At 64.9% G+C, this 85643-nt stretch carries 78 protein-coding genes and 4 pseudogenes (1 of these 82 only partly in view); 46 read left to right on the forward strand and 36 right to left on the reverse strand.

Annotated elements, in window-relative coordinates:
• The 6 genes from ACWF82_RS20665 to ACWF82_RS20690 all read right to left on the reverse strand — a co-directional run.
• Positions 1 to 348 carry the start of a hypothetical protein gene (locus ACWF82_RS20665; protein ID WP_452503372.1) on the reverse strand. The gene continues 432 nt to the left of window position 1, outside the view, so 348 of the gene's 780 nt are visible here — the first part of the coding sequence; its start codon is at positions 346 to 348; its stop codon lies beyond the left edge, outside the window.
• Positions 348 to 635 (reverse strand): hypothetical protein, encoded by a 288-nt coding sequence (locus ACWF82_RS20670; RefSeq protein ID WP_452503374.1) that lies wholly within the window; start codon positions 633 to 635, stop codon positions 348 to 350. Before ACWF82_RS20670 ends, ACWF82_RS20665 begins: the two co-directional genes overlap by 1 nt.
• Positions 636 to 764: 129 nt before the next feature.
• The gene (gene npdG, locus ACWF82_RS20675) at positions 765 to 1538 is read right to left on the reverse strand and encodes an NADPH-dependent F420 reductase (protein WP_452503376.1); all 774 of its coding nucleotides are present in this window, start codon (positions 1536 to 1538) and stop codon (positions 765 to 767) included.
• Positions 1535 to 2152 (reverse strand): 2-phospho-L-lactate guanylyltransferase, encoded by a 618-nt coding sequence (gene cofC / locus ACWF82_RS20680; RefSeq protein ID WP_452503378.1) that lies wholly within the window; start codon positions 2150 to 2152, stop codon positions 1535 to 1537. Before cofC ends, npdG begins: the two co-directional genes overlap by 4 nt.
• Positions 2149 to 4692: a bifunctional FO biosynthesis protein CofGH gene (locus tag ACWF82_RS20685; RefSeq protein ID WP_452503380.1), complete on the reverse strand. Its 2544-nt coding sequence runs from the start codon at positions 4690 to 4692 to the stop codon at positions 2149 to 2151. The genes cofC and ACWF82_RS20685 overlap by 4 nt, the downstream gene beginning before the upstream one ends.
• 2 nt (positions 4693 to 4694) lie before the next feature.
• Positions 4695 to 4988 (reverse strand): Dabb family protein, encoded by a 294-nt coding sequence (locus ACWF82_RS20690; RefSeq protein WP_452503382.1) that lies wholly within the window; start codon positions 4986 to 4988, stop codon positions 4695 to 4697.
• Positions 4989 to 5256: 268 nt separating this feature from the next.
• On the opposite strand from ACWF82_RS20690, the gene ACWF82_RS20695 reads away from it, so the two are divergent.
• The 7 genes from ACWF82_RS20695 to ACWF82_RS20725 all read left to right on the forward strand — a co-directional run bounded on the left by ACWF82_RS20695 (position 5257) and on the right by ACWF82_RS20725 (position 13115).
• The gene (locus tag ACWF82_RS20695; RefSeq protein WP_452503512.1) at positions 5257 to 6231 is read left to right on the forward strand and encodes an LLM class flavin-dependent oxidoreductase; all 975 of its coding nucleotides are present in this window, start codon (positions 5257 to 5259) and stop codon (positions 6229 to 6231) included.
• Between the two features lie 57 nt (positions 6232 to 6288).
• Complete coding sequence (locus tag ACWF82_RS20700) at positions 6289 to 7062, forward strand: enoyl-CoA hydratase-related protein (RefSeq protein WP_452503384.1); 774 nt, start codon at positions 6289 to 6291, stop codon at positions 7060 to 7062.
• Positions 7062 to 8219 carry an acyl-CoA dehydrogenase family protein gene (locus tag ACWF82_RS20705; RefSeq protein ID WP_452503386.1) on the forward strand — a complete coding sequence of 386 codons (1158 nt, stop codon included), beginning with the start codon at positions 7062 to 7064 and terminating at the stop codon, positions 8217 to 8219. The genes ACWF82_RS20700 and ACWF82_RS20705 overlap by 1 nt, the downstream gene beginning before the upstream one ends.
• Entirely contained in the window at positions 8212 to 9312 is a 1101-nt protein-coding gene (locus tag ACWF82_RS20710; RefSeq protein WP_452503388.1) for an acyl-CoA dehydrogenase family protein, read from the forward strand. The genes ACWF82_RS20705 and ACWF82_RS20710 overlap by 8 nt, the downstream gene beginning before the upstream one ends.
• A gap of 10 nt (positions 9313 to 9322) precedes the next feature.
• The gene (locus tag ACWF82_RS20715) at positions 9323 to 10939 is read left to right on the forward strand and encodes an AMP-binding protein (RefSeq protein WP_452503390.1); all 1617 of its coding nucleotides are present in this window, start codon (positions 9323 to 9325) and stop codon (positions 10937 to 10939) included.
• A 66-nt stretch (positions 10940 to 11005) separates the two neighbouring features.
• On the forward strand, positions 11006 to 11881 hold the full coding sequence (locus tag ACWF82_RS20720) for an SMP-30/gluconolactonase/LRE family protein (RefSeq protein WP_452503392.1): 876 nt from the start codon (positions 11006 to 11008) through the stop codon (positions 11879 to 11881).
• A 34-nt stretch (positions 11882 to 11915) separates the two neighbouring features.
• Positions 11916 to 13115, forward strand: coding sequence for a TetR/AcrR family transcriptional regulator (locus tag ACWF82_RS20725; protein ID WP_452503394.1), 1200 nt, complete (start codon positions 11916 to 11918; stop codon positions 13113 to 13115).
• 227 nt (positions 13116 to 13342) lie between these two features.
• On the opposite strand, the gene ACWF82_RS20730 is transcribed toward ACWF82_RS20725, so the two are convergent.
• From ACWF82_RS20730 to ACWF82_RS20745, 4 genes and pseudogenes are all read right to left on the reverse strand, one after another.
• The gene (locus ACWF82_RS20730; protein WP_452503396.1) at positions 13343 to 13735 is read right to left on the reverse strand and encodes a hypothetical protein; all 393 of its coding nucleotides are present in this window, start codon (positions 13733 to 13735) and stop codon (positions 13343 to 13345) included.
• 53 nt (positions 13736 to 13788) lie between these two features.
• A pseudogene (locus ACWF82_RS20735) lies at positions 13789 to 13962 on the reverse strand (IS481 family transposase); the annotation flags it as partial.
• A gap of 39 nt (positions 13963 to 14001) precedes the next feature.
• The gene (locus tag ACWF82_RS20740; protein ID WP_452503513.1) at positions 14002 to 14349 is read right to left on the reverse strand and encodes a histone-like nucleoid-structuring protein Lsr2; all 348 of its coding nucleotides are present in this window, start codon (positions 14347 to 14349) and stop codon (positions 14002 to 14004) included.
• A 651-nt stretch (positions 14350 to 15000) separates the two neighbouring features.
• A complete protein-coding gene (locus tag ACWF82_RS20745; RefSeq protein WP_452503398.1) occupies positions 15001 to 16416 on the reverse strand; it encodes an MFS transporter in 1416 nt (471 codons plus the stop codon).
• Positions 16417 to 16544: 128 nt separating this feature from the next.
• Between ACWF82_RS20745 and ACWF82_RS20750 the strand changes: the two are divergent.
• Positions 16545 to 16709: pseudogene (locus ACWF82_RS20750) on the forward strand (IS3-like element ISAar45 family transposase); the annotation flags it as partial.
• Between the two features lie 45 nt (positions 16710 to 16754).
• Here ACWF82_RS20750 and ACWF82_RS20755 read toward each other — a convergent pair.
• Positions 16755 to 17876 (reverse strand): VOC family protein, encoded by a 1122-nt coding sequence (locus ACWF82_RS20755; protein ID WP_452503400.1) that lies wholly within the window; start codon positions 17874 to 17876, stop codon positions 16755 to 16757.
• Between the two features lie 157 nt (positions 17877 to 18033).
• Here ACWF82_RS20755 and ACWF82_RS20760 point away from each other — a divergent pair, with 157 nt between their 5' ends.
• The 16 genes from ACWF82_RS20760 (at position 18034) to ACWF82_RS20835 (ending at position 34468) form a co-directional block, all read left to right on the forward strand.
• Positions 18034 to 18684, forward strand: a complete 651-nt coding sequence (locus tag ACWF82_RS20760; RefSeq protein WP_452503402.1) for a TetR/AcrR family transcriptional regulator — start codon at positions 18034 to 18036, stop codon at positions 18682 to 18684.
• Positions 18685 to 18748: 64 nt separating this feature from the next.
• The gene (locus ACWF82_RS20765; protein ID WP_452503404.1) at positions 18749 to 20410 is read left to right on the forward strand and encodes an FAD-dependent monooxygenase; all 1662 of its coding nucleotides are present in this window, start codon (positions 18749 to 18751) and stop codon (positions 20408 to 20410) included.
• Positions 20407 to 22212, forward strand: coding sequence for an AMP-dependent synthetase/ligase (locus ACWF82_RS20770; RefSeq protein ID WP_452503406.1), 1806 nt, complete (start codon positions 20407 to 20409; stop codon positions 22210 to 22212). Before ACWF82_RS20765 ends, ACWF82_RS20770 begins: the two co-directional genes overlap by 4 nt.
• A 50-nt stretch (positions 22213 to 22262) precedes the next feature.
• Entirely contained in the window at positions 22263 to 22616 is a 354-nt protein-coding gene (locus ACWF82_RS20775; RefSeq protein WP_452503408.1) for a DoxX family protein, read from the forward strand.
• A 59-nt stretch (positions 22617 to 22675) separates the two neighbouring features.
• Positions 22676 to 24181 carry a hypothetical protein gene (locus tag ACWF82_RS20780; protein WP_452503410.1) on the forward strand — a complete coding sequence of 502 codons (1506 nt, stop codon included), beginning with the start codon at positions 22676 to 22678 and terminating at the stop codon, positions 24179 to 24181.
• A 76-nt stretch (positions 24182 to 24257) separates the two neighbouring features.
• A complete protein-coding gene (locus ACWF82_RS20785; RefSeq protein ID WP_452503412.1) occupies positions 24258 to 24767 on the forward strand; it encodes a DUF2505 domain-containing protein in 510 nt (169 codons plus the stop codon).
• Positions 24768 to 24786: 19 nt separating this feature from the next.
• The gene (locus ACWF82_RS20790; RefSeq protein WP_452503414.1) at positions 24787 to 25749 is read left to right on the forward strand and encodes a fumarylacetoacetate hydrolase family protein; all 963 of its coding nucleotides are present in this window, start codon (positions 24787 to 24789) and stop codon (positions 25747 to 25749) included.
• Positions 25750 to 25865: 116 nt separating this feature from the next.
• The gene (locus ACWF82_RS20795; protein WP_452503415.1) at positions 25866 to 26717 is read left to right on the forward strand and encodes an MlaE family ABC transporter permease; all 852 of its coding nucleotides are present in this window, start codon (positions 25866 to 25868) and stop codon (positions 26715 to 26717) included.
• Positions 26717 to 27583, forward strand: a complete 867-nt coding sequence (locus ACWF82_RS20800; protein ID WP_452503417.1) for an MlaE family ABC transporter permease — start codon at positions 26717 to 26719, stop codon at positions 27581 to 27583. Before ACWF82_RS20795 ends, ACWF82_RS20800 begins: the two co-directional genes overlap by 1 nt.
• Before the next feature lie 147 nt (positions 27584 to 27730).
• Entirely contained in the window at positions 27731 to 28633 is a 903-nt protein-coding gene (locus ACWF82_RS20805) for an MlaD family protein (protein ID WP_452503418.1), read from the forward strand.
• Positions 28630 to 29640, forward strand: a complete 1011-nt coding sequence (locus tag ACWF82_RS20810; protein WP_452503420.1) for an MlaD family protein — start codon at positions 28630 to 28632, stop codon at positions 29638 to 29640. Before ACWF82_RS20805 ends, ACWF82_RS20810 begins: the two co-directional genes overlap by 4 nt.
• A 92-nt stretch (positions 29641 to 29732) precedes the next feature.
• Positions 29733 to 30662 carry an MlaD family protein gene (locus ACWF82_RS20815; RefSeq protein ID WP_452503422.1) on the forward strand — a complete coding sequence of 310 codons (930 nt, stop codon included), beginning with the start codon at positions 29733 to 29735 and terminating at the stop codon, positions 30660 to 30662.
• Positions 30662 to 31768, forward strand: a complete 1107-nt coding sequence (locus ACWF82_RS20820) for an MlaD family protein (RefSeq protein WP_452503424.1) — start codon at positions 30662 to 30664, stop codon at positions 31766 to 31768. The genes ACWF82_RS20815 and ACWF82_RS20820 overlap by 1 nt, the downstream gene beginning before the upstream one ends.
• Complete coding sequence (locus ACWF82_RS20825) at positions 31765 to 32862, forward strand: MlaD family protein (RefSeq protein ID WP_452503427.1); 1098 nt, start codon at positions 31765 to 31767, stop codon at positions 32860 to 32862. Before ACWF82_RS20820 ends, ACWF82_RS20825 begins: the two co-directional genes overlap by 4 nt.
• Positions 32859 to 33818 carry an MlaD family protein gene (locus ACWF82_RS20830; RefSeq protein ID WP_452503428.1) on the forward strand — a complete coding sequence of 320 codons (960 nt, stop codon included), beginning with the start codon at positions 32859 to 32861 and terminating at the stop codon, positions 33816 to 33818. Before ACWF82_RS20825 ends, ACWF82_RS20830 begins: the two co-directional genes overlap by 4 nt.
• A gap of 29 nt (positions 33819 to 33847) precedes the next feature.
• On the forward strand, positions 33848 to 34468 hold the full coding sequence (locus tag ACWF82_RS20835) for a hypothetical protein (RefSeq protein WP_452503430.1): 621 nt from the start codon (positions 33848 to 33850) through the stop codon (positions 34466 to 34468).
• Between the two features lie 482 nt (positions 34469 to 34950).
• Here the strand turns inward: ACWF82_RS20835 and ACWF82_RS20840 are convergent, their stop codons facing one another.
• Together ACWF82_RS20840 and ACWF82_RS20845 are read right to left on the reverse strand one after the other, a co-directional pair.
• On the reverse strand, positions 34951 to 35553 hold the full coding sequence (locus ACWF82_RS20840) for a hypothetical protein (RefSeq protein ID WP_452503431.1): 603 nt from the start codon (positions 35551 to 35553) through the stop codon (positions 34951 to 34953).
• A gap of 219 nt (positions 35554 to 35772) precedes the next feature.
• Entirely contained in the window at positions 35773 to 36000 is a 228-nt protein-coding gene (locus ACWF82_RS20845) for a hypothetical protein (RefSeq protein WP_452503433.1), read from the reverse strand.
• A gap of 201 nt (positions 36001 to 36201) precedes the next feature.
• On the opposite strand from ACWF82_RS20845, the gene ACWF82_RS20850 reads away from it, so the two are divergent.
• The 5 genes from ACWF82_RS20850 (at position 36202) to ACWF82_RS20870 (ending at position 44362) form a co-directional block, all read left to right on the forward strand.
• Positions 36202 to 37053 carry a lysophospholipid acyltransferase family protein gene (locus tag ACWF82_RS20850; RefSeq protein WP_452503435.1) on the forward strand — a complete coding sequence of 284 codons (852 nt, stop codon included), beginning with the start codon at positions 36202 to 36204 and terminating at the stop codon, positions 37051 to 37053.
• A 246-nt stretch (positions 37054 to 37299) separates the two neighbouring features.
• Positions 37300 to 40749: a protein kinase domain-containing protein gene (locus tag ACWF82_RS20855; RefSeq protein ID WP_452503436.1), complete on the forward strand. Its 3450-nt coding sequence runs from the start codon at positions 37300 to 37302 to the stop codon at positions 40747 to 40749.
• A gap of 175 nt (positions 40750 to 40924) precedes the next feature.
• Positions 40925 to 41842 (forward strand): hypothetical protein, encoded by a 918-nt coding sequence (locus ACWF82_RS20860; RefSeq protein ID WP_452503438.1) that lies wholly within the window; start codon positions 40925 to 40927, stop codon positions 41840 to 41842.
• A gap of 45 nt (positions 41843 to 41887) precedes the next feature.
• Positions 41888 to 42877, forward strand: a complete 990-nt coding sequence (locus tag ACWF82_RS20865; RefSeq protein ID WP_452503440.1) for an SMP-30/gluconolactonase/LRE family protein — start codon at positions 41888 to 41890, stop codon at positions 42875 to 42877.
• A gap of 717 nt (positions 42878 to 43594) precedes the next feature.
• The gene (locus ACWF82_RS20870) at positions 43595 to 44362 is read left to right on the forward strand and encodes a GntR family transcriptional regulator (protein ID WP_452503441.1); all 768 of its coding nucleotides are present in this window, start codon (positions 43595 to 43597) and stop codon (positions 44360 to 44362) included.
• Between the two features lie 348 nt (positions 44363 to 44710).
• Here the strand turns inward: ACWF82_RS20870 and ACWF82_RS20875 are convergent, their stop codons facing one another.
• From ACWF82_RS20875 to ACWF82_RS20885, 3 genes are read right to left on the reverse strand one after another with little or no spacing between them, the layout of a single operon-like run.
• Positions 44711 to 45460 carry an acetoacetate decarboxylase gene (locus ACWF82_RS20875; RefSeq protein ID WP_452503443.1) on the reverse strand — a complete coding sequence of 250 codons (750 nt, stop codon included), beginning with the start codon at positions 45458 to 45460 and terminating at the stop codon, positions 44711 to 44713.
• Positions 45457 to 46656: a homogentisate 1,2-dioxygenase gene (locus ACWF82_RS20880; protein WP_452503444.1), complete on the reverse strand. Its 1200-nt coding sequence runs from the start codon at positions 46654 to 46656 to the stop codon at positions 45457 to 45459. The genes ACWF82_RS20875 and ACWF82_RS20880 overlap by 4 nt, the downstream gene beginning before the upstream one ends.
• A gap of 22 nt (positions 46657 to 46678) precedes the next feature.
• Positions 46679 to 47995, reverse strand: a complete 1317-nt coding sequence (locus ACWF82_RS20885; protein ID WP_452503445.1) for an alpha/beta hydrolase — start codon at positions 47993 to 47995, stop codon at positions 46679 to 46681.
• A gap of 185 nt (positions 47996 to 48180) precedes the next feature.
• On the opposite strand from ACWF82_RS20885, the gene ACWF82_RS20890 reads away from it, so the two are divergent.
• The 3 genes from ACWF82_RS20890 (at position 48181) to ACWF82_RS20900 (ending at position 52124) form a co-directional block, all read left to right on the forward strand.
• Positions 48181 to 48990, forward strand: coding sequence for a maleate cis-trans isomerase family protein (locus tag ACWF82_RS20890; protein WP_452503446.1), 810 nt, complete (start codon positions 48181 to 48183; stop codon positions 48988 to 48990).
• 1437 nt (positions 48991 to 50427) lie between these two features.
• Positions 50428 to 51510, forward strand: coding sequence for a saccharopine dehydrogenase (locus ACWF82_RS20895; RefSeq protein ID WP_452503447.1), 1083 nt, complete (start codon positions 50428 to 50430; stop codon positions 51508 to 51510).
• Complete coding sequence (locus tag ACWF82_RS20900; protein WP_452503448.1) at positions 51507 to 52124, forward strand: TetR/AcrR family transcriptional regulator; 618 nt, start codon at positions 51507 to 51509, stop codon at positions 52122 to 52124. Before ACWF82_RS20895 ends, ACWF82_RS20900 begins: the two co-directional genes overlap by 4 nt.
• Positions 52125 to 52709: 585 nt before the next feature.
• Here ACWF82_RS20900 and ACWF82_RS20905 read toward each other — a convergent pair.
• From ACWF82_RS20905 to ACWF82_RS20915, 3 genes are all read right to left on the reverse strand, one after another.
• Positions 52710 to 53594, reverse strand: a complete 885-nt coding sequence (locus ACWF82_RS20905) for a DUF4192 domain-containing protein (protein ID WP_452503450.1) — start codon at positions 53592 to 53594, stop codon at positions 52710 to 52712.
• A gap of 20 nt (positions 53595 to 53614) precedes the next feature.
• On the reverse strand, positions 53615 to 54973 hold the full coding sequence (locus ACWF82_RS20910; RefSeq protein ID WP_452503452.1) for a ParB/Srx family N-terminal domain-containing protein: 1359 nt from the start codon (positions 54971 to 54973) through the stop codon (positions 53615 to 53617).
• 204 nt (positions 54974 to 55177) lie between these two features.
• On the reverse strand, positions 55178 to 55432 hold the full coding sequence (locus tag ACWF82_RS20915) for a hypothetical protein (protein WP_452503454.1): 255 nt from the start codon (positions 55430 to 55432) through the stop codon (positions 55178 to 55180).
• A 280-nt stretch (positions 55433 to 55712) separates the two neighbouring features.
• Here ACWF82_RS20915 and ACWF82_RS20920 point away from each other — a divergent pair, with 280 nt between their 5' ends.
• Together ACWF82_RS20920 and ACWF82_RS20925 are read left to right on the forward strand one after the other, a co-directional pair.
• Positions 55713 to 56396 (forward strand): hypothetical protein, encoded by a 684-nt coding sequence (locus ACWF82_RS20920; RefSeq protein WP_452503456.1) that lies wholly within the window; start codon positions 55713 to 55715, stop codon positions 56394 to 56396.
• A gap of 104 nt (positions 56397 to 56500) precedes the next feature.
• On the forward strand, positions 56501 to 57073 hold the full coding sequence (locus tag ACWF82_RS20925) for a hypothetical protein (protein WP_452503457.1): 573 nt from the start codon (positions 56501 to 56503) through the stop codon (positions 57071 to 57073).
• Positions 57074 to 57271: 198 nt separating this feature from the next.
• Here the strand turns inward: ACWF82_RS20925 and ACWF82_RS20930 are convergent, their stop codons facing one another.
• Positions 57272 to 57454 carry a hypothetical protein gene (locus tag ACWF82_RS20930; RefSeq protein WP_452503458.1) on the reverse strand — a complete coding sequence of 61 codons (183 nt, stop codon included), beginning with the start codon at positions 57452 to 57454 and terminating at the stop codon, positions 57272 to 57274.
• Between the two features lie 130 nt (positions 57455 to 57584).
• Positions 57585 to 58077 (reverse strand): annotated as a pseudogene (locus ACWF82_RS20935) (histidine phosphatase family protein).
• A 196-nt stretch (positions 58078 to 58273) separates the two neighbouring features.
• On the opposite strand from ACWF82_RS20935, the gene ACWF82_RS20940 reads away from it, so the two are divergent.
• Positions 58274 to 58732 carry an HAD family hydrolase gene (locus ACWF82_RS20940; protein WP_452503460.1) on the forward strand — a complete coding sequence of 153 codons (459 nt, stop codon included), beginning with the start codon at positions 58274 to 58276 and terminating at the stop codon, positions 58730 to 58732.
• Between the two features lie 277 nt (positions 58733 to 59009).
• Here the strand turns inward: ACWF82_RS20940 and ACWF82_RS20945 are convergent.
• The 4 genes and pseudogenes from ACWF82_RS20945 to ACWF82_RS20960 all read right to left on the reverse strand — a co-directional run.
• A pseudogene (locus ACWF82_RS20945) lies at positions 59010 to 59528 on the reverse strand (ATP-binding protein); the annotation flags it as partial.
• A gap of 212 nt (positions 59529 to 59740) precedes the next feature.
• Positions 59741 to 60070, reverse strand: a complete 330-nt coding sequence (locus ACWF82_RS20950) for a hypothetical protein (protein WP_452503461.1) — start codon at positions 60068 to 60070, stop codon at positions 59741 to 59743.
• Between the two features lie 22 nt (positions 60071 to 60092).
• Entirely contained in the window at positions 60093 to 60320 is a 228-nt protein-coding gene (locus ACWF82_RS20955) for a transposase (RefSeq protein ID WP_452503463.1), read from the reverse strand.
• Between the two features lie 228 nt (positions 60321 to 60548).
• The gene (locus ACWF82_RS20960) at positions 60549 to 61352 is read right to left on the reverse strand and encodes an ArsR/SmtB family transcription factor (RefSeq protein ID WP_452503465.1); all 804 of its coding nucleotides are present in this window, start codon (positions 61350 to 61352) and stop codon (positions 60549 to 60551) included.
• Between the two features lie 118 nt (positions 61353 to 61470).
• Between ACWF82_RS20960 and ACWF82_RS20965 the strand changes: the two genes are divergently transcribed.
• The 3 genes from ACWF82_RS20965 to ACWF82_RS20975 all read left to right on the forward strand — a co-directional run bounded on the left by ACWF82_RS20965 (position 61471) and on the right by ACWF82_RS20975 (position 64102).
• A complete protein-coding gene (locus ACWF82_RS20965) occupies positions 61471 to 62625 on the forward strand; it encodes an acyl-CoA dehydrogenase family protein (RefSeq protein WP_452503467.1) in 1155 nt (384 codons plus the stop codon).
• An 18-nt stretch (positions 62626 to 62643) separates the two neighbouring features.
• Positions 62644 to 63084, forward strand: coding sequence for a thioesterase family protein (locus ACWF82_RS20970; protein WP_452503469.1), 441 nt, complete (start codon positions 62644 to 62646; stop codon positions 63082 to 63084).
• A gap of 97 nt (positions 63085 to 63181) precedes the next feature.
• Positions 63182 to 64102: a DMT family transporter gene (locus ACWF82_RS20975; protein WP_452503471.1), complete on the forward strand. Its 921-nt coding sequence runs from the start codon at positions 63182 to 63184 to the stop codon at positions 64100 to 64102.
• Positions 64103 to 64325: 223 nt separating this feature from the next.
• Here the strand turns inward: ACWF82_RS20975 and ACWF82_RS20980 are convergent, their stop codons facing one another.
• From ACWF82_RS20980 to ACWF82_RS20995, 4 genes are all read right to left on the reverse strand, one after another.
• The gene (locus ACWF82_RS20980; protein WP_452503472.1) at positions 64326 to 64784 is read right to left on the reverse strand and encodes a TetR family transcriptional regulator; all 459 of its coding nucleotides are present in this window, start codon (positions 64782 to 64784) and stop codon (positions 64326 to 64328) included.
• A 31-nt stretch (positions 64785 to 64815) separates the two neighbouring features.
• Positions 64816 to 65469, reverse strand: a complete 654-nt coding sequence (locus ACWF82_RS20985; RefSeq protein WP_452503473.1) for a helix-turn-helix domain-containing protein — start codon at positions 65467 to 65469, stop codon at positions 64816 to 64818.
• Between the two features lie 294 nt (positions 65470 to 65763).
• The gene (locus ACWF82_RS20990; protein WP_452503475.1) at positions 65764 to 67098 is read right to left on the reverse strand and encodes a lipase family protein; all 1335 of its coding nucleotides are present in this window, start codon (positions 67096 to 67098) and stop codon (positions 65764 to 65766) included.
• Between the two features lie 555 nt (positions 67099 to 67653).
• On the reverse strand, positions 67654 to 67785 hold the full coding sequence (locus ACWF82_RS20995) for a hypothetical protein (RefSeq protein ID WP_452503477.1): 132 nt from the start codon (positions 67783 to 67785) through the stop codon (positions 67654 to 67656).
• Between the two features lie 221 nt (positions 67786 to 68006).
• Here ACWF82_RS20995 and ACWF82_RS21000 point away from each other — a divergent pair, with 221 nt between their 5' ends.
• From ACWF82_RS21000 to lanKC, 3 genes are all read left to right on the forward strand, one after another.
• Entirely contained in the window at positions 68007 to 68348 is a 342-nt protein-coding gene (locus ACWF82_RS21000) for a hypothetical protein (protein WP_452503479.1), read from the forward strand.
• Positions 68341 to 69393 carry an MsnO8 family LLM class oxidoreductase gene (locus ACWF82_RS21005; RefSeq protein WP_452503480.1) on the forward strand — a complete coding sequence of 351 codons (1053 nt, stop codon included), beginning with the start codon at positions 68341 to 68343 and terminating at the stop codon, positions 69391 to 69393. The genes ACWF82_RS21000 and ACWF82_RS21005 overlap by 8 nt, the downstream gene beginning before the upstream one ends.
• A 724-nt stretch (positions 69394 to 70117) precedes the next feature.
• Positions 70118 to 72775: a class III lanthionine synthetase LanKC gene (lanKC, locus tag ACWF82_RS21010; protein ID WP_452503482.1), complete on the forward strand. Its 2658-nt coding sequence runs from the start codon at positions 70118 to 70120 to the stop codon at positions 72773 to 72775.
• A 117-nt stretch (positions 72776 to 72892) separates the two neighbouring features.
• Here lanKC and ACWF82_RS21015 read toward each other — a convergent pair whose 3' ends face one another.
• Positions 72893 to 73975, reverse strand: a complete 1083-nt coding sequence (locus tag ACWF82_RS21015; protein ID WP_452503483.1) for an MCE family protein — start codon at positions 73973 to 73975, stop codon at positions 72893 to 72895.
• A 315-nt stretch (positions 73976 to 74290) separates the two neighbouring features.
• Here ACWF82_RS21015 and ACWF82_RS21020 point away from each other — a divergent pair, with 315 nt between their 5' ends.
• The 4 genes from ACWF82_RS21020 to ACWF82_RS21035 all read left to right on the forward strand — a co-directional run bounded on the left by ACWF82_RS21020 (position 74291) and on the right by ACWF82_RS21035 (position 78745).
• Positions 74291 to 75838 (forward strand): MFS transporter, encoded by a 1548-nt coding sequence (locus ACWF82_RS21020; protein WP_452503485.1) that lies wholly within the window; start codon positions 74291 to 74293, stop codon positions 75836 to 75838.
• Positions 75839 to 75859: 21 nt separating this feature from the next.
• A complete protein-coding gene (locus ACWF82_RS21025) occupies positions 75860 to 76819 on the forward strand; it encodes a hypothetical protein (RefSeq protein ID WP_452503487.1) in 960 nt (319 codons plus the stop codon).
• A 15-nt stretch (positions 76820 to 76834) separates the two neighbouring features.
• On the forward strand, positions 76835 to 77575 hold the full coding sequence (locus ACWF82_RS21030; protein WP_452503489.1) for a hypothetical protein: 741 nt from the start codon (positions 76835 to 76837) through the stop codon (positions 77573 to 77575).
• 132 nt (positions 77576 to 77707) lie between these two features.
• The gene (locus ACWF82_RS21035; protein WP_452503490.1) at positions 77708 to 78745 is read left to right on the forward strand and encodes an amidohydrolase family protein; all 1038 of its coding nucleotides are present in this window, start codon (positions 77708 to 77710) and stop codon (positions 78743 to 78745) included.
• 10 nt (positions 78746 to 78755) lie between these two features.
• On the opposite strand, the gene ACWF82_RS21040 is transcribed toward ACWF82_RS21035, so the two are convergent.
• Together ACWF82_RS21040 and ACWF82_RS21045 are read right to left on the reverse strand one after the other, a co-directional pair.
• Positions 78756 to 79421, reverse strand: a complete 666-nt coding sequence (locus ACWF82_RS21040; protein WP_379310638.1) for a TetR/AcrR family transcriptional regulator — start codon at positions 79419 to 79421, stop codon at positions 78756 to 78758.
• A 149-nt stretch (positions 79422 to 79570) separates the two neighbouring features.
• Positions 79571 to 80509 (reverse strand): fumarylacetoacetate hydrolase family protein, encoded by a 939-nt coding sequence (locus ACWF82_RS21045; RefSeq protein ID WP_452503492.1) that lies wholly within the window; start codon positions 80507 to 80509, stop codon positions 79571 to 79573.
• 269 nt (positions 80510 to 80778) lie between these two features.
• Here ACWF82_RS21045 and ACWF82_RS21050 point away from each other — a divergent pair, with 269 nt between their 5' ends.
• Positions 80779 to 81405: a TetR/AcrR family transcriptional regulator gene (locus ACWF82_RS21050; protein WP_452503494.1), complete on the forward strand. Its 627-nt coding sequence runs from the start codon at positions 80779 to 80781 to the stop codon at positions 81403 to 81405.
• Between the two features lie 56 nt (positions 81406 to 81461).
• On the opposite strand, the gene ACWF82_RS21055 is transcribed toward ACWF82_RS21050, so the two are convergent.
• The 4 genes from ACWF82_RS21055 to ACWF82_RS21070 all read right to left on the reverse strand — a co-directional run bounded on the left by ACWF82_RS21055 (position 81462) and on the right by ACWF82_RS21070 (position 85405).
• Positions 81462 to 82484: an alpha/beta hydrolase gene (locus ACWF82_RS21055; protein WP_452503496.1), complete on the reverse strand. Its 1023-nt coding sequence runs from the start codon at positions 82482 to 82484 to the stop codon at positions 81462 to 81464.
• Positions 82485 to 82594: 110 nt separating this feature from the next.
• Positions 82595 to 83275, reverse strand: a complete 681-nt coding sequence (locus ACWF82_RS21060; protein ID WP_452503514.1) for a response regulator transcription factor — start codon at positions 83273 to 83275, stop codon at positions 82595 to 82597.
• 35 nt (positions 83276 to 83310) lie between these two features.
• A complete protein-coding gene (locus ACWF82_RS21065; protein ID WP_452503498.1) occupies positions 83311 to 84144 on the reverse strand; it encodes an SDR family NAD(P)-dependent oxidoreductase in 834 nt (277 codons plus the stop codon).
• Positions 84145 to 84244: 100 nt separating this feature from the next.
• Positions 84245 to 85405, reverse strand: coding sequence for an amidohydrolase family protein (locus tag ACWF82_RS21070; RefSeq protein ID WP_452503499.1), 1161 nt, complete (start codon positions 85403 to 85405; stop codon positions 84245 to 84247).
• Positions 85406 to 85643 lie beyond the last annotated feature (238 nt).

Here is an 85643-nt window from a genome sequence, read left to right on the forward strand (position 1 = left end):
CAGCCGCACCAGCGTTCGGGCGTGGTCTCTGTCGACGAGTCCGGGATCGATGCGGCAGAACGCGCGAGCGGCTGCGGCTTCCCACACGGTATGGGTGGTCGTGTGGTCGTGCATTCTCTGCGTTAGCGCTTCTTCCAGCTCCGACTCGCACATGCGTGGCGACCTGCCGCCCGATCTCGTTTGCGCGAGTGCTTGTTCGGCGCGGGCCCGTATCAGGCAGTGCTCGGCGCTGCATCCATCGGCGAGCATCAACAGTGCCATCGCGGCGAAGAAGGAGTGGATTGGTCCAGGGTCGTCGGTGCAGTCGTGTGCCGATGGTTGGGGGTTGAGGGGGTCTGGCGTGGTCATCAGGGAATTACCCAGTTTCGTTCACAGGGGAGTCGGGGCAGCGACAGTGCGACGGTGCTGGCGCGCAGGATGGCGTTGGCGTTGGTATGGGTGGCGTTGAACGCGGCGGTGAATCGGCGCGCCGCGCTGGTGCATGCCTCGTAGAACAGGTCCCAGCACTCGCCTTGGATGTCGGTCCAGTGGATCTGGATCACGATGTCGGGTTCAGAGTCGTGCGGTGGGGAGTGCTCGAACATGGTGTGCCCAAAGGTCGGATGGATGGTTGGATGGTCGCGGTGAACCGTCACGGATTTGGGACCGCTTTGGGTTGTTCTGGGGTTCTGTCCGCTGAGTTGTGAGATTCCAATCCGTTCGATGGAAGGATCTCCGCTCGTGCCAAATCGTCTGGTCCTCCCATTTGCAACGCCTCGACTGCGTCAGCGATCCGCGAATTCCAAGGGGAGCTCGATTCGCCTGCGATGTTGATGACTCACTTGGGCAAGCCCTGCAAGGTGGCCGGGTCGGTGCTCGCCGAGTCCGGTGATCCGGATGCCCGAGTGGGCCTTGTGCTTGCGGTTGATGGAGATCAGAACGGCGGTCAACGGTTCGAGCGCCCGCGCCAGACGAAGTTTGCCGCCGTCGATACCGGGTCGCCCGGCGACGGAAGCGGCGAGGTCGATGGCGATCTGCTTCCCCTCGGCGGAGTCGCCGACGACGATCACATCCTCGTCGAGGAACTCGTCCTTGCCCCACAGAGCGGGGGCGGAGACATTGTGGAACGCACCCACGACGGTGGCCGCGGGCGCCAACTCGGCGGCCGACTCTGCCGCCGAGCCCTCACCGCCGTTGATAACTCGGCCGTGCGCGCCGCGCTTGTCGAATGCGAGCGGGTTGACGCAGGAGATGATGGTCTTGCCGTCGAGCGCGCCTTCAGCTGCCAGGGACGCGACAAGCTCGTCGTGGCCGTCGTAGGGAACTGCGAGGAGCACGACATCCGCCCCTGCAACAGCGTCCGCGTTCGCCGCACCCCGGGCGGATCCGGCGCCCGCGACCTCGGCGAGGCGCTCGGTCACTTGGGCGGCGACAGCCTCGGCTTTGTGGGCGACGCGGGAGCCGAGCACTATGTCGTGGCCGTGGCGGGCGAAGCGGTAGGCCAGGCCTTTGCCCTGCGCGCCGGTGCCACCGATCACTGCGACGGTGTACTTGGTCATGGCTGTTCTCCTCGGGTGCGATAGTCGAGCTGGAAGGGGTCGGTCGGGGTGTCGAGGTCGGTGCTGAGCCCCCGTGGGGCACCGCTCATCGCGACTGCGCCCAGCCCGGTGAAGCGCCGCGCTGAGCCAGCACCGAAGACCATCGGGAGCTGGGAGCCCGGCGGGATCGAAACGAAGGTTGTGCCAGTGCCGTGGTGGTCCGCGACATGGCAAGGCACGCCGGACCGGACCGCGTCGGCGAGCGCTGGCCAGAGCTCGGCTGGGCGAAGCCGGGGCAGGTCGGCGACAAGGACGACAACGGTGGCTTCGGGGTCGCTGTCCTGCAGCTCACCGAGGGCGGCGTGGAGGGCCGAGTTCAGGTCGGTCGCCGCGTCCAGCAGAACCGTCACCCCAAATGCCTGGGCGCGTCGTACGACGGCCTCGTCCGCGGTCAGCACACAAACCTGTGACGGCTCAAGGCATGTCGTCGCCACCTGCAACGTGTGTGTGAGCAACAGTTCCGCGGCGGCTCGGCGGCTCGGCGCATGACTCGAAAGGCGAGTCTTGGCTGTCGTGAGCCGCTTGACAGGTATCACAAGGCGCACCTGTCGTAGCTGGTCAGCGGCGGTTCTCATCGCATCACTCCGTGGTAGATGGTGGTGCGCTCGCGTACTGGCCGGTCGATACCTGCGCCGATCTCGATGAGCTCGTCGACGGTTTTGGCGGAGCCGTGTTCAGAGCCCGCCATACGGGAGATGGTTTCCTCCATCAGGGTGCCGCCGAGGTCGTTGGCGCCGGCTTTGAGCATGGCGCGGGTACCGTCGACGCCGAGCTTGACCCAGCTGGTCTGGATGTTGTCGATCCGGCCGTGTAGCAGGATGCGAGCCATAGCGTGGACCGCCAGGTTGTCGCGCAGCGTGGGCCCCGGGCGAGCGATGCCCGCGAGGTAGATCGGCGCGCTGGTGTGCACGAACGGCAGCGGCACGAACTCGGTGAACCCGGCCTTGCCGTGCTCGCGCGCGGAGTCCTGGACGTCCTTGAGGACATTGAGGTGGCCGACCCAGTGGCGCGGGCTGTCGACGTGCCCGTACATCATCGTGCTGGTCGTCGGGATGCCGAGCCGGTGCGCGATGCTGACTACATCTATCCACGTGCGCGCAGGGAGCTTGCCCTTGGTGAGCACCCAGCGGACCTCATCGTCGAGGATCTCCGCGGCGGTGCCGGGCAGCGAGCCCAGGCCGGACTCGCGGGCCTTGGTCAGGAAATCCTCAATCGATAGGCCGGTGCGGGCGGTGCCGTTGACGACCTCCATCGGAGAGAAGGCGTGCACGTGCATGTCGGGCACGCGCTGCTTCACAGCGGCGGTGATGTCGAAGTACGCCGACGCGGGGAGCTCGGGGTCGATACCGCCTTGCATGCAGACCTCGGTCGCGCCGAGGTCCCACGCTTCCTGGGCACGGTCGGCGACCTCGGCGTAGGACAGCGAGTAGGCGTCGGCGTCGGTGCGGCGCTGCGCGAACGCGCAGAACCGGCAGCCGACATAGCAGACGTTGGTGAAGTTGATGTTCCGGTTCACGACGTAGGTCACGGCATCACCGACGGTCTCCTTGCGTAGGTCGTCGGCCAGGCGCACTACGGCGCGGAGCAGGTCCCCCTCAGCCGTCATCAGGGCCAGCGCGTGTTCCTCGGAGAGGTTGCCCGGGTCAACCTCAGCGGCGCGGAGCGCCTCGCCGCCTTCGGCGTGCAGCACTGCGGGCGCGCTCGTGCGCCGGGCCGCGTCCTGGACGGCGGCCCAGTCGCCGTAGATAGATGTGAAGTCGCCGCGCCGGTCGGCGACACGGCCCCCGGTTGGGCCGTCGTCGTCGATGGCCTCGTGGAGGTCTGTCCGGCCTGCCGACTTGAAGCCGCCGTCGGGCTCCTGCCAGGGCATACTCTGCGGTTTGACGCCTGGAATAGCCAGTCCGTCGGGGCCGGCGAGAGCAGCGACGTGGCCGGTGATGCGGGGGTCCAGCCAGGCCTCGCCGCGCTCGAGCGAGCCGAGTACGTACTCGGGGTGGACAGTCAGTCGGGCCTTCAGGTCAAACCCGCACTTGGCGGTGATCGAGCTCAGCCGTGCCAGCGAGGGCCAGGGTCGCTCCGGGTTGACGTGGTCGGGAGTCAGCGGCGAGATTCCGCCCCAGTCGTCGACCCCCGCACCGAGCAGCGCGCGGCACTCCTCGAGGTCCACGAGGTTCGGCGGCGCCTGCACCCGCGCCTTCGGACCGAGCACGAGCCTGGCGACGGCGATCGCGGCGCGATACTCGTCGAGGCCGAGATCGTCGGTGTGCCGCATCGCAGTGTCGGGCTTTGCCCGGAAGTTCTGGACGATGACCTCCTGTACTGCGCCGTAAGCCCGCGAGGTCGCCCGCAGCGCGAAGATCGTCTCGGCCCGCTCGACCAGTGTCTCTCCGATCCCGACCAGCAGGCCGGTGGTGAACGGGATCCCCTGCCGCCCGGCGTCCTCGAGAACCCGCAGCCGAACTTCGGGATCCTTGTCAGGGGAGCCGAAATGCGCCAACCCCTTGGTCTCGAACAGCCGTCGCGACGTTGTCTCCAGCATCATTCCCATCGAGGGACAGACCGGCTTGAGACGGTTGAGCTCCTCCCACGACATCACCCCGGGATTCAGATGGGGCAGCAGCCCGGTCTCCTCCAGCACTCGGACCGCCATCGCCCGGACGTAGGCCAGCGTCGAGTCGTACCCCTGCTCGTCCAGCCAGGCCCGAGCCTCGGGCCTGCGGTCCTCGGGCCGGTCGCCCAACGTGAACAACGCCTCGAGGCAACCGAGCTCCGCACCCTGGCGGGCGATGCCGAGGATCTCGTCCGGGGCCAGGTACGGCGCCCGACCATCACGGGCAGCCTGCGCGGGAGTCTCAACGAAGGTGCAGTAGTGGCACCGGTCCCGGCAAAGCCGGGTGACAGGGATGAAGACCTTAGGCGAGTACGTCACGGTCGCGGGCCGGCCCGCCGCGAGTAGGCCGGCATCGCGCACCTTCGCGGCCGCGTCGGTGAGCCGGTCCAGCTCCTCACCGTTCGTGGCGAGCAGGACCGCGGCCTCGGCGACATTGATCGCCTTGCCTGCAATGGCCCGCTTGACGGCGCGAGCGACCTCCCAGCGGTTTGGAGGTTCAGTCACCGTCAGCTCTCTTCCTCAACCAAGAACTGAACGCTGCTCATGGACGCTACGAGTTCGACGGGCAAGGCCTGATGCGCCGGGTGCTGGAGGTAGCAGTAGAAGTCCGCAGCACTGTGGAACTCGCTGACAACCGCGTAATCGGCGTTGTTCGCGCGTTCCCCCAAGTCAGGACCTTGGCGGGTCCGCATAGGGACATCGACCTGGTCCGGCAGTGCGGCCAGCGCATTACCGAACGCCGTGACGTCGTCTGCGGTCGCGGAGCTCTTGAAGGTGATGGTCAGGCAGTGGATAAGCACGATGCCTCCTCGCTCGGCGTGCCATGTAGCACCCATCACACACTCGGCGACTGGCCTTCAAATGTCAAGGTCTTCAAGTTACTGACGATGGACATATTGGGTCTGAGTTGCGGCTCTACCTGGTAAAACACACCCATATCGTACTCAAAAACTAGATATTAAAAGTTATTGAGCATTGACTTTAGCGCGATCATCTTCTTATGATGTGACTGTCGCCACTGAGGTTCCTCCTCGGTGATGGCTTTCATTCGTACTGAGAGGCGTGACCATGAAACTGGGATGCTCGTTCGCAACGTCGCTGGAGACCCCGGAGCACATCCGCATCGCCGAGCAGCTCGGCTACGAGCGGGCCCTGTGCTACGACTCCCCGGCGCTCTACCCCGATGTCTGGATGGAGTTGATCCAGGCGGCGGAGATCACTGAGCGGATCGTGCTCGGCACGGGGGTCCTGATCCCAACCCTTCGTCACCCGATGGTCACCGCATCCGCCATCACGACCTTGGTTAAGGCGGTTGGTGTCGAGCGCGTCCTGGTGGGTGTCGGCAGCGGATTCACGGGACGTAGGGCCATGGGACAGCCGCCGGTCCCTTGGGCGAAGGTCAAGCAGTACGTCCTCGCCGTTCAGGCGCTGCTCCGGGGTGAGCAGGTCGAGTGGGACGGCGGCATCATGCAGCTGATCCACCCGGATGAGCGGTTCGGGCCCGCACTGCCGATCGAAGTGCCGTGGGGCATCGCCGGAGAAGGGCCGAAGGGTTCTCAGATTGCGAAGGACCTCGGTGCGGAGCTGTTCCGGATTACGGTTCCGGAGCCGGGCTACCACCAGCAGATGATGATGCTTATCGGCACCGTCCTCGACGACGGGGAGCCCCTCGATTCCGAGCGCGTCATCGACGCTGCCGGCCACGCTGCCGGACTGCACCTTCACTGGGCGGTCGAGAACAACATGATCGACGAGCTCCTCGGCGAGGGCGGTCACGTGTGGGCCTCGGCTTACGACCACATCCCAGAGAACGTGCGCCACATTGCAATGCACGACCGCCATGTAGTCGGCGTGAACGAAGTCGACCGGCCGTTCATCACCGCTGAGGTGTTGGCCGCGGCGGGCGTGGCGCTGGACGCGAAGGGATGGCGGGACAAGTTCGACGAACTCCAAGCGGGTGGGTGCAGCTATGTGCACTTCCAGCCCGCTGGCAGTGACATCCCTCGCGAGCTCGAAGCGTTCGCCAGGGCGTTCCACGGCTGAGTGCAATCCGAGCACTCGACATAGACCACGCAAGATATGAAAGGGCGACCCGAACACATGAGCGAATTGCGCCATCTCGAGTGGCGGGAGGACGGCCCGATCGCGACCGTCTGGATGAACCGCCCACCGGTCAATGCGACTGACCAACCGTTCTACGCCGAGTTGCGGCACTTCTTCAGCCACAGCCGGGACTACTTGCCGCAGGCACGGGCCGTGGTGCTGGCCGGACGAGGGCGCCACTTTTGCGGGGGCAATGACCTTGCCGACTTCCAGACAATGACCCCGGATAATGCGCCCGAGCGCCTGCAGTTGGCCCGCGAGGCGTTCTGGGCGATCTACGACTCCCCATTCCCCGTCATCGCCGCGGTCCACGGGGTCGCGGTCGGCTCTGGTCTGGCGATCGCCGCCTCCTGCGATCTTGTCGTCGCGGCTGAGGGCGCCAAATTCGCTACCCCCGAGGTGAACGTCGGGGTGCTCGGTGGGGCAAAGCACCTCTCGCGGCTAGTGCCTCAGGGCATGGTCCGATTGATGCACTACACAGGTGACCTCTACCCGGTCGAGAGGCTACTTCCGTATGGCGGGATCGTCGAGATTGTCTCGGAGGACCGGCTGCTCGGCACCGCCCAAGAGTTGGCGCTGTCGATCGCACGGCACAGTCCGGTCACTCTCGAGCTCGCCAAGCGCAGTCTGAACGAGATCGAGCACATGGACCTCAAGCCAGGCTACGAGTTCGAGCAGAGCTTGACTCGAGAGTTGTCCGGCTACGAAGACGCCAAGGAAGCGGTCAACGCCTTCCTCGAGAAGCGCACGCCGATCTACACGGGTCACTGATGGAATCTCTCGACGCATTCCGCACACGCGCCCGCTCCTGGCTGGCCGAGATCGAGCCGCCCGAGGTACCCCTGGACCTTGATCAGCGGTTCGCGGCTCTGAGGGTATGGCAGAAGACTCTGTTCGACGCTGGCTGGATGGGCCTGGCTTGGTCCAAGGAGGCCGGTGGTCAGGGTCTGACCTACTTACACCAGCTGGTGTTCATCGAGGAACTCGTCCGTGCTCGCGCGCCACAGCCGATCGGGTTGATCGGTCTGGATGTCGTCGGGCCGTCGATCGACCGCTACGGCGCCGACTGGCAGCGCCAGGAGTTGCTGCCACGGTTGCTTTCGGGCGAAGACATCTGGTGCCAGGGGTTCTCCGAGCCTGACGCCGGCTCCGACCTCGCGGCGCTGCGCACCCGAGCGGTGCTGGACGGCGACGACTTCGTCGTCTCAGGCCAGAAGGTCTGGACCAGCTGGGCTCACTTCTCCCAGTGGTGCGCACTCTTGGTGCGCACGGACGCGTCGGCGCGCAAGCAGGCAGGGATCAGCTACCTGTTGGTGGATATGAGTACGCCCGGGATTACCGCCCGGCCTATCGAGCAGATGACGGGCGACCGGGAGTTCTGCGAGGTGTTCCTCGACGAGGTTCGCGTCCCGCGCCGAAACCTGCTTGGCGAGATCAACGGCGGATGGGCCATCGCCACCCACACCCTGGGCACCGAGCGCGCAGCTGCAACTCTGCGCCGTCGGGTCGAGCTCGAGGTCGCCCTAGAAGATGCAGCCGATGAACTCCGGGAGCACACCGGCTTCGACGTCAATAGCGCCGCACGACGCCGTGCAGAGGCCGTGTTGGGCCGCGCCCAGGTCGCCCTGCGGGTTCTGGACGGGCAGACGCGACGCACGACGCAGCGTCTGGTGGCCAACGTCGGCCCGACCCCGGTCGACTCTGTTGACAAGCTCCTCCTCAACCAAGTCGAACAAACCGTCTTCGCCGAGATCGCAAGCCTGCTCGGTCCGCTCCGCGTCGTACGCGGATCTCGTCCGCTCGGGCTGCGCTCGGAGCGGTGGGCGCACGAACATCTGTTCTCCCGCGCAGCCTCCATCTACGGCGGCAGTACACAGATCCAGCGCACCATCGTATCCGAGCGACTGCAGGGGCTGCCCCGTGATTGACACAACCCAGGACGACACCGACCAGTTCGCCGACGCGGTCGACGAATACCTGGCCACGTCATACGACGGCGACCGGCGCCGCCAAATCCTCGAGAGCGCGGACTGGGACGTGAGCTTCTCCCGGGAACTGGTCGAGCTGGGGTGGTACTCCCTGGCCGTGCCCGAGGAACACGGCGGCCTCGGCGCGGGCCTCGACGCGCTAGGCCCAGTCTTCACGCAGCTTGGGCGGCATCTGGTCACTGGGCCGCAGCTGGAGTCATTCCTGCTTCCTGCGCTCCTGCCATTGGTGGTGGGCCCTTCGGATGTCGTGGCCCTGGTCGACCCAGGCGTGACCCACGATTGGCGCGCCGAGTTCGGCTCGGTGACCTTGACCGACGGGCGTCTCGACGGCGTAGCGAACGCGGTCCGATTCGCGCAGCAGGCGACCCTGCTCCTCGTGGTTGCAGCCACCGAGTCCGGCGAGGTGCTCTGCGTGGTGGACCCGGCGGCACCCGGCGTACGAGTCACCGACGCCGACAGCGCCGACCCTGCGACGGTGTTTGGCAAGGTCACGCTGCACGGCGTCGAGGCCCAGGCGTTGTCCGGAGAGAGGGCTGACAGCGAGCTTGTCACCCGGCTCCGCGCCTGGACACGACTGCTCATCGCCTGCGAGCTGGGCGGGCTCGCGCACCGCAGCCTCGAACTCACCGTGAAGTACGTCGCACACCGCGAGCAGTTCGGTCGCCCCGTTGGCAGTTTTCAGGCCGTCAAGCACATTGCGGCCGACATGCACGCCACTTGGGCAGGAGTGGACAGCCTTTGCCGCGCCGCAGTTGCCGACGCCAGACGGGCGTCTCTCGACGACCTCGAACTTCTCGGGATGACCGCCAAGGCACACGCCGCCGAGGCCGCGATCCGAGTGTGCGAGATGGCCATCCAGCTGCACGGCGGCGTGGGCTTCACCGCCGAGGCCGACGTCAGCTGGTACTACCGGCGGGCACTTAGCCTGCGCGCCTGGTACGGCGACGCGGAGGAACTGCAGCGTCAGATCGGCGCAGCGGTGCTCAACCGACCACGCTCGGGGCGTCACAACCAAGATCCCCAAGACAACTGAGAAGGCAGATATGAAGGCAACCACCCTCGACGAGGAACGCCTGCAGCGACTCACCCAAGCAGGCTCGTGGGCGGGCAACCTGATCGACGACTACCTCGCGGCGGCAGCGTCGCGGACACCGGACAAGGTTGCCGTCGTCGACCGCGCTGGGGCTCGTACGTACGGCGACCTCGACCACGACGTCAACCGGTTCGCCAACGCCCTGGCGAACCGGGGAGTGGAGCACGGCGACGTGGTCTCCTGGATGCTCCCGAACTGGGCCGAGGCGATCGTAGTTCACCTAGCCGCGCTGCGGATCGGCGCCATCAGCAACCCGATCATCCCGATCTACCGACACCGGGAAACCGCATTCATCATGCGCCAAGCCGCCACCAAGGTAGTCGTAGTGCCGAACGAGTTTCGCGGCTTCGACTACCCGGCGATGATCGAGGAGATCCGTCCCGACGTCCCCTCCCTCCAGACCGTCGTTGTTGTCGGAGGCGAGGCAGAACAGGGTCCCGGCCGAGTCGGATTCGACGCGCTCCTCAGCGAGGCAGACGTCACTACTCCCGCCCGCAGTGGACGCGACGCGAACGACATCGCCCTGCTGCTCTACACCTCCGGCACCACCTCAGCACCCAAGGGCGCGCTACACAGCCACAACACCCTCGACTATGAAAACCGCAGCATCATCGACTTCTTCACGCTCAGCGCAGTGGACGTCGTGTTCATGCCCTCACCCGTGGGCCACATCATCGGCGTTCTTTACGGAATGCAGCTGCCCTTCATGCTCGGCAGCACCGTTGTCCTCCTGGATGTGTGGGAACCCGGCCGGGCGCTGGAGCTCATCCAGCATCACCGATGCACTTTCACCGTAGCCGCGACCCCATTCCTTCACGGGATCCTGCACCACCCCGAGCTCTCGTCCTACGACACCGACTCGCTCCGCGTCTTCGCATGCGGCGGTGCCGATGTCCCTCCGGAGCTGGTTCGCCAGGCCAGCGGAACCCTCGGATGCATGGTCAGTCGCGGATACGGCTCGACCGAGTTCCCCACCGCGACTGCGTGCAACGCCCACGACCCGCTGGACAAGCGCGCGAGGACGGACGGGAGACCGATCGGAGATGCCGAGGTCCGCCTGTCCGAAGACGGTGAATTGCAGGTACGCGGACCCGAGCTGTTCCTGGGCTACCTCGACAGCGCCCTCAACACGGACGCTTTCACCCCCGACGGCTGGCTGCGCACCGGCGATCTCGCCCATATCGACGCCGATGGGTATGTCGAGATCACCGGCCGCCAGAAGGACATCATCATCCGCGGCGGCGAGAACATCAGCGCCAAGGAGATCGAAGACGCCCTCTTCGAACACCCGCGAATCCGCGACGTCGCGGTGGTCTCCGCACCGGACCCCGTCCTGGGCGAGCGTGTATGCGCCGTCGTCGTGCCGACTGCAGGAACAACGGTCACGCTGCCTGAGGTCATCGAATGGCTCACCGACCGCCGAATGACCCGACAGAAGCTGCCCGAGAGCCTCCTGCTTCTCGACGAGCTACCCCGTAACCCCAGCGGCAAGATCCAGAAATTCAAGCTTCGCGAACTGACCCGAAGAACCGAGGACGGCGTGCACCCCCGACGCGCTGAGGCGTAGAAGGCCACACCGCCCAATGTCTATATCTCCCAGGGAAACCAACCCATCACAGACAACGGAGTCACCATGAAACTGCACGAAGCACCCACCGAATTCGCCTCGGGCCACAAGTTCCTCGAAGGCTTGCGCTGGCACGACGGCCGGCTCTGGGCAAGCGACTTCTTCGGTGGCGGGGTTCTGACCTTCGACGCGGACGGCACGGCAACCACGGTCGCTACGGTCCCCGGCGCCCCCTCCGGACTTGGGTTCCTGCTCGACGGCACAGCGCTGGTCGTCTCCCAATCCGACGCCACGATCCGGCGCATCGGCGCTGACGGCTCCCTGAGCATCTACGCCGACTTCAGTGACGTCGCCGGCGGGCCCGGCAACGACCTGCTCGTCACAACCGAGGGTCACGCCTACGTCGGCAACTTCGGATTCGCGGTTGGCAGCGAGGAGCCCAAGCCCACTACGCTGGCGCACGTCGATCCGCAGGGCACCGTCAGCGCCGTCGAGGGCGACGTACTATTCCCCAACGGAATGGCAGTCACCCCCGAAGGTGTCCTGCTAGTGGCAGAGACATTTCGCCATCGGATCAGTGGCTACGACATCGGCGCCGACGGCACCCTGTCCGGCCAGCGGGTGTGGGCCCAGCTCGAGGACTCCTACAACCCCGACGGCATCGCCCTCGACAGCGACGGCGGTGTCTGGTTCGGCAACGCACTGACCCTGGGCGAGCTCAGTGGGTTCTACCGGGTGACCGAGGGCGGCGAGCTGACAGACAAGATTCCGACCCCCGCGTCCCAGGCGATCGCCTGCGCGTTCGGCGGCAGCGACCTCACAACCCTCTACCTGGCGTGCAACACCACCAGCATGGAGGACTTCCTCCAGGGTCGTTCACAAGGCCAGATCATGGTCTCGAAGGTCGGTCGCACCGGTGCACCAGGATCGGCGGGCGCCTAACGAATCGACACCCGCGGCGACGTACGCTCCTGCCATGGAGACTGTCACAGGAGGAGGGTCGCAGCCACGACGCGGGACTGTCCTGCGACGAGCCGAGATCGCCCGCAATGCTAGCGAGCTGTTCGCCTCGCGTGGTTTCCATGCTGTGCGGATGGACGATATCGCCCAGGCCAGCGGCATCACCGCGCGTGCGTTGTACCGGCACTACGCAAACAAGCAGACCCTGCTGGCGCACGTGGTGCTGGAGGATCAGCAACGGGTGATCAGTACCCTCGCCGCACTCGACGAGCAGCCACCGGACACTCGTACCTTCGACACGAGCCTGGCCGCGATCACCGACGCCGCTCTGGACACCGGTGCTCTGTCACTGCTCTGGCAGCGCGAAGCGCGACACCTCGCCGACGATGACTACCGCCGGGTCCGGAGGCAGACCCGGCGGATGGCCGAGCGCGTCGAAAATCTGCTGGTTAGCACCGGCCATGCCGGTCTGGACCCGACAGTCTCCGACATCCGGAGTTGGGTTGTGATCAGCCTCATTTCGGGCCCGAGCCTGTACGGGAGCACGCTTCTGCGGCCACGCCTGGCAGAAGAGATCTCTGCGGCGGTGCGGCGCGTAATCGCCGCGCCGCTGCCCATCGCAACGGCGGCAGTGGAGGACTCTGCCCAGCGGAGTCCGTTGTCCCGGCGCGAGCAGCTATTGTCCGCCGCTGCCCGAGCGTTCCGCGAACGGGGATTCGGCGCCGTGAGTATGGATGACATCGGCAGTCAGGTCGGGGTCGTGGGGCCAGCGCTCTACCGGTACGTCGACACCAAGGCCGAGCTGCTCGCGGCTGTGCTCGGTCGGCTGCACGAGTGGCTCGCCCTCGAATTGTCCCGTGCGATGAGGACCAACTGCGACGACGCTGAAGTCCTGGCCCTGATCGTCCGCGGATATGTCCGCGTCGCACTGGAGGCCACGGACTTGCTTGCGGTGTGGCTCACCGAGCGCCTCAATCTGCCCGAAGCAACACGGGAGCCGCTCAACCGGTTGGAAGCGGACTACCTCGCCGAGTGGCAACGCTGGCTCTTGGCCGCCCGGCCCGAGCTGACCGATGCCCGGGCACTTGCCCTTGTCAAGGCTGGTAAAACTCTCGTCGACGACCTGGTGCGGATCCCGCACCTGCGTGCCCTCCCGATTCTCCCGGAGGAGCTAGAGACAGCTGTGTTCGCGGTAATGGACATTGCGCCTCGCTGAGCTACTGGCGCTGCAATGTAGTCGAAGGTTGCATCGACCCGGCTGACTGTCGTCGTGAGGTGCACGGTCGGAAGAACTCATTCCTGAGTACTGCAACCACACTCGGGCGGGTTTGTGCCAGCAGCTCAGCCGGTTGGTTGACCGGCTGTCGGCGGCTGACCTGGTTCGGTGTGGGCATTGGCCGGTCTGTAGCACTCACTCGAACAGATTGAGGTTGATCGAGTGTGCTAGTGCCAGGTAGCCGGTGTCGTTGCCGTGCAGGTGATCGCCCATATGGTGGCCGTCTTTGACGCGCCCGGGACAGCCGGCGTCGCGCCACACGGCGTCGAAGTCCAGGATCGCGTCGAACGCCGAACTGCTGCGGATCCGACGTGGCGACGGGCTACCTCGCCAGCGGGGGTATTCAGCTCCGACCCGCCGAACGGAGTCAGCGTGGCGCCGAAGACCGCCACACCGCAGTCGTGAGCTCTGTCGATGACCTGCCGGTAAGCGCGGATGACGTCGGCGGTGGAGACAGGGACATCGGTGGTCATGATCGCGGCCGTCTCCGGGTCCACCTCGCCAGGCGCGACGGAAGAGGCGATGTCGTTGAGGACTTGGAACAGGATCAGGTGGGTCACTCCGGGTACGGCGAGTGCGTCGCGGTCGAGCCGCCGTTGCCGCTGACTGCGCCGACCATGTGGCCGGGCCGTTGGGCCACGATCGGGCGTGGTGTCCGGTTGATCTCGCCGGTTGGTTCGATGAATCGGCGGCGGTTCAGGCCGAGGTGTTGTAACTGCCGGGTCACCGTCGTGACTGCGATATCGACACCGGCGCAACGGAGTTCGTGGGCGATGCGTCTGGATGCCTGCTAGCAAGCCACGTCGGTCCAAGACCCGTTGGTCGGTCAGGCGACGGCTTTGTTGTAGGCATCGACGATTTCGGCGGCGATGCGGCCGCGCGCGGAGACTTTGTGGCCGTTCTCCGCGGCCCAGGTGCGGATCGCGGTGAGATCGCTGCGGTTCCGCGCCGGCTTGGTCGGTGCCGGAGTGGTTCGACTCGTCGACTTGGCTGTACGGCCGGTCTTGCGGGCGTGCGAAACCCATTGCTCAAAGTTGTCGCGGAGCTTGGCGGCGTTGGTCTCGGAGAGGTCGATTTCGTAGAGGGCGCCATCGACACCGAAGGTGACCGTTTCGGTAGCGGGTGTGGTGCCGTCGATGTCGTCGACGATGTTGACTACCACTTTGCGTGCCATGCGGGTGTTCCTGTCTGGTCGATGAATTGGCCGACGCTGCCGCCCGGGTTTGGGAGGCAGCATGGATGACTATCTCACGCCCGGACTTCTCACATGCACCGCGGTTTCGGCGATCGACGGATGGCAGGTGACCGGGTCGAGTCCAGGTGGGGAGCTTCGTTCGGGAATAGTTGTCCGGAGCTGCGCTGTTTGTGGGCTTGGGGCAACAGTCCACGTCGAACTTGCTCGAGAGCGGTCCGGCTTTCGTGGGGGTTGCTTAGTGTGGTCTTCCACGGCCTACGGACAGCGCGGGTACGCCAATTCGATATATCTCACCTCCTTCAAACACGACGGGACCCGGGCTGGCGCCACATCGACCCGCAGCTAGCACTCGACTGCCAAGCGGCGTGGCTATGCCAGGTCTGCGGGCTCGGGCTCCCACCACGCGCATGGGTAGTCGTCGACAGGTCTGGTGAAGTGGTTTCGGGAACTGCGCTGCACCAGGCATGCATGGCCATGGCAGCTGCCCGGTGCCCGCGCCTGCGAGCCGCGACCGATCTGAAACCCTTGAAGTCGACCGCGGGCAGATCCTTGCCGACGACGTTCCCCTGTCGGAATTCCCTACCGTCGAGCATTGCGACGACTTCGGTCCGTACGGAAGTGACTGCGCTATTAGCGTGTAGCCGGGGGCCATCCCGACGGCACCTGCCCATCCGAACGATCGGTGGTCGGCGTCCCAGCCTCGGCTGGTGCATAGCGCCTCAGCAAGCTTAGGGCCGTGATAACGCTCACCAATGAGATGGCTGAGTAACCGAGCGCGATGCCCCACTGTGCGCTTCGTGGCTGACTGACCGTATCGCCTGCGGTCGATGATACGAATCCACTGGCAGCAAGAACGAAGCTGTAGATGCCGGCACCCGCAGCGCCTCCGATGGTCTCGCCAGCCGACCACATCCCTGCAAGAACCCCCGCACGGCGATGACCGGACTCATTCGCGTCGGCGGCCAACGTGTCGGCGAGCATGGCTTGCGGCAAGATCTGTGCCCCGGCGAAGCCGACACCGGCGACCAGGACAGCTGCGCAGGTGACCTCAAACCTGACCGAGTGTTCCACGTTAGGTAGCGCGGCCACTACGAGTGCGCCTGCGCCGAAGATCGAAAGCGCCACGGTCAGGCAGGATTTCTTGCCGTACACCACCGCAGCACGACGCCATGCTGGCATTGTCAGCAGCATCGGCCCTATCGCACAGAGGAACAGCGGCGCGAGCGCGCTGTCCGATCCAAGTATCTGCTCGGACAGGTATGGCAGACCCGCCAGCGTGACGGACATGACCACCTCGATAAGCACGAACACCCCCAGCAGGGTGCGAAACGGTCGGTTCCGGCGTACCGCGCTCAGCGACTCGCGCAGCGATCCAGCCTGTAGCGACGAGGTCACCGCCGCTGCGCGGGTGGATCGACGAGCGCTGTAGATCGCGCCGCACGCGCCTGTAAAGATCAAGCCGCTCATGGCGAAGGCCATCACTTGGTATTCGCCATGTTCGCCACCATCTGCCGCAGCGAACGACGAGGCCATCCCCGCGACCATAATCATCGCCACACCCAGCCAGGCCGTGCGCCACGCCATCATCGACGTGCGTTCCTCGGAACTGGCCCCGAGTTCGGCGGGCAGAACGCTGTAGGGGATCACGAAGGCAGAAAAACCGAGTCCCGTCACCGCCAGTGCAGCGCCCACCCACCACGCAGCGCCATTGCCGCTGACAGGGGAGTGGAAGATGGATACGAACCCCAGGGGGAGCACCACCATTCCCGCGATCATCCAAGGTCTACGAGGCCCCAGGCGTGACACAGTCGAGTCGGACAATCTCCCGATGATGGGGTTGTAGACCAGGTCGAGCAACTTGGGTAGGAAGACGACGAATCCTGCCAGCGCGGCAGTGACGCCAAGAATGTTGGTCAGATAGTACAAGAGGACCAGGCCCGGCACCATGGCATAGGTTGCAGTTGCCAGGGATCCGAGGCCGTAAGCCAGGCGAGCGTGAGTCGGGAGCGCGAACCCCTGCCGGGGGCTATCGGCGGTCAGCGTCACAGTATGCCTTCCTAGGGGCGCCAGTCCAACGGAGTAGGCATCGGTCCGAATTTGTCGTGGTAGGCGATGGCGGGAACGCCGCTCATGCAGCCATCAGATTGATGCTCGGTTGCGGCGTTCTCGATGCGTACGTTTGCGCGGTGAAGGACGTGTTCTGGAACCGGATCGTGGGCTACTCGATCGACTCGAGGATGAAAGCTCGCCTCGCCGTCGAGGCTCTGGGCTCGGCTGCGGCGCGACACCGCATACGGGAATACATCGCACTGGCTAAGGTTCGATCGGATCCAGGATCTGCGGCTGCTGTTCGGTCGTATCGAGCTGGGAGTGTTGGGTGTGCCTCAGCGGGGAAGCATTGCCTTCATCATGGCGACCAGACGGGACGCGCTGATCTCGTTGTCCTCGCGGAGCGCGGCAACGATATTGCGGAGAAGTTCGGGAGAAGGCTTGGCGCCGAGGAAATCTCGTGTGGCCGGAGGTCCCCACTGTGCCAGTCCGGTCGCCGACATCGGGGCCCATCCGGTGGGCACGGTGGCGTCGAACAGGTCGCCATCGGAGAAGTGCTCGACCATCAGATGGTCCGGGTCTCGCCAGTAGTCGAACAATTGGCTGCCCTGAATGTGCCTGCCAATCCCCCACGCTCGCTGGTAGCCGTGGTCTGCGAGGTATTGGCCGCCGGCCGCCATGGCGTCGAGATCGCTGACCTGGTAGGCGGAATGCACGTAGCCACCGGAGGGGCCGAGGAACATCGCCAGGGTGTGATGGTCGGCCGGGTCGCTTCCGCGGTCACAACGGAGGAACGCCATGATTGGTCCACGATCGCGTTGGCTGTCGAGGAATAGGAAGTCGCTGACGATCATGCCGAGGGTGTCGAGGTACCAGTCGAGCGATTTGTTGAAGGTGCGGGTCTCCAGTACGAGGTGGCCCAGCCGCTGAACGCGAGCTGGTTCACGCAGCGGGCGCTGGGTGGCGTTGATGCGGGTGGGATGGGTCCCGAAGTTCAGTGCGAGTGGTTGCTGATCGGGCAGGGCGGGCAACTGTTCGACACCGTGCACGATTCGGACCGGGACGCCGTTCGGGTCTCGTAGCGAGACGACGCGACCACCGCCGGGTTGGCGCAGGAAAGTCGGCAGGGTCCCAGTCCGCCGGGCGAGCCGTTCGAAGTCGCCCGCGTCGGCCGCGTGGAAGGCGGGGCCGACGAAACGAGACGCGGGTCCTTTACGGATGACCAGACTGTGGGTGCCAGGGAACGTGCCACGCAGGTACAACGACTGCGTGGTGCGCTCGACGGTGGCGAGGCCGAAGGCGTGAGCAAATCGTTCGGCCTGGTCGAGGTCGGGTTTCTCGAATTCCAGCCACGCGAGATCTGTGACCTTGACGACCGGGTTGCTGACTCGTCCGGGCCGCTCGCCGCGCAATGCGCCCTCGTCGCTGTGCAGATCTTGATGCGCCGTCTTCGTCATCGTGGGTATACCGGCCCGTCGTTTCCATGACCGGGCCGGGCGGGGTGTCTGCTCAGGCCGAGTCTCCCAACATGTCAGATCCTCATCATCGAACACGCGCAACAATCTTGTCAACTGACAATTAAAATGTTGTCGCTACCTCAGGTAACATGCTTGCGTGAGCGAGATTGTTCAACCCAAGGTTCCCGGACGTCCGAGGGCGGGCGAGTCGCCTGCTGCGCGGGAGGAGATCCTGGCGGCGGCGTTGCATGCGTTCGCGCGCCATGGCTATGAGGGTGTGTCGGTGCGGACATTGCAGCGTGAGCTCGGAGTCAGTCACAACCTGATCAATCAGCGTTTCGGGTCCAAGCAGGGGCTGTGGCGGGCGGTGGTCGACTGGGCGTTCGGCAACCTGGTTGCCGAGCTGGGGGCGCTGCTGGATCCAACCCTGGACGATCCGCTCGATCAACTGCATCACGTGATCAGTAGATTCGTCGAGTTCAGTGCGGCGCACCCTGAGCTGCTGGCGCTGATGAACATCGAGGGCGCGTCCGACACCGAGCGTCTCGACTACATCTATGACACCTATGTCACCAAGGTCTTTCGTCCGATCGGTCAGTTGACCGACCATCTTGTGTCAACCGGCCGGATCCGGCCTATTCCGCTGCGCACCCTGCATTTCCTGATTGCGCACGGCGGCGCCGCACCGTTCAGTCTTGCGCCGTTGGCGCGCCGCTTCGATCCAGTCGACCCGCTGCTGCGATCCCAAGTCCGCAACCATGCGCAACTGGTCGCGGACCTCATTATCGAGGGGCTGCGCGTCCGATGACTTAGATGTGTCAGCTGTCAAAATAGTTGTTGACACCTGACAATATTACTCCTACGGTGTGTGCATGGTTGAAAACCACGCACCGGTCGCCATCGTCGGAGCCGGTCCAGTCGGCATGGTGCTCGCGCTCGAGCTGGCGCATCACGAGATCGACTCGATCTTGATCGAAGCTCACGCGAGCACCACGAAGTTCCCGAAGATGGACGAGACCAACCCGCGCAGCATGGAGTTGCTCGCGAGGTTGGGCATCGCGGACGAGATTCGCGCCGCAGGGGTAGCGCCGCATTTCAGCTTCGACACCGCATTCTGTTCGTCGCTGGCCGGGTATGAGTACGCACGGTGGTCCGACCCCTCGGTCGAGCAGATGCGCGAGCGGATCGCGCGCGCCACCGACGGCACCATGCCGGCCGAACCCTGGCAACGGATCTCGCAGGAGTATGCCGAGGCGGTACTGATGCGACGATGTCTCGACAACCCTCGCATCAGCGTTCATCGGCCGTGGCGAGCAAATTCGATCACTGAGTGTGGCGAGGTCGTCACGATAGAGACGGTCCATGTCGAGACCGCAGAGCGGCGCACGGTATCGGCGCAGTACGTCGTGGGTTGTGACGGTGCCCGCTCGCAGGTCCGCGCGTGTCTCGGTGTCGAGCAGGACGGGATGGAGAACATCCTCACGCTGGCCCTTGTCCATTTCCGGTCCCGTGATCGGCGCCGCCTACACGCGCATGGCCAGTTCTGGCATCTGTACTTCGCCTCCGGAGGCATTCTCATTGCCCAAGACGAGGGCGACACCTGGACGTTGCACGGTCTCGTGCCGCCGGATACCGATCCGGACGACATTGATCCGGTTGCATTCGTCCGCCGTATCTGCGGGGCGCCGGTTGAAGTAGACGAAATTTTGGCACAGTCACTTTGGCGGCCGAACGTGTTGCTGGCCGACCGTTTCCGCAAAGGCCGAGTCTTCTTGGCCGGCGATGCTTGTCACCAGGTGATTCCGAATGGTGGCTATGGAATGAACACCGGTATCGGCGATGCCGTGGATCTCGGCTGGAAGCTGGGCGCGGTACTCAACGGTTGGGGTGGCGAGGTCCTGCTCGACAGCTACGAGATGGAACGCCGCCCGGTCGCTGAACGCAACCGCGACTGGTCGTTCCGGCATGTCGGGGTGCAGCTCGAGATTCAATCAGAGGTCGATCTCGACCTCATCGGGGCTGCGTCAGACGAAGCGCGGCGGCATCGTCAAGAGATGGCGGCGTTCATTGCCACACGTCGTGGAGAGGCATGTAGCCCCGGAGTCGAGTACGGCTACTGCTACGACAACTCCCCGGTTATCGTGCAGGAGCCGGGTGAGGTGCCGCCGTTGGATCCGTTGCGCTATAAGCCGACCACGCGTCCAGGCGCGCGAGCCCCGCATGTCGTACTCGTGGACGGCCGCTCGATTCTGAGTCAGTACTCGCGCGCGTTCACCCTGGTCGATCACGGTGGAATCGGTGGCGAAAGGCTGGTCGAGGAAGCACGGGCTGCCGGAATCCCCATCCAGCACGTCAACGGAGCGTCAGCGGCGAGCGCGGCCGTCTATGAGCGTGCGCTAGTTCTGGTTCGCCCGGATGGCCATGTCGCCTGGCGCGGGGAGTCGGTGGACGACGATCCTGCCGCGATCTTGGCCATTGTTACCGGGCAAGTCGCGGTTTCCACCGCTGCACCTCAGGAAGAGGCAACTCGATGAGCATCCCCACCCCCCAGATGGTCGTGAACGCGCTGTCGATGCGCACGCTCGGCGAGGCATTTCTCGCCACCGCAGCTGCGCGCGGTGACAAGCCGGCTCTGGCCACCGAAGACGGCACGCTGGCAATTACTTGGCGCGAATACGGTGAGTTGGCCCGCCGCGCCGCGGCTGGCCTGGTCGGACTCGGAGTACGGCGTGGCGACACGGTTGGACTGCTGTTGAGCAACCGGCCAGAGTTCCACCTGGCAGACGCCGGTGCGCTGCTGATCGGGGCGACACCCTTCTCGATGTACAACACCTATCCGCCGGCGCAGCTGGCTCACCTGCTGGCTGATACCGGCGCGCGGGTCGTTGTTACCGAGCCCGCCTTGCTGCCGGGGTTGCTGGCAGCCCGGGACTTCGACGGCACCGCCGTCGAAACGATCGTCCTTGTCGGTGAACCCTGCGAAGGCACGACTCCATGGTCGCGAGTCATCGAATCGGACTCCACCGCAATAGATCTCGATACATTGATGGGTGAGGTCGAGCCCGAGGACGTCGCGGTCATCAGCTACACCTCGGGAACAACGGGCGCGCCCAAGGGTGTGCAGCTCACCCACCGCAATCTGCTGGCGATGGCCGATTCGGTCTTACAGGTCATGGCTGTTGATGCCGATTATCACCTGCTGTCGTACCTGCCGCTGGCTCACGTCGCCGAACGAGTCTGCAGCCACTACATGCCGATGGTGGTCGGCTACTCGATTACCAGTATCCCGGTGTTGAACCAGATCGCCGCCGCCCTACCGAAATTCCGCCCGCACATGTTCTTCTCTCCGCCAAGGTTGTGGGAAAAGATGCGTGCGGCTGTCCAGGCGTCGATCGCAGCCAACGAGAATCCCGAGTTGCGGGGCCAGCTCACCCGCGCTATCGAGGTCGGCATCGAGGCGGTGCACGAACGGCAGGCCGGTCGCCGTGTGGGTGACTCGCTCGAGGCTGAACTGGCGCGGACCGAACCGCTGAGGGCTGCCCTGCGCACCCGCCTCGGCCTGGATGCGATCGTAGTCGCCATCACCGGTGCTGCGCCGTGTCCACCGCAGGTGATCGAGTTCTTCTGGGCCCTCGGCATTCCCCTGCAGGAAATCTACGGATTGTCCGAAACCACCGGCTTGATCACCATGACCCGCGCCGACGAAGCGAAACTTGGGTCGGTCGGCCGAGCCCTGCCTGGTATGGAGGTTCGGCTGGCTGACGACGGGGAGATTCTCTCTCGCGGACCGCTGATCATGGCGGGCTACCGGAACCGACCGGAGGCTACCGCGGAAATGATCGATCCGGAGGGGTGGCTGCACACCGGCGATGTCGGGCGGCTGGAGCCCGATGGGCACCTCTACGTGATCGATCGAAAGAAGGAACTTATCATCAACGCCGCTGGGAAGAACATGTCCCCAGCGAATATCGAGGCTTGCATCAAGGAGAGCAGCCCGCTGATCGGGCAGGCATGCGTTATCGGTGACGGTAGGCCATACAACGTTGCGCTGATCGTACTCGAGGCCGATGCAGTCGGTGTGTTCGCCCACGCAAACGGCCTGTCAAGCAGTACGGTCCGACAATGGTCTGCAGAATCGGCTGTGCATGTTGCAGTTCGAACGGCCATCGATCGGGCAAATGCGGGGCTGGCCAGAGTGGAACAGATCAAACGATTCGTAATTCTGCCAGTTGAATGGCAGACGGACAGTGATGAGCTGACTCCGAGTTCGAAGCTGAAACGCCGCCCGATCGCAAAGAAATACGCCGCAGAAATCGAAGCGCTCTACGCGGAATAGATCGCACGGGCTGCGGTCAACAATAGGACACGAGGATAGAAAGAGAGCCCATGTTTATCGCTGCCGTTATTCTCGCAATCTTGCTTGCGTCGGCATTTCTCGCTGCGGGCGTCACGAAGGTCGTGGGCGCCGAAAAAGCTCTTGCCACGGCCGATCATCTGCGTGTGCCGCGTAGCCGGTATCGGGCGATCGGCGGACTTGAAACGCTCGGTGCCATCGGCGTACTGGTCGGCCTCGCCTGGGGCTGGCTCGGTGTGGCGGCGGGAATCGGGTTGCTCGCACTGATGTTCGGCGCGATTGCCAGCCACGCTCGGGTCAACGATCCCGTCAAAGCGATGGCGCCGGCACTCGGCCTCGGGCTGATCGCCGCCGCATTCATCGCAACTCGCGTGCTCAGTCTCTGACGATTTCACTCTCGAGTGCCACCGCCCGGATGGTGGTGCTCTGACCAGGAAGGAACCACATGCAAGGGTTTAAGGCGGCAACTGCGTCGTCAACGATGACGCGGGCGCAGGTCGTACTCGCCGCCGCAGTGTTGGCCGCCGCGTGCTCAACTGCCCAGGCCTACGCCGAACCAGGGAACGGCGGTTGTGGCACCGTCGAAGTCTCCACTGCCGATGAACTGTCGGCAGCTGTCGCCAATACCTGCTCGCAGAAGATCGCCGTCCGCGGAGTCATTTCCAGCCCCGCGACGATTCATCTCGCGCCCGGTCAGGAACTCAAGGGCAAGAGTGACGACGCCGCGATCACGTTCCCGGACGCGGTCGACGGTATCCAGCTCACAACCGATAATACCGTCTCGAAACTGCGGATCCAAGCTGCTCCCACGCAACGGGCGATCTTCAACGACACCGCGGTGGCCGGTCTCGGCAAAGTGAAGCTGGCGAACCTCACCACCACCGGTCAGGTGCAATTGCTGGTGAAAGACCAGGTTCGCACCGGACACGTGATCGTGGACGGACTCGATATCGTTGCTGCCGACACAACGCAACGCGAGAAGCCGCGCTATGTCTTCTATGGCAACGCCCTGGAGTCCATTCAGGGAGCGTTCCAGCTGTGGAACCAGCAGCCCGACGCGGAATCGGTTGTCAAGGCAGATCTGCGTGGTATCTCCGTCGGACGCCCCGAAGCGCCCGTGATCGGTAGCGGGGTATCGGTTTTCGGAGCGGCACCGATCTCTGTTCCCAGTGCGGATGGAACCCCGATCGGTGATGTCCTGCACCAGCTCAGCGAGCACCCGGTGTCCGGCAGTCTCCGTATCTCCACCCTCGAAACCGGTGCTCTGCACACCGACGGTGGATCGAATCCGCTCGGCTCGGCCGGCGCACAGGTCGGCTCGGGTGCCGTTTTCGTCGGGGCGCAGGCGCCTATCGAAACCATGCGTGTCGGTGGCGCGATCACCACGCGCGGGCTGAATGCCGGTGGCGTCGACCTCTTCTCCGATATCAAGTCCGTCACGTTCGATGGACCGATCGAAACCTTCGGCCCGACCGGTATCGCCATCGTCAACTGGCCGCATGTCGGAAAATTGACCGCCAACTCGTCGGTGACGACGCACGGTCTCGGCGCCCGCGGATTGAATGTTTACGCAGGCCACATCGACACCGTTCGTATGCGCGACATCACGACCAATGGACCCGGCAGCCCGGCGATCGATGTCTTTGCCGATATCGACGACCTCGGTATCGACGGCACCGTCCAGGCCAACGGCGCGCCCGGTCCGAGCCTGGTGCTCGGATCCTTCGTGATACTGCCGTCGGACGCCCTGCACGTCGCTGAAGGCGGCAATGTCGACAAGGCCAACGTCAGCGGTGTGCTGCGCACGACTGCCCCTGAAACCGCAGCGGTCCTCGTCGGACCGAACAGTCGAATCGGAACGCTCTGCGCAGCCGGTGGAATCGAGGCGACCGGAGCCGGCTCGCAGCCGGTCGACAACCAGGGAACCCTCACTCTGCAATGCCCCGCGTAACCCCACTGACGGAGTAGTTCGATGGTGCCGCCCGGCATACGTGCCGGGCGGCACCGAACTCGCAAGGAAAGACCCGATGGCAACACAACTGACCCTCACACAGTCGTTTCCGGCTTCACCGGAAGCAGTGCTCGACCTGCTCCGCGACCGCGATTTCGTCACCTCCTGCGTGCAATCGGTGAATGGACCCGAAGCCGTAGTGCTCAGCCACGAGGTCGTCGATTCTCGGCTGACAGTGACCTCCGAAAGCCCTGTACCCGCTTCGATTCTGCCCGGGCCGATGCGAAACATGCTGCCCTCCAACGCCCGTGGCACCAAGTCAGAAACGTGGAATGTTACGCCCGACGGTTACCGTGCGGCGATCGAAATTGCTGTCACCGGGGCTCCTGCCTCGGTTATCGCCGAGGCCACGCTGAAGGTCACCGAAGCGGGCGCCGACCTGTCGATCGTCGGAACAGCCGAGGTCAAGATCCCGTTCGTCGGTCCCAAGATCGAGAAGATGATGGTCGACCAGGCTCGTGAACGGCTCATCGCCGAGGGCGAATTCATCAGCGCACGCCTGGGTACAGACCCAGTTCCTGCCTAGGACCGAAGGAGAACAACTCGTGAGCATCAATCTGATCCGCTACCAGCAACAGTCAGAGGAAGCCGCCTGGGGTGTGGTTTCCGGCAACACCGTACTGCCGCTGCCAGCCGAATACAGCAGCACCGCAGAGATTCTGGGCGAGGGAGTCAAGGTGGCGCGCCACCTGCTCGCCGGCCAGAAGAAGGCGGTACCCGTACCGCTGGAGTCACTGCAATTGCTGAGCCCGGTGACTCGCCCATGCAAAGTTCTGGCCCAGGGCGCCAATTTCAAGACTCATCTCATCGAAAACAAGATGGACCCGAACCGGCCGTTCAACGTGTTCTTCACCAAGTCGAGTGCCTCGGTCTGCGGGCCGACCGACGACATCGTCCGCCCGGCGAACGTCCAGCTGCTCGACTACGAGGTCGAACTGGGCATTGTTCTCGGCAAACCGATCACGGGACCGGTCACGGTGACCCCGGAGGAACTCGGGGAGTACATCGGAGCGTTCGTCATCGCCAACGATGTGAGCGCTCGTGACGTCCAGCTCAGCGAGAACCAGTGGTACAAGGGTAAGAGCTATCGCACGTTCTGCCCCGTCGGCCCGTATCTGACGGTGCCGGATCCGCAGGAGGCGGCGCGCTGGTCGGAGCTGCGGCTGCATCTCGAGGTCAACGGAGAGCTGCGGCAGAACGAACTGGCGTCGGATATGGTGTTCGGCCCCGCCGCGACACTGACCGAGCTGTCCCAGATCGAGGACCTCGACGTCGGGGACCTGCTGATCACCGGCACCCCGGGTGGTGTCGCGTTGAAGCTGCCCAGCGCGATGGCACAGCGGATGGCGGGCCTGTTGCCGGAAGCGCGTCGGTGGCCGCTGTTCGTCAAGAGCCAGCTGCGCACCAGCGGATATTTGAAGCCCGGAGACATTGTCACTGCCGGTATCTCGACCGCGGACGGCGAGATCGACCTCGGTACCCAGCGCAACCTCGTGCGTGTCCCCTGACCGTTCACTACCGAAAGCTGTTCAACGGTGAACAGAAGCTCGAACCCCAGCACACCCGGCACCCGGGAACCGCGAACCCGGTTGCCCCATAGGCCGAAGCACTACGCGGAGGCCGAATGCCCGAAATGATCGTGAACCTCGATGCGCCGAAGCAATCGGCGACCCGGATCGTCGGCACCAATCTCACCGACACTGCCGTATCGGGACTGGAAACATTCGGGCGGGTTGTTCGACTGGCGCTCGAAGCGGTGACCGGGCTCGTGACCGATACCGTCCGACTGCGGTTCCAGTGGCGGGAGATGCTGCAAACCTGCTGGTTTCTCATCGCCGTGACCGCATTGCCCGCAGTCTTGATGGCCGTGCCGTTCGGTGTGATCGTCTCGGTACAGGTCGGCAACCTGATCAAGAACCTGGGCGCCGATGCGCTGCTCGGCGCGGCGAGCGGGCTGGGTGTCATCAAACAGGGAGCACCGATCGCGACCGGTCTGCTGCTGGGCGGGGCCGGCGCCGCCGCCATTGCCGCGGATCTGGGCGCCCGCACGATTCGCGAGGAGATCGACGCCCTGCGGGTGATGGGGGTCGACCCGATTCACCGCTTGGTCGTGCCCCGCATGGTGGCCATGGTCATCGTGGCCCCGCTGCTGAATGTCCTGATCATGTTCGCCGGAGTGATCGCCGGGTACATCGTCGCCGTCCTCTCACAGGGCGTGACACCCGGAAGTTATTGGGCCACCTTCGGTTCGTTCACCGTCGTCGCCGATATCGGAGTTTCGCTGGCCAAGTCGGCGCTGTTCGGCTTCCTCGTGGTGATCGTCGCGTGCCAGCGCGGAATGGAAGCGCGTGGCGGGCCCCGGGGCGTTGCGGATGGTGTCAATGCCGCTGTGGTGCTCTCAGTTGTGTTGATCGTGCTGGTCAACCTCGTGATCTCGCAACTGGTCGCGATGTTCCTGCCGGTGAGGATCGCCTGATGACTCCTTCTGCCTACGCCCCCCACGGACTCCGATGGCTGTTCAAACTCTTCCGTGCCCGTCGCCAGGCCACCGTGCCGGTCGAGGCGATCGGATTCGTCCTGGCCTTCATATGGCAGGTGCTGTCTTCGATCCCCGAGACGATCCACCGGTACCGAGCCGAAACAATGCGACGGATCACGGATATGACCTGGGGGAGGGGATCGTTGATCGTCGGCGGAGGCACCGTTCCGATGTTGATCGTCCTCGGCGCGGCAATGGGAGCGTTGGTGGGGATCGAGTCGTTCGCCACCCTGGACATGATCGGGCTCGGCCCGCTGACCGGCATCGTGTCGGCCTTCGCCACCACCAGGGAACTGGCGCCGATCGCGGCAGCGATCGGGTTCGCTTCGCAGGCCGGGTGCCGGATGACCGCGGAGATCGGATCGATGCGAATCTCCGAAGAGATCGACGCGCTGGAATCGCTCGGACTGCGGTCGATTCCGTTTGTCGTCACCACCAGGGTCATCGCGGGCGCTGTCGCCATCGTCCCGACCTTCCTCATCGCACTGATCCTGAGCTACCTCTCCTGCGCCACCGTGATCGTGACCTTTCACGGGGAAGCCAGCGGCGTATACGACCACTACTTCTTCCAGTTCGTCAGCGGCACAGACATCATCGCGGCCGCAGTCAAGATTCTCGTCCTCGCCGTCGTCGTGATCCTGATCCATTGCTACCAAGGGTTTTTCGCCAGTGGCGGACCCGAAGGGGTCGGCACCGCATCCGGCCGGGCAGTGCGGGCCAGTTTCGTGGCCATCATCGCCGTCGACATGATGCTGACGCTGGCGCTGTGGGGATTCAATTCACCGATCGAATTCACGGGGTAACCGATGAGAAACTACGGATTGCCCGGGGTGACCGCCGACCAACGTCGATCACTGCGCATCGGGACCGCTGCGATCGTCACCGCTGCGATAGTCGCGATTGGCGGGGTCGTCGTGGACCGCCTGGGCGGTGACGATCGAATGCGGATCATGTTGCAGACAGAGCGGATCGGCGACGGCGTCAGCGACGGAACACGAGTACGGGTGCGTGGCGTCGATATCGGGGAGGTCGAGGCCATCGATGCTCTCGGTGGTGACCGGCAGCGTGTCACCTTGGCACTGGACCGGACTGGGCTACATGGGCTCGATGACAGTCTCGCCGTCGACTATGTCCCCGCCAATACGTTCGGCATCAGCGTCATCGAACTCCGTTATGGACCGGGAGGTGCGCCGTTGACCGAGGACGGCACCATCGACCTGACCGGCCGCAACGCAGGGCGGGTGGACGACGCGACCATGGGCTACCTGATCCGATCCCTGACCCAGACCGCCACCCAGGTACTGACCCCACGGTTCGCCGAGATCCTCCGCGAGGTCGCCACCGATCTGCGCGCCTTCACGCCGATCCTTCAAATGATCGTCGTCACCGCGCAGAATATCGCCGAAACACAAAAGCATGCGCCGTCCTTTCTCATTCAGCAGTACAGCTCGACCCTCGCCGGGGCGGCACCGATGATCGACGGAACGATCGCACTGCTCGATCGCATCAACAAGATCGAGGTCCTGCGTACCGATCAGCCTCTGTTCGACGCCGGTGTCGCGATGATCGTCAACGATCTGTGGCCTGCGCTGAGCTCGCTCGGCGCGTCGATGAACCAGAACCTCGGTGACTACGCCGACATGCTGACGCCATTGCTGAGCGCGATCGCTCAGACGGTGCCGACCCCGCAGCGATCGGGTGCGCAACTAGCAGAACTCCTCGATCGCCTCGATCGGGACTTCACCGACGCGCAGGGCAACCCGGCCATGAACCTGCGAATCATCCTGAGTGGCGTGCCCGCGGTGGCTGGTCCACTGCTCGGCCCGGCGCCGATAGAGGTGGCACCGCGATGACACCGACTATCCGTACTTCGATTCGTCTGGTGGCCTTCACCGCGGTGATCGGCGTGATGCTCTTCGTCATCATCGCGGCGATCACCCGTCCGATCGGTGGTGAAGCAGATACCTACGTGGCCGAATTCACCGATGCCAGCGGGCTGAAAGCCGGCGACGACGTTCGCATGTACGGTGTCGCGGTCGGCAAGGTCCGTGCCATCACCCTCGACAGCAATATCGCCGAGGTGCGGCTCACCGTGCACAGCGGGCATCCGATCTTCGACAACACCATGCTGGCAATCCGCTACCAGAATCTGACGGGTCAACGCTACGTCGATATCCAGCAACCGGACCAAGCCGGCGGCTCCGTTGCTCCGGGAGCAACTATCGACACCAATCACACCCTGCCTTCGTTCGACATCACCACGCTGTTCAACGGACTACAGCCAGTGTTCTCAGAGTTCTCCCCGGGCGCACTGAACCAGTTCGCCGAAAGCATGCTCGCGGTGATCGAAGGCACCGGACACGGCCTCGGCCCGGCCATGGACGCGGTCGAGAACCTCAGTCGCTACGTCACCGACCGCCAGCAGGTCATCTCCGCGCTGGTGCACAACCTGCAGACCATTTCCGATCGAATCGGCGGCCGCTCGCCACAGCTGATCACGCTGATAGCTGGTCTCGCCGAAGTCTTCACCGCCCTCGACCAGCGGATCGACGGAATGATCGACTACGCCCTGACCGTGCCGCCCCTGCTGCTGCCGCTGGACCATCTCGCGGCAACCCTGGGACTCACCCCGGACCCCAACACCGATCTGAACGCGTTGATACACAAAGCTTTTCCTGATCCGCAAGAGGCGCTCGACGTCCTCGGGCGGTTGCCTGGACTGCTGCAGTCGCTCAACGCCATGCTCGGCGGCGAACCCGGACCGGATGTTAACCCGGTCTGCTCCCACGGCGACGCACCCGTACCGGGCATCGCACAAATTCTTATTCGCGAGCAAAGGATCTCGATATGCGATCGTTGATCCACAACTGGATTCGCAAGCAGGCGAGCTTCTTCCGGCGTCGAGGCGCGACGTGGCGCCCGCGGTCGGATTTGCGCCTCGGTGTCGTCGGGGTGGTCGGAATCGTCGTGGTACTCGTTGCCGCCGGTGTGCTCTACGTGCTGCCTTTTGGCAAGACGACCTACCATGCCCGGCTTTCCGAGGCAGGTGCGGTCGAGGTGGGAGACGACATCCGCCTCGCCGGTGTCCCGGTCGGCAGTGTTACCGAGTTGATCCTGCGGCCCGGCCATGTCGACATGGCGTTCACGGTCGATGGCAAGGTGTTCGTCGGCGATCAGAGCACCCTTGATGTGCGCATCCTGACCTTCGTGGGTGGCCACTACATCGCGCTCACCCCGGCTGGAACCAGCCCGCTCGGTGACGGAGTGATCTCCGCCGATCGCGTCCGGCTGCCCTACAGCCTGATGCAGGTCTTCCAGGATGCGGCTCAGCCGGTACGCGATGTGAACGGGGACACCGTTCGCAGAAACTTCGCCGCGCTCGATACCGCACTGTCCACGACTCCGGAAGGTCTGCGCGAGATGGGCTCGGCCATCGACTCTCTCGTCGATGTCATGGTGCGGCAGAATTCCGACATTTCCCGCACGCTGACGGTCGCCGATGAATACCTCACGGCGATGAGCGACGCCAAATCCGTCTTCGGTCGTCTGATCCACAACATCGATCTGATCGAAACTGTGCTCATAGACAAGCGCGCCGAAATAAGACTGGCTGTCGATCACACCAATATGTTGTTCTCCCGGATCGCCGCCATCGAGACCTCCTGGGAGAGCACTCTGCGGCCGATGGCACAACGACTCGCCGAAGCGATCCCGGACCTCGAACGTCTCCTCGAACGTCTCGGCGGGGTCATCGACGATATCCACACTCTGGGAAACGAATTGCGCAGCCATATTTCCCCCGACGGCATCACCGTAGACCAGTCGTCGACCATCGTTCATGGTTCGGGATTGTGTATCCCGGTGCCCGGGAGGACCTGCTGATGTTGCACCGGATCCTCGCCTCGAGGGGTTTCGTATCCGTCACGGGCGTCGCGGCGCTCGCCGCGATGGTGACGACCGCGTATCTCACTGTCGTGCAACCCATCCACAAGACGATGTCCTACTGCGCGGTGATGCCCGACGCGATCGGGCTCTACGTCGGAAACCACGTCACGCTGCTCGGGATCCCGGTCGGCTCCGTCACCGCCATCGCCCCACAGGGAAAACAGGTACGGGTCGATTTCACCGTCGACTCGCGCTATTCGCTTCCCGTCGACGCCGCGGCCGCCACGGTGTCACAGACCTTGGTCGCCGACCGTGATCTCGCGGTGCTGGGCAATCGTGGCGCCGAAGGTCAGTGGGACCCCCACACCTGCATTTCCAACACCCTCACGCCCAAGAGCATCAGCGAAACCCTCGACGCGTTGAGCAATCTCGCTGACGAGCTCAACGGTGGCAGCGACCCCGCTCAGCAGAATCAGATCGGAGGCGGGTTGTCCGCCCTGGACAATTCCACGACCGACCTCGGGCCCCGCATCAATGACATCATTCACAAACTGGGTGTCGCGCTGGCCGCGCCCGACGCTGCGATCGGGCATATCGGCGCCGTCGTCGACGCCCTGACCAGCCTGTCCGCCAGCGCAGCGGGCGGATGGGGTGATATCAAGTCGATGCTGACCCGCTTCGCGCCGGTGCTGGATCAGGTCAACAACGAACTCGTCGCGCCGGTCATCGAGATCCTCGATTCGCTGTTTCGATTCTTGCCGATCTTCAACGAGATCACCACGATGTACGGGAGCGTCATCCACCGCGGCCTCGGCGCGACGGTTCCGCTGGTGCGACTCCTTGCCGCCAATATCGGCACCCTGCACGAGATCGTCTCTATGATCCCTTCGATCACCACCGCTTTGACCGAATCGATCGACCCGGCGACCGGTGCTGTCGCGATCGACTACGCGCCACCGAAAGTCGCTGTACCCACGCAGGATTCGCAACAAGTATGCGCCGCGATCAATGCTGTCGCACCGGGTCACTGCACCGACGCAGCGAATGGACTGGTGGATGTCGAATTGGTTCAGCTCGTTCTCGGAATGGCGGGTGCGCGATGACTCCGAAAAACCACGATGCGCCGTCGCGTCGCTGTCGCATTCGCATTCGCACAACTCGCGTCGTCGCCCTGGCCGTCGGGGTGATCGTGGGTGGTAGCGCCTGCAGTTTCGATCCCTCGTCGATTCCCCTGCCCGGAACCACCGTTTCGGGGCAAACGTACCCGGTGATGATCGAGTTCCCGAGCGCGCTCAACCTGCCGCCGCGCGCCAAGGTCGTCGCCGCCGGCGCACAGATCGGCGACCTTTCCCGGGTGGACATCGTCGACGCCTCTGCCGCCCGGCCCGGCTATGTCACCGCACAGATCCGCATCACAGACTCGGTGAAACTATCGGTCGACACCACCGCGCAACTGCGGCAGAACACGGTGCTCGGCGACGTCTTCATCGCGCTGACGACCCCACCGGGCAGCGCCGTGACAACCATCGAGCCGGGCGGGACGATCCCGCTGTCGCACACCAGCCCGGCTCTCCAGATCGAAGACCTCATGGCAGGCATGGCAACCTTCTTCAACACCGGCGCGGTCAATCAGTTTCAGAACATCATCGACCGGATGAACGGCATCTTGCCGCCCGATCCGGCGAGTACCGCCCACACCTTCGACGTCATCGGTTCCGATCTCACCGACGTGGCCGCGAACCTCGATCAGGTCGATCGATTCCTGGACGCGGTCTCCGCCGACACCGCCGCCGTCCTCGACAACGGCCAGGCGCTGGACGAGTTGCTCACAGATACGGGCGCGACCCATGTCACCAGCGCCATCACCTCGATTGTCGAAGTGTTCCGCATCCTCAGCGATCTCGGCGGCGTCGCCCACGATTGGGTGTGGCTCGCACCGCTCGTGGCCTCCGGCGACGCGGCGGCCAGCGCTTTCATGCCTCTCGCGTTCACCGATCGACCATTGGATCTGAGCGCCCCTTCGAACTTGAACAAACTCGTCGCACTCCTGCGCGACAAGATCATTCCCTTCGCCTCCAGTCCGAAGATCAATATCACCGGCGTGGACATCGCACCATCGGAAGCCGCTCCGGTCGCAGCGGCAGATCAGGTGGATCAGATCATCGCGACGCTTCGGATGATCGGAGCCGTGCGATGAAGACGGCCACGATCTCCTCGGTCGGCGCCATCGCCGCGGTATTCATCCTCGGCGCCTCCTACCTGACCTTCGGCATCGCCCGCGTCGACTGGTTCCGCGACTACACCACGGCGACCATGATCCTCACCGACTCGGGCGGCCTTGCCGACGGCTCGCCCGTCCTGCTCACCGGAATTCCGGTCGGCCGGGTCATGACCGTAGCCAACACCATCGACGGCGTGCGGGTTCAGATCCGGATCGAGGACACCTACCGTATCCCCACCACCAGCACCGCCCGCATCGAAAGCCTGTCCACCCTGGGCGAGCCCTACATCGAATTCAGACCCACCACCGACGGCGGGCCCTACCTGCGCGACGGGCAGCTGGTCGACGCTCAGACCATCCGCATGCCGACCTCGATCCCCCAGCTCGCCCGAACTGTCACCACCCTGCTGAACCAGCTCGATCCCGCCACCATCGCCTCGCTGATCAACACCATCGATCAAAGCCTGGCGGGGACCGAAGCGATTGTTCCGCGGCTGGCCCGTTCAACCGATCTGCTGGCCGCGACCATCCTCAGTCGCACCCCGCAGATCCGCAGCCTGCTCACCGACCTGCAGACGATGGGAGGCGACATGGACTGGACCGGCCCCTCGATGGCCGCCGCCGGCCCGCTCTGGGGTGAACTGGGCGTCAGCATCGACGGCCTCACCGAGGTGATCGCAGAATTCGTCCGCCGCAGCGAGATTCCCGGCCAATACACCGACGGCGACGGAGTGGTCCCATTTCTCAATGATGTCTCGGCCTACCTCGACACCATCGGTCCGGACCTGAAAACGCTCGCACCTGCTATCGCGCCGCTCGCGGCTACGGCCACGAACGCCGTGCCGCCGATAGACATCAGCGCGCTCATTGCCCAAGCCCTCGACGCGACCACCGCGGATGGTTCTATACCACTGCGAATTCGACTCAAATAGCAACCGCGCAAACAGAATTGGAGTTCAACATGTCATCTAGTGTCATCGAGACAGACCCGAATGCGACCGAGCAGAACGGTACCGCGGACCCACCACCTTCGCACCCCACTGCGGCCGGTGGGCGCCGCACGACTGTTTCCCTGCCGCTGTCGACGGTGCTCGCCGTTGCGGTGGCACTCATCACCCTCATCGTGACAGGGGTGCTGACCTGGCTGCTGTTGTCTGCTCGACAGGATCTGTCCGATCGCGACCGCGCTGCCGCCGATCGCAAGCACGCAGAACAGGTCGCCACCAACTACGCGCTCGGCGCCTCCACGATCGATTATCGCGACCTGAGGACGTGGCAGGCGAAGCTCAAGGCTCAGACGATCCCGTCGCTGGCCAGCAAATTCGATGCCACCGCACCGGCACTCCAAGACATCCTGGTTCCTCTGCAGTGGACCTCGACCGCCAATCCCATTGCCGCCGTGGTGGCTTCGGAGAATGGTGGGGCCTACGAGGTCGACGTCTTCCTGAACGTATCTTCGACCAACGCCCAGACGCCGAACGGCGGACAAACCACCGTCACATACACCGTGACCGTCGATCGAAATGACAACTGGCAGATCTCCGATGTCGGAGGCATGGACGCCGCACTGCCTGTCAAGTGACCCCGGTGGTCGTGACACGCATATTTGCCTGGAGAGAACAAACGTGGTGATCGACGAATGAGGCGAGTATTCCAGCGCGCGATCTGGTGCGTTCAGTCGAGAATCCGTACACGGTCGCTGTTCTGCCGATTCTGCGGTCTGGCCCTGTTTCGTGCGGTCGATCCTGCTTCGGGATACTGCTCTAGCGTCTGCGCCGAACGGTCCGCGGCGCGCATGATGACGTATGTGTGGATTCGGTTCTGATCGAAGATGCACACGCCGGCTGCGCGCGAGGCGCACGGACGGAGCGCGCGTACGGAGTCGGCGCAGGTCCAGATCTACCGGCAGATGCGGGCAGAAAATCCTCGACGGGCTCTGGATCGGCCGTGACGACTTCCCTGGCGTACGGGATCTTGCAGACCGTTTCGGTGTGAGTGTCATCCTGTCTCGAAAGCTCTGGAACGGCTCGGGCGGGAAGGGCTCCTCGACCGTGGTCGCGGCTGTCAAGGCCGAGCCACATTCATCGCCCAACCCGAGCCGCCTGCCGAATCCGTTCCGCATTTTCTTCTCCGGAGCGGGATTCGCCGCTGCGCTACGAACTCATTGACTTCGTCGGTGGATGTTGCTGCGGCGCAGTGCATTCCGATATGTCTGTCGTGTCCGACGATGACGCCGGCCGTCGCGGGTGCGGTCGTGCGGATTGGTCCGGTCATCGTGGCGCTGTTGATGTCGCCACCCTTGTCGACTCGAATCGCATTGGAGGGCAAGGTCGTGTAGCTACCCAGTGCCAGGCCGGGTGTGCCTTTTGCCTCGACCGCGCACTCGACGTTCAGACTTCCGATCGAGGCGGACACGTCGATGGCGGGCTTCCTGGGCCGTCGGAGTGCACATCGCCCAGATTCACGCGGACGATGTCCGGCATAGGCGTTGGGGGCTCGGGCGCCTGTGCTGTGGGTGGTCGGGGGAGCGTTGACGCTCAACGTGCCGTAGAGAGCGCCGGCGGCGAGAGTGGAGACCTTGACGCTATCCGAGGTCGGATTCAGGCTGTGCTGGTGTAAGACGTCGCCGATTGGTGTGCCATCGGGGCTCGGCGCGGTGACCGACATCGCGCCGAAGATTTCGACACCACTGCCGGTTACGGGGACATCGGGACAGCCGACGGTGATGCTGCGTAAGTCAGCGGTGATCGCTGCGGCGGGGTCGGGTTGGCGATTCCACAGGGTGAACGCGCCGTGCAGTGCTTGCGGACTATTGCCGTAGAACGGGTATTGCGGCCAGTGGTATCGGCGGCGATGGTATCGAGCTCATCGACCTGGACGTCGCTGCTACGAACCTGATCGGTGGCCAGCAGGTCGAGAGATGGTGTTGTCGGTGGAGACGAAGACGCCGTCGATTCCGTGAGGGAAGATCAGCGCTGCGTCGCCGGTCGTCCCGACCAGTCGCTGGCCGGGCCGAAGGGCGATGGTGGAGGTGCTGGTCACCTGACCTTGGATCTTGATCTCCCTGGTGCACGGGTCCTTTGCCGCCGCGTTCGGGTGCTCGGCGTTGGACACGATATATGGACAACTGACAACATATGTACTAGATTGCTGGTGAGACGCAGGAGAGTATCGATCCGCGTCGGCCCCGACTCCCGGCAATGACGGCGGCTCGAGTTCAGGGGAAAAGGAACAACGGAACAATCCTGGAGCCGTCACATGAATCACGAGGAATCTCGCTCGTCCGTCGCCCCGAATCCGGGATGTGCGACCACGATGTTGGCCGACCCGGTGCAGCGTGCTCTCGCATGGTCCCAGCCGGCGGACAGCCTGCTGGATCTCGCATTCGCACCCTGGGTGCGGTGGTTCTCCCCGACATACCACGGAACCGAGAACTTGCGGCAGGACCGCCCGACGCTCTATGTCGCAAACCACGCCGTCTGGGGAACCGCGGAAGTGCTGCTCAGCCTGCATGGCGTTTACCAGACCAGCGGTAGCATGCCTCGGTCGTTGGCGGATCGTCTGCATATGCGTATACCGGGCTGGCGGGACCTGCTCACCGCGCTGGGATCCGTCGTAGGAGATCGCGAAATCACTCGCACGCTGATGCGCAATGGTCACGACGTCCTCGTGCTGCCGGGAGGGCAGCGTGAGGTCTTCAAGACCCGCAGCGAGCGATACCGGCTGGTGTGGAAGCATCGCACCGGATTCGTGCGTTTGGCAGTGGAAGAGGGGTACACGATCACCCCGGTCGGGGTGGCCGGTGCCGATGACGTGTTCGACCACATCCTCGACGCCGATGATTACCGCGTCGGCCCGGTGGGAAGAACGATTGTCCGCGCGGGTGTCGCGGCAGGCGTGTTTCGCAACGCCGACGAATTGCCGCCGATCGTGCGCGGTATCGGGTGGTCACCGATACCTAAACCCCAGCCTTTCCACGTCACCTACGGTGCGCCGATCGACCTGTCCGAGTATCGAGATCGGACCGACGATCCCGAGGCTCTGCTGCAGGCGCGGGCGATCGTGGCCGATTCGCTCGAATCCGCCATCGCCTATGGACTCGAACGTCGGCGTGAGCAATCTCCGTGTCTCAGCCCGCTGCGCCGCTGGCTCAACACGGCGATGTGAATCCGACGAGGCGTAGCGACCCGGGACGTCCGCGAAACCAAGCGGGTGCGGGTATCCGGCCAGGAACTCGGCCTGGTCGTCCACGGCGGGTCAACGTCGCGACTATGATCGAGACGGTCGGGGCACTGATTCCACGTCGAGAGGGTGGGCAGATGACCGGCTGCGACAACGGATGGCCGACTCGGTCGGTACCGGATTCTCTCGGCGCGGTCGCCGCGCGGATTTCACCGAGCGGATGAGCCGACGGTGGGCGACCGCGACGTGGAGGCAACACAGCGCGACCTGAGCTTCGGTATCGCCGCGGAGTTAGCCGCGGCCGGATTCGATGATGCGCAGGAGATCGGCCGCGGTGGCTTCGGTGTGGTGTATAGGTGTGTCGAGCATTCGCTCGACCGTCTGGTGGCGGTGAAGGTTCTCGACACCGAGGTGACCGAGGAAGACCGGGCGCGTTTCCTGCGGGAGCAGCGGGCCATGGGGCGGTTCGCCGCGCATCCGCACATCGTGCAGATCCTGCACGCGGACATCACCGCAACCGGCAAGCCCTATCTTGTGATGCCGTTTCACGCACGGGGGTCGTTGCTGTCGCGGATCCGGGCCGACGGTCCGATGTCGTGGCAGCAGGTGCTCTCGGTCGGGGTGAAGATCGCCGGTGCGCTGGCGGCGGCGCATGCCTCCGGTGTTCTGCACCGCGATGTGAACCCCGCCAATATCCTGCTCACCGGCTATGGCGAGCCGCAACTGAGCGATTTCGGCATCGCACGCGTCGGTGGTGCATTCGAGACTGCGGCCGGTGTGGTGGCCGGCACCCCGGCATACACGGCGCCGGAAGTGTTCCGGGGTGAGGATCCCACGGCCGCCGCGGACATATACGGCCTGGGAGCAACACTGTTCTGCCTGTTGACCGGCCACGCGGCCTTCGAACGCCTCCAGGGTGAGTCGATGGTCGCGCAGTTCGTGCGGATCACGTCCGAGCCAGTCCCGGATCTGCGGCGCGGCGGTGTGCCTGCGCTGCTGTGCGTGGCCATCGAATCGGCCATGGCCGGTGATCTCGAGGACCGGCCGGTGACCGCCCACGAATTCGGTGAACGGCTCCGGAACGTGGAGTTCTCGTCTGGTCTGGCGGTGGATTCGATGGTATTGCCTCCGGGTTCAGAGGCCAGCGGGCTCGACGCGGAAGTCGTGGCGACCACGGCAGTTGCCCCGTGGTCCGCGCAGCCGGTGTCGGCGATACCGTCGACCCGCTATCGCCCGCCGAAGCCGCAGCATCACTCGGTCCAGCGGTCGCGCCTGCTCGACATCCTGCGGGAGGGACGGACCAGGCGGCTGGTATTGATCCACGGACCGGCCGGCTTCGGAAAGAGCTCACTGGCCGCGCAGTGGGTCGACGTCCTCGAGTCCGAAGGCATTCGCGTCGCGTGGTTGAGTGTGGATCTCGACGACAACAACGTCGTGTGGTTCCTGTCGCATCTCGTCGATGCGATTCGCCGCGCACATCCTGGCGTGGCGAAAGACCTGGCGCAAATCCTCGAGGAACGCTCCGGTGATGCCGTAGGGCACGTGATGACCGCACTGATCGACGAGGTCCACGACAGCGGCGAGACGGTGGCGGTTGTCATCGATGATTGGCATCGGGTGACCGGTCCGGCCACTGTCGCGGCGATGGAGTTCCTGCTCGATCGTGGGTGTCATCATCTGCGGATGATCGTGACCAGCCGCAGTCGTAAAGGCCTGCCGCTGGGGCGGATGCGAGCACACGACGAACTCGTCGAGATCGATGAGACGGACCTGCGGTTCGACAACGAGGAGACCGCGGCGTTCATCGCGGGAACGAGCGAGTTGTCGCTGGGAGCGATCGAGATCGATAATCTGCGTGAATCGACCGAAGGCTGGGTAGCCGCTCTGCAATTGGTGTCGTTGTCGCTGCGTGGGCGCGACGACCCCGGCGCGTACATCAGCCAGATTTCTGGACGGCATTACGCCATCGGCGAATATCTGATGGAGAACGTCATCGAAGCGCTCGAACCCAGCATGCTCGACTTCGTGATGCGGACCTCGGTGCCCGAGCGAGTGTGCGGTGAACTCGCCGAAGCACTGTCGGGCGTGGGATCCGGGCAAGCGTTCCTGGAGGAGGTCAGGCAGCGAGATCTGTTCCTGCGCAACGTTGATGACGAATTGCGGTGGTTCCGCTATGATGGACTGTTCGCCGACTTCTTGCGACGCCGGTTGGTCCAGCAGCATCCCGGCCTGCTCGAGCACCTGGACCTGACGGCATCGAAATGGTTCACCGACCACGGCATGTTCACCGAGGCCGTCGATCACGCACTCGCGGCCGACCGACCCGGCCACGCCGTCGAACTGGTAGAAGAACATGCCGAAGAACTGATGGAACGTGCGCAGAATGCGACATTCCTCGGGCTCGTGGCCAAGTTGCCCCACTCGTTGACCGTGCTCGACCCCGCACTGCAGGCGAAAGTCGCCTGGGCGAACATCGCCGTGCAACGGCCTGCCGCCGCACTCGCCGCGCTCGATCACGCCGATGCGGCTCTGGCTGCAGCGCCCCCCGACGATGAGCGGACCGTGGAAACCCGTTTCGAGGCGGCGCTGGCGCGCACCGCCGTATCTCTGGTCGCGGACCGGTCGGCGGTCGTGCCGCAATCGGTGTTGTCGCAGGTCCGAGATCCTATGAGGCCTTTCCTGGCGCATGCGACCGCTGTGACGGCCATGGGATCGGCGCTGTACCGATTCGACTTCGACGAGGTGCACCGTTGGCATCGTTGGGTCGAGTCCTATCGGAACCGGGCCCGCGGTCCGTTCGGCGTCGTGTACTGCGACTGCGCCGACGGGATGGCCTCGTACGAGCAACTCGATATCGCTGCGGCCGAGTCCAGCTATCGGACCGCGCTGAACCTGGCACTGCAGACCGGCAGGCAATCACACGACGCCCGGCTGGCCGGCGCGTTGCTCGGCGAATTGCTCTATGAGAAGGGCCAATTCATCGAGGCCGAGGAGTTGCTGGCCGCCGGATCGAGTCCGGAGGGCGGTGCCATGGAGTTCTTGCTGGCCACCTACGGCACCGGAGCGCGCCTGGCCGCGGTACGCGGCGACCCCGATACGGTGCACGAGCGTTTGGGCGAGGGCGCCAAGATCGCGGCGAACCTGTCACTGCCGCGGTTGGATGCCAGAATCCTCAACGAGCGCATTCGCTCCGGGCTGCCGATAGACGCCGCTGATCGTCGGGCGCTAAAACAACTCAACCCATACACCATCCAGCCGAACGCACCGATGGCGGTTGCTTCCGAACTCGCTCACGACTCGGCGATCCGGCTGTTGCTGGCCGAATCCACCCGCCCGGCAGCTGAGCTGGCCTACCGTCGATCCGAGCGGCTGGTGAGTGAGCTCGCCCGGCAGAACAGGCCGCGAGCGCTGTTGAACGCCGAATTGCTCCGAGGATGTTGCCTGTCGGCGACGGGCCGGACATCAGAGGCTGCCGAGCTACTGGCCCCGGTGGTGAGCCGCTGCGCCGATCAGCAGCTGGTACGGCCCGTTGTCGACGGTGGCCGGCAACTCCGGCCGGTTATCGACACGCTGTACGGCGCAACAGCATTCCCGAACCAGCCGTCGCAGCAGTTCTTGCGGCAAGTGCTGGCAGAGTTCGAGAACGTGCTGTCGAACCGCAGCCGCCTTGTCCGAGGGTGACGTCGCACGGTGACTGTCTCAACGATGCCGCGAGGGATTGTCGGATCGATCGGCTCGGTAAATTGATATATGACAAGAATTATCTTGTCAGCTGGCCATTTTATAGCTAAAGTGCATGCATGGTTACCGAGATTCGCGAACAGCTCCCACCGTGGCGCTGGACCGCGCTCGTACGATGAGTACCGCCCTCGTCGTCGGTGGTTCTGCGTTCCTTGTCGCTCTTCTGTGGCGTGAGTTCCTGATCGGCTGGTCGACGCTGCGGCCGGCCGAGCCTCTCGGATCGTCTTTGCTTTCCGGCTACTACGCCCGGATGACCGAGGCCACCTGCAGCTGTGGCGTCGTGGGCATGGTCATCGTGCTGATGATCGCGGGTCTTGCGGTGCAGCTGACCAGATCTGATAGGCCCGTGTGGGCGGGATTGTCATGTGTCGGCCTCCTGACTGTGTTTGTCGGTCTCAGCTTGTTGCGAACCCGGGTGACGGCCCGGCTTCTTGCGGTCGGAACGGAGTGCCTCGACATTCAGGCGGGGACCACACGCCTTCTCCGGCACCACATGGCCTACATGGCACTGCTGGTGGTCATTGTGGCGATCCAGCTGGCGGCCGTGGAGGAGGGGGCGGGCAGTGAGGCGTTCGCGGTGGGCGGTGCCAGTTTCCTGGCTGCCACGCTCTGGCACGAAGTGATGATCGACAGACCGGCTACACCGCTCGCGGACATGCCTTCGGAGCGTGACCGGTCGACATTGATCGGGTACTACAAGGTGATGACGGCGACTTTGGTTCGGCCGAATCTCGCTGCGGTTTCCATTGCGGTGGCTACTACGCTCGCGGCTCTGGTCGTGCAGTTACTCGGCAACGGTGCTCCCCGGTGGGCGACATCGATGTCATTCGGGATCTTCGTGATGTTCCTCGTGCTGGCGGGTATTCGAACCTGGCCGACGGCGGTGCGGCTGGGTAGTGGTTCGGAGCCTGTCGAGAGGGAGATGTACATCGGCCGGAAACTCGGGCGATACCACCTGGCGTTTGTGATCATGCTCGCGACCGTTGTCGGTATTCAGCTGGCTGGACAGGTAGGTGGACATGTCCACCTCTGATAGCCGCGCCGTTGCCGGATCCAGCTGGTCGATACAGTGTGAACTGTGATGACACGCATCGGGATGCTCGTGTTCGCACCTCGGATCATCGCGGCGGCGGTTACTGCTGCGACCACCGCCATAGTGCTGATTTTCCCAACGGCGCCTGCAGGTGCCGCTGTCGGCTCATGCTCAGTCGGCTGGCAGGCCGAGACGCTGGCGTCAGGATTGGGTGAGCTGGAGAACCTCGAGCCGGACGGGGCAGGCGGGCTCTACGTCACCGCGCTGACTCCCGGCATTCTGTACCACATCGATGCCGAATCGGACGTCACAACGCTGCTGACGAATCTCGACAATCCAGCCGGGATACGCCTCGTGGGAGACCACCTGTACTTCCTGACAGGCGACCAGTCCTCTCCGAACGGGGAGGGCACATTGCAGCGATTCGACGTGACCGACCGCACGGCCACAACCGTGCTCACGGGACTGGTGCAACCTAATGGCTTGCTGTTGTTGCCCGACGGTGATCTGCTCATCACCCACCTGACGCTTCCTACGCGACCGATCGGCATCAGTCGATACCGGGCTGCTTCGGGTGAATTCACACCGGGCTGGGCCAAGGCCCAGACTCCCAACGGGCTTGCGCTCGCCCCGGATCTCCAGACCATCTACATCGACGACATGCTCGCCTCCAAGATCGTCCGGGTTCCGCTGAACGCACCGGACACCGCATCGGTGATGGGCGAAATCCGCGACGGACTGTTCCCTGGACTCGATGACCTCGAAGCAACGAGTTCCGGGCTGGTCTTCGTCGCGGGCGACAACTCCGGCAGCGTCTACCAGTTCGATCCGATCACCGGTGCCAGTTGTACCGTGGCCGAAGGGTGGCTCGTTCCTGATTCGCTGCCGATACCGCCGCGTGGTCCGACCTCGGTCCGCATCGCCCGTGATGTCGATGGGTGGGCACTATTTGTCACCTGCGCGGACGGCACACTGCGCCGACTGCGCCCGCCGTCCGGCATCGACCTCACGCCCGTGTCCGTACCGCGGCCCTGATGTGCCTGGCAGGAGTGCGTTGCCGCAGGTGGCTAACCTGAGATTCCCGGATGGTGTACTGAACCGTCCCGGGTTTGGGCCCGAAGCCGACGACGCCGTGCTCTGGGTGCAGCGTCGTGCGCCCGCCTTGCTTGATGGACGCCGAGGGTGCCTTTGAACGCATGCTTCAGCGGGCCTGGGATCGAGTGTTGCAGACGAAACCGGTCCTGCTGATTCTCATCGGCTCCGACCTGTTGATGATGGAGGAGCTGAACAGCAATGAGCGTCCGTTCTCAAATATTGCCCGCGTCGCTGGTGGGATCGGATCGATTCCGCTGCAGCGGTCGCCTGAGATCCTTGCGGACAAACGGGTGATCGCGGCGGAGCCTACGGTATCCACGCGTCCTTCGAAAGATCGTCGCATGAGTCGTCGAAGGACTCCGCGCGCACCTGACTGTCGCGGATGTGCCGTGGACCGCGTGGTAAAGGAAGGTGCGCTGTTCCGCTCGGACACGTCTCGGGGATCCGCGCGTGCGGGTACGCCTGCCCGCGGATACAGCCCGCACCTGCGGAACTCATTTCGATCTGCTCGAATCTCGCTGGCCGGACCGTCCTTGGCTGGCAGGTTGTGCCGGACGATGTGTTGGTTCGGTTCTGATCGAAGACGCACAGGCTGGCTGCGGGCGAGGCGTATGGACGGAGCGCGCGTATGGAGCCGGCGAATGCAAGTATGGAGTCATGTCCACGCGTCCAGTCGCCTCGCACGTCGGCAACAACGTCGAAATACTCGCCTCCGACGTGCCCGCGCAGGTCCAGATCTACCGGCAGTTGCGAGCAGAAATCCTTGACGGGCTCTGGATCGGCCGCGAAGACTTTCCAGGCGAGCGGGAGCTTGCAGCCCGTTTCGGTGTGAGTGTCATCACGTCTCGAAACGCCCTGGAAAGGCTCGGACGCGAGGGGCTCATCGACCGCGGTCGCGGCCGTCGAAGCCGAGCTACGTTCGTCCCACCCGAGCCGCCTTTTGAGTCCGTTCCGCATTTCTTTCCCCCGGCGCGGGATTCGCCGCTGCGCTACGAACTCATTGCTTCGTCGGTGGATGTCGCCCCGGCGGCGGCGTGTCGAGCGTTCGGTCGCGAACCGGGATCTCGTCTCTGGCAGGCGCTGCGGGTGATCACACATCGTGGCAAAGCAAAAGTGGTCACACACCATGTGCAGCTTCCTGAGATCGGTGAGCGGCACCGCAAACGCGATCTCCAGACGATGCACATGATTCCGCTCCTGGAATCGGAGGGCGTCGTGGCTGCCAAACTGTATCGTCAGATCCAGGCAGCCGCTGCGCCGCCGATAACTGCGCACTACCTCGGCCTGCCTGCCGATAGCCCAGCGTTGATGGTTGTTTTGAGGCTCGTTGATGCCGAGGGTGAAACCATCGAGTGGATGAGGGCATACGGCCCCCCGGACCGTCCTATCGCTGAAGAAGTAATCGATCTCTCCGAGAGTCGGTAGGCGAGGGATAGTTATCCGTCTCCCGGATCCTGCTGAGGACGGTTCTTCGCAAATAGACCGGGCCCACGCTGAATCAATTGCGTGGGCCGTCGGCTTTTCTTGATGTTGCTGATCACGGCCCGAGGAACAACTGTTCACACGGTAGCCGTGGGAACGGTCCATTGTCTTCGTCGGAGTCAGGGACCAGTTCGACGGTACACCAATGTCTTTGCCTGCAATCCTGGATCAGATTGCCGACCACCGTTGCGGACGCTATGTAGTCGAATGCCATGCCCTCCAACCAGATCCGGAGGTGCACATCACCTTCGGGTGTGATCCATGCTTCGGTGGTCATGGCATTCCGCGCCTTCAGCCCGCTTGGTCGTCGCTGAGGTAGTCGTGGACCGGAACGGCCGGAGCGAGATTGAGATCGGTGACGATGTGGCTGACCGATACGATGCTTCGCACCGGAAGGTCGGCCACCGGTGCCAGCGCGTGTTCGAATAGTTGCAGCCGACCGGGGGCAGTCCATGCTTCCTTGACCGTGATGTCGGTGATCTGCGTACGTACCAGATCTGCCACCCGCGGCCGTAGATCGTAGCCCGGAACGAGTTTGATCATGTAGGTCGGCACGGTGATCTGTGCCTTGGCCTCGTCGAGGTCGAGCGGAAAATGCTTGTAACCCATGGTGGCGGTGGCCACCCGCACAGTACCGACGTCGAGCGTCCCGATCAGGGCTCCGTGATCGATGTAGAGGCGCGGGGCGCCGAGGACCTTCGGATAGGCCGACAGCTCTCGACCACCGACGGTCGCCGGAAAGTTGTCGAGGTACATCGCGTGCAGGTATTCACCTTCCTCGTCACCGAGGCGGACCTTCACCGCGACCCCAGCCTCGGTGTACGGGCCCAGTCCACCGATGTCACCCATGTGCATGATCTCGAACCGTACGAGTGGCTCGTCGATCTCGAGTGGCTCCGGAACGATCGCGCGTAGCACGTCGAAGTCGGTGTGGTAGACGATATTCAGGTACTCGCGGTCGTAGAACCGGTTGGCAGCCAGTGGATAGGGCGGCGAACCCAGCGGGGTGGACAGGTGGTGGAGAACTTGATCGCGCTTCATCGCGCTCCTGGGGTCGGGGAAGCAATGGCGGTTCGCCAGGTGGACAGGTACCCGGGATCGTCGACGGCGAGCGCGTCGGGGGCGATGTTCAGGGGGCGGAAGGTATCGATCATGACGGCGTTGAGGGGCTTGATGTCGACGAGACCGTCGTTGTACATGGCGGTCGACATCTCGAGTTCATCTGTGTGGGGGCCGTGGATGAATCCGGCCGGGTGCCAGGTGATCGACCCTTCGGTGATGCCGTGGCCGCCGCGCCCGCCATCGCCGTAGAACATCAGCTCGTCGGAGTCGACGTTGGCGTGGTGGTACGGGACGATGACGGCGTCGGGATGGTATTCGGCCTTGTGCGGCACGAATGAGCAGATCACGAAGTTGGGGCCCTCGAATGTCTGGAAGGTCGGGGGTGGCTGGTGGATGCGGCCGCTGATCGGCTCGAAGTCGGCCACGTTGAGGGCGTATGGGTAGAGGCACCCGTCCCATCCGACCACGTCGAAGGGGTGTTTGGCGCACACGTAGCGTGTTCCGCCGGTGTGATGACGCACGAGCACTTCCACGCTGTCGCCCTCGTCGAGCAGAGGCGCCTCGGGGGAGCGCAGGTCGCGTTCGCAGTAGGGGGAGTGTTCGAGAAACTGGCCGCGATCGGAGACGTATCGACGAGGGGCGCGGATCGTTCCCCTCGACTCGACGATCAGCAGCCGCGTCGGTTTGCCCTCCGCGGTCGGAACCCATCGGTGCGTCGTCGATGTAGGCATCACGACGTAGTCACCGGGGCCTACCTCGAGGACGCCGAAAACTGATTCGCACCGTGCGGTACCGGATTCGACGAAGTAGAGCTCGTCGCCGATTGCGTTGCGGTACAGCGGACTCGGCTGATCAGCCGCGACATACGAAATCCGGACATCGGCATTGTCGGCGAGCAACCGCCGTCCGGTTACCGCATCTCCGCCGACGTCGAGCTCATGTGTCTGCAACAGCCGAGGAACCAGCGGATGATTCGGCCTGCCGTGGTCGCCGTCGATCTCCCACACCTCCGCGGTCAGTACATCGGAAGGGGAGTGGCGATGGTAGAGCAGGGCAGAATCGGCGGAGAAGCCCTCTGTGCCCATCAGTTCCTCGCGGTAGAGGGTGCCGTCGGGCTGCTTGAACTGGGTGTGGCGCTTGTGAGGGACTTCGCCAACGGAACGGTAGTAAGGCATTGGTGATACTCCGGATACGTTGTCACACCCTGCTTTTCAGCCAGTCGACGATGACCTCGCCGGCCTTCTCGCGCGGGTTGTAGGAAACGGGGGCTTCGGGCAGCAGCATCAGGTAGTGATGGGCGTAGTCGAGCTCGACCATCGTCTTGTCCTCGACCGGGATGCGAGAGAAGATCTCGCGCTGTTCCTGAGGAAACGCATCGGTGTCGCCTAGCGGGGTAATGACGAGGTTCGGGACGGTCAAGTGCTCGGCGGCATAGGTCCACTCGGCTTGTGCGGACAATCCGCTCCACGTCGACAACCACGCACGTGGGGTGAGAATGCGGCCCAACGCCAGGGGACCGTACGAACCACGCAGTGGGTGGCCGAACGCGAAGATCGATCCCAGCATTCGGTGGTTCGGATCGATGCTTGGATCCAGATGCGAGGGATTAGCCACCGTGCCGTAGATGCTCATGTAGGGGCTCATCAGGGCGCGACGTGCGGTCGGAGTGCTGATCCGCTGTGGGTCGACCGCTGCCCGGGCATCCTCGTAGTCCGCAATCGAGGTGCGTGCGAGCACATCCAGTCGTCGCGCGCGAGTCCGCTGCGCTCGCCGATACTGTGCCAGCCAAGCGGGATCGTAGCTGCTGGGTTCCGGATAGGGCCGGTATCCGTTCGCTGGGTTGAACATGTCCAGCTCCGGATCGATCGCCAGCGGGTTGGACTCGTCGACCACGGCTGGGTCCAGCATGTTCAGCATGATCATGCCCTCGCCGGCGTGCGGTGCGACCGCAATGAACAGATCCGCAGCCGGCATGTCCTCTTCGGCGAACTTCGTCACCTCGCCATGGGGTGCGAACGTGAACCGGTCGCCAGGCGCCAGGGTCGCCTGCCACTGGTAGTAGGACAGCAGTGACGTGCCGCCGCTGCTGCCGACCAGGATGATCGTCTCGAAACCTCGGCTCTTCAAGAAGCGGATGCCGGCAGCAGTGTCACGGACGATCTCTTCGTGGACCATGTCGGAATCGTTGTTCAGGGCACGGCTGGTCTGGCCCCACACCGCGTACCCGGCGGCGAGGAGGTATGGAGTGAGGTACTGGCGGGTCTGGTTCTCCCGCGGATGCATGAATGCCGCAACCGCTTTCGGCTGCGGACCGGGCGGCAGATGCAGGATTCCGAAGGAGAACGCGCGGTCGGACGCCAGGATGTCGACCATCTCCCGCTGAGTGCCCGGCGGGAGAGTGTTGACGTCGTAGGCGTTGATGTTGCCTCGCACCATCCTCTCCGACGCCACGAACATCGGTGGCTGCAGGAAGGGTGGCACGGGTGTCGCAGGGAGTTTCGCCGCAATGACCATGGAAGACCTCCTTGTCTGTTGGCCGAAACCCGCTTGGTGGCGCATCTGACCTGGCCTCGACTCTCTTAAATCCCATAATCACATGTGAACTATTGATTGTCAACGAATTCGCGCATAGGCTCGGACCGACTGGCAACGCAACCCCGCGGCCGCCACCTGCCACCTCGAACTGCTGTGGAGAAAAGATGCCCAATCACCGAATCGGCCTGCTGGTTCCCAGCTCGAACACCACCATGGAGACAGAAGTGCCGGAGGTCCTTCGCCGGACGTCCCGGCTGACGGGTCAACAGTTCAGCTTTCACTCCAGCCGCATGCGAATGAAGACCGTGTCGCCGGAAGAGCTCGCCGCCATGAACACGGAAGCGGAGCGTGCGACTGTAGAGCTGGCCGACGCCGAGGTGGATGTCATGGCGTACGCATGCTTGGTCGCAATCATGTCCCAGGGGCCCGGCGTGCATCGCGGCATCGAACGCCGCCTCACCGAGGTCGCCGAACAGCACGGAGCCGGGGGTGTTGTTTCCAGTGCGGGTGCACTGATCGAAGGTCTGCACCATCTCGGTGCGAAGAAGGTGGCGATCGTCACGCCCTACGTCAAGTCTCTGACCAGGAAAGTAGTCGACTACATCGAGACTGAGGGGGTTGAAGTCCACGACGCGATCAGCCTCGAGGTTGAGGACAATCTCGACGTCGGCAGACTCGATCCGGCCGGCCTCAACGAGATTGCCGCGGGACTGGATCTGCGTGGCGTCGATGTCGTGGTGCTGTCGGCGTGTGTGCAGATGCCGTCCCTGGCAGCGATCCCGGAAGTTCAAACGAGTCTAGGGCTTCCGGTCATCACCGCTGCGACAGCGACTGCATGGCAGATCCTGCAGCGCCTCGGCCAGCCCGCCATAGCTGCCGATGCGGGTGCACTCCTTCAGTCGCAACTGGTGATTGACGGTAGCGGTCCGATCGGCGCGCCGACCTCCAGTGGCTCGATGCACGGCCGGTCATGATGTTGATCTCGGCCATTACGGCGGCTCGAATTCGAGGGGTTCCGCGCGCAAGCTCCGCTACGACGACGTTCTGTGCGAAACTGGGTATCCCCTGATGACCACGCCAGATCCCCTCGACCCAGAACGTATGGTCCATGACTGCAACGGCGACCTGGGTCTCATTTACTCCTACTTTGCGGCAATGGCTTTCCTTGTGGTCGCAGAGGAATGCAGAGCCGAGCACTGCAAAGTGCGGGCCCGTGCTGAACAGGCTTTGAAGCAGCCGAGCTCAGGGGATGGGTTGCTGCGGATTTGTGACGCCGGGCTGGACGAAAAGTACTCCCAACGAATCTACGACCGCGTGACCGCGAGGGCCGCGTGGAAGGCTTCCGTGGATCATGCGCTCTGCCGCCTGGATCCGGGGCACCTCGACCGCGAACAAGCACGGATCCTGTTGCGGCGGCACCGACGGTGTGCTCAGGGGCGGTGCCGACTCAAGCTGCGTGGGCTTCAGGCGTTCGCGCCGAATCGGTATCGGTGTCCGCAGCCGCAATGTGGGGTGCCGGACCAGGATATCGTCCGCCGCAGTCGCGGACTATCAGGGGACTCGATGGGTGCTGGAGGTGGTCAAGGCTGCACTATACGTGCGCCAACCCGAATCGCTGTCGGCCATGGCCGCTGCGACGGCCGAGTTCGCCGCGGCGCGTCGCTGTCGTGACGCATTGTTTCTGCGCGCGCTTCCAACCGACGGGGCGATTCCGGCGATGGTGATCAGAAAGTTTCGCATCTCATATTTCGAGATCCATCGTCTGATACCAACATTCATGAGGCCGGTACAGGTGCAGGGCCAATCGAGACCTGCTGTGAACGCGGGTCGACACGCCACACCACGATGCGTTTTGGCGAGGTAAGCCAGGCTTGTTGCTCGGGCTGGTGTCGGTCCGGTCTAGACCACGTGGCTGTGAATGGTCGCCATGCAGCCATAAATGAGAAAGGAGGATACAGCTGTGACCGCATGGGATTGCAAAGTTTGCCACACCCGCATGTACACGCGACCAGACTACAAACGAGGTTGCCACCGTGAGTGCGAGGATCGGACCGGAGCACTTTCGCTCGAAGACCTCAATGCCGTCAGCCTCTGGCTTCGCCCCCTCACTTCGCCCGATTTTCCCACGGCACCTGATATCTCAGGTGCCTGATCATGAATCGCCCCGGTGAGTCGGAGACCTACCGGTGTGACAGCCCAACAGCGTGCTGGGCTGGGTGTTGAGCGTAGTGCCCGGCCTCCATCTCCGCTCATCACGCGGCCGACAAGCTCTAGACCATCGCAAGACGCCTGAGAGCTTTCTGCGTACAACGATACGGTCCGACCCTGTAACAGGCATCGAATCAGTCATGTGCAGTGTTCTAGGTCGATTGACCTAGAAATTATAGGTTGAGTGACCTATATTGACGGATATGAGTGATGTCCTCGAACTGGACAGCGATGGTCCTGTACTGCTCGTCGGCGGTTACGGCACGGTCGGAGCCGAGGTGGCACGACTAGCCGCCTCCGCGTTCCCGATCATGCTGACCGGCCGATCGATCGAGCGTGGTCGAACGCTGGCAGATGAACTCGGTGCGGGCCTGCGGGTATGGGATCTGGGGAGCCCCGACGGGTTTCGCGCCCGAGTGCGCGCGGTGGTCGGATTGGTCAACGATCCCGATGATCGGGTGTTGCGTGCCGCGGTGACGGCGGGTATCCCGTATGTGGATATCACCCGATGGACGGCCCGGGTGCAGCGCGCGGTCGCGGTCACCGCGTTGCTGGATCCGCGTGCGCCGGTGGTGCTGTCGTCGTCGTGGATGGGTGGGGTCGTTGGTCTGGTCGCCGCGAATCTCGCGGCCGAACTCGGCGGTGTGGACACGGCCGAGGTGGCGATACGGTGGGATCTACGGGATCGGGCCGGCGCGGACTCGGTCGAGTTCATGGATCGGCTCGGGCTCGACTACGAGGTGGTGCGCGACGGGCAGCGGCACATGGTCATGCCGCTCAGCGCGGTGGAGCGGGTGGTGATCGGTGGGCACCGTACGAAGGTGGCGCTGATCGATACCCCTGAGCAGTTCACTTTTCCCTTGACGCTGGGGGCCGCGACGGCGGCCACGCGCATCGGATTCAGTTCCGCCGCTGCGACATCGGCGCTGCTGGCGGCCAAACATCTAGGTGTATTCCGGTGGGGACGCGGTGACCGCTACATCGGGATGCGTCGGGCGCTGCTGTACTCGCCCGGCGAGGGTGGAACAGCGACCGTGCGCGTCGACATCGGTCACGGTGGTGAGCATCGCACCGCCACTGTCACCGATCGGGCAGGGCAGGCGCATCTCACCGCGGTCGGTGCCCTGGCGGCTCTGCGGCGTGCGCTCGGCGCCGATGGCGGCCCGACACACTCCGGGGTGAACTTCCCCGAGTTGACGCCGGCGCCTGAATCGGTGCCTGCCTTCCTCGCCGCGCACGGGGTCGAGCTGACGATCTCCGGGCACACCGGCGCCCGGACCGCGTGAACGACGAGGCCACCGGCGGCCGCGTGGCGGGCACGGACAAGGGTGCGCGGCGCCGCGCGCAGTTACTCGACATCGCCGAAGGGATCCTCGTCCGATCCGGACACGCCGAATTGACGATGCGCGCTGTCGCCGCCGCCGCCGGGGTGCGACTGGGGCATCTGCAGTACTACTTCCGCAACCACGCCGATCTAGTCGCTGCCGTACTCGACCGAACCCTGCAACGCTCGCTGCGACGGCTCACTCCGCTGCTGGCCGCCACCGACACCGCCGTCCTCGCCGAAGACCTGCCCAGGCTGCTGTTGGCCGAACAACACGACCACGACCTGGTTCGCATCTACGCCGAACTGTGGGCGCTGGCCGGCCGCGACGACGCGGTCGCAGCGGTCGTGCAAACGTTCTACCGCACCTACGAGGCGCATGTCGCTGCCGCGATCCGCGCCAGACGTCCCGAACTGCCCGAACTGACCTGCCGGGTCAACGCGCGCGTATTCACCATTCTCATCGAGGGCGCGTCCTTGTTCCGTTCCGGTATCGCGGCCACCGCCGACGACACGACCGACCTGGCGATCATCGCCACCGCCGCCGCCCTACTCGACCCACATCCGGACCAATAATGGTCATCGCGTGGGACGAACAGTGTGACGCGTTTCAGTTCGCGTCTGCTGGCCGATCACCTCGGCCGGTTCCGCCGTCACCGCTTCGGTGACCGGTGCGTTGTTCCCCGCAGGGGTGTTGGGGACAGGTCGGCGTTCTACGCGATCTGCATAAAGCGGTGGCGATGACTATGAGCAGAGCGGCCGGTCCGAGGACGAACTTGCGGTAGCTGAGGAGCCCGACGACGGTGACAGCGAGCCGGAACATCCCTCCCAGTTGGCGGCTTGGGCAGGACAGGAGGAAGCTTTCTGGAACGCTCTGCACCTGCGTCTCTTGCTGTGACGGGTCCTGTCCGAACCGGCTCTGGCCGAGCGGTCCGACCGACCAGCGACCTACATCCGACGGCAGGTCCGGCGGTGCTCGGAACAGCTATCGGGGTAGTACTCCACGCTCGACGGCGGTGGCTCGGTTGAGCAGGGTCAGGACCCGTGTGGCCACACCGGCTCCGCTCATCAACAGCTTGAAGCTCTTCGACGACGGGGCGGGTAACATCCCCGACAGCTGGACTCCATCGATCAGGTCGTAGAGAGTCTCACCCTCGTACATCAGGTGATCGATGTTGAAGTGGTAGCGGTCGACCGCGGTGCACTGAATGAACGCACCGTTGCCTGGGTGCTGGTCAACCCGAGCATGACGTCGCGGATCACCACGTCGCGCAGCGCCGCCACGACAGTAGCCAGACACTCAAAGGCGCAGCCGAATTCACCGATGACCGCGATCTGATCCAGTACCGCTCGCGCGGCATCGTGCTGAAAGGTGGTACGGCGATCCTGCGCGACCGCGGCGGCCAGCTCGGTCCGGTAGTGCTCGACTGCCGGGTCGATGAGCGGGGCGAGCGCTGCGGCCGCATCCGTATCGACAGCGATCAGGTCGAGCAGTTCGATGCGGCTGCTGCGGATCTGGACGCCGTCGAGGATCTGGGCGAACGCGACCGGCGAGGCAGCGGGATCGTTCACAGTCCCGGCGGTATCACCGTCGAGCAGGCCGCGATAGGTCGCGCCGGCGGTGATGATCGGGACCAGCCAGGCATGGACCAGCCCCACCGTCGAGGACCGCAGCAGTTCCACGGCCAGCCTGGCGGTCGCCTCGGCGTCGGGTCGGTCGTCGACGGCTATCGCGGTTGTCGCGGTGGCGTTCTCGCGCTGGCACATTGTTTCCAGGAGGTTCATCACTTCGCCTGCATTGTCCAGATCGGTGACTGCGTCGAGGTCGAGCCGGACCACCATCTGAATTGCTCGCCGCGGCGCGGTGGTGCCGGGGGTTGGGGTGAGCAGCGCCAGCACCAGCGACTGGGTGGGAACGAACCGGAGCATCGCCGGTACCGCGGCGATCAGCTGCCCGGCGTCGTTGACCCTCACCGCCGCGAAGGCGTCGGCACCGGACGGTTGAGCGAACGAGGGCGATTCGGACTGTTCGTGATCGGCTTCCACAACAGAGCACTCCTTCGGAATCAGATTGGCAGACAGGTGCTTTCCTGCTCGTCGAACCGGCCGCGTCGGTGGCGGGCCCGTCGGGTCGTGCACGGAGCGGCCCGGCCGATCCACCTCTGACCGGGCCGCCCCTTGTGCGTTGCACGCTCATGCTGCTGCGCCGAGTCCCGGTGATGCGGTGTTGGTGTCGCCCGCCCCAGCGTCGGCATCGTCGGTGGGATCGCTCGCCAGGTCGTCTGTGTGAGCGTTCGGTTCGAGGTTGATGGTGTCGGGGTCGAGGTCTCCGGCGGTGGCGAGTTCGACATCGACCAACTCGAACCCTTCGCTTCGCCGACCTCGGCGAGGTGGTGCAGGTAGTGGGGTGCGCTGGAGCGCAGCCACCGGTGCTGGCGCCAGGAGTCCTTGCCGAGGGCGAATTTGTGAGCGGCCAGCACCAACCCGAGCACGAACCGCCACCCCTCGGTCGTGGTCCCGCTCGTGGCGCGCTCGATCAGCTCGGCGCTGGTAGTCAGCCCGAGCCGTTGCATCGCGAACGCCCGCGCCCGCGTCCCGGACAGCAGCCCGGCCTCGCGCGCCAGGGACTCGGCGACGAACTGCGCGGCACCGGCGGGCAAGGTCCGTCCCGACAGCAACCGGGCCAGGAATTCGATACGGCGGGCCTCGGCCGCGGCGCCGCGTTTGTTGAGCTCGATCACTCTGCGCCGCTCCCCGCGCCGAGCTGCCGCGGTGTGTTCCTCCTCGGCCCGCGCGAGCGCCTCTGTCGGGTCGGTACCGTCGCCGGTGAGGTCCGGGTCGGTGGTGCGACGCTGCAGCTCGGCGGGTTCGAGCTGGTCGACGGCCAGGAAATAGGTCGCCAGCCACACATCCCGGTGGATCAGGCCGTAGCGCAAGCCCACGGCGGGCGGGGTATCGCCGTCGGCGTCGAAGTCGACGGTGTCAGGGTCGATCACCTGCCCGGTGTCCTCGTCGACGACCTCGGCGTCCTCGATCCGTTCGAGCGCGACCACCCATCGGGCGGGGTCGGCCCAGATGCCGGATTCAGTCACCGCGACCTGGTCGGCGGTGACGAGGTCTTCGGCGGCGACGTAGTTGTCGTGGTCGAGGTAGACGGGGTCGGCGGTTGCGATCGCGAACCCGGCGGCAGCGTAGGGCAGGGAGGCGATCAGGGCACGGACCTGGCCGTCGAGGACGACGATCTGCCCGTCGGGGCCGCGTTCGGCCAGGATCGGGTCGCGGACCCCGAGCATGCGGATCGAGGCGACTTCCTTGAGGTGGGCGTCGAGGTTGATCTGCTCCTCGGGGCGTACGTTGTGCCCGATCACCAACTCGGCCGGGTCCATGTTCCTGGCCTCGGCGTGCGGCGGCGCAGGCACGATCACATGTCGTTGTCGTTGTCGTTCGCAGCTTCGGCCTCGGTGATGGTGTCGGACGTTTCGGTGGTGGTCTGGTCGAGGTCGATCGTGTCGACGGGTTCGATCGTGCTGGTGGGCAACGGAACTCCTCTTCGATGGGAACGGCGACGGGGCGTTCACCGGCAGTCGAGTGCGAGTGAACGCGCCGCCGCGTGCGGGGTAGGGCGACGGTCAGCGGGTGCGGCGGTTGTGGGTGACGTTGAGCGGGTGCAGTCGCAGCGTGTCGGCGTCGGTAGCGCGGTAGGTCCAGTGCCTGCCGCGCCAGCCCGGGAACTGCGCACGCCAACGCGCGATCACCGGGTCTTCACCGAGCTCGGTGATGGGCCCGGCAGTGCCGAGGTGGACGCGACGGGCGAGGTCGCTGTTGCTGATCGACTCGACCGGGTCGATGGTCGATGTATCGGTGTCGGTCGTGGTCGTTGACATGGTTCTCCTCTGGTTGCTGATGGTCGATGCAGGGCTGGGAATGTTCGACTGCGGCGGGATGCGAGCGCGTAGCACCAGAGCCGCCTGAACTCCGACACAGATCGCAAGCCGCAGCCGGGCGCGCGGTGCCCGTCGGCACGCCGGAGGCGAAGAGGTCACCATTCACGCGAATCATTGCCCAGAGTAAGGAAAATCGGTGTGTGGGAGGGCGTGCGGCGGTAATGTCGGAGGCTCTTCGGGGAAGTTCGGATCAACCTCGCAGCAGGTATGTCATCGGAACTTGGTGGGAGAGGCGATGGTTGGTAGGGCGCTGGCGTTCCTGGTCGGGGTCGGACTGGTGGTGTTCGCGCTGGCGCATGCGGTGGATCCGTTTCACCAGACGCGGGAGTATCGGCATCAGGTTGCATGTGAGAAGAGTGCAGGCAGCTGCTTCGACGAAGAGACCGTCACCATCATCGAGAAGGACACGTCCACTACGACTTCCACCCACTTCAACAGCGATGGCACCACCAGCACGACCACGACGAATCACCTTACGATCAGGTGGATGCGCGACGGGACGCAGCACTCGCACGACGTGAACGGCGAACTCTTCGCCAAGGCCCGGGAAGGTGGGCAGGCGACACTGCGGACGTGGCGGGGACAGGTCGTCGGCGTTGTCATCGACGGGCAGTCCGATTCCTACGACCCGCGTCAGACCGGGCGTCTGGGGTGGTGGCTGTGGCTGGCGTTCGTGGGGGTCGGGCTGGCGTTGGTAGGGATATTCGAGCCGGTGGGGGTGTTCATGGGGGCTTTCCGGCTGGGTGCGTGGGCTTTTGCCGGAGCTGTGCCGCTCGGAGTGTTCGTGCCGACCCTGCTCGCCAACGGGGTGGAGCCGAATTTCGGGTTCTTCGTCCTGGCAGGGGTCACGGTGTTGTTCACCGGGGCCGGGATGGCGATGCTGGTGACCTCGCTTCGCGACTGAGCCTGTCCGGAGGGAGTTCGCCCGAGCGTCGGGGCACAACCCAACTGGAGGGGGCTGCGGCCAGACAAGGACCTCGACGAGGTCGACACCCTCGTCGGACGTCGGTGACCACGCCCCGACAATCAACACCGACCGCCACGATCGCGGCTGTCGGCATCGCGATGACTTCGGTCTCCTCGTGCACGAGCGCGGGAACCGCGGTGGCGCAGCCACGGTTCGATCACGTCCCGGCCAGTTGCGCGGTCGCACTGACCCCCGTGCGGGCCGAGATCGACCAGTTCGCGGACAACCTGCGCGCCGCCGATGATCGGATCAGCACAAACCCCGATCCCGGGCTCTACGAGGGGTCGATCGGTGTGCGATGCGTCGGCATCATCTTCTCCGGTAGCACCGACACCCTGAGTCCGCTGCAGGACAACGCAACCCGCGAGACCAGTCGACACCTGTTCATCCGGTTCGTCGTCATTCCGGCCAGCGACACCGTCGCGGCCCCGGTGGAACACACCCGAGAACTCTTCGACCAGCGACGCCCCTCGGGCGCGATCGACGTGCCCGGAATAGGCGAAGGCCGCCTACGCGGTCACTACCAGTTCGCGCTATCCCGGCGGGATTGCAGGCACGATCACTGGATCGGTCGAGATTTCCTTCCGCACAAGCAATCTCATCGTCGCTGCTGACGTCGGGCGGCATCAACATCCACGACACCAGCGAACCGGTGCAGTTGCTCGCCGACCTCACACGCGATGCCGACGCGATCGGCCAGGGCCCTGGCAGCCGACATCGACACCGTGATGACCTGAGCGGGCGACCAGCCAGTGCCGTACCGGAGTCCGCGGTGCGAGGGTGGCCGGGACGTGCTCGTCCGCGGAGCTCGGCTACCTACTGAGGTGGTCGTCGAGCCACCGGTCGAATTTGTCGTCAACCTCGCGGGCCCGAGTGGCGCAGGGCCGACAGCGAGGCTGCCGATGGCGCAGGTTCTGGAACGTGAACTCGTAGACGTCCGTGGCGGGACTGGTGCGGCCGCGGACGGCGCAGATCGAGGTGGCGGTCAGCACCATGGTCGCCCCTCCTGTGTCGGGAATAGTCGGGCTGCTCGAGCAAGGCCACAGGGATTCATCAGGAGTCACGCGTCGGGCACACAAGTCCGCAGAGCGCAATGATGCGGTCGAAGGGAGCGGCGTACGAGGACTACGGTCTGGTCAGCCCGGGGCCGCCGGCCTGGAGGTGATCGTCGGTGAGATCGAGGCGATAGATCGCTGGCATCGGCATGGCCTGGCCGAATGCCCAATCCGCTTGGGTGAATCCGAACCCGACCAGGGCGCGGGCGATGAACGTTCCGTGGCTGCCGACGACAACGGTGCCGTCGCGGTGCTGGTGGGCGAGTGCGAGCAGGGCTGCGACCGCTCGGCGGCTGAGCTGGTCCAGGCTTTCCCCACCGGCGCGCCAATCTCGGCATCATCCAGCTGAGGGCATAGTGGCGGGCGTAGTCCGGGCGCGGCGCGAGCCCGGAGTCCCATTCCCGCAACTCCTCGTCTGTCCGTACAGGGAGGTCCAATGATCGCGCGAGTGGCTGCACTGTTTGCACGGCCCGCAAATCGGGACTCGACACGATCGCACGGGGCGCTAGCGCACGGAGCTCGTCGATCAGGTTGTGTGCCTGCCGGTGTCCGTCGGCGGTCAACGGGCGGGTGTAGTCGTCGGCGAATTTTGCATCACCCAGGTGGCGGCGGGTTTGCGCGTGTGCAGGTAATCGGTGTCTGGTCCGGACAGAGTCAAGGAGTCTTCACCAGCCATGCCAGCACCAATCGGAAATAGTCCGCAACGAATCCAGGCCGTCATCTTCGACTGGCGAGGCACTCTCGCTGCGACACCACCTGATGACAGCTGGGGACGAGAAGCACTGCGCCGCACCGGCCGCCGGCCAGCCTGACGGACTCGACGGGCCCGAAGTCAATACCAAATTCGCCGACGATGTCGCAACTACCCTTCGCGCCCTCGCCGAAAACGGCTGCAAGATCGGCATTCTCAGCGACATACACTTCGATCTCCGGCCGACCTTCGTCGACGCCGGGCTGCTCGACTTGATCGACACCTTCATCCTGTCCTACGAGCACGGAATCCAGAAGCCCAACCCGGCTATCTTCGAGCTGGCACCAAGCCAGCTCGCCACACGCGCGGAGCACACCCTCATGGTCGGCGACCGTCCTTCCCACGACGGCGCCGCCGCCACCCTCGGCATTCCAACCCTCCTCGTTCCCACCCTCACCGAATCCCAACAACGCCGCCTTCACCTGGTCACCGCGACCGTCAACCACGCCCACACCACGACGACCTGAGCTTGCCGTCCTGCTGGCGGGCGGTGAATGCCGCCAGCAGCGGGACAGCAAATGCACGCCGCTCTCGGCTTCGCCGAACGCGAACGTGTCGTGTACTACCGGAAATGCTGTGGCGCAGCATTGCTGGCCCAGCCGCGAACGATCCTCGGGCATCTCGTTGCGGCTGGGAGAATTTGGGTGTTGACCTGGTGACCATCGGTGAATATTGACGTCACCCAGCGGCAGCGGCTTTAGCTTGGGTGGTGCGGGCAAGCCGGTAGGAATCGGTGCCGGTCTCACCGTAGCGAGCGATCGTCTTCGTGAGTTGTTTGTCGTCGGCGGCCTCGACGAGCTCGTTGACCAGCTTCGTGGCCAGCGTGTATTTCACCCGGTGACCTTGCATGGCGGCTTCGGTTCCCAACGCGATGAGCAGGTGGGATTTGCCGGTGCCGGAGTCACCGATCAGGCAGAGCGGGAACCCCTTCTTGATCCACTCACCGTTGGCCAAGGTGTGGATCGTGGCGGGATCGATGTTGGGATCGGCATCGAAATCGAACGCTCGCAACGACTTGTCTCGCGGGAATCCCGCAGCGCGGATGCGTCGTTCGCTGCGTCGGCGGGCGCGGTCGTCGCATTCGGCGAGTAGCAGCTCGGCCAGGATTGCCCGGTAGGTCATCTGTCCGCGTGTGGCGCCCTCGGCGATCTCGTTGAACTGAGCCCGGATGGTGGGGAGCCGTAGCATGCGGCAGGCTTGGTCGACGGCGGCGTCGGCGGCTTGATCGGGCATGCCGTGGCGGCAGGGTGCGGTAATGCTCATGCTGTGGTGCTCCCTTTCGTCGTGGACGGAGTTCGGACAGGCAACTGGTCATAGGCCGCGACCGAGGGCAGCGGCCGCCGATCCGGTGGGAGCGCGGCCAGACGGCGCCGCGTCAGCGAGGAAACCGGGCCCGGTCGTCGAGCTCGACGACCGTCGGCTCAGCGGTGCAGGTCTCGCCGACTTTGGGGCTTCCTACGCGACCGCGTCGGCGGTCATCGCCCCGGCCTGCAGCGCGGCCGCGACGACGTGGTCGTGGGCAGATATCGGTGCAGCAGAAGCACTTCGATCAGCGCTCGGGTGCCGTCTCGTTCGCCGTGGGCGTGCCGGGCCGCTGACCACCACGCTTCGTGGACCGGGGTGAACTTGCCCGCGACGCGGGCCTGATCGAGCGCGGTCGCGCCCGGCAGGGCGCCGGGTTTGCGCAGCAGGTCTTCGAGGTAGTGGTCCAGATCCAGGCGTGTCTGCCCCTTGGCGGGCAGTCGTTCGTGGCGGGCAGCGACGGTGCGGCCGTCGAAGACGACGAGGTGGCTGGCGTGCAACAACACTCGGACCTGGCGGCCGCCATCATCGGCGAATCTCCACCGTCTGCCACGGTCCGAACACCTCGGGCAGGTCCCGCCACGGCACCCCGGTCCGCAACCGATCCAACATCCCCTCCACCACCAGGCGATTGTTGGAGAAGTCGCGGCCCACACGGCCATCTGATTTCGGTAGCAGCAGCTCGAGCAGTTCCCACTGGTTGTCCGTCAGAACCTGATGCCGATCACCGACAGTCGCCGCCGCGGCGGACATGATGCCCGACCCAGCTATCTATCGGACAGGAACCGCAAACCCGATTGGGAGACATAGCCCAGGGAGCGTGACACGCGGAGCCGCGGGCCGGTGTCCATGGCGCCGCCTCCACACCGGCCCGAAGCCGCCAAAATTCGCGGTCGTGCCACGGCGCGGTGCACACCGCCGGGATCGGCTGCTTAGACGCGGTGGCCGCTACAATCCCATCTCGCGGCCTGCCCAGCAGCATCATCGATCACGAAGTCCGGCTGGAGCATTTGGCCCGAATCCGTCTGCGCCCAGCAGAGGCTCCAACTCGGAGTGCCCGCTGGGGGTGATGTGTAGGGCGCGGGTATCGGGGAGGCGGATGAGCCAGCCGCGGTCGACGAACGATGTCATTATTGCGGCGCCGAGTGCGCCGCCGAGGTGGTCGTCTTTCTGAGTCCAGTCCCGGCAGGCGAATGCGAAGCGGCGGCGGCCGGGAGGTAGGGCGGTCATGCCGACACTCAGGGTTATCAGCGCGTCCTCAGCACCTTCGCCAAGCTGTAGATCACTACTGCCCCGTGTTTCTGGTTCTACGGCATGGCGGGCAAGAAGCCACCGGTACGTGGACACTCCCAACCGGCCGGCTAGATGGTCGTAGCAGGAACGCGCCTCGTGCAGTGACGGCAGACCACCTGCCGGATCGTTCTGTGGCACGGCAAGATTCACCGCGGGTTGCGGGACATCCACCGCCCGATGCAGCGCCTGCAGCACGGTGGCCATATGCGGTGAGGCCAGACGGTAGATGGCGTTACGGCCGTCGCGCTCGACCGTAACGAGATGAGATTTGCGAAGGCGTGCAAGGTGATTCGACAGCAACGGACCACTGATGCCGAGCGCGAGCAGTAGCTCGCCGAACGACGTCGGTCCCTCGCCGAGCAGATGCGTCACTATCCGCACCCTCACAGGAGAACTCAGTGCAGCGGCCAGCGTAGCGACACCGTCTGTCCCCGACTCCTCCGCGCTTCCGTTTCCAGCTTCCGGCACCCGGACCATCTCGCCACCATTCATGCTTCACTGATCAATAGAATGACTATTGTCACACATGCGTTGCCTACCTAGCGAGGGCTGCATGACTCCTGTCATCATAAAACTTCATTGATCTTTGAACGAAAACTAGGGGGGATTTATGCCAGACGACTTCTGGTCAAAGGTAGGGGTGCTGCGCGAGCAGGTCCGTGCCGATCTCCAGGTGCTTGGCGTCACCTCGGACAAGCGCATCGAGGACGTCAAGAGGCTGCTGGAATCCCTGGGCTGGACCGGGGCCGGTTTCGCTGCTCACTGGGGAGGCCGAGGCATGGGAACGCTGGCGCGTGTCGTGGCGATCGAGGAGGCGGCGCTGCTGAATCCAGCGCTGGGTGCTTCTTTGTCGGCCGCGTCGCTGGGCACCGGGCTACTTGTGGAGTTCGGCGATTCCGCCCAACGTGCGCGGTGGTTGCCCTCGCTGGCCGCCGGTGCAGATGTGATGACCATCTGCATGACCGAACCCGACTCCGGTTCTCATCTGCTGGGTATGGGAACCATCGCACGGCGATCGGGCGATGGCTGGGTGCTCAACGGCCGCAAGTGGTTCATCGGCAACTCGCACATCGCCACCCTGCACGGGGTTATCGCCCGGACCGGATCCCCGCAGAATTCCCGGGCTCTGAGCGCGTTCGTGGTCGAGACCACCAGGCCTGGCTGCGCGGCCGGAGTCGAGCACGATCTTGCCGGGCTACCAGGGTTCAGTATCGGCGAGATCGTATTCGAGGACTGCTGGATCCCGTCGGAGAATCTGGTCGGTGCCCCCGGGCAGGGCCTGACCATGGCGCACACGGTCGTTACCAGGCACGGCAAAGCCAATATCGGCGCCGTTGCGCTCGGCATCGCCGCCGCAGCGCTCGAAAGAGCCCAGAACTACGTCACATCCCGCAACCTGTACGGCAGGGCGATCGCGGACCTGGACAGCGTCCAGGCCCGCCTTTCCGACATGTACGCAGCCCTCTATACCGCCCGTCTAACCCTCTATCACGCCGCAGCCATGCTGGATGCAGGCGTAGAGCACGACGTGGGGCTGATCGTCGGCAAGCTCCTGGCCAGCGACACGGCCGTCCGTTCGGCCATCGCGGCGACGGAGCTGATGGGAGCTCGAGGCAACGACCAGACCTTCGGGGTGGTCCAGCTACTGCAGGACGCCCTTATGACTCAGGCTCCCTCCGGAACCGCGGACGTCAACCGCAAACGCCTGGCCGAGCTGGCCCTGGGCACCTACACGGCCACCACCACCGACCTGCTCGCTTCCTGACCCGCGAAGGGAATTCTCATGCACGAGGTTCTGTCGATCGGAGACATCCAGCGCCTGCACTACACCGTGCCCGCCAACAAGACGGTCCCGCACCTGTATCCAGAGTCTGAGGACTATCGCATAATGCCCGAAGTGTTCGCTACCGGATTCATGGTGGGGCTGCTGGAGTGGTGCGCGATCCTGGCACTACGCCCCGTCCTGGAGGAGGGAGAGGGGAGCCTGGGCACCCGAGTGGACATACGTCACAGCGCTCCAACACCTCCCGGCGCCCGGCTCACCGTCATCGCCCGGTGCATTCTCATCGACGGCAACTACATCGAATGGGAAGTCGAAGCCCGCGACGACGAGGGCGACATCGCGGCCAGCGGTATTCATGGCCGCAACGTGATCACCACCGACCGGTTCCTGCGCCGCGTGGCTCAGAAGTCCGAGCGGCTCGCAGTGGCCGCGGCGCAGTGACCAGGTCCGCACCCGCAGGGCCCCTGGGCGCGCCGCACACCATTGCGACGTGATAGATCCAGCACGGGGACGATCGGCGTCCACGACGGTGACAATTGTGATCGCGGTGGCCTGGGCTTTGCTGTGGGCTACCGCGTTCGTCGCCACCAAAGTCGCCCTGCGCGACGCGTCACCCGAACTCGTCGTCGGCGCACGCTGCGTGCTGGCGGGCCTGTTGCTCACCGCCGCCCGCCAGCAGCATCTACGCCGGCTAGGTGGGCGCCGATTGTCCAAGCTGGCCGCGCTCGGCCTGTTGAACAACACCGGCTACCTCGGCATCATGGGTTTTGCCCTGCATCATCTCTCCGCAGGAATGGCCGCCATCCTCTCCTCGTGCACCCCGCTTCTGGTGTTACTGGGATCGGCCGCGGCCCGAACGCGTCGGCTCACGCTCCTACACCTGCTCGGGGTGGTACTCGCCTTCGGCGGCGTGGCCCTGTCCGCGCTGGACCGCATGGGCGGGGCGGACGTCACACCGGTGGGCGTGGCGTGGGGCGCGGTGAGCGTGCTGTGCTTGGCAGTGGGAACCCTGCTCACTCCCCGCCTCGTCGCGGATACCGACATCTACGCGGCCACAGGCTGGCAGGCCCTCGTCGGCGGTCTGCCACTACTGCTATTCGCCGTTGTCGTACATCCCACCGTGAACTTCTCCGGTCGGCTTCTGGCGATGACGCTGTTCCTGGGGCTTGGAGCGTCTCTCGTCGGAATGTCGCTGTGGCTCATACTGATCCAGCGTGCCGGCCCGGCGCAGGCAAGCATCGCACAATTCCTTCCCCCTATTTTCGGCGTCGGCGTCGGCGCGGTATTCCTTGCCGAACCGGTCACTGCCCGCGAAGCACTGGCGGTGGTGCCGATAGCAATTGGCATCCTGCTCACCACCCGCGCACCGAACAGGCGAGAGACAACATGTCGTAGGAGATGTCGCAGGCCTCGGCCATCCGGGTCAACCCGGGGTTGGTGGAGTGCGCCGACAGCCTGACCCGACGGCATGTGTCATTTGCCAGAGCCACGATGCGGTGACCCAACTGTCGATCCGACCTGGACTCCGATCGCTCGACACGAATCCTGTGGCGGGAGTGCGCGGACGGCTGAACGACCCACACTGAGCATCTGCCCCTCAATAGTGCTGAAAGCCGCTCGATCTCATTAAACAGTGGTGAACCCGTTCCTCGCTCCTCCCTACAAACTCGGCATAGCTTTTGTCAGGGAACGAACGGGGAGTGAAATGACGGAGATATCCCGAAATTGTGCACGCCGTTGGGGGAGTCGCGGCATCGAGTACTGGCTTCGAACCCCACGGTATCGAGACACTGACCGCCGGGAGCTGATCTCGCTCGGGCATAGGACTTGAGCAAACCCGGGCTCCGCTCCCACGGCTCGAATATGTAGCGCTGCACTCGCATGAGGGCTTGCGCCAAGGTATCTCCTCGGCAGGACGGCGCGGATTGGGAGTAGATGTTCGTCGACACCCAGTCGCTGAGTGCGGCGAGAATCAATTCTTCCCTGCTGGGGTAGCGGTTATAGATGGTTCGCAGGGAGACGCGCGCGATGCGCGCCACACCTCGCAATTGGAGCGCATCGTAGCCATCGGACTCGAGTAGCGCGCACACCGCGGTCAGCGATCCGGGTCGTGACGGCATCGTCTTCAGGTCCAGGTCCATCGGTCGAACAAGGATACGAGCTGACGGATACTCACGGGATCTGGCAGCGGTCATCTTCCGAGTGAGTGTTGTTGATGGCATGAGCTATCCGTGCCATTCCCAGCCGCCACAGGTCGGTGGCGGACCGGGGATTCAGCCTGGTCAAGAGTTCGATGTGATCGAGCCTGTCGTCCAGGGTCCGGCTGTTCACACTCAGTTCGACTGCTGTTGCTACCGGGTCGGCGTTGTTCGCGATGTAGCTGGTAAGCGTCTGGTCCAAGATTTGGTCGGTGCCGAGCAAGTCGATGGTCGCCACGAGGAGATCGTGCGCACGGCCGGGACGTGAGAGCTGGTACTCCAGCGCCAGGTCGCGGAAACGATAGACCCCGGCGGCTTTGTCCAGCCATATCGCCACCGTGAGTAGTTCTCGGGCATGAGAGCTCGCGCTGTCGTGGTCTGATGGCGTCGCGGTGACAACGGTGGCGAGGAGATCTGTTCCGATGGTCTCGGCGGCGGCGCCGATCAGGTCGTCGAGTTGTTCCTCGACGACGGTTGCCTGGGGGATCAGGGCGGTGTCGTAGAAGGCAATTCGCTGTGGTGCTGCAGCCGCACCGAATCGATCGACGGCGACTCGGTGCAGCGCGTTGTGTACCTCACTCATGGTTGTGCTCGCACCCAACGGTTTTGCTGCGATGACATGGGACATACTCGCGCGGAACTCCTCTGCACGGCAGCTCCCAGCGTCGGGCTGCTCGCCGAGTTCCCGGAAGGGCCCACTTGTACTCCCACCCGTGCCATGCATGTTCGGTCTCCTTTTCGAACAGAGGCCGTGGCTGTTCGCCGGTACCCGGCTGCTGTTGTGCGCGAACGGGTTCGGCGGCAACGTGCCGCGGCTCAATCAAGATGCATAGTGGCGGCCCATGACTTCCAGAGGAACCGGCGGAGCGGGAGCGGTGTTGCCGCTCCGCCAGGCTGCTGTTTCGGGGCGTGGTTGTGGTCGTCAGTCGATGGTGCAGCCCGAGATCGGGACATCGTTCAAGCGGTCCACGAGGTAGCTGACCGCGCTGTTGGTGCCGAACCCGTCGAGCAGTTCGGGGCCGAAGTGGTTGGGAATGGTCGCTTTCGGCAGGATCGGCGGCAGGTCGTTGGTGCGGAAGGTGACCGTCGCGCCGTTGTCACACCAATCGGTCGCCAGCTGACGTGCTTGCCCGTAGGGCACCGTGTCGTCGTTGATACCACTGGTGACAAGGACAGGGCTGGTCGGTGTGAGACTGCCGATACGCTGCTGCGCGAGGATGTCCGATACCGCTGGAACCTCGCGAAGATGCTCGGCCAGGGTCCGCTGGTCGACGGTGAAGGAATTGGTCCGCAGGAACGGATGCCGCAGGATCACATCGGCGATGCACTGATTCGAGAGTTCCCCGAGCAGTGCCTTACCTCCGGCAGTCGTCCGTGCGTCCAGTTCCGGCTTCAGTTCGGGATAGCGTTCGAGGAACCCGTTGAGCGCGAACCCGATAGCTCCACCGATCAAGGTTCCTTCGATGTGGCCCAGGATCACGCCGAGGTCTGCGGTCGGAGCACCGACCCATGTCCCTTTCAGGTTCAACTCCGGCGCGTAGTGGGGCTGCATCTCCGCCGCCCCGCCGCTGGCGCCGCCGCCCTGCGAATACCCCCAGAACGCCAACGGAGTGTCGTCCCCGCTACCGGAGAGTGCGTTGGCGGCCCGGGCTCCGTCGAGGATCGCGTGCGCTTCCTCGATGCGATTGGCGTAGGTGTGTATTCCCGGGGTGCCCATGCCGATGTAGTCGGGCACGAATACTCGCGCACCCAGCGAATTCCATGCCAGTGCGGCGAGGGCTTCCTGGTTGGCCGACAGGGTGGGTGGGGTCAGGCTCAGGTACATGCCGGCAGTGAACGCGCGCGACAGTGCGCACTGATCACCTTGGCCCGTGGTGCCCGGCGCGATGATCACTGTCGGTCGTGGACCGGACCCGCGCCAGGGTTGTGTGGCGTCGATGAACGTCCCTGTCGCGGCGACCGGGGTGTCGTCTTGTGTCCGCGTGGTGTACATGACCGTCTTGGCTGTCAGCGGCCACTGCCCGCCTTGGCTGGGTTGGGCCAAGAACACCGGCAGGTCGCTGGTCTTGATCAGCGCACCGGGGCTTGTATCGAAATGCGCTGGGGGAAGATAGAAATCATCGGGCGGCGCCGCCGACACGACTCCCGCGCCAGCGGAGGCGAGTGCCGCGCTCAGGCATGCTGCTGTGGCTCCGGCGAGGAGTCGGTGGATTGCTCGCTGTAGTCGCCGCGTTGTTGGCGCGAGTTCGTTCGACATCGTTGTCTTTCTGCTGTGGAACCGGCTGCGGATGCGCACGCCGACTTGTGGAAGCGGTGAGCCGACCCTCGTCAAGGCAAGGCTGAAGAGCTGTGTCGGCGATATGTACCGATATCGCCGAATGCCTCCCACCTTTCGGTAACACGGTTACCGCTGATCGTGGACGACTCTATCAGCGTCTTGTGGGAGCTGGAAGCATGATTGCGGCCCGCGCGCAGTCCTACGGCCCTGGTGCTGGAACAACGGGAGTCCTGCGTAGGCATCATCGTGATGTGGCGACTCGCTACGCTCGTCCGCCGCACGGAAGGATGTCGGACTCACCCCAATTGACTGGAGGGTCGGAGCCCCGCTGGTCGAACAGCCACCGCCGGTTATGACGCCACCGCCGTCGCATGAGCGTCGGGGTGTTACTCAGAACAGCGCATAGCCGGAAGCTATTGCGTCGCAATGCTTGACTATGCATCATCGGGTGCCTGCCGACCGGTGCAGTTCAGGACCCGGCCCCACGTGCGGGCAGCCTTCCAGACTGCCCGCACCACGGCGTGAAACGTTGGATCAGGACAACGCCGACCGCCTGCGGATCCTTCTGCTCTCGGTGAGGTCGAACTGGACCCGCTGGTTGTCGTCGATCTCACCGAGCCGCTCCGGATCGACGGCGGTGCTGTTGACCCAGCACGATCGCCGCATTGCGTGACCACATCGCAGAAATCGGCGATCTGGGCACCGTAGGGCGCTTCGATTCGGGCGAATTCCAATCCAGGCCGTGCCACCAACTCATCCGGAGTCGGGCATTGGACCAGGGTGCCTGGGCGGCCGAACAGGAACCCGCTGCCGACTATGCCGGGGCGTTGCGTGACAACAACGTTGGGCTTTTCGTTGATAGCGATTAGCACAACACATTCGCCGAGATGCACGTTGAACTCGAGATAGACTTCCTCTTGAGTCAGCCCACCGCCACGGCGGGCACCGCACTCGCCGAAGGTCAGTTCGTCGGCCTGCGGGTCATAGAACAGCTCCGGATAGCGGGGACCCTCAGGCCGCTGCTGTGGGGGTGCGTGGTCGGCCCCAGCATTGTTGGCGTTCGCTGCGGATGCGGGCGTGTTGCTGGGCGCCTTGTCACGCCGACCTGCAATAATCAACAGCGCAAGTCCGCCAGAACCGGTGAATCACCCCTTGACGTCGCCGCATGCAAAATCGAGGCTAATTCGGATATCGGGATAGGCAGCCAAGAGGAGGCAGACGTTGCCTGACTTTCCGGGACTGTCGGTGCTGGAGACCACCCCCATCAACCACGGTGACAACCTGGCGGTGGCGCTGCAAGCCAGCGTCGAGGTCGCCCGCCTGGCCGAGCGTCTAGGCTTCGCGCGTATCTGGGTGACCGAGTACCACGCCAGCCACGACAGCGGATGTGCCACACCGGCGGTGTTCATCGCCCGCCTGGCTTCGGCGACCGATACCATCACCATCGGTGCCGGCGGGGTGATGCTGCTCAACCACCCGCCGCTGATCGTCGCCGAGGAGTTTCGCATGCTCGCCGGGCTGTTCGCGGGCCGTGTGGATCTCGGGATCGGGCGCGGGGTGGGCACCGAGGAGGTGGCCATCCCAGCGCTGCGCCGCAGCGGCACCGACGATGCGGCCTATCTGGAGCAGATCGATGAACTCAGCTGCTTCCTGCACGGTGACTTCCCGTCCGGTCACCGGTTCGCGCAGGTCAGCATGCCCCAGACCGACGCATTTCCGGCGATCTTCATCCTGAGCGCCAGCGAGGAAAGCGCCCTGCACGCCGCGCGGCTGGGTCGCCCGCTGGCGTTCGCGCACTACCAGAACGCCCAGCGCAGCGCGGCGGCGATCGCCGCATATCGGAGTGCATTCACGCCCTCGGCGTGGTGCGCTGCTCCCTACGTCATCGCCTCGGTGAAGGTGGTCGGCCGCGACACCGACGCGGCGGCCCGCGATGCCGCCACAATGACGACGCTGCTGCGGTTACGCAAGGCCGCGGTGAGCCGCGGCGGGCTCGATGTCGACGATGCGGTGCTGCTCGACCCCGCGATGTCGGAACTGGAACAGCAGTTGGTGCAGCGGCAGCTGGAGCTCGGGGCGGCCGTGGTGGGCGGTCCGGAGGGCATTCGCGATGGTATATCGCGGCTGGCCGCTGCCCTCGACGTCGACGAGATCATGATCGTGCCTACCGAATACGACGGCAGAGGGCGGTTGGCCACGCTATACGCCGTCGCGGCCGCGCGTCATTTGTGCGAGCCCACGAATATCGGTGCGGAAATTGACGCCAATTATTGATGATAGGCGACACCCCGTCGAGAGTATGCTCTTCTCAGCGGGTGCGCGATCTAGATCGTGGTTGGCGCCCGGGCCGCATGCCGCGCCACAATTTCGCCGCGCACGCTATGGAGCGATATCGATTCTGAATTCAACTGCCAGCGGAGAGGATCGATCATGGCCAGAGGTGAGGAAGCAGTCACAGCCGAGCCCGCGTCGGTGCTCGAATTGCAGCGCATGGTCCTGGAGAGGGCTCTGGCGAACCTCGACCTGGATGCCGCGCAAAGCTGCACGTCATGCAACAGCCACAGCTGTAATCGGCCCGAAGAGGTCTAGCGACAGCCAATCTGAATCGCACATGTTCGATGCCAGAGGAGAGGAACGATCATGGCCAGAGGTGAGGAAGCAGTCACAGCCAAGCCCGCGTCGGTACTCGAATTGCAGCGCATGAGCCTCGAGAGGGCTCTGGCGAACCTCGACCTGGATGCCGCGCAAAGCTGCACGTCATGCAACAGCCACAGCTGCAATTTCCGGCCCGAAGAGGTCTAGCGACAGCCAACCTGGGAGCACACATGTCCGACGAGGTGACCAAACCCGACGCGCCCACCGTTCGGCAGCTGCAGCGCCTGGTAAGGGTGCTCCTTGGATTTCGATGCGGTGCAAAGCTGTTCGTCGTGCAATACGAACAGCTGCAACCGGCTACATTTCCAAGAGGTCGTGACTGCCTCACGCACCTCGGCGCGTGATGCACGCGTGGGAGGTGCTGGACAACTTCCGGCAGTTTCATTCCCGCTGGTTCGAGTCCGTTGACGCCTATAGCCCGGGCGACGAACACGCGTCGGTGTTTCGCGATGTGTTCGACCAGCGATGGGCGCTGACCCGTGTCGGGATGTGGTATGTGGGGGAGCCGCCCGGCGCCGAGATGCCTGACCAGGGCTGGAAGCTGCATATCAGCGTGCCGACGAGGGCGACCACCGAGGCGCTGCGACGCGTGTTCCCTGTGCTGCGTGACGAAGGCGTGACGTTCAAATTCGTCGTCGACCAGCGGATTACGGCAATGGTCAACGGCAAGGTGTGGCCCAGGGGGTCGGCCGGCAAGTTCATGGCCATCTATCCGGAGAATCTCGACCAATTCCACCGGCTCGGTGGCCAGTTGAGTGCGAGGCTCGTCGGTTTCGCCGGGCCCTATATCCTGTCCGACCGGCGGTGGCCCGGCTCCTGCAGCGTGTTCTACCGCTACGGCGGATTCCGCGCCACGTCGGTGTTGCAACTCGACGGGATGCGCAGCCTCACTATCGTCACTCCCGACGGTGGGCAGATCCCCGACCGGCGGACACCGTACTGGGATCCGCCCGGCTGGGCGCCCGACCCGCTGAACGGCTCGGCCGAATCCCCGCAGTCGGCTGGCGTGGTCCTCGGTGACCGCTTCGCGGTCACCTCGGCGCTCGCGTTCTCCAGCCGCGGCGGAGTCTATCTGGCCGACGACAGGAGCACCAGCGACACCGTCGTGATCAAAGAAGCCCGGCCAAATGTCGAAATCGGTACGGCCGCAGCCGATGCGGTGGACGTGCTGGCCAAGGAACACCGTCTGCTGCGGCGGTTGCGCGACACGGGATACTACCCGCGGCCCGTCGAATTCTTCACCGAATGGGAGCACAGCTATCTGGCCGAGGAGTTCGTCGCAGCCGATCACCTCGGCGTGTTCACCATCCGTAGAAACCCGCTCTACTGGGGTGATCCCAGCCGGTCGGCGCTCCAGGAGTACTTCGCCACCATGCGCGGATTGTGGGTGAAGCTGGCGCAGGCGATCGGCAGCGCACACGAGCACGGCATCGTGCTGGGGGACCTGTCCTTCACCAACGTGCTTGTCGACGAGACCGGGACCTTGAAGATCATCGACCTCGATGCCGCCGCCGAAGAGGGAGTCGACATCGACGTGGGGCTGTTCACTCCCGGTGTCAGCGGCCGGCGCGCCGGCGGCGGCAGGGGCGGCGACTTTGCGGCGCTGGGCGCCATCGTGTTCGGCAGCGTGGTACTGGTCAACGGCATCACCGGATTTCATCCGCCGGCGCGGGCCGGATTCCTCGCGGACCTGCGCCGCGATATCGGGCTGTCAGACGATTTCATCAATGTGATAACCGATCTCGACGATGTGGCGGCCACGACGCGCGCCAGCGATATCGCCGACCGTCTCGCCACCGTGCGCGTGCTCGCTCGCCGCACCCGGCCGCGGGCCGGCTCTTGGCTGCGCGCCGAGATCGCAGCCACCGTGTCCGGTGTCGCCGAGTACGCCCGCTGCACCGCCACCCCTGATCGCACCGACCGGCTATTTCCCGCGGACCTCAACGTCTTTCGGACCAACCCGCAATGCGTCGCGTTCGGTGCGGCAGGTGTGCTGTACGCCCTGCGCATCATCGACGGCACGGTGCCAGCCGCGCTGCGCGACTGGCTGCTCGCCCGTCCCGTCGGTCCCCGCAGCCACCCGCCCGGCCTGTATGTGGGCCAGGCCGGCATTGCGTGGGTGCTGGCCGAAATGGACTGCCTCGACGAAGCCACCGCGGTGCTGCGCTCGGCTGCGGAGCACCCGCTGCTGCGGCAGTCGCACGATATCTTCTACGGCGCGGCCGGTTACGGTATGGCGTGCCTGAAGCTGTGGGCGCTGGGCGCCGGTGAGGAGTTCCTGGACCAGGCGCTGGCCATGGGCGAGCACGTCGAGAGCCGGGCTCGGCAGGAGGGTGACACGCTGTGCTGGCCGGGTGAGGACGGTTCCGTGCGCCTGGGCTACGCGCACGGCGGCAGCGGTGTGGCGCTCTTTGCGCTGTACCTGTCCACCGCTACCGGCGACCGGCGGTGGCTGGAGTTCGGTCGCCGCGCACTTGACACCGAGCTCGCACAGGCGGCCTTCCGCGACGGCCGGGTGGTCGGATTCCCCGAGTTGATGACCGCCGATCCCGCTGGCGCGCCGCTGCTCAAGAGCTACTGGGATGCCGGGTCTGCCGGTGTGCTCGGGGTCGTCGTCCGCTACCTGGCGGTGCAGCCCGACGACGCGCTGGCAGCTTGGGTACCGTTGCTGCGCGCCGACGTCGCCCGTAAGTATGTGGTCTTTCCGCAACTGTTCCATGGATTGGCGGGACTGGGCAACGCGCTCCTGGATACCTGGGAATTCGCCGGTTGCGTCGAGGCGCTACGGCTGGCGCACACTGTGGCCGAGGGTGTGCTGCTGTTCCGCATCGACCGCGACGAGGGCGCCGCGTTCCCCGGTGAGCAGGCGCTGCGCGAAAGTGCGGACTACGGCACGGGAGCGGCCGGTGTCGGACTGTTCTTGCACCGCTTGCTCGCTGCGGACCAGGGGAAGCGCTCGGGCAGTTTCAATTTCGTCGTCGATGAGCTGCTTGCACGTTGAGCGCAGACATATCTCCACAGTGGCAGCGCCGATAGCCATGTATTGCTGATGGCTGCGGGCAGATCGTCACGACAGCGGTGGCTTGACCTGTGATCAGTCGATTGCGATCGAGGTCCGCTACTTCGTCAGCCCCAACAGCGCGGCGGTGAGCCCGTAGTCGGGGCCGAAGTCCTGCATGTTCCCGGAGCGGCAGCCATCCGCGCGCATCTGGATCCGCTCGCAGAACACGCTGATGATCTCACCCGACAGCGCTGGACCGATCAGTGCGTGGGTGCGGAAATAGCGCCCGTCCTTGTCCATGGTTCTGTCGATGTTCTGCATCAGCAGTGGCACGATGTCGACGAGTTCGATCATGGCGCCGGAGTTGGCACGCAGCTGGTTGGTGACATTGGTCAAACCGGTCAGCGAGCCCGACAGCTCGTCGGCGTGCTCGCCAAAGGTGGTCGAGGTGTTGGCCAGGAACGTGTTGAGCTGGTCGAGGGTGGCTTGCAGGCCGGGCGCTTGCTCGGCCAGCAGCGCGTTCATCTGAGTCATCCGGTTGCTGAAGTCACGCACCGACTGGTCGTTGTCGGCCAGCATCGTCGTCAGCTCGTTGAGCTTGATGATGATGTTGGAGATGGCGTCCTTGTTGTCGACACCGACCTTCAACGCCGAGGACAGGGCGTCGAGGGTTTCGCGGATCTTCTGGCCGTTGCCGTTGAGGACCGGGTAGAGCACCCGGCCCGAGAGTGGACCGAGGCCTTCCTGACCCGGCTCCGGCTCGAGCGAGGCGGAGAACTGGTCGATGGTCTTGATCATCGTGTCCAGCTCGACCGGGGTGCGGGTGCGTGCTTTAGGCAGGTGCTCACCGGTTTTCATCGCTTCGCCGCCGGTGAAGGGCGGGGTGATCTCGATGTGGCGGTCGGTCACGATAGAGGGCGAGATGATCGCGGCGATGGCTTCTTTGGGGATCTTGACCCCGCCGTCGATGGTCATGTGGACCTCGACGTAGGTGCCCTTGGGCACGATCTTGTCGACCTTGCCTACGGCCAGGCCCAGGACCATGACGTCGTTGCCCTCGTACATGCCCGCGATGTTCTCGAAATCGGCGGTGACCTTGGTGGCAGGAGTCGGCACAGGCGAACAGCCGCTGAGCGCAACAGCGGTCAGTCCGACCGCTACGCACAGCCATCGGAACCTGGTCCTGTTTCTGGCCACCATGAGCGGGTCCCCTTCGAACACGAGAAGTGATGAGATGATCACAAATGATAGATGTCTGGATGTCTTATGGTGATGAGTTCATCAAATTTGATCCTGAACTCGCCCAGCGTGGCGCCGCGGGGATGATTCGCGCCACTCGCGCCGGCCGCGTTGTTGCATCTTCTGGATGAATGCGTCAGTATTGATGAAATGGTCATATCGGATCCGATGGTGCGAACTCGGTGGATCGGTGACCGGACAGCCTGCTCAGTGGACCGCTTTCCGGAGACGACCACGCGTCCTGCTTCGAGGTTGTCACCCCTGTCAGGAGGAGAGATGGATTACGAACCAGCCGCGTCACCGCCCACGGCGGAGTCCGGCACCTCGGTTGCCGGACGCGCGGGCACAGCGGGCGTCCTCGTCGCGATGTGTACATGCCTGGTGCTGGTCGTCGCCTCGGTGTCGGCGCTCAACCTGGCGATGCCGGACCTGGCCGTCGACCTGTCGGCGTCCACGACGTCGTTGACCTGGATCGCGGACGCCTACACCGTTGCTCTGGCCGCACTCGTCCTGCCGATCGGTGCGCTCGGCGACCGATTCGGCCGGCGGAACATCCTGATCGGGGGCACGATCGTCTTCGCGATCGGGTCCCTGGCCGCCGCCTCGGTGGACACGACCGAACTGCTCATCGGATGGCGCGCGGTGATGGGCGTCGGCGCCGCCATGATCATGCCCGGAACGTTGTCGACCATCACGGCGGCCTTTCCCGCCGACCGCCGGGACCGCGGAGTCGCGGTCTGGTCGGGATTCGCGGCAGCGGGCGCGATCATCGGTCTGCTCGGCGCGGGACTCCTGCTCGAACAGTGGAGTTGGCGCTCGATCTTCGTCACCGGGGCCGTGGTCGCCGTGCTCGGCGGGCTGCTGGCGCTGATCCTGGCGCCCGACACCAGGGACGCGGAACGGCATCCGCTCGACCATCTGGGGGCATGGACCAGCGCGGTGGCGATCGGCGCCCTCGTCTACGGAATCATCGAGGGCAGCGAGGCGGGCTGGACCAGCCGGCCCGTGGTCGCGAGCCTCGCGGTATCCGCGGTCGCGTTGGCGCTGTACGCGGTTCTCGGGCTCCGCAACAATCACCCGTTGCTGGACCCACGGCTGTTCGGTATCCCGGGATTCCGGGCCGGCGCGATCACGATCCTGGTCCAGTTCATGGCCGTTTTCGGGTTCTTCTTCGTCGGACTGCAGTACCTGCAGCTGATCCTGGGCTACAGCCCGCTGAAGAGCGCCCTGGCGCTGGTGCCGATCGCGGTGGTGGTCTTGCCGACCAGTGTTCTCACCCCGCGGCTGACGCGCGTGGCCGGGATCAAGGCGGTGATGGGTGTCGGGCTGTTGTTGCTGGCCGCCGGAATGCTCGCGCTGTCGTTCCTGGAGGTCGACTCCGGCTACCTCCCGTTCTTCGGCGGCCTGATCGTGTCCGGGCTCGGCGTCGGCCTGACCAGTACCGTCGGTACCGCGGTCATCGTCGGATCATTGCGAACCGAGCAACAGGGCGTTGCCTCGGCGATGAACGACGCGACTCGCGAAGTCGGCTCCGCGGTCGGCATCGCGCTGATGGGCTCGGTCTTCGCGAGTCACTACAAGTCGGGATTGCCGTCGATCGACCAGTTGCCGCCGGAAGCCGCTCATGCGGTGGAGTCGTCGCCGGCGGCCGGTATCCATGTCGCGGGTCTGATCGGCTCGCAAGGCCCGGCGCTGGCCGACGCGGTGCGGGCGGCCTTCATCGACGGGCTCGCGGCGTCATTGATCGCGGTGGGCGTCATCGTCGCCGTCGCGGGAATCGGCGCGCTGCTGTTCGCGCCGCACCAGCAGCCCACTCCGGAATAGATGAGAAAGGAGCGGTTGGGGATGTCGAATCTGCGCCGCCTGGTCACCGTGCCCGCCATTGGGGTCGTGCTCTCCGCCGCGCTGTTGGCCGCCGGGTGCGCCATCCCCGGCGGGACGCATCAGAGCGACGGAAACTCAACGGCTGGAACACCGCACGTCACGGCGAGTGCCGTTCCGGTGGAGGCGGTCGCATCCGGCGACGCAGGCCATCGATGGGCGGCTGCCGCCTCCGCGGTCTTGACGCCCGGCATCCAGGCGAACACGCAGGGAGCTGGGCAGTGCACGACGAACTATGTTTTCGTCGACGACACCGGTGGGGTCTACCTCGGCCAGGCCGCGCATTGCGCCGCCTTGGGCGAGTCCACCGAAACCGACGGATGTCAGGGCACGAGTCAGCCGCTCGACACCGCGGTGCAATTCACTCGCCATGGCTCACTCCGCAGCGCCGGCACCAACATCGGTACCGGCCGGCTGGCCTACAGCAGCTGGCTGACCATGCAGCAACTCGGTGAGGCAGATCGAAACGCGTGTGCGTACAACGACTTCGCGCTGATCGAGATCGACCCCGCACTCGTCGATCAGGTCAACCCGAGCCTGCCCTACTGGGGTGGCCCGACCGGGCTCAACACCACGGGCACGCCCGCGGGGGACCGCGTCTACAGCTATGGGAACTCTAGCTTGCGCGCCGGACTCGCGGCTCTGTCGCCCCAGCGAGGTGAGAGCTTCGCCGATGACAGCTCTCTCGGCGGTTGGTCCCACGCGCTGAAATCGCCGACCCCCGGCATCCCGGGCGACAGCGGGGCCGCCTTCCTCGACAGCGAAGGACGGGCCGTCGGCACGCTCTCGACGCTGGGAATCGGGCTCCCCATCGTCAACAACATCGGCGACATCAGTCGTGAACTCGCCTACGCACGAGCGCATTCCGGGATCTCTGGGCTGCGCCTCGTGCTCGGAACCGAAGCATTCGATCCCAACCGGTGACAAGGAGTGGACAACGTGATTGCGCGACGACGGACTGAGCGCTGGAGGGCCGGCGCGGTGGTCTGCGCAGCGTTGCTGGTCGGGGGCTGCGCCGCCGGTACCGGCGGGCTCACCTCGGGCACGCGAGCGGGCTCCGGCGAAGCTCGGGACCAGCTGCTGCTGACGTCGAGCGAACTGCCCGCCGGATCTTCCCCTGTCGAGGTGTCGGAGGCCCGGATCGCCGACGGATTCGCCACCGCGGCGGGGATCGCCGACTGGAGCACCACCGCCGGACCGTTGACCGTGCTGCCGGCAGAATGCGGATCGGCGCAGCAGGACCTCGCGAATCAGCTGCAGCAGCTCACCGGCAATGCGTCGTTCGCGGGCGCGCAGACCGTCGATGGCATCGTCTTCACGGAAGTCATCTCCGACAGTGCCGTAGACCTGGCCTCGATCTCGGACATCCTTGCCCGATGCGGACAGATGACAGTGTCCGCATCGGTACTGGGCAAAGAAGTGAGCAGCACGAGCGTGGATATCTCGACCCTGTCCACGCCTGGTGACCTGAATAGGCTGGGTGCCATCGCATTCCACACCACAGTCCGTTCCGATGTGGTCGGGCAGCAGGCCATGGCCACGAGCTCCTACACCGGGTGCGCGGTCGTCGGCGGCATGACCATCGTCGTGCGCGCGGAGAATCTGGCCGGGGGCGGCGAGAGCGCGTTCGGGGATATCTTCAACTCGGCCGTGGAGAAGGTGCGGGCCGCCACGCAGTAGCTCCTGTACTCGCTGCCGCCACCTGCGGGGCGTTGCCGGCCCAGCCCGGGAAGTTCACAACAGGAGGGTGCGGATGACCAATCGCTCATATATGATGAACTTATCAATGAAGATGAGAGGAAGCTGCTGTCCATGGATCGGATCGACGTACATCAGCACCTGATACCGCCCGTGTATCGGGAGGCGCTGATCAGTCAGGGGATCAGCGCCGCGGGTGGACGCGAGGTACCGGCCTGGTCGGTGGACTCTGCCCGGGAGATGATGAACGAATCCGGGATCGGGGCGGCGGTGCTGTCGGTGTCGACGCCGGGAACCAGCTTTCTGGCCGATCCGGGCGACGCCGCGACCCTCGCCCGTGCCGTGAACGACTTCTCCGCGGCCGTCGCCGACCAGGAGCCCGACCGCTTCGGCTTCTTCGCGACGGTTCCGTGGCCGGACGTGGATGCGGCTGCCGCGGAGGCGACGCGGGCACTGGACACCCTCGACGCCGACGGTGTGGTGCTGCTGAGCAACGCGCGCGGCGTGTACGTCGGGCAGCCGGGCCAAGACGCGCTGTTCCGGGTGCTCGACGATCGTTCGGCCGTGGTGTTCGTGCATCCGGCGGATGTGCCGGGACCGACCGTGGACGGCGTGCCGCCCTTCGCCACCGACTTCCTGCTCGACACGAGTCGCGCCGCATACCTGCTCGTCCGCAACGAGATTCGCCGACGCTATCCCAATATCCGGTTCATCCTCAGCCACGGCGGCGGGTTCGTACCATACGCCGCGCACCGGATGGCGCTGGCGATTTTCAGCGAGACCGGGCGCAGTCCCATCGAGGTGCTCGAGGAGTTCGCCGGCTTCTACTTCGACACCGCACTGTCCTCGAGCGCGGCGGCGCTGCCGAGCTTGCTGGCCTTCGCCGATCCCGGTCACGTGCTCTACGGCAGTGACTGGCCCTTCGCGCCACAGGCCGCGGTGGCCTGGTTCGATGCCGGACTGGGGGAGTTCGACGGTGTCAGCCGAGACGATCGAGACGCGATCCGTCACGGCAACGCCGCCGCGCTGCTTCCCCGCTTCGGCGGAGCACCGGCCGCCGTGCCGACGGCTCCGCTGCTGACACGCACGCGCCGCGAGCTGCGCAGGCGCGCCTTCGGGGCGATCGCCCGGGCGGCCTCTCGGCGGGCCTGACCCCAGCGGCCTACGCCCCGGTCTGCAGGGGCAGGTCGGGGTTGGTGGGCAACTCGGGCAGCGGGGCGGAGCTGAGGCGTTGCGCGGACCGCTTGTTCATGCCGAACATGCGCAGGGCTCGATAGGTCATCTCGTCGGCGAGTGCGGCCGCGTCCGCGTCGGGTTTGGCGTCGAGCAGCTGGAGCAGTCCGAGCAGTGTTCCGCCTGCCGCCATGATGGCCAGATCGGGATCCATCGGTTCGAAGCGCCCGGCCTCCTGGGCGGCGATGATGTCCTGGCGCGCGCTGGGTGCGAGCCCCTGATCGCGCAGCATCACTCCCATGCCGGAGTGGAGGACGACGCGCACCATCTCCGGGAGCTGGCGTTGCAGCCGACCGGTCAGCCGGAAGCTGACCGCGAAGATCTCCGCGGGGTCGTCGTAGCGGGCCACGATGTGGTCCCGCATCTCGTTGTAGACCTTCAGCGCGGACTGCACGGCCTCGTCGAAGAGCTGTTCCTTGGAATCGAAATGGTTGTAGAAGGATCCGAAACCGACGTCCGCGGCGTCGGTGATCTCCTTGATGCTCACCGCCGACTGGCCTTCGGACAGGAACTTCCGCGCCGCGCCGAGCAATGCGTTGCGCGTGCGTTCCCTGCGGCGATCGGTACGCGTGGGTGCGATCTGTTCGGCTGTCATCTGCCCTCCACCTCGAGTTGCCGCAAGAATCATAACTGATCGTAGGTTCAGTACCGATGCGTATTGTACGCAGATGTGTGACGGTGGTAGCTACGGCCGGGATCTGTCGCCGAGGTACGTATTTCGGACCGAAAGTGCTGTTCAGACGATTATCGCGCGTATCGCACAGTGGTACGTTGCCTGCCGAGGTCGATGGTTCCGTCGTCGGTGCCGATCGTCGCTTCGATGACGTCACCGTCCTGGAGATACTTCGGATTCTTGGCTTGGCGGTCGAAGAACAGCTTCCACTTGAGCTTGGGCGGGAGCATCGCGCCGATGATCTCCACCGGCTTGGGCGGCGCGCTGATCGCGGTCCCCACGGGTGTACCGGTGAGCAGCAGGTCGCCGGCGTCCATTCGCTGGAACCGGGACAGCGCCCGCACGGTCTCGAGCGGCTGGTAGATCATGTCGGCCACGGTCATGTCCTGTCGCTTGTCGCCGTTGACCCACAGCCGCAGCCGCAGGTCGGCGAATCGATCGAGCTCGCCGTCTTCCAGGAGAACCAGCGCGGGTCCCGTCGGGGTGAAGGTCGGGTACGACTTGCCCTCGTAGTACTGGGTCTGCGGCAATTGCACGTCGCGCGCGGAGATGTCGTTGGTGACGACGAGCCCCGCGATGTAGTCGGCGAGGTTGCCTGCGTCGACCTCGGTGCCGACGGGCAGTTCTCTGCCGAACACCAGCCCGATCTCGACTTCGTAGTCCAGCAGCCGCACATGGCTCGGACGAACGACGTCGTCGTGGGGCCCGCTGATCGATCCCGATGCCTTCCGGAAGAAGGTGAGTGGCACCGAATCGGGATCGCCACCGGAATCCCGCACGTGGGAGGCGAAGTTCGTCATCTGGGCGACCACCCGGCAGGGGGCCGTCACCGGGGACAGCGGCATCAGTTCGTGGACCGGGACCAGGTCGGTGTTGCGGGCGGCATGGGTGATCCCGGCCCGGTCGGCGAGCAGTTCGGCGGTGGTGGCGGCGCCGGTCTCGATGCGGGCCGCGCCCGCGCCGGTGCGCAGCCACCAACCCTCGATCGTCCGGAGAACGGTATGCGTCATGAGCGAGCCACTTTCATCAGGCCGACGAGGCGGCGGAGGTCGAATTCGTTGTGCTCTTCCCGGAGTGCGCCGAACATCGCGCCGAGCTCTTCCGCGGCGTGCCGGCCGGGTGCGACGCCGAGAACGGTCGTCTCTCCCCTGCGCTCAACTGACGATATCATCATTTAAGACGTAGTTATCAGTACATGTTGGTTGGATGATAGCGTCAAGTATGAGATAGCCATCATTGATGCGAGGTCTGCGTCGACGGATCAGATGTGGAGGGCGCGATGGATGACACTGCGGGTACCAATCGTCTGGAGCGGCGAAAAGCGCGAACCCGCGCAGCGCTCGTAGCGGCGGCACAGGTCTTCATTGCCCAGGGTCGGCTGAACGCCCCCATCTTGGAGATCACTCAGGCGGCCGACGTCGGCATGGGATCGTTCTACAACCATTTCTCCAGCCGGGAGGAGCTCCTGCAGGTGGCGGTGGGCGAGGTTCTCGACCGGCTCGGGGGAGTGCTGGATGAGCTGACGGCCGGGATCGATGATCCGGCGCATGTCTTCGCGCAGAGCTTTCGCCTGGCGGGACGGTTCCATCGGCGTGAACCCACCGCGAGCAAGGTTCTGCTCGCGGAGGGGCTTGTCTACGCGGGTTCGGACAAGGGCGTGGCCGCGCGAGCACGCCGGGATATCGAATCGGGGGTGCGCGCGGGTCGTTTCGTGGTGCGCGATGCGGAACTCGCGCTGGTGATCGTGTCGGGAGCCGCGCTGTGTCTCGGACAGTTGCTGCACGAACAGCCGGCTCGCGACGACTCGGCGGCGGTCGATCAGGTGGCCGAAGACCTGCTGCGGATGCTCGGGGTGAGCGCGGATGAGGCACACGACATCAGCCGGCGCGCACTGCCCGAGATCTGAATCGCGCAGTCTCACCGGCGCGCGTGAGAGCCGTCCTTTGGCTCAGCCGGGTCGGCTCAGCCGATGGCGCCGGACAGGGCCGGGAGCATCTTGACCACCTGGGCTTCCCAGTACTGCCAGGCGTGGACGCCGGCGGAAGGGAAGTCGTAGGTCACGGTGGACGCTCCCAGGGTCGTCATCCGTGCCTGGAACGACCGTGAGTTGCTCAGGGAGAGGGTCTCGAGCGCGGATCCCTCCGCGGCCGCCTTGCTCGGTTCGCCCGCCTCGGTCGGTACTCCGGTCGCGGCCGACACCCAGAGCCTGGTCCCGTTCTTGATCAAGTCGGGAGCGAGGAACATGGGATCCATCCGTTCCCATTTGTCCGAGGTCGGCGAACTGATCATGCAGGCGATGTTGTATCCGCCGGCCTTGGCCATCGCGGCGGCGATCGCGCCGCGCATGCCGGGCGCCGACGGGGTGAGATATCCGGACAGCGATGCGGCATAACTGAACTGGTTCGGGTGATGGGCCGCGAGCGCGAGCGCGGCGCTGCCGCCCATCGAGAGTCCCACCACGCCGTTGCGGACCGGGGACAGGCCGAGGCGTTCGTCGAGCGCGGCCGGCAGTACCCGGGTCAGCAGAGTTTCCCAGGTGTAGGTGTACGACTTGCCGGGGCCCGTCTCCGGGACAGCCGCGGACTTGTCCGCGATGTCGGACGGCGAGGTTTCCGGAAGATCCGACGGGCGGTCCCAATCCATGTAGAAGCTGGACTGTCCGCCGATCGGCAGCACCACGTTGATATTGTGCGCGGTCAGCGTGCGGGCGATATCCGTTTCGATTTCCCACCCGTTGAGGTCCTCGCGCGCCCACATGCCGTCGAGGGCGTATACCACGCGGTGCGTATTTCCGTCCGCGGCGCGGAATACCCGGCTCTTGACGGGGCCCATGTCGGAGTCGACCCAGAAGTCGACGCCGGCCGGGTCGAATGCGGCGTTCGCCCGGGGCACCGTCGTATAGACGAGAAGCACTGCGAGCGAGGAGAACAGGGACAGCCAAAATGTCATTCGGGCGAGCGCGATCAACGCTTCGTCTCTTTCCATGAGGTGTGATCGGATACAGTCGCAGGACTGATCGGCCAGGCGACGCCCGGCCCGAATCGGATCCTACGGCGGAGATATGAAGATTCTTCTCGCCGGATTCTGAGGCAAATTTAATCCAGGTCGCTTCTCAGTACGTATCCGGCGCCGTGGACGGTGTGGATCAGCCGGCCGTGGTCGCCGAATTCCAATTTCCGCCGGAGGTGGGAGATGAAAACCTGGACCACGTTGCTCTGGGTGGGAAAATTGTATCCCCACACCAGTTCGAGGAGCTGTTCCCGGCTCAATATCCGACCGTGGTGCAGCGCGAGAATATGGAGCAGGTCGTACTCGCGCCGGGTCAGGGTGACTTCGCTGCCCGCGATCGTGACGCGTCGAGCCGAGTCGCTGATCTGCAGCGGGCCGATCTCGAAAGCGGGCGGGTCGGCGGCCTGTGGGCCGCGGGTACGACGCAGTACCGCGCGCAGGCGAGCGGTGAGTTCCTCGAGGACGAACGGTTTCACGAGGTAGTCGTCCGCGCCGGCCTCCAGGCCCGCCACCCGCTCGGTGAGGCTGGTTCGCGCGCTGAGAATACAGATGGGCACGTCGCTGCCGAGTGCACGTAGTGCGCGGATCACGCCCAGGCCGTCGAGATTCGGCATCTGCAGGTCGAGGACGATCGCGGCGGGCCGGTGGTTTCTGCATGCGTGCATCGCCTCGACCCCGTCGGCTGCTGTCCGCACCTCGAAGCCGAGAAGCGTCAGCCCGCGTTCGAGCGACTCGCGAATGTTCTCGTCGTCGTCGACCACGAGAATCGGTTCCGCCGCCGTCACCGCTGCGCGGGACTCCGTCACGAGGGCAGGCCGACCAGCCGGTCACTGGCCGCGCGCAGGCGTTGCCCGAGGGCCGGATCCTGCGCCGCTGCCGAGGGCAGACGTAGCTCGCCGTCCTCGAAGTAGCCTCCCGTAACGCCGGCGAAGGCAGGTTCCGTGGCCAGTTCGGTGAGCCGGCGGGCCCCGTCGGCGGCGGGGATCATGTGGACGCGTTTGACCACTGCCACGATCGGTCTGGCGAACCAGGGCGCCTTGTTCCATATGCCGGTGGCCACCATTCCCGGGTGCACGGCATTGACGGTCACCCCGGACTCCGCGAGTTCCGCGGCAAGGCTGCGGGCGTACATGACGTTGGCGAGCTTGGATCGCGCATACGCCGTCATGATCGAGTAGCCGTGCCGGTGCGGGAGGTCGTCGAAGTCGATCTCGCCGCGGTAGTGCGCGGTGGAGGCCGTGATCACGATCCGGGCCGGTGCCGCGGACAGCAGCAGTGGCTTCACCGACTCCGTGAAGAGATAGGGGGCGAGGTGATTGACGGCGAGGGTGGCTTCGTGGCCGTCCTCGGTCAGGGTGCGTGCGGCGAAGACCGCGCCCGCGTTGTTGATCAGGACATCGATGGCGTCATACCGGCTGCGGACGGTCGCCGCGAGCGATCGCACGGACGCCAGCGACGTGAAATCGGCCTGGAGCACGTCTGTTCGGGCAGCGCCCGCCGCGCGGACTCGTGCTGACGCGGCCGCGAGCCGGTGCCGGTCGCGGCCGACCAGTACAAGATGCGCGCCGGGGGCGAGCTGGGTGGCGCATTCCAGGCCGATACCTGATGTTGCGCCGGTGATGAGAATTGTCGGCACGACCCCTCCGCGAACGAATCGATGGTGATGGAGTTTTCCTCAACTTCGGCTCGGAAACCGCCGGGCGCGCTGAATCGCGTGCGCCCGGCGGACCGTCGAGTCAGCCCGCGTTGATCGCCGCGGCCAGTCTGGGAAGCTGGCGCAGCGGGGCGTGATGCTCGACTTCCATGCGCTGGTCGGCGTCGAAGATGTCGCTGAGTCCGGGAGCGGGGTCGTGGGTGCCGGACTGCGGCAGGGTGGTCGCGCTGAAGGGCCAGTCGGAGCCGAAGACGATGTGATCGCGGCTCGTCACGGCCGACACCGCCGACATCGCGGCGCTGGATCCGCTCAGCGCGGTGTCGTAGAAGAAGCGCGAAATCTGCGTCTTCGCGTCGAGCAGGGACGGCTTGTCCAGACCCTCGGGCCAGTTCTCGCCGACCGTGGTTTCGGAGGCGACGCCGACGCGCCAGGACAGGAACGGCAGCGTGCCGCCCGCGTGGGAGAGCTGGAACCGGATGTTGGGGTAGCGCTTGGTGACACCGGTCAGCATCATCATCGTCGCGGCCCGGGTCGTATCGAAGGTGTACTCGATGAGGAAGTCGGGCAGGGGCAGGCTGGGCTTGGCGTCGTCCGCGATCGCGGCGGGGTGCACGAACACGTAGGCGTTGCGCTGGTTGAGCGCCATCATCAAGGGCTCGTAGCGCGGGTCGCCCAGGTAGACGCCCTGGTAGGCGGACAGCAGCACGATGCCGTCGGCGTGCAGGACGTCCAGGGCGTAGATCGCCTCGGCAACCGAGGCGGCGATGTCGGGCATGGGCAGCACCGCGAACGAGCCGAAGCGCGTGGGGTACTGCCGGGTGAGTCCGGCGACGTACTCGTTGCAGTATCGCGCCATGTCGTTGGCTTCCTTGCCTGGGGCCAGGAACCCGACGCCAGGGTCGGAGACCGACAAGGCCTGGGCCTGGATGCCGTAGTAGTCCATGAATTCCATCGCGGACTCGGGCGACCACTGGGGCGTGGGGTAGCCGCCGACGGTGAAGTGCCCGTGCGACAGCAGCGCCGCGCGGTAATCCGGCGGCAGCACGTGCGTGTGCAGGTCGATGCGGTAGGTGCCGGTGGGCGCGGCGTACTGGGCGCGGGCCGTTCCCGCCGCGCCGAACTGCGTCGACGAGCCGAGGGGGAGTGCTGTCGCCGCGGCTACTCCGAGGGTGCCTGCGACGGCGCCACCGAGCATGCGGCGGCGGCTCACGCCGGCGCGCGACGGGGTGTCGGATTCCTTCACGAGTACGTTCTTCCTTTCGGTCGGTTCGGTCGCATCGCGGATCCACACCCGGCCGGGTCGGCACGAACGGAATCCGCGGCGGACGGCGCCACGTGGTGGGAGTGCTCGATCGAGCTGATCGAGCGAAGCGATGCGCCAATCGCTGATGAAAGTATCAGATGCGATCTATCTCTTCATCGAACCGGTGATCATGGGTCTGGATCGGTCTGCCGGGCCGACGACGTGGTCGGCCCGGCAG

This window comes from Nocardia sp. NPDC055053, from assembly GCF_053608285.1.

What these genes read in the sequence shown, in the direction of transcription:
- npdG (WP_452503376.1), bottom strand. Translation starts at nt 1,538, where the DNA reads ATGACCAAGTACACCGTCGCAGTGATCGGTGGCACCGGCGCGCAGGGC.
- cofC (WP_452503378.1), bottom strand. Translation starts at nt 2,152, where the DNA reads ATGAGAACCGCCGCTGACCAGCTACGACAGGTGCGCCTTGTGATACCT.
- ACWF82_RS20695 (WP_452503512.1), top strand. Translation starts at nt 5,257, where the DNA reads ATGAAACTGGGATGCTCGTTCGCAACGTCGCTGGAGACCCCGGAGCAC.
- ACWF82_RS20700 (WP_452503384.1), top strand. Translation starts at nt 6,289, where the DNA reads ATGAGCGAATTGCGCCATCTCGAGTGGCGGGAGGACGGCCCGATCGCG.
- ACWF82_RS20705 (WP_452503386.1), top strand. Translation starts at nt 7,062, where the DNA reads ATGGAATCTCTCGACGCATTCCGCACACGCGCCCGCTCCTGGCTGGCC.
- ACWF82_RS20715 (WP_452503390.1), top strand. Translation starts at nt 9,323, where the DNA reads ATGAAGGCAACCACCCTCGACGAGGAACGCCTGCAGCGACTCACCCAA.
- ACWF82_RS20720 (WP_452503392.1), top strand. Translation starts at nt 11,006, where the DNA reads ATGAAACTGCACGAAGCACCCACCGAATTCGCCTCGGGCCACAAGTTC.
- ACWF82_RS20725 (WP_452503394.1), top strand. Translation starts at nt 11,916, where the DNA reads ATGGAGACTGTCACAGGAGGAGGGTCGCAGCCACGACGCGGGACTGTC.
- ACWF82_RS20740 (WP_452503513.1), bottom strand. Translation starts at nt 14,349, where the DNA reads ATGGCACGCAAAGTGGTAGTCAACATCGTCGACGACATCGACGGCACC.
- ACWF82_RS20755 (WP_452503400.1), bottom strand. Translation starts at nt 17,876, where the DNA reads ATGACGAAGACGGCGCATCAAGATCTGCACAGCGACGAGGGCGCATTG.
- ACWF82_RS20765 (WP_452503404.1), top strand. Translation starts at nt 18,749, where the DNA reads ATGGTTGAAAACCACGCACCGGTCGCCATCGTCGGAGCCGGTCCAGTC.
- ACWF82_RS20770 (WP_452503406.1), top strand. Translation starts at nt 20,407, where the DNA reads ATGAGCATCCCCACCCCCCAGATGGTCGTGAACGCGCTGTCGATGCGC.
- ACWF82_RS20775 (WP_452503408.1), top strand. Translation starts at nt 22,263, where the DNA reads ATGTTTATCGCTGCCGTTATTCTCGCAATCTTGCTTGCGTCGGCATTT.
- ACWF82_RS20780 (WP_452503410.1), top strand. Translation starts at nt 22,676, where the DNA reads ATGCAAGGGTTTAAGGCGGCAACTGCGTCGTCAACGATGACGCGGGCG.
- ACWF82_RS20785 (WP_452503412.1), top strand. Translation starts at nt 24,258, where the DNA reads ATGGCAACACAACTGACCCTCACACAGTCGTTTCCGGCTTCACCGGAA.
- ACWF82_RS20795 (WP_452503415.1), top strand. Translation starts at nt 25,866, where the DNA reads ATGCCCGAAATGATCGTGAACCTCGATGCGCCGAAGCAATCGGCGACC.
- ACWF82_RS20800 (WP_452503417.1), top strand. Translation starts at nt 26,717, where the DNA reads ATGACTCCTTCTGCCTACGCCCCCCACGGACTCCGATGGCTGTTCAAA.
- ACWF82_RS20805 (WP_452503418.1), top strand. Translation starts at nt 27,731, where the DNA reads ATGTTGCAGACAGAGCGGATCGGCGACGGCGTCAGCGACGGAACACGA.
- ACWF82_RS20810 (WP_452503420.1), top strand. Translation starts at nt 28,630, where the DNA reads ATGACACCGACTATCCGTACTTCGATTCGTCTGGTGGCCTTCACCGCG.
- ACWF82_RS20820 (WP_452503424.1), top strand. Translation starts at nt 30,662, where the DNA reads ATGTTGCACCGGATCCTCGCCTCGAGGGGTTTCGTATCCGTCACGGGC.
- ACWF82_RS20825 (WP_452503427.1), top strand. Translation starts at nt 31,765, where the DNA reads ATGACTCCGAAAAACCACGATGCGCCGTCGCGTCGCTGTCGCATTCGC.
- ACWF82_RS20830 (WP_452503428.1), top strand. Translation starts at nt 32,859, where the DNA reads ATGAAGACGGCCACGATCTCCTCGGTCGGCGCCATCGCCGCGGTATTC.
- ACWF82_RS20835 (WP_452503430.1), top strand. Translation starts at nt 33,848, where the DNA reads ATGTCATCTAGTGTCATCGAGACAGACCCGAATGCGACCGAGCAGAAC.
- ACWF82_RS20840 (WP_452503431.1), bottom strand. Translation starts at nt 35,553, where the DNA reads ATGTCGGTCACCGCGCCGAGCCCCGATGGCACACCAATCGGCGACGTC.
- ACWF82_RS20850 (WP_452503435.1), top strand. Translation starts at nt 36,202, where the DNA reads ATGTTGGCCGACCCGGTGCAGCGTGCTCTCGCATGGTCCCAGCCGGCG.
- ACWF82_RS20860 (WP_452503438.1), top strand. Translation starts at nt 40,925, where the DNA reads ATGAGTACCGCCCTCGTCGTCGGTGGTTCTGCGTTCCTTGTCGCTCTT.
- ACWF82_RS20870 (WP_452503441.1), top strand. Translation starts at nt 43,595, where the DNA reads ATGTCCACGCGTCCAGTCGCCTCGCACGTCGGCAACAACGTCGAAATA.
- ACWF82_RS20875 (WP_452503443.1), bottom strand. Translation starts at nt 45,460, where the DNA reads ATGAAGCGCGATCAAGTTCTCCACCACCTGTCCACCCCGCTGGGTTCG.
- ACWF82_RS20880 (WP_452503444.1), bottom strand. Translation starts at nt 46,656, where the DNA reads ATGCCTTACTACCGTTCCGTTGGCGAAGTCCCTCACAAGCGCCACACC.
- ACWF82_RS20885 (WP_452503445.1), bottom strand. Translation starts at nt 47,995, where the DNA reads ATGGTCATTGCGGCGAAACTCCCTGCGACACCCGTGCCACCCTTCCTG.
- ACWF82_RS20890 (WP_452503446.1), top strand. Translation starts at nt 48,181, where the DNA reads ATGCCCAATCACCGAATCGGCCTGCTGGTTCCCAGCTCGAACACCACC.
- ACWF82_RS20895 (WP_452503447.1), top strand. Translation starts at nt 50,428, where the DNA reads ATGAGTGATGTCCTCGAACTGGACAGCGATGGTCCTGTACTGCTCGTC.
- ACWF82_RS20915 (WP_452503454.1), bottom strand. Translation starts at nt 55,432, where the DNA reads ATGTCAACGACCACGACCGACACCGATACATCGACCATCGACCCGGTC.
- ACWF82_RS20930 (WP_452503458.1), bottom strand. Translation starts at nt 57,454, where the DNA reads ATGGTGCTGACCGCCACCTCGATCTGCGCCGTCCGCGGCCGCACCAGT.
- ACWF82_RS20940 (WP_452503460.1), top strand. Translation starts at nt 58,274, where the DNA reads ATGACAGCTGGGGACGAGAAGCACTGCGCCGCACCGGCCGCCGGCCAG.
- ACWF82_RS20955 (WP_452503463.1), bottom strand. Translation starts at nt 60,320, where the DNA reads ATGTCCGCCGCGGCGGCGACTGTCGGTGATCGGCATCAGGTTCTGACG.
- ACWF82_RS20960 (WP_452503465.1), bottom strand. Translation starts at nt 61,352, where the DNA reads ATGAATGGTGGCGAGATGGTCCGGGTGCCGGAAGCTGGAAACGGAAGC.
- ACWF82_RS20965 (WP_452503467.1), top strand. Translation starts at nt 61,471, where the DNA reads ATGCCAGACGACTTCTGGTCAAAGGTAGGGGTGCTGCGCGAGCAGGTC.
- ACWF82_RS20970 (WP_452503469.1), top strand. Translation starts at nt 62,644, where the DNA reads ATGCACGAGGTTCTGTCGATCGGAGACATCCAGCGCCTGCACTACACC.
- ACWF82_RS20980 (WP_452503472.1), bottom strand. Translation starts at nt 64,784, where the DNA reads ATGGACCTGGACCTGAAGACGATGCCGTCACGACCCGGATCGCTGACC.
- ACWF82_RS20985 (WP_452503473.1), bottom strand. Translation starts at nt 65,469, where the DNA reads ATGTCCCATGTCATCGCAGCAAAACCGTTGGGTGCGAGCACAACCATG.
- ACWF82_RS20990 (WP_452503475.1), bottom strand. Translation starts at nt 67,098, where the DNA reads ATGTCGAACGAACTCGCGCCAACAACGCGGCGACTACAGCGAGCAATC.
- ACWF82_RS20995 (WP_452503477.1), bottom strand. Translation starts at nt 67,785, where the DNA reads ATGCGGCGATCGTGCTGGGTCAACAGCACCGCCGTCGATCCGGAGCGG.
- ACWF82_RS21000 (WP_452503479.1), top strand. Translation starts at nt 68,007, where the DNA reads ATGCACGTTGAACTCGAGATAGACTTCCTCTTGAGTCAGCCCACCGCC.
- lanKC (WP_452503482.1), top strand. Translation starts at nt 70,118, where the DNA reads ATGCACGCGTGGGAGGTGCTGGACAACTTCCGGCAGTTTCATTCCCGC.
- ACWF82_RS21015 (WP_452503483.1), bottom strand. Translation starts at nt 73,975, where the DNA reads ATGGTGGCCAGAAACAGGACCAGGTTCCGATGGCTGTGCGTAGCGGTC.
- ACWF82_RS21020 (WP_452503485.1), top strand. Translation starts at nt 74,291, where the DNA reads ATGGATTACGAACCAGCCGCGTCACCGCCCACGGCGGAGTCCGGCACC.
- ACWF82_RS21025 (WP_452503487.1), top strand. Translation starts at nt 75,860, where the DNA reads ATGTCGAATCTGCGCCGCCTGGTCACCGTGCCCGCCATTGGGGTCGTG.
- ACWF82_RS21035 (WP_452503490.1), top strand. Translation starts at nt 77,708, where the DNA reads ATGGATCGGATCGACGTACATCAGCACCTGATACCGCCCGTGTATCGG.
- ACWF82_RS21040 (WP_379310638.1), bottom strand. Translation starts at nt 79,421, where the DNA reads ATGACAGCCGAACAGATCGCACCCACGCGTACCGATCGCCGCAGGGAA.
- ACWF82_RS21045 (WP_452503492.1), bottom strand. Translation starts at nt 80,509, where the DNA reads ATGACGCATACCGTTCTCCGGACGATCGAGGGTTGGTGGCTGCGCACC.
- ACWF82_RS21050 (WP_452503494.1), top strand. Translation starts at nt 80,779, where the DNA reads ATGGATGACACTGCGGGTACCAATCGTCTGGAGCGGCGAAAAGCGCGA.
- ACWF82_RS21055 (WP_452503496.1), bottom strand. Translation starts at nt 82,484, where the DNA reads ATGGAAAGAGACGAAGCGTTGATCGCGCTCGCCCGAATGACATTTTGG.